We start from the raw sequence: 105,614 nt of genomic DNA on the forward strand, positions 1-105,614 counted from the left end.
CCCGCGTTCCCAACCCTTATTGAACAAGGAAAACATCATGAAATACGCACGTGCCCTCGCTTTCGCCGCTGTTGCCGGCATCACTATCGTCACTGCCACGGGCTGCTCGGTGGCCCGCGAGCAACAGACCGTGGGTTCCTATGTGGACGACGCGGGCATCACCACCGCCGTCAAGGCCAAGATGGTCGAAGACAAGAGCGTATCGGCCAGCTCCATCAGTGTGGAGACACTCAACGGCACGGTGCAGCTGTCGGGCTTTGCTAAGTCGCAGGCCGAGAAGAACCAGGCCGAAAACATCGCCCGCAACACCAAACATGTGCGCGAAGTACGCAATAGCATCGTTGTGCGGCCCTGAGCAGGAGGCTTGATGTGATGCTCGGGCGGGCGATTGGCCAGCCTGGCATTGGCACTTTCTATACAGCAGGTACCAGGCATGCACTGGTGCCTGTTTTTTCTTGCGCATTGCTGCGCCCCAGATAGGCTTCACACCATGCAGGTATTCAATTGCGACCACTGCGGCCATCTGGTCTTTTTCGATAGCGTGCAGTGCCTGCATTGCGGCAGCGCGCTGGCCTTCGTGCCCGATGTGTTGACAATGGTGGCTCTGGTTCCTGCATCGCAGGACGGCGCCGATCTGTGGCGGCGCAGAGGCAGGCGTGACAGTGCCGACTACAGCGGTCGCCTGTACCGCATGTGCCGCAACCATACAGAGTACCAAGCTTGCAACTTTGCGATACCCGCCAACGACTACACCGAACTGTGCGTGTCCTGTCGGCAGACTCGGGTGAAGCCTGATCTGACCGAAGCGGCCAACCTGGGCCGCTGGATGCAGATCGAGAGCGCCAAGCGGTGGCTTTACTACAGCTTGGCGCGCATGGGCCTGGAGCCCGCGCCCGGGCGCAGCGGCCCCGTGTTCGACCTGCTGGCCGAGGTGCCAGGAGGCCCGCCGGTGCTCACGGGCCACCACAACGGCACCATCACGCTCAACGTGGCCGAGGCGGACGATGACGAGCGCGCGCGCCGCCGCATCGCGCTGGGCGAGCCCTACCGCACACTCATCGGCCACTTGCGCCACGAGTCAGGCCATTTCTACTGGGACCAGCTGGTGCGGGACGGCGGGTGGCTGGATGACTTTCGCCAGCGGTTTGGCGATGAGCGCCAGGACTATGCCGCCGCGCTGGAGGCCCACTACGCCAAAGGCAACGATGGCGGCGATTGGGCCAAGAACTACGTCAGCGCCTATGCCGCAGCCCACCCCTGGGAAGATTGGGCCGAGACCTGGGCCCATTACCTGCACATGATCGACCTGCTGGAGACATCGGCCAGCTACGCCACCGAGGTCACCGTGCCCGGCATCTACGGCGCGCAGCACAGCCGGGCCGTCGATCCCTTTGACGCCCCGGCGCCCGACTTCGACACCATGCTGCGGCACCTCGTGCCCCTGACGCTGCTGCTCAACAGCCTCACGCGCAGCCTGGGGCAGCTGGATGCCTACCCTTTTGCCCTGGCCGAGCAGGCACTCGCCAAGCTCCGTTTTGTGCACGACGTGGTGCGCGCCGCAGGCCAGCGGCAGGCGGCTCCCGCTGCAGCGGTGGCTACCCGGCAGCAGGCCCCTGCACCTGCTGCTCCGGGTGCTATAAAAAATATAGCTAATAAGTAAATGGGGACAGGCGGTAAAGCCTGTTTTTGCCCAGTATTGGTGGTTGGGGCCTGGAATTTGCTTGGTGTGAGCAGCACCACACAGACTCCAGGAAGGACATCCCCATGCTGAGCCGCACTGCTGATCACCTGTTCTGGATGGCGCGCTACACCGAGCGGGCAGAAAAGTCCTGCGCAGCAGGGCTTTCGACACAACACCGCCAGCGTGCGCAGTACGCCCGGGGTTCTCTGCCCCCGTTGAACAAGGAGGCTGTATGTTGAGCCGCACTGCCGACCATCTGTTCTGGATGGCGCGCTACACCGAGCGGGCAGAGAACACCGCCCGCATGCTGGATGTGAACTACCAGAGCGCGTTGCTGCCCCAATCCGCCGACATGGCCCTGCAGGGCTGGCAGGGCCTGCTGTCCATCAGCGAACTGCTGCCTGCCTACACGGCCCAACACGGCGATGTGAACCCGGCCAAGGTGCTGGACTTCATGGTCAAGGACCCGTCCAACCCTTCGTCCATCGTGGCCTGTCTGCAGGCCGCGCGCGAGAACGCGCGGGCTGTGCGCGGCGCGCTCAACACCGAGGCCTGGGAGATCCAGAACCAGACCTGGCTGGAGGTGAACCGGCTGATCGCCAGTGGTGCGCTGGAGAGCGATCCGGCGCATTTTTTTGAGTGGGTGAAGTTCCGCTCGCACCTGTCGCGGGGCGCGACGGTGGGCACGATGCTGCAGGACGAAGCCCTGCACTTCATGCGCCTGGGAACGTTTCTGGAGCGGGCCGACAACACGGCGCGCCTGCTGGATGTGAAGTTCCACGCCGTGCAGAGCGACTTCATGGGCGCGGCCACCGCGCAGGACCAGGACCATGACTTCTACCACTGGAGCGCCGTCCTGCTGAGTGTTTCGGGCTTCGAGACCTACCGCAAGGTCTACCGCGACGTGATCACGCCCGAGCGCGTGGCCGAGCTGCTGATCCTGCGGGCCGACATGCCCCGATCACTGCACGCCTGCATGAAGGAGGTGCTGGGCAACCTCGACATGCTGGGCAGCAGCCAGTCGGGCGAGACGCAGCGGCATGCAGGGCGGTTGTTGGCGCACCTCAAGTTTGCGCGCATCGACGAAATCTTCACCAACGGCCTGCATGCCTACCTCACGCAGTTCCTGGAGCGGGTGAACGACCTGGGCGCGCGGATCAGCCGGGATTTCCTGGTGCCCGCGGCAGTGTGAGGGGTGCGTCTGGTGTAGTCAGTGCAGCGGCCGCAGCAGTAGCGGCCGTGGCTTCGGGCACCGGCTCCACCGTCACCCCCACCTGCAGCACATGGTGGTCGCCGCCATGGATCACGCCGCGCAGCGGCGACACATCGGCATAGTCGCGCCCGATGGCCAGCGTCACATAGTCCTCGCCCGCAGCGCGGTCGTTGGTCGGGTCCAGGTCCCACCACGCCGCGCTGTCCGGCGCATCGCCGTCCTGCCCGGCCGGTGGCGACCACACCGACACCCAGGCGTGCGAGGCATCGGCGCCGACCAGCCGGGGCTGGCCCGGTGGGGGCGCGGTCAGCAGGTAGCCGCTCACATACCGGGCTGCCAGTCCCAGGCTGCGCAGGCAGCCGATCATCACATGGGCAAAGTCCTGGCACACGCCCCGGCGCAACCGCAGCGATTCGAGTGCGGGCGTACCCGCGTCGGTGGCGTGAGCGGTGTAGGCAAAGTCCGCGTGGATGCGCGCCATCAGGTCGCGTGCTGCCTCCATCAGCGGGCGCCCCGGCGAAAAACTCGCCTGGGCATAGGCCACAAAGTCGGCGTGCCGGGGGATGTAGGGCGAGGCAAAGCTGAATTCGGTGGCCGGGTGGTAGGGCATGCCCCGCCGGTAGATCAGCCGCTCGCGCACTGCCTCCCAGGGCTCGCCGGGTGGGGCGGGCGGCGGCGGGGTGGTCTCCAGCAAGGTCTCGGCACGCACAAGCAGCCGCTCGTGGGTAAAAGGCAGACTGAAAAACGCGCGGGTGTTGCCAAACACGTCCTGCGTGGCTTCGCACTGGGCCGGGGCGGGGTCGATCTGCAGCGCGTGGGTGAGCACGCGCTGCACCACACCGGTGCGTGGCCGCAAATGGGCCATGTGCTGGGCGTTCTGCACTGCGGGCGTGTACTGGTACACCGTTTCGTGGATGACGCGCAGTTTCATAGGAATCCAGGCTTGGAGACTGAAGGCTGTGTGTGAAACCGGCACGCCCGAGGCCAGGGCAGCCGAGCAAGGGCCGCCCCGCAGCGAGGGCTGCGTCCCCCTTGAGGGGGAAGGTGCCGCAGGCGAATCAGGGGGGGGAGCACTTCAAGCCCCCACGCTGTGCCGCAGCGCGTCGGCCGAGTGGGTGAAATAGCGCGTGGCTAGCAGATCCGACAGGCCCATCACGCCCCGCACACAAGCCCCCAGGTATTGCTCCAGTGCGGCGTACCGGCCCTCGGCGTCCTGGGCGCACAAGGCCGCCAGCGACAGCTCGGACGCTTCGGGAATGCCTGTGGCGGCCGACTCGCCCGGCGTGCCTGCAGCCGCCTCGATCTTGGCAATGCGCCCGCGCAGCGTTTGCGCCACCCAGGCCAGCGACCGGGGGTTGTCGCGGTCGATCACCAGCAGGTCCAGCAGCGCGGGCATGTCGCGCCGCTGCTGGTACTGCGCGTGAAAGGTGATGGTGCTGTCAAACAGCCCCGTCATGGCCTCGAAGCCACTTTCATCGAACACTGCCCCGGTCTGCAGGCCGCCCTCCAGCGCCGCCGCCAGAAAACCCTGGCGCTCCAGGTGGCGGCCGATGGACAGCAGCCGCCAGCCATCGTCGCGCGTCATGCGGTCGGTCTGCTGGCCTGTCATGGCGGCGGTGCGGCCGCTCAGGGTTTCGAGCTGGCGCAGGGCCTCCAGCGGCGAATAGTCGCCGTCGTCAGTGCCGCCGTTGCCATTTGGGCGCTGCGCAAAAAACTCGGCTTCGGTGCTCACGATCAGGTGCCAGTGCTCCTGCGACAGGCGGTCGCGCACGGCCGATGCTGCCCCCAGGATGCCGCGCAGGTTGTAGCCCACGCTGGTGACCAGCGCGGGCTGGGTAAGCCCGGCGATGAGCGAGCGCTCGAACACGCGCCGCGCCTGCGTGGCGGGCGGCACCGACGGCAGCACCAGGCCCTGGCCCACGGCCAGGGTGCTGAGCCAGGCCAGCAGCGGCTGGGACGACTGGTCTTCGCCATTGAGGCACTGCAGCGCAATGCGCGCCAGGCGCGTGACGTTTTCGGTGCGTTCGGTGTAGCGGCCCAGCCAGAACAGGTTTTCGGCCGCACGGCTGGTCACTTGGCGGCTGCGGTGCACCACGGCGGGGGCATTCTGGTTGTGCGCGAGCAGCGTGGTGGTGTCCACCGGGCCATCGGTCTGCACCCACACATCGGCGCTGCTGCCGCCGCGCTGCATCGAGGCGATCTCGCGCTCGTCCGTGGCAATGCGCGCCAGCCCGCCGGGCAGCACGCGCCACGAGCCGGGGCCGTCGCACACGGCAAACACGCGCAGCATCACCGAACGCGGGGCGATGTGGCTGCCACCGCCACCATTGCCACCACCGCCTTCGGTGCGCCAGGTGGGCATCTGCGACAGCGGCAGGTAGGCCTGCACGGTGTATTCGTCGCCCTGGCCCTGGATGCGTTCCGTCCACCGGGCCAGGTCTTGCGGCGACAAGGTGCCGCCCAGCACTGGCGGGCGCTGCAGGCTGGGCCAGGTGGGCCGGATCACGCTGTGGGGCAGCTGGGGCAGCACGGCCTGCTGGGCTGCATGTTCGCCGCACCACCAGGTGGGCAGCGAGGGCAGGGCCAGCTCCTCGCCCAGCAGGTGGCGCGACAGCGCAGGCATGAAACCCAGCATGGCCGATGACTCCAGAAAGGCCGAGCCCGGCGCGTTGGCCACCAGCACATTGCCCGCGCGGATGGCCTGCAGCAGGCCGGGCACGCCCAGGCGCGAGTCGCTGCGCAGCTCCAGCGGGTCCAGAAACTCGTCGTCCAGGCGCTTGAGGATGCCGTGCACCGGCTGCAGGCCGTGCAGCGTCTTGAGGTACAGGCGCGCATCGCGCACGGTGAGGTCGTTGCCCTCCACCAGCGTGAGGCCCAGGTAGCGAGCCAGGTAGGCGTGCTCGAAGTAAGTCTCGTTGTACGGGCCGGGCGTGAGCAGCACGATGCGCGCATCCGCCCCCGCCGGGCTCATCTGCCGCAGCCCGTCGAGCAGTGCGCGGTAGGTGGCGGCCAGGCGCTGCACATGCATCTGGCTGAACGCCTCGGGGAACAGGCGCGAGATGAGCAGCCGGTTTTCCAGCAGATACCCCAGGCCCGATGGCGCCTGCGTGCGCTGCGTGACGACCCACCAGCTGCCCTGCGCGTCACGCGCCATGTCGAAGGCTGCAATCGGCAGGTGCGTGCCGCCCACGGGCTGCACGCCATGCATGGGGCGCAGGTAGCCGGGGTGGCCCTGCACCAGCGCGCTGGGCAGCAGGCCCGTGCGCAGCAACTCCTGCGGGCCATAGACATCGGCCATCACGCGGTCGAGCAGGCGCGCGCGCTGCAGCACGCCGCGTTCGATAAGCGCCCAGTCGTGCTGCGACAGGATCAGCGGGAACAGGTCCACCGACCAGGGCCGCTGCGGGCCGTCGGCGTCGGCATAGACGTTGTAGGTGATGCCGTTGTCGCGCACCTGGCGCTGCAGGCTCGCCATGCGCCGGTCCAGGTCGGGGAAGCCTTCAGGCCCCAGTTGTTCAAAAAAATCGGCCCATGGGCGCGACAGGCCTTGGTTATTTGCTATTGAAATGGGAGCTGATGTAGCGCCCGCGATGCGGTCGGTGGGAGCCGTGCGCGCGGGGGCCGCAGCGCCCCGAAGCTCGTCAAAATGCCCCGCCGCAGCGGTGGGCGCCAGCGCAGCAGCCAGCTGGGCCGCGCTTTCGGGGAGGTCGGTGGGCAAGAGGCGGTCGTTGGGGTTTGTCACTGCACTCGATTTTCGGGCATTTGGTCTCCGGCACTCTGCGGGTTACCCACCCCCGTCGAAAACGGCACGGCCCAGGCCAGAGATGCCGAGCAAGGGCCGCCCCGCAGCGAGGGCGTCGTCCCCCTTGGGGGGAAGGCGCGCAGCGACTCAGGGGGGGGCTTCTCTACGGCCTCATTTTTCGCCGCAGATCCAGCGTGAACGGAAACTCCCGGCTGCCCGGCAGCTCGATGGTCGCAGGTGGCACCGCCAGCCGCCCCGGCGTGTGCCCCATGCGCGAGAAGCGCGCCAGGCGGCGGCTTTCGGCCTCGTACGCGTTGACTGGGAAGGTGTCGTAGTTGCGCCCGCCCGGGTGCGCCACGTGGTACTGGCAGCCGCCCAGCGAGCGGTTCATCCAGGTGTCCACGATGTCGAACGTGAGCGGCGCATGCGCGCCAATGGTCGGGTGCAGGGCCGAGGGCGGGTTCCAGGCCTTGTAGCGCACACCGGCCACAAATTCGCCGGTCGTGCCCGTGCTTTGCAGCGGCAGCGGCTGGCCGTTGACGGTGACCACATGGCGGCTTTCGTTCATGCCCGTCACGCGCACCTCGATGCGCTCCAGCGACGAGTCCACATAGCGCACGGTGCCGCCCGCAGAGCCTTCCTCGCCCATCACATGCCAGGGCTCCAGCGCGTTGCGCAGGGTCAGCTCCACGCCCATCGATTGGACGGTGCCGACCATGGGGAAGCGGAATTCGAACTGTGGCGCAAACCAGGCGGGGTCGAACGCGTAGCCTGCAGTGTTCATCTCGGCCATCACGTCGTGCATGTCCTGCTGGATGAAGGTGGGCAGCATCCAGCGGTCGTGCAGCTCGGTGCCCCAGCGGGCGGCGGGCGCGCGGTAGGGCGCCTTCCAGAAGCGGGCGATCAGGGCGCGCAGCAGCAGCTGCTGCACCACGCTCATGTGGGCGTGGGGCGGCATCTCGAACGCGCGCAGCTCCAGCAGGCCCAGGCGACCGGTGCTGCTGTCGGGCGAGAACATCTTGTCGATGGAAAACTCGCTGCGGTGGGTATTGCCCGTCACGTCCACCAGGATGTTGCGCAGCGTGCGGTCCACCAGCCAGGGCGGCATGTCCTGGCCGTACAGGGCGCGGTTGGATTCGATCTCGCGCAGTGCGATCTCCAGCTCATACAGCTGGTCGTTGCGCGCCTCGTCCACGCGCGGCGACTGGCTGGTGGGGCCGATGAACAGGCCGCTGAACAGGTAGCTCAGGCTGGGGTGGTTGTGCCAGTACAGCAGCAGGCTGGCCAGCAGCTCGGGCTTGCGCAAGAACGGCGAGTCGGCCGGTGTGGCGCCGCCCATCACAAAATGGTTGCCGCCGCCGGTGCCGGTGTGGCGGCCATCGGTCATGAACTTCTCGGCCGACAGGCGCGTCTCCCACGCGGCCTGGTACAGAAACTCGGTGTGCTGCACCAGCTCCTTCCAATGGCTGGCGGGGTGGATGTTCACTTCGATCACGCCCGGGTCGGGCGTGACTGCCAGCACCTTCAGGCGTGCGTCGCGCGGGGGCGGGTAGCCTTCGAGCACGATCTTCATGCCCAGCTCTTCGGCCGTGGCTTCGATGGCGGCCAGCAGGTCCAGGTAGTCGTCCAGGCGTGCCAGGGGCGGCATGAACACGTACAAAACGCCGTACTTCTCGCCCACCTTCTCCGCCTTGGGGCCGCTGGCGCGGCGCGGGTCGCGCACCTCCACGCACAGGGCGGTGCGTGACAGGCCTGCGGCCGACTGGAACTTGCCCGGGGGCTGCACGCCCGCATGGGGGTCGGGTTGCCCTGCCTGGCGCGCGTGGTCGCCGCCCGCAGTGCCTTGCGCCATGCGGCGTGCCTCGCCCGGTGCGGTGGCGCCCGCCAGGTAGGGCAGGTCGCGGTCGCCGGTGACAGGGCCCGCTGGAACGGAATACCGCGCACGCAGCGTGGTCGCAGCGGCCAGCGGGCCCTGGGGTGCAGTCGGGTCTTGCGGGATCAGGTGATCGGTGTCCGACGCCTTCACCCAGGGCAGGGCGTCCAGCGGCAGGCGGTAGCCCATGGGCGAATCGCCGGGGATGAGCAGCATGCGGTCGTCGCGGAAGAACCACGGCCCCGTGCTCCATACGCTGCCTGCCAGCGTGCCATTGCCTACGCCCGCCTGCAGCGGCAGCACATAGCCCACCACGCTGTCGAGCTTTTGTTCGAACACGCGGCGCAGGCGGGCGCGCTCCAGCTCGTCGTCCAGGCGTGCGTCAAACGGGTCCACGTTGATGGGCAGGCGCCGCTCGCGCCACAGGTAGTAGAAGGTGTCTTCGTACCCTGGCTGGATGTAGCGATCAGTGATGCCCAGCTTGCGCGTGAGGTGGCGCACAAAACGCTCGGCGTCGGCGCTGGTGTAGTGCGAGGGGTCGCGCTCGTCGGCAAACAGCGCGGGGTTCTGCCACGCGGGCTGTCCATCAGAGCGCCAGCAGATGGACAGCGCCCAGCGCGGCAATTGCTCGCCCGGGTACCACTTGCCCTGGCCAAAGTGCAGAAAGCCGCCCTGGCCGTATTCGGCGCGCAGCTTGTGCGTGAGTTCGGTGGCAAAGCCGCGCTTGGTGGGGCCCAGCGCGTCGGTGTTCCACTCGGGCGCGTCGCGGTCGCCCACGGCCACAAAGGTGGGCTCGCCGCCCATGGTCAGGCGCACATCGCCCGCCACCAGGTCGGCGTCCACCTGCTCGCCGAGGGCCAGCACGGCCTGCCACTGGTCTTCGGTGTAGGGCTTGGTCACGCGGGGTGATTCGTAGACGCGCGTCACGCGCATCTCGTGGCTGAATTCCACCTCGGCCTTGTCCACACCGCCTTCAATCGGCGCGGCCCCGGAGGGTTGGGGCGTGCAGGCCAGCGGGATGTGGCCCTCACCCGCCATCAGGCCGCTGGTGGCATCCAGGCCAATCCAGCCTGCGCCGGGCAGATAGACCTCGCACCAGGCGTGCAGGTCGGTGAAGTCGTGGTCGGTGCCGCTGGGGCCGTCGAGCGCCTTCACGTCCGGCGTGAGCTGGATCAGGTAGCCCGACACAAACCGTGCCGCCAGCCCCAGGTGGCGCAGCAGTTGCACCAGCAGCCAGCCCGAGTCGCGGCACGAGCCGCTGGCCTTTTGCAGCGTCTCCTCGGGCGTCTGCACGCCGGGCTCCAGGCGGATCAGGTAGCGGATGTCTTGCGATACCTGCTGGTTGAGCTTGACCAGGAAATCGATGGTGCGCTGCTTGCTGCGGTCGATCTTGTCCAGATAGGCCCGCACCAGCGGCGTCATCGGCTCGGTGGCCAGGTAGGGCGCCAGCTCCTGCTGCACATCGCTGTTGTACTTGAAAGGGATGTTCTCGGCCTCGGGCTCCAGGAAGAAGTCGAAGGGGTTGTACACCGCCATCTCCACCACCAGGTCCACCGTGACCTTGAACTCGCGCGTCTTCTCGGGGAAGACCAGCCGCGCCTGGTAGTTGGCAAACGGGTCCTGCTGCCAGTTGATGAAGTGCTGCGCGGGCTCAACCTTGAGCGAATACGAAATCACATTGCTGCGGCAATGGGGCGCAGGCCGCAATCGAATGGTCTGCGGCCCGAGGCCGACCAGCCGGTCGTATTGGTAATGCGTGACGTGGTGGAGCGCGGCGTGGATGGGCATATGCAGGCCATGCTAGCAAGTCCCGAGCCATCGCGGGCAACTATTCCGGGGGCGGTGACAAGTGGTCATCGGCTGTTCACAATGTGCGGTCCGTGCCCCGCTGCCGGGGCTGTCTCTCTTTAGCTGATCGCGCACCAACTTGGTGATGCCTCTTTTCACCCATGTCCCACTCCCCCCAACTTGTGCTCCTGCCCGGCCTGGCCGCCGATGAACGCATGTGGCGCGGCGTGCTGCCGCTGCTGCCCGCCGCGCTGCGCCCCGAGGTCGCCACCGCCCACCAGGATGTGAACTTGCATCGCATTGAGGACTTTGCCGCCCGGCTGCTGGCGCAGCACGCGGGGTCGCTGGTGCTGGCGGGCGCGTCGATGGGCGGCATGGTCGCCATAGAGGCCGCACGCCAGGCGCCGCAGCGGGTCGCAGGGCTCGCGCTGCTGGGCACCACAGCGCGGCCCGAGACGCCCGACATGCGCGCCCTGCGCGAAGGCGCCATTGAGCTGTTTGAACAGGGCCGCGTGCGCGAGGTCATCGAGCCCAACGTGGCCCTGGCCTTCCACCCCGTGAATGCCGCCAACACGGACCTAGTGCAGGCCTACCTGGACTTTGTGCTGGACGCGGGCCCCGACCACCTGGTGCGCCAAAACCGCGCCGTGATCCATCGGCCCGATGCGCGGGTGCATCTGCCGCAGGTGGCCAGCCCCGTGCTGGTGGTGTGTGGCGCGGCCGACCAGCTCACACCGCCCGAATGCTCGGCAGAGATTGCGGCGCTGGTGCCCGGCGCCGAACATCACCTGCTGCCCGACAGCGGCCACATGCTGACCATGGAGCAGCCCGAGGTGGTGACCCGCCTGCTGGTGCAGTGGCTGGGCCGCAACGGGTGGATTTGATCTGGGGTTTGAGGCTTTTTCGGCCGCTACCGCGCGATGGGTAAGCGCTGATAGCTATGAAATTAGTAGCTAATCAAAACTCCAGGTTGTCAATCAGCCGTGTGCTGCCCAGCCGCGCGGCGCCCAGTGCCACCAGCGTGCCCGCCGCATCGCTGGCTGTGGCGGGCAACAGGTCGGCGCGGCGGCGCACGGTGAGGTAGTCAGGCGCCCAGCCGCGTGCGCGCAGGGCGTCCAGGGCCAATGTCTCCAGCAGGTTGCGGTCGCTCGGGGCGGTGCCCAGCCACTGCTGCGCCAGCCGCTGCAAAGCTTGCGACAGGGCCACGGCCTCTTGCCGCTCTTCTAGGCCCAGGTAGCCATTGCGCGAACTCAGCGCCAGACCATCGGCCGCCCGGCAGGTCTCGCCCGCCACGATCTCGATGGGCAGCGCAAACTGCCGCACCATGTGGCGGATCACCATGAGCTGCTGGTAGTCCTTCTTGCCAAACACCGCTGTGCCGCCTGTCTGGCCCAGTACGCAGGCAAACAGCTTCATCACCACCGTGCTCACGCCCACAAAAAAGCCGGGGCGAAAGTGCCCCTCCAGCATGTCGGCGAGCTGCGGGTCGGGGTGCACCTTGAAGGTCTGGGGCTCGGGATACAGGTCCGTCTCGCGCGGGGCAAACAGCACATCGCAACCGGCGGCCTGGAGCTGTGCACAGTCGGCCTCCCAGGTGCGGGGGTAGCTGTCAAAGTCCTCGTGCGGCAAGAACTGCAGGCGGTTCACAAAGATGCTGGCCACGGTCACATCGCCCAGGGGCTTGGCCTGGCGCACCAGGGCAATGTGCCCCTCATGCAGGTTGCCCATGGTGGGCACAAAGGCCGGGCGGCGGTAGGGGGCCAGGGCCTGGCGCAGGTCGGCAATGGAGCGGGCAATCAGCATGGTTTCGGAGGGATCAGAGAAAGGAAGGAAAAGGGCTTACCAGGCGTGTACAGCGTTGTCCGGGAAGCGCCCTTGCTTCACCGCCTGCACATAGGCCTCCATGGCGCCGCGCACGCTGCCTGCGTCCTGCATGAAGTTGTGCACAAACTTTGGCATCTTCCCGAGGTTCATGCCCAGCATGTCGTGCAACACCAGCACCTGCCCGGCCGTGCCGTTGCCCGCGCCGATGCCGATGGTGTGACAGTGCGGCAGCTCGGCCGTGAGGTTGGCGGCCAGCACGGCGGGCACCATCTCCAGCACCAGCATGGCGGCGCCTGCGTCCTGCAGTTCGTGCGCCTCTTTGCGCAGCGTGCGGGCGGCATCGTCGGTCTTGCCCTGCACGCGGTAGCCGCCCAGGGCATGCACCGTCTGCGGCGTGAGGCCCAGGTGGGCGCACACCGGCACGCCGCGCTGCACCAGGAATTCCACTGTGGCCGCCGTCCAACCGCCACCTTCGAGCTTGACCATGTGCGCCCCCGCCTGCATCAGCACACAGGCGCTGCGCAGCGCCTGCTCGCGGCTTTCGGCGTAGGTGCCGTAGGGCAGGTCGGCCACCAGCCAGGCCGTGCCCTGCACGCGGTGCAGGCCGCGTGCCACGCTGGCTGTGTGGTAGGCCATGGTGTCGAGCAGCACGCCCACGGTGCTGGGCAGGCCCTGGCACACCATGCCCAGCGAATCGCCCACCAGGATGCATTCCACCCCCGCCGCGTCGGCCACGGCCGCAAAGGTGGCGTCGTAGGCGGTGAGCATGGTGATCTTCTCGCCTGCGGCGCGCATCTGCGCCAGGCGCGGCAGGCTCACGGGCTTGCGCTGGGGCAGGGGCGATGCAGGCGGCAGCGTGCCGTAGGGCGTGGCAGAAACAGGGCTGGTGGTGGTCACGGGGCTCGGCGGGGCCAAAAAATTGCCGCGAGTCTATGCGACCAATACTGGGTGTACTTATTGGTTTCCGGCCCCGGGCCAGCGGCCCGTGTTGGCGCAGTGGCCTTTGCGTTCCCGGTATGCTCGCGGCCCATGACAGCAGCGTTACCCCCCGCGAAAAGCACCATGAGAGACAACGACGAAGTGAAGGCCCTGGCCCAGGCCGATGTGGCCCGCGCCCTGGCCGAAGACGTGGGCACCGGCGACCTCACCGCCGGCCTGATCGACCCCGCCCGCCGCGCCCGCGCACGCATCCTGGCGCGCGAAGCCGCCGTGATCTGCGGCGCCCCTTGGGCTGAAGCCGCGCTGCGCGCCCTCGACCCCACGGTGCAGATCACCTGGCATGTGGCCGAAGGCCAGCGCTGCGCTGCCGACCAGGTGGTGCTGGAGATTGAGGGCCAGGCCCGCGCACTGCTGAGCGCCGAGCGCACCGCGCTCAACTTTCTGCAGCTGCTCTCGGCCGTGGCCACCAAGACCCGTACCTATGTGGACGTGGTGGCCGGCACGCGCGCCCAGATCGTCGATACGCGCAAGACTCTGCCCGGCCTGCGCCTGGCGCAAAAGTACGCCGTGCGCGTGGGCGGCGGCACCAACCACCGCATTGGTCTGCACGATGCGGTGCTGATCAAAGAGAACCACATTGCCGCTGCGGGAGGTGTGACCGCCGTGCTGCGCGCGGCGGACAAGGTGGCGTCACAGGCAAAGTTCATCGAGATCGAAGTTGAAACCCTGGAGCAGCTGACCGAAGCGCTGAATGCGGGCGCCAAGATGGTCCTGCTGGACAACATGCCCTTGGTCCAGCTGCGCGAGGCCGTGCGCATCAATGCGGGTCGCGCCATCCTCGAAATTTCGGGCGGGGTCACGCTCGATGGCCTGCGCGAACTGGCCGAGACCGGCGTGGACCGCATCTCCATCGGCACGCTCACCAAGGACGTGAAGGCCACCGACTTTTCCATGCGCCTGCAGGAGCTGGCATGACCACCGCAACCCTGAACCGCATTGACGTCGAATACGAGCAGCCTGACGAGGCAGCATCGGGCGCCGTCTGTTCCACCAAACATGCCTGGGCGCGTGTGCCGCCCGAGCCCACCCAGGCTGAGCGTGTCGCGCTCAAGGACAAGATCCGGCGCCTGCTCAAGGAAAAGAACGCGGTCATGGTGTCGCACTACTACGTGCACCCGGACCTGCAGGACCTGGCCGAGGAAACCGGCGGCCTGGTGAGCGACTCGCTGGAGATGGCCCGTTTTGGCCGCGACCACGCGGCGCAAACCCTGGTGGTGAGCGGCGTGCGGTTCATGGGCGAAACGGCCAAGATCCTGAGCCCGGAAAAGACCGTGCTCATGCCCGACCTGGACGCCACCTGCTCGCTGGACCTGGGCTGCCCCATCGACGAATTCAGCGCGTTCTGCGATCAGCACCCCGACCGCACCGTGGTGGTCTACGCCAACACCAGCGCGGCCGTGAAGGCGCGCGCGGACTGGCTGGTGACTTCCAGTTGCGCACTCGACATCGTGAGCGCGCTCAAAGCCGCAGGCCAGAAAATCCTGTGGGCGCCCGACCGCCATCTGGGCGCCTACATCCAGCGCGAGACCGGCGCCGACATGGTGTTCTGGAACGGTGCCTGTATCGTGCACGACGAGTTCAAGGCGCTGGAGCTGGAGCTGCTGAAGAAGCAGCACCCACAGGCCAAAGTGCTGGTCCACCCCGAGAGCCCCGCCGACGTGGTGGCCCTGGCCGACGCCGTGGGCTCCACCAGCGCCATCCTCAAGGCCGCGCGCGAGATGGATGCCACCGAGTTCATCGTGGCCACCGACAACGGCATGATGCACAAGCTGCGCACGCTCAACCCTGGCAAGACGTTTTACGAAGCCCCCACGGCGGGCAACAGCGCCACCTGCAAAAGCTGCGCGCACTGCCCCTGGATGGCGATGAACGGCCTGGCCGACGTGGCCCGCGTGCTGGAGACCGGTGCGAATGCCGTGCATGTGGACCCGGCGCTGATCCCGCGCGCACGCCAGCCGATTGACCGCATGCTGGCCTTCACGGCTGCGCTCCGGAATGGTCAGCCGACCGGCGCACTGGTGCCGCACCTGGGGGCCGCCTGAGGGTTCTCTAGAACCGGATGCTCTGTTATTGATAGCTAACTATGTCCACTGGTCAGGCACCAGTGGCCTTTTTGTTTGTGATTTCCCGCATTGATTTCACCCAGCCGCTGGACCCCGGCGCCCCGCGCCTGCGCCACGCCTTTGGCACACCGCGCGAAGTGCTGGCCGCCCATGCGCTGCACGAGGTGCGTGGCGTGCTGGATGCCGTGTTTGCGGCCGCGCAACAAGGCCGCTGGTGTGTGGGCTGCGTGCGTTACGAGGCGGCTGCCGCCTTCGATGCGGCACTGCTGACCCACGCGGCCGACGGCCCGCTGGCCTGGTTTGCGGTGTACGACGCGCCGCTGCCCTGGCCCGCGTGCGATGACGGCCAAGGTGCAGAACCACCCGCGCAGGTGACGTGGAACGACAGCCCCGACCGCACCCCTTTTGATGCCGCGCTGGCGCAGATCCAGCAGGCGATTGCGGCGGGCGAGCTGTACCAGGTCAACCACACCGCCCCCCTTCGCGGCACGCTGCAAGGCTCGGCCCCAGCCCTGTTTGCCGCACTGCTGCGCGCCCAGCCGGGCGGGTATGCGGCGCACATCGACACCGGGGGCGAGCAGGTGCTGTCGGTCTCGCCCGAACTGTTCTTTGACTGGCAGGATGCGCCCGGGGGCGGCCACATCCTGGCCCGCCCCATGAAAGGCACCGCCCCGCGCGGCGCCACGCCCGAAGAGGACGCGCAGCAGGCCGCGCACCTGCGCACGGCGCCCAAGGAGCGTGCCGAGAACGTGATGATCGTGGACCTGCTGCGCAACGACCTGTCGCGCATTGCGCAGCCCCACAGCGTGCGTGTGCCCGTGCTGTTTGCCACCCAGGCCCTGCCCACCGTGTGGCAGATGACCTCGGACGTGACCGCGCGCACGCGGCCCGGCACCACGCTCACGGACGTGTTTGCCGCGCTGTTCCCCTGCGGCTCCGTCACCGGGGCGCCCAAGGTGCGCGCCATGCAGATGATCCACGCACTGGAAGGCGCACCACGCGGCGTGTACTGCGGCGCCGTGGGTGTGGTGCGCCCGGCCAGCCCGCCCGATGCGCGAGGCCAGCATGCGGTGGCCGCGACCTTCAACGTGCCCATCCGCACCGTGGTGCTGCGTCCTGAAGGCAGCACCGTTCGCGCCACCTGTGGCATTGGCAGCGGCATCACTTCGGGGGCGTTGGCCGATGCCGAGTGGAATGAGTGGCAGCACAAGCGCGCGTTTGTGGAGCGCGCGAGCCAGCCCTTTGACCTGCTCGAAACCCTGGCGTTGCAGGCGGGCGTTTTCCGGCACCGGGACGAGCACCTGGCGCGCCTGCAATCAGCGGCTGCACATTTCGGCGTGCCCTGGGATGCAGCGGCTGTGTCGCAATGCCTGCAGGCGCTGGCGGCAGACCATGCCGACGGCGCCTGGCGCGTGCGCCTGCTGCTGGGCGCCACGGGCGTGCCCCGGGCCGAGGCCTTTGCCCTGCTGCCCACGCAGGAGCCCGTGCGCTTGCAACTGGCAAAGAGTGCTTTTGCCGAAGCCCACAGCGAATTTGTGCGCTACAAGACCACGCGCCGCGCGCACTACGCGGCGTTTGCGCCCACCGCGCCCGGTGTGTTCGACACCGTGCTGTGGAACGCGGCAGGTGAGATGACCGAGAGCACCTTCGGCAACATTGCCGCGCTCATCGATGGGCGGTGGGTGACACCGCCCCTGTCCTGCGGCCTGCTGCCCGGCGTGGGCCGCGCCGTGGCGCTGCGCGAGGGACGGGTGGTGGAGGCGGTGCTGCGTGTGGCCGATGTGCCCCGGGTGCAGGGCTGGGCCTTCATCAACAGCCTGCGCGGCTGGCTGGCCGCCGAGCTGGAGAGTGAATAGAAAATTTGAATGAAATAGGCCCCCAGCGCCCGTGGATCAAGCGCTGGCTGCTATCCAATTTTCAGAGCCGTTCCTTCACATAGCTCGGCCGGTCCATGTCCACGATCTCCACGCTCAGCTGCACCATCACGCCCTGCGGCCGGGGCGTGCGTTCGCGCAGCACGGCGGCAATGCGGCCCGCCAGCTCGGTCTTGGCCTCGGGCGTGCGGCCCGCCAGCAGGCGCAGCTGCGCATGCACAAAGGCGCGGTTGGCCGGGGCCGTGCCAATCTCGAAGCTGTCGGCCACGATGAAGCGCGTCTTCAGGTCGGCCTCGTCCTGCACCTGGGGGTGGGCACACAGTGTGGCGTTGAGGGCGGTCAGGGTTTCGGCCTCGGGGTAGTGGGGCAGGTTGGCAGAGTACTCGATGGTCAGGTGGGGCATGGGGGGCTCGCGGTAGAGAGAGAAGTCGGGCTGGTTGGCGTCAACGGGCACCGGGGCCGTTGATGGTACTGCCGTGGGCTGCCGCCAGTGCATGCAGCGCGCCGAGCAGCTGTGCCACATCGTCCGTGGTGTGCGCGGCCGACAGCGCAATGCGCAGCCGCGCGGTGCCCGCAGGCACCGTGGGCGGGCGGATGGCGGGCACCCACAGGCCCCGGGCACGCAGGCCGTCCATCACGGCCAGGGCGGCTTGGTTGCTGCCGATCACGAGCGCCTGCACGGGTGTCTGCGAGGGCAGCAAGTGCCAGCCGAGGGCCGCGGGCAGTGTGTCCAGGCCCTGGCGCAACTGCGCGATGAGCCTGTCCAGATGTGCGCGCCGGTCGTCGGCCGCCTCCATGATCCGCAGGCTCTGGCGCAGCGCGCTGGCCAGCAGTGGCGGCGCCGCAGTGGCAAAGATGTAGGTGCGGGTCTTTTGCAGCAGCCATTCGATGAGCGCAGCATCCCCCGCCACAAATGCGCCGGCCACACCGGCCGCCTTGCCCAGCGTGGCCATGTAGAGCACGCGTCGCGAGGCGTTGGGCCCCGTCAGCCCGGCCTGTGCCAGGCTGCCGCGCCCCTGCGGTCCCAGCACGCCCAAGCCATGGGCGTCGTCCAGCAGCAGCAGCGCGTCGTAGTGCTCGCACAGCGCCAGCAGGGCGGGGATGTCGATCAGGTCGCCGTCCATGCTGAACACCGCGTCGCTGATCACCAGCTTGCGTCGCGCGGGGCTGGCGGCGAGCTGCGCTTCGAGTGCGGCCAGGTCGGCATGCGGATAGCGGTGGATGGTGGCGCGCGACAGGCGGGCACCGTCGATCAGGCAGGCGTGGTTGAGCGCATCGGAGAACAGCGCGTCGCCGTCGCCCACCAGCGCCGGGATGATGCCGGTGTTGGTGGCATAGCCCGCGTAGAAGTACAGCGCGCGGGGCAGTTGCACAAAGGCGGCCAGTTCGTGCTCCAGCGCATCGTTGGCGGCGCTGTGGCCGCTGACCAGGGGCGAGCCGCCCGAGCCCACGCCAAAGTGGTGGGTGGCTTCGCGCGCCGCCTCGGCGAGCGCGGGGTGGCTGGCCAGGCCCAGGTAGTCATTGCTGCAAAAAGCCAGCATGGTCTGGCCGTCCACCCGCAGGCGCGCGCCGCCAGCAGGCTCCACCACGCGGCGGCGGCGCAGCAGGTGGGCGCGCTCGATGTCGGCCAGGCGCGCTGGAATCTCGTCCAGCCACGAGGGCTGGGGTGCCGTGCGGCTTGTCATTGCCAGTCCTTGGGCAGGTCAAACACCAGGCTGCCGGGTTCGGGCAGGTCCTGGTAGGGCACCTCGGCCAGCAGCGGGGCGTTGAGGCGTGCGCGCAGGTAGGCGATGTTCTCGTCGGCGGCGCCCATCTCCGGGTCGATGCGGTTGGCCACCCAGCCCGCCAGCGTGAGGCCGCGCGCGTGAATCGCCTCGGCCGTGAGCAGGGCGTGGTTCAGGCAGCCCAGGCGCAGGCCCACCACCAGCACCACGGGCAGGGCCAGCGCCTGGGCGAGGTCGGCGCCTGTGAGCGTGTCGGTGAGCGGCACGTGGAAGCCGCCCGCGCCCTCCACCACCACGGCATCGGCCTGGGCGGCCAGCGCCTGGTAGCTCGCAACGATGGTGGCGATGTCGATCTCTACACCCGCCCGTGCGGCCGCAATGTGGGGCGAGAGCGGGTCGGGCAGCAGCACGGGGTTGTCCAGCGCGGGCGGCACGGCCAGGGTGGAGGCCGAGCGCAGCGCGATCGCGTCTTCGCTGGCCCAGTCCTCACCCCAGGGCACCAGGCCCGCCGCCACGGGCTTCATGCCCACCACGCGGCGGTGGTGGCGTGCCAGCGCATGCAGCAGCCCGGCGGACACCAGCGTCTTGCCGACACCGGTGTCGGTGCCGGTCACAAAACATCCCATCATCAACTTTCCTCCTGCAGGGTGGCGTTCAGCGCATCGAGCGCGCCGCTGGCAAGGCATTGCACGGCCTCGTCGTCGAGCACATAGGGCGGCATGGCATACAGCGTTTTCCCGATGGGCCGCAGCACCAGCCCCCGCGCCATGGCGTGCTGGTGGTAGCGGCGCGCAAAGTCGGGCAGCGTGGTGTCCACATCCCAGGCCCAGATCATTCCGAGGCTGCGCGCATGGCGCACACGTGGATGCTGTGCCAAGGGTGCGCACGCCGCATCGATGCGTTGCGCCAGCGCCTTGCTGGCGTTCAGCGCATCCAGTTGCTCAAACAGTTCCAGCGTGGCCAGCGCCGCGCGGCAGGCCAGCGGGTTGCCGGTGTACGAGTGCGAATGCAGAAAGCCGCGCGCCACATCATCGTCGTAGAACGCGGCATACACCGCGCCCGTCGTCAGCACGGCCGACAGCGGCAGCGTGCCGCCCGTGAGGCCCTTGGACAGGCAGATGAAATCCGGCCGGATGCCCGCCTGCTGGTGCGCGAACATCGTGCCCGTGCGGCCAAAGCCCACGGCGATCTCGTCCACCACCAGGTGCACCTCGTAGCGGTTGCACAGCGCACGCGCCAGGCGCAGGTATTCGGGGTCGTGCAGGGCCATGCCAGCGGCGCATTGCACCAGGGGCTCGACGATGAAGGCTGCGGTGGTGCTGTGGTGCTCCTGCAGCCATGCCTCCAGCGCCGCAGCGGCGCGCCGGGCTACGTCTTGCGCGGTTTCGCCCGGGGCGGCGCCGCGTGCATCGGGGCTGGGAACGGTGTCGGCCAGGCGCACCAGCGGGGCATAGGCCTCGCGGAAGATCGCGATGTCGGTCACGGCCAGTGCGCCCACGGTTTCTCCATGGTAGCCGCCAGCCAGGCCCACAAAGCGGCTTTTGGCGGGGCGGCCTGTGTTGCGCCAGTAGTGCGCGCTCATCTTCAGCGCAATTTCGGTGGCAGCGGCACCGTCGCTGCCGTAGAACGCATGGCCCAGGCCGGTGAGTGCGGCCAGCCGTTCGGACAGCTCCACCACAGGCGCATGGGTGAAGCCCGCCAGCATCACATGGTCCAGCCGGCCCAGCTGGTCCACCAGCGCGGCCTGGATGTGCGGGTGGCTGTGGCCGAACAGGTTGACCCACCAGGAGCTGATGCCGTCCAGGTAACGCTGGCCATCGGTGCCATGGAGCCACGGCCCTTGCGCGCGGGCAATGGCCACGGGCGGCTGGGCTTCGTGCCGCTTCATCTGGGTGCAAGGGTGCCAGACGGCGGCCAGACTGCGGGCCACCAGCCCGTCGTGTTTTGGCTGCATGGTTACAGGGCCTGGGTGGGCACCGCGTGGCGCAGCCCGGTCTGGCGGTTGTGCTCGTCCACAAACACCAGCTGCGGCCGGTGCGTGCTCACCTGGTCTTCATGCACCTGCGCAAAGGCCGCAATGATGATGAGGTCGCCTGCGGACGCGCGGCGTGCGGCCGAGCCGTTCACCGAGATCATGCCGCTGCCGCGCTGGCCCTTGATGGCATAGGTGACAAAACGCTCGCCGTTGTTGATGTTCCAGATGTGAATCTGCTCGTTCTCGGCGATGTTGGCCGCGTCGAGCAGGTCCTCGTCGATGGCGCAGGAGCCTTCGTAGTGCAGTTCGCACTGGGTCACGGCCACGCGGTGGATCTTGGATTTGAGCAGGGTGCGGAACATCGGGCTTCCTTCAGTGAAGTCTGTGAATGGGGGGCCTGCCGGCGGCAGGGCCGTGGCCGGTCAGGGCTGTGGAAAGTCCAGCATGCAGCTGTCGCCCAGCGCTTCGCGCCACACGCGCACGCGGCTCACGCTGGGGCGCAGGTCGGCGGGCAGGGCCTGGGCGATGAAAACGCACAGGTTCTCCAGCGTGGGGGTGCCCAGGCCGGGCACGTCGTCCAGCATGTGGTGGTCCAGCTGCTCGCGCACCACCTCCAGGCCCCGGCGCAGCAGGCCCAGGTCCAGCACCATGCCGGTGGCCGGATCGCGCGGGCCGCTCAGAAAGACTTCGGCGTGGTAGGTGTGGCCGTGCACGCGGCGGCTGCCTTCGGCCTCGATTTCGCGGCGCAGGGTGTGGGCGGCGTCGAAGAAGAAGCGCTGGGAGATGGTGAACAACATACGGGAACCAAAAAAAGAAAGCCGCTCACCGGATGCCGGTGAGCTTGTGGGTTTGCAGGCTCAGTCGCCATGCGGGGTGGGCCAGGCAGGCATCAATGCAGGCGGCAGTGTTCTGTCGCTGCAGCAGGCCGTCCATGGGCTGCAGGAATCGGTGGGTGAACTGCGTGTCCTGCTCCAGCGCCAACAGGTCAAATCCGGGCTGGGGCCAGACAAGCTTCAACTCCTGCCCGCTGCGCTGCACCCAGGGCGCGCCCGCCTTGGGGCTGATGCACAGCCAGTCGATGCCTTCGGGCGCGGCCACGGTGCCGTTGCTTTCGACCGCGATGCGGAATTGCTGCGCGTGCAGGGCGTCGATGAGTTCACGGTCCACCTGCAGCAGCGGCTCGCCACCGGTCAGCACCACCAGGCGGTGGCCTGCGCCCGCAGGCCATTGGGCGGCGATCAGCTCCGCCAGTGCGGTGGCCGTCTCGAACTTGCCGCCCAGCGTGCCGTCCGTGCCCACAAAGTCGGTGTCGCAGAACTGGCAGATGGCCTGCGCGCGGTCCTGCTCGCGGCCCGTCCAGAGGTTGCAGCCCGCAAAGCGGCAGAACACGGCGGGTGTGCCCGCCTGGCCGCCTTCGCCTTGCAAGGTGTAGAAAATTTCTTTGACGCTGTAGGTCATCGGGGCACCGGAGGAACAAGGATGGTGGGGGCGGCAGGCGCTGCCACCTCGGGGTAATCGCGGCTGAAATGCAGGCCCCGGCTTTCGCGGCGCAGCTGGGCGCTTTTCACGATCAGGTCGGCCACCTGCACCAGGTTGCGCAGCTCCAGCAGGTCGCGTGTGATGTGGAAGTGGGCGTAGAACTCCTGGATCTCGCCCTGCAGCATGGCAATGCGGTGCGCGGCGCGCTCCAGGCGCTTGTTGGTGCGCACGATACCCACGTAGTCCCACATGAAGCGGCGCAGTTCGTCCCAGTTGTGGGAGATGACGACCGATTCATCCGCATCGGTCACGCGGCTATCGTCCCACGCGGGCACGGTGGGCAGTTCTGTGGTCGGGGCTGCAGCGATGGCCTGCGCAGCGGCGCGGGCGAACACCATGCATTCGAGCAGCGAGTTGCTGGCCAGCCGGTTGGCGCCGTGCAGGCCGGTGCAGGCGACTTCGCCCACGGCAAACAGGCCGGGCAGGTCGGTGCGGCCCGCGAGGTCGGTCAGCACGCCACCGCAGGTGAAGTGGGCGGTGGGCACCACGGGGATGGGTTCCTTGGTGATGTCGATGCCCAGCGATGCACAGTGCGCCAGGATGTTGGGGAAGTGCTCTTGCAAAAACGCGGGGCTCTGGTGCGAGATATCGAGGTGTACGCAGTCCAGCCCGTGTTTCTTCATCTCGAAGTCGATGGCGCGAGCCACCACGTCGCGTGGGGCCAGCTCGGCGCGCGGGTCGTGGTCCAGCATGAAGCGGGTGCCACCGGCCGAGGGGGGCAGCTTGAGTTGCCCGCCCTCGCCGCGCACGGCCTCGCTGATGAGGAAGGACTTTTCGTGCGGGTGGTAGAGGCCCGTGGGGTGGAACTGGATGAACTCCATGTTCGCCACGCGGCAGCCCGCGCGCCAGGCGGCGGCAATGCCGTCGCCCGTGGCGGTGTCGGGGTTGGTGGTGTACAGGTACACCTTGCCCGCGCCGCCCGTGGCCAGGATGGTTTGTGGCGCGCGGAATGTCACGACCTCGTCGGTGTCGCTGTCGAGCGCGTACAGACCCAGGCAGCGCTGGCCGGGCAGGCCGAGCTTGCGCGTGGTGATCAGGTCCACCAGCGTGTGCTGCTCGAACAGCGTGATGCCGGGGGTGCTGCGCACCACGTCGATCAGCGTGCGCTGCACGGCTGCGCCGGTGGCATCGGTCACATGGGCGATGCGGCGCGCGCTGTGACCGCCTTCGCGCGTCAGGTGCAGCTGGTCGCCTTCGAGTGTGAAGGGCACACCCAGCTCGCGCAGCCAGGCAATCGATGCGGGCGCGTTCTCCACCACAAAGCGGGTGGTGGCCAGGTCGCACAGGCCCGCACCGGCCACCAACGTGTCTTCGATGTGTGCGGCAAAGCTGTCGTCGTCGGCCAGCACGGCGGCAATGCCGCCCTGGGCCCAGCCGCTGGAGCCATCCTGCAGCGTGCGCTTGGTGATCACGGCCACGCGGTGGGTGGGCGCCAGGTGCAGCGCGGCCGAGAGACCGGCGAGGCCGCTGCCTACGATGAGAACGTCGAAGTCGTGGGATGCCATAAGGGGTCCGTAATTGCCGTTGGAAACGGCGCTGCTTCAGGCCAGTGCCACCGTGGAGCTGGCTTTGCCAGGCCACCGGTGGCGTCCCCCTCCCGAAGGAGAGGGGGAAGGCGCCGAAGGCGACTCAGGGGGTGTCATGCAGGTGTATAGGCGAGGCGCACGTAGATGGGTGCGAAGGCCTCGGCCTGCGTGATCTCGATCAGCGTCTCTTTGGCCAGCTCCAGCAGGGCGATGAAGGTCACCACCAGCACGGTGCTGCCTTTTTCGGGCTCGAAGAGTTCTTCAAACTCCACAAAGCGGCGGCCCTGCAGCGTCTTGAGCACCATGCTCATGTATTCGCGCACGCTCAACTCTTCGCGTGTGATCTTGTGGTGCTGCACGAGCTTGGCGCGCTTCAGAATGTCGCGCCATGCCTCTTGCAGCTCCACCACATGCACGTCGGGGAAGCGCGGCTGCAGGCTTTGTTCGATGTAGACCTGGGCCTTGAGGAAGTCACGGCCATACTGCGGCAACTGCCCCAGGCGGGCGGCGGCCATCTTCATCTGCTCGTATTCGAGCAGGCGGCGCACCAGCTCGGCGCGCGGGTCTTCGGGCTCCTCGCCGCCTTCCTGCTTTTTGGGCGGCAGCAGCATGCGCGACTTGATCTCGATGAGCATCGCCGCCATCAGCAAATACTCGGCCGCCAGCTCCAGGTTGCGGCTGCGGATCTCGTCTACATACGCCAGGTACTGCTTGGTCACCCCCACCATGGGGATGTCGAGGATGTTGAAATTCTGCTTGCGGATCAGGTACAGCAGCAGGTCCAGCGGGCCTTCAAAGGCTTCGAGGAAGACTTCGAGCGCGTCGGGCGGGATGTACAGGTCGTTGGGCAGCGCAAAAAGCGGCTCGCCATACAGGCGCGCTAGCGCCACCTGGTCCACCACGTCGGGCATGCCTGCCGCATCCAGGGCGGGCATGTCCGGCGAATCGGCCGTGTCGGCTGCGCTCGCGGTGGTCATGGGGTGCTATAAAAATATGAGCTATCAGCGCTTGATGGACAGGCGCAGAAGGCCAATTTGGTGCTTAATCCGCGTTCGTCTGGTAGACGTAGGGCTTCTGGGCCACCTGGCCCTCGCGGTACTCGCCCCAGATCTTGCGGTCTACCTGCTTGTCCCACAGCAGGGCGCGGCCGGCTTGCTGCTGCTGGTCCAGCTCGGGGCGGCTGGCCTTGAGCTGGTTGATGAACTGGGTGGCGTCGGACTGGTAGTCGGGGCGGCGGAAAATGGACATGGACTGTGAATCTCTTTCTTGGAACGCGTCAGGCACAGTGACGCACCAAAGGTCCAAGATTTTACCGGGACGAATTTATGCGCTTGATATATCGCGCCGCTGCCGTGGCAGCGGCCGCTTTTTCCCTGATCGCCCTCACCGCCTGCGACCCCCAGCGCATCAGCGAGCTGAAGGAAGGCGTATCGACCGAAGCCGACGTGCGCGATCGCTTTGGCGCGCCCGAAAACGTCTGGGACGAGCCCGGCGGCGCGCGCACCTTCGAGTACAACCGCCAGCCCGCGGGCCAGGTCAACTACATGATCACCATCGGGGCCGATGGCCGCATGACGGCACTGCGCCAGGTGCTCACGCCCGAGACCTTTGCACGCGTGTCGCCCGGCATGCGCATGGACGAGGTGCGCCGCCTGCTGGGCAAACCCGCCAAGTCCACGCCCTACGAGCTGAAGAAGGAGACCTGGGTGGACTGGCGCTATCTGGAGGCGCCCAACCAGGCCAAGGTGTTCACGGTGGTCCACGGGCCCGACCACGTGGTGCTGCGCACGCAGACCGGGGCGGACATGGATGCGCCGGAGTTCAAGGGCGGCAAGTAGGGCCTTTCAGCCTGCGATCTTCTCCATCAGCGCAGCTTAAACGGCCAGATCGTCCTGCGCCGCCAGCCGCGCGCCAAAGCCTGATCGCTCAATGAGTGAACGTGGCTGCTCGTGCAGGTGCTCGATGCGCAGGCGCCCGCCGCGCGCCGCCACGGCCTTGAGCAGCTGGGCCAGCGCATCGAGCCCGGTGGTGTCCAGCGCCACCAGTTCGCTCGCGTCCAGCACCACGTCCAGGCCGGGCGGGCCCGCCTCCACGGCCTGGATGATGGTGTCCAGCTTGGCGGCGGCGCCAAAGAACAGCGCGCCGTGCAGGCGCCAGGTGGCGGCCGGGTGCCGGGGGGTTGCGGCGGTGTCCGGGTCGGGCTGCCGCTCCACGCGGAACAGCGCGCTCATGCGCCGCACAAACAGCGCGCAGGCCATGAACAGGCCCACTTCCACCGCCACCGTGAGGTCGAACACCACGGTAAGGAAAAACGTGCCCAGCATCAGCAGCCGGTAGTGGTTGCTGAAGTGCTTGAGGCGCACAAATTCGTGCCATTCGCCCATGTTCCAGGCCACAAACAGCAGGATGCCCGCCAGCACTGCCAGCGGAATGTGCAGCGCCAGCGGCGCGGCCAACAGCACGATCACGGCCAGCGTGAGCGCATGCACCATGCCCGCAATCGGCGAGGTGGCGCCCGAGCGGATGTTGGTCACCGTGCGCGCGATGGTGCCCGTGGCCGGCATGCCGCCAAAAAATGGCACCACGATATTGGCCAGGCCCTGGGCCACCAGCTCCTGGTTGGGGTCGTGCTTCTTGTGGTGCGGGTCGGTGGCCAGTTGGTCGGCCACACGCGCGCACAGCAGCGACTCGATGGCGCCCAAGAGCGCAATGGTGAGCGTGGGCGTGACCAGCAGGCGCACCGTCTCCCACGAAAAATCGGGCAGCGCAAACACCGGCAGCGCCTGCGGGATGCCGCCAAAGCGCGAGCCGATGGTCTCCACCGGCAGCTGGAGCGCCCAGGCCAGCAGGCTCAGCGTGACCAGGGCGACCACGGGCGCAGGCACGCGCGCAAAGCTGCGCACCGTGTGCTGCTCCAGCACCCGCATCACGGGCGATTCCTTCATCGTGAGCTTGGGCCAGAGGAACAAACCGGCCACGCAGGCCGCGCCCAGCCCGAAGGCATACGGGTTGAAGCTGCCCAGGTGCTGCGCCAATGTGCCCACCTGCGAGAAAAAATTGCCCGGCATGCGCTCGATCGACAGGCCCAGCCAGTCCTTCACCTGCGACAGCGCAATCAGCACCGCAATGCCGTTGGTGAATCCGATCACGATGCTCACCGGCACAAAGCGCACCAGCGTGCCCAGCCGGAACAGGCCCAGCAGCACCAGCAGCACGCCCGCGCAGGCGGTGGAGATCAGCAGGTTGGCCACGCCGTAGCGCTCGACGATGCCGTACACGATCACGATGAACGCGCCCGCCGGCCCGCCAATCTGCACATTGGTACCGCCCAGCGCCGAGATCAGAAAGCCCGCGATGATCGCCGTCCACAGCCCGGCCTCGGGCTTGAGCCCGCTGGCAATCGCAAACGCCATGGCCAGCGGCAGCGCCACGATGCCCACCGTGACCCCCGCCCCCACATCGGCCAGCCAGCGGCTTTTGTCGTAGCCGCGCAGCGCATCGATAAGGCGGGGGTGGAAGGCGAAGCTCAGCGACATGGTGGCGGGTGCTTTCGGGGCGGGGCGACGGGTTTCAGTGTAGGGAGCCAACCCCCAGGCGCCAAGCAGCTTGCATGCCGCGCTGCCGCGCCGCGGATCCTCTTTAGTGGATTTATGCTATATATTTGATAGCTATAAAGGCAATGCTATCAGGCGCAGAGGGCCAAAAAAGCTTGAAAGTTTTGAACTCCGAACGAGCCACGGGCCTGCACGCCGGTGTAGCCATGCCGGGGCTTGGCATGTTGCTTGCTGACCCCGGCCTACCTGCTGCCATGCACTTTTTTTCAGCGCACAGGCTTTCTGTGCCAGCCGACGATGGTTGAATTACCCATGCCCGACACCCCCACCCCAGGCTCCGCCGTGGACGCCGCCGCGCAGGCGGCCACCCTGCGCCACGGCGCGTTCGAAGACGCTCAGGCCCTGTTTGCCGGCACGCTGTTTGTGGCCATGGCGCTCATGCTGTTCAACCAGGCGGGGCTGCTGGTGGGCGGCACGGCGGGCGTGGCGTTTCTGCTGCATTACGTCACCGGCATCTCGTTCGGCAAGTTGTTCTTTGTCGTCAACCTGCCGTTCTACTGGTTCGCCTGGACGCGCATGGGCCGCGAGTTCACCCTCAAGACCTTTGTGTGTGTGGCACTGCTGTCGCTGCTCACCGAATTGTTCCCGCACGTGATGCATGTGGACTACCTCAACCCGCTGTTCGCGTCCTTGCTGGGCGGGTTGCTGCTGGGCACGGGCTGCCTGTTTCTGGCGCGCCACCGCTCCAGCCTGGGCGGCGCCACCGTGGTCTCGCTGTACCTGCAGGCCCGCTACGGCATGCGCGCGGGCAAGGTGCAGATGCTGATCGACGGCACCGTGGTGCTGCTGGCGCTGTTTGTGGTGCCGGTGGAGCGGGTGGCGTATTCGGTGCTGGCGGTGCTGGTGATGAGCGGGTTCTTGTGGATCAGCCACCGCCCGGGGCGGTACGTGGGGCATTGACGGGCCCGGCCATGCCCAGCCGTGCCCCGCACGGACCGGTGGCGAACCAGGCTCAGAACCGGTACAAAAACCCCGCCGTCACCGCAGGCTGGCTGGACCGCTCCACCAGCGGACTGTTCTTGATGGCGCTGCCCAGCCGGGTGCTGCTCACATCCACAAACATCCACTGCCGGGGCGCCAGGGTGTAGCCCACGCGCACGCCCGCCTGCAGGTTCACGGCCGCGCTGCCTGCGTAGGCGGGGCGGCCCGGTCGGGCCTCGTGTTTCTCCACGCCGTAGTAGTAGTCCACGGCCTTGCGGTCCTGGCGCTGTAGGGCCAGGCGCGGGGTGATGTCGAAGGCGCCTGCCTGGAAGCGGCGCTCGGCCTGCAGCGTGAGCTGGTGGCCCTTGCTGTGGCCCGAGGCGTCGGCCAGCAGCTCGGCCGACAGGTCCACCACCCCGGTGTGCCAGGTGGCGGCGGCGCCCAGCCACAGGCTGCCCTTGCGCTCGGCCATGCCCGCCAGGTGGGGCGAGTCCTTGGCCTCGTAGCCCTCGAAGCCAAAGCGGGAGCGCAGCCGCAAGTCCAGGGGGCCCGCCGAGGGCAGCTTGAAGTCCACGCCCGGGCCCATGATGCTGATCCAGCGGTTTTCGTAGGTGACCAGGGGCAGGGGCTGCACCTTGTGGTCAAAGCTGCGGTAGGGCTTGCGGTCGGCGCTCACGGCCAGGCCCAGGCCCCAGGCGGGCTCCTGGGCTTGCTGCTGGGGCTGGGGCTGCTGCGCCCACAGGCTGGCGGGTGCCGCTGCCAGCGTCAGCAGGGCGGCCACGGCCGCCAGGCGGCGGGGGGCGCAAGACAAGGTGTCGGGGAGATGTGTCATGGTTCAGAAGGGTGTGAAGCGGGTGGGTACAGGGCTTGCCAGCGTGGACACCCCGCCGCCGGGGTGGTAGCGTGCGGCGGCACTGCGCTGGAAGGTCGGCCAGCGGGTCGGCTGGCTGGCGGGGCGACTGTAGGAAGCCCGACTTAGCCCAGAGTTAGCGCCCCGGGGCCGGGGGCTTGGGGTCTTCATGCGGCGCTCATCTGGCGCTAAGAATGGCGCGCTAGGCTCCGCCCGGGCCCGTGGACTCATGCGGCGTATTGATCAGAGGAGAACCTGTTGCGCGCACTGCTGGTGGAAGACGACGACATGATCGGGCGCAGCCTTGTGCATGCGCTCAAGGGCGCGGGCTGGTCGGTGGACTGGGTGCGCGACGGCGCCCTGGCACACAGCGCACTGGCCGATGGCGACTACCGCTGCGTGTTGCTGGACCTGGGCCTGCCCGGGCTGGACGGCACCGAGGTGCTGCGCCGCGCCCGTGCGCGCGGCGACCTCACGCCGGTGCTGGTGCTCACCGCCCGCGACGGGCTGGACGACCGCATCCAGGGGCTGGACCTGGGCGCCGACGACTACCTGCTCAAACCCTTCGAGGTGGGCGAACTGCTGGCCCGCATGCGTGCCGTGGTGCGCAGGCGCAGCGGTGTGGCCCAGTCCATCGTGGGCAATGGCGTGGTGCAGCTGGACCTGGCTACGCGCGAGGTGCTGCGCGGCGGTGCGCGCGAAGCCCTTACCGCGCGCGAGTTTGCGCTGCTGCAGGCGCTGCTGGAGCGCCCCGGCGCGATCCTCTCGCGCGAGCAGCTCGAAAACCGCATCTACGGCTGGGGCGAGGAGGTGAGCAGCAACGCGGTGGACGTGCTCATCCACGGCATGCGCCGCAAGCTGGGGCCCGATGCCATTCGCAATGTGCGCGGCCTGGGTTGGCGGGTGGCGGCGGCATGAAGGCCGCCATCGAGACCGGCCGCACAAGCACCGGTGCGCCCAGCCGCTGGTACCACTTCCGCTCGTTGCGTGGGCAGCTGCTGGCGTGGCTGGCGCCCTGGGTGGTGGTGGGCGCGGTGGTGGCGGGCTGGGCGTTCTACGCCAGCTATGGCCTGGTGCTGCACACCTTCATGCAGACCCAGATGGAGGTGCTGGCGCGCTACCACGTGCCCGGCGGCCGGGGCGACGGGCCGCCGCCCCTGCCGGTGCTGAGCGATGAAAGCGTTTTCCAGTGGGGCGCGTTTGTGGTGCAGGTGTGGTCGGCCGATGGCCAGCTGCTGGCCACCTCCAGTGCCAGCCCGCGCGCCGCCGTGCCCTTGCAGGCCGCGCCGGGCCACCGGCTGGTGCAGCAGGGGGCGGGATGGGAGCAGGGCTGGCGGGTGTACACGGCGCCCCCGGCAGCGCCCGGCCAGCAGCGGGTGCAGGTGCTGCAAAGCGAGCAGTTCCTGCAGGAGGAGGTGTGGGGGCGCACCCTGTATGTGCTGCTGCCGCTGGCCCTTCTGGTGCCCGCGCTGCTGTTCACTCTGTGGTGGGTGGTGGGGCGTGCGTCGCGTTCGCTGTGGGTGGTGGCGCAAGAGGTGGCCCGGCGCGACGACCGCAGCCTGGGCGCTATCCCCCTCGGCCCGGCAGGCCGGGTGCCAGAGGAGATCGTGCCGCTGGTGGCCTCGTTCAACGCACTGCTCGCGCGGCTGGGCGAGGCCTTTGCCGCCCAACGCCGCTTTGTGCAGGACGCGGCCCACGAGCTGCGCACCCCCATGGCTGCCATGGCCCTGCAGATGGAAAACCTGCGCCCCTGGGTGCCGCCGGGCGAAGCGCAGCAGCAGTTTGCCCAGCTGGATGCCGGCATGCGGCGCGCACAGCACCTGGTGGGCCAGCTGCTGCGCCTGTCGCGGCAGGAGGCCCCAGCGTCGGCGCAGCCGCCTGCCCCGGTGGACATCACCGCCGTGCTGCGCGACAGCGTGGGCCAGTGGATGCCGCTGGCGGACCAGCGGAACATCGAGGTGGGTTTTGACGGCACCGAGCAGGTGGTGCTGCAGGCCTCGGCCGTGGACCTGCGCAGCGTGTTCGACAACCTGCTGGACAACGCGCTGCGCTACACGCCCGAAGGCGGCTCGGTCGAAGTGCGCCTGCACCGGCTGGATGCGGGGCACGCCGGAAGCCCCGGAGAAGGAAGCGTGGTGGTGGATGTGGTGGACACGGGGCCGGGCATTCCCCCGGACTTGCTGGAGCGTGTGTTCGACCGCTTCTTCCGCGTGCCCGGCACCCCGGCCGATGGCAGCGGGCTGGGCCTGGCCATCACCCGGGCGGCGGCGCTGCGCCAGGGCCTGAGGGTGGAGCTGCTGGCACGCAGCGATGGGGTCAGTGGCCTGGTGGCGCGCGTGCATCTGGCGCCCACTGCCTCATTCGCCGCCAGTTCGGCGCTGACTCGGCGCTGACTCGGCGCTAACTCCGCGCTAAGGCAGGGCTAACGCCAGGCTGAGTCACGCTTCCTAGAGTGGATGCATGTCCATCCTCTTGAGAAAGTTCTTTGTATGAAAACACGCCATCCCCTTGCAAGCCTGGCCTGGGGCCTGCTCTCGCTGTCGGCCCTGGCCGTGGGCCTGGTCTCGCTGCGGTATGCGTTGCCCGGCATGCCGTTTCCGTCCGAGCTGCCCAGCCTGCAGCTGTCGCGCCATGCCTTCATCGTGCATGCGGTCAGTGCGTCGCTGGCGCTGATGCTGGGGCCGTTGCAGTTGCTGGTGGCGCTGCGTCAGCGGTATCCGGCAGCCCACCGGTGGACAGGCCGGGCCTATGTGCTGGCGATTGCCGTGGCCTGGTTGTCATCGCTGCCCTTGGCCGCGAATGCGATGACGGGTGTGGTGGCTGCCGTTGGCTTTTTTGCGCTGGGCCTGGCATGGGTCGTGGCCACTGGCTGGGGCGTGGCCTGCGCGCTGCAGCGGCGGTTTCCTGAGCACCGGCGCTGGATGCTGCGCAGCTACGCCCTCACGGCGGCCGCCATCACGCTGCGCATTTACCTGGGTCTGGGGGCTGCGGCGGGGGTGGACATCGAGGTGTCCTACCCCTTCATCGCCTGGCTGTGCTGGGTGCCCAACCTGCTGGTGGCCGAGTGGTACCTGCGGCGGTCCGGGCCGCAGGCCCGGCTGTCGCCGCTGGGCGCGGCTTGAAGAAACCCGGTGCGCTGGGGGCGCGTGGCCCCCGGGGTTTAGAGCGGCTCACAAAACTCAGCGAAGCGGTTCTGGCTAGGTGCGGCGCCGCAGGCAGTACGAGTAGTACGACAAGACGCTGCAACGACGCCAGAAGCGTTTTGTTAGCCGCTCTTAGCGCACCCGCATGCCTGGGGTGGCGCCCGGCCAGGGGTTGAGCACGTAGATGCCGGGGTTGGCTTTTTCGTCCCCATGGCTGGCGGCCAGCACCATGCCTTCGGAGACGCCAAACTTCATCTTGCGCGGCGCCAGGTTGGCCACCATCACGGTGTGCTTACCCACCAGGTCTGCGGGCTTATAGGCGCTGGCGATACCTGAGAAGACATTGCGCGTGCGGCCTTCGCCCACGTCCAGCGTCAGGCGCAGCAGTTTGGTGGAGCCTTCGACCGGCTCGCAGTTCACGATCAGTGCGATGCGCAGGTCGATCTTGGTGAAGTCGTCGATGGTGATGGTGGGGGCCAGCTCTTCGCCGCCAGGTGCTGCTACGGTTTCTGTAGCTGTTTGGGCTTGTGCAGCGGGCGCAGGGGGCTCAAACAATGCCTCAAGCTGCTCGGGCGTCACGCGCTGCATCAGGTGCTGGTAGGGCTGGATGGCCTGCACGTCGCCCACCGCGTTCCACTGCTGCATGTTCACCCCCACAAAGCCTTGCACGGCCTGGGCCAGGCCCGGTAGCACCGGGGCCAGGTAGCGGGTGAGCGTGGCAAAGGCGTTGACCAGCACCGAGCACACCTGGTGCAGGGCCTCGTTGTTGGCCGCGTCCTTGGCCAGGTCCCAGGGCTTGTTCTGGTCCACATAGGCGTTGACCTTGTCGGCCAGCAGCATGATCTCGCGCGTGGCCTTGCTGTACTCGCGGGTTTCGTACATCTGCGCGATGGCGTCGCTGGCGCCGCGCACCTCGGCCAGCAGGGCTGTGCCTGTGGCACCAAAGTGGCTGGTCAGCTTGCCCTCAAAGCGCTTGGTCAAGAACCCCGCCGCGCGGCTGGCAATGTTCACGTATTTGCCAATCAAATCGCTGTTCACCCGCAGCATGAAGTCTTCGGCATTGAAGTCGATGTCTTCGTTGCGCGCGCTCAGCTTGGCCGCCAGGTAGTAGCGCAGCCATTCGGCGTTCATGTTCAGGCTCAGGTACTTGAGCGGGTCCAGGCCCGTGCCCCGGCTCTTGCTCATCTTCTCGCCGTTGTTCACCGTGAGGAAGCCGTGCACGAAGACGTTGTTGGGCGTCTTGCGGCCGCTGAAGTGCAGCATGGCGGGCCAGAACAGCGTGTGGAAGGTGACGATGTCCTTGCCGATGAAGTGGTACTGCTCCATCGCCGGGTCGGCCATGTAGGCGTCGTAGCTTTCGCCGCGCTTTTCCAGCAGGTTCTTCAGCGATGCCAGGTAGCCCACAGGCGCATCGAGCCACACGTAGAAGTATTTGCCCGGCGCGTCGGGGATCTCGATGCCGAAGTAGGGCGCGTCGCGGCTGATGTCCCAGTCGCCCAGGCCTTCGCTAGTGGTGCCGTCGGGGTTGGTGCGGACGGTGAACCACTCCTTGATCTTGTTGGCCACCTCGGGCTGCAGCTTGCCGTCTTGGGTCCAGTTCTCCAGAAACTCCACGCAGCGCGGGTCCGAGAGCTTGAAGAAGAAATGCTCGGAGTGTTTCAGCTCTGGCTTGGCGCCGCTCAGGGCCGAGAAGGGGTTGATCAGGTCCGTGGGCGCGTACACGGTGCCGCACACCTCGCAGTTGTCGCCGTACTGGTCCTTGGCGTGGCACTTGGGGCATTCGCCCTTGATGTAGCGGTCGGGCAGGAACATGTTCTTCTCGGGGTCGAAGAACTGCTCGATGGTGCGCACTTCGATCAGGCTGCCGTCGGCGCGGTCGCGCAGGTCGCGGTAGATCTGGCGGGCCAGCTCGTGGTTTTCTGGCGCGTCGGTGCTGTGCCAGTTGTCAAAGCTGATGTGAAAGCCGTCCAGGTACTGCTTGCGGCCCGCTGCGATGTCGGCCACGAACTGCTGGGGCGTTTTCCCTGCCTTTTCGGCGGCAATCATGATGGGCGCGCCGTGGGTGTCGTCGGCACCCACAAAATTCACCGCGTTGCCCTGCATGCGCTGGAACCGCACCCAGATGTCGGCCTGGATGTATTCCATGATGTGGCCGATGTGGAAGTTGCCGTTGGCGTACGGCAGGGCGGTGGTAACGAAGAGTTTGCGAGCGGATGACGTCATGAAAAGCGGCTTTCTCAGGCGGAACCCGCGATTTTAGGCGGTCGGCAGTATCCCTGGCCGTGGCGTGCGCTGTGCAGGCCTCTCCAGGTCGCGCAGGTGCCAATCTGGGCGTGCGTGTTGGCCCCTGATGGCGCCACAATGCCCCGCATTCCAACCATCAACAGGAGACAACACATGGCGAGCACATGGGCAAAACGGGTGGGGTGGGGTGTGGGCGGCGCCGTGGTGGCGGTGGCCGCATACCTGGCGGCATGGCCCGTGCCCATTCAGCCAGTGGCATGGACTGCGCCTGCCGCGCCCGGCTACCAGGGCGTGCACACCCCCAACCAGCGCCTGGCCCGGCTGAACATCATCGACCTGAAAGGCGAGGTGGGTCCGGAGCACATTGCATTCGGCAAGGACGGCAAGCTCTACACCACCGTGCTCAGCGGCAACATCCTGCGCATGAACCCGGACGGCTCGGGCCAGGAGGTGTTTGCCAACACGGGCGGGCGGGTGCTGGGCTTTGACTTTGACGCAGCGGGCAACCTGATCGCTGCCGATGCCATCAAGGGCCTGCTGTCCATCGCGCCGGATGGCAAGGTTACTGTGCTGGCCGACAAGGTGGGCGGCGACCCCATCCGCTACGCCGACGCCGTGGTGGTGGCCGAGAACGGCAAGATGTACCTGAGCGACGCCTCCACCCGTTTTGCGCCCAAGGACTGGGGCGGCACGTTTGAAGCGAGCGTGCTCGACATCCTGGAGCAGGCCAGCACCGGCCGCGTGATCGAATACGACCCCGCCACCCGCAGCACCCGCGTGGTGGCCCGGGGCATCAGCTTTGCCAACGGCGTTGCGCTGAGCCAGGACGAAAAGCACCTGTTCGTCAACGAAACCGGCAAATACCGGGTGTGGAAGATTGCGGTGGACGCGAATGACCTCGACATCGGCCAGCCAGGCTCCCAGGCCCACGTGCTGCTGGACAACCTGCCCGGCTACCCCGACAACCTGATGCGCGGGCAGGGCGGCAAGGTGTGGCTGGGTTTTGCCAAGCCGCGCGGGGCGGCCATCGACAACATGGCAGGCAAGCCCTGGCTGCGCAGCCTGACCCTGCGCCTGCCGCGTGCGCTGTGGCCCATTCCCCAGCCCTACGGCCATGTGATCGCGTTCACTGACGATGGCAAGGTGGTGGCCGACCTGCAGGACCCGAGCGGTGCCTACCCCGAGACCACGGCCATCACCGAGACCGCCGACCGGCTGTATGTGCAGAGCCTGCACGCGCATGGCCTGGGCTGGTTGCCCAACAAGCCTTAGGGCTCAATCCCGGGGCGCCTCCGGCGGCTCTCCGTGGTGCCTTGTCTTCACTTCGGCGCCGGTGTCCGTCCAGCCAAAGAACTTGCACACCTCGGCCCGCATGGCCAGGGTGTCGGCCCGGCCCAAGGCCATCAGCTCCTGCGTGTAGCCGGATTCGAACAGCAGGTAGCTGGCCAGCGCCGCGCCGCGCACATCGGCCATGTTGGATGTGACGCCCAGGGCGCCCAGCATGGTGCGCACGGGGCCGGGCAGGTCGCCCACATGGCGTGCGGCCACGGCGTCCAGGCGCTGTGACGGGGCGATCACCAGCAGCTCGATGGGGCGCAGCGCGCTGTGCAGGCGCTTTTCTTCGGGGATGAGGGACAGGGTCTGGTTGATGCGCTGCACGCGCTCCACGTCCACCGCCAGCGCATCCAGAAAGATGTTGGACAGCGCATGCCCGGCGATCTGCGCCAGCGTGGGGTAGGTGGCTGTGGGGTTGGCGGCGGCGTCGCCCTTGGGCTCGTGCATGCGGCCCGCACCGATCACCAGGATGCGCTCGGCTCCCAGGTGGATGGCTGGAGCGATGGGCGCTGACTGGCGCATGGAGCCGTCGCCAAAGTATTCGATGTGGTCATCGACCTCGATGCCCTTGGCCGGAAAGATGAACGGGATGGCCGAGGACGCGAGCAGGTGCTCGTGCGTGATGCGGTCGCTGGCCGCCTTGCGCTGCGAGCGCACCCAGGGTTTGACGGGCGTGGCGGCTTCGAAAAAGGTGACGTGCTCGCCCGAGCTGTAGCTGGACGCCGTCACGGCCAGGGCGGTGAGGTGGCCCTTGCGGATCAGCCGGGGCAGGCGCACCAGCGGCACCATCTTGACCAGCAGCTTCTCCAGCGGTGTGTTGTCCAGCAGCGACTTGGGCCGCATGCGCCGCCAGCGCGCCAGCGCCCAGCCCAGCGATACCAGCGTGAGCCAGCGCGCACCGCTGCGCATCACGCTCAGCGAATCGGCGCCATACACCTGGCTGGCATGGAACTGCCGCCACACGCGCGCGATGCGGCGCACGGCGCGGTCAAAGTGGTCAGCCCCGCAGGCCAGCGCGGCGGCATTGATGGCCCCGGCCGAGGTGCCGGTGATGATGGGAAAGGGGTTGGGGCCATCGCCTTCGCCGCAGGCCAGGCGCAGGTCGGCAATCGCCTCCAGCACCCCCACCTGGTAGGCAGCGCGGGCGCCGCCGCCGGTCAGCAGCAGGCCGGTGGCGGGGATGGAGGGCGCTGCGCCCGGGGTGTCCGAAGAAGGGGGCATGAAGACTGGAATGAAGCGGGATGCGGGCCGATGCCCTGAGTGTGGAGGGGCACCTCACGCGTTTCATGTGGGAAAACCCGCATGGAGCAACACCTTCCCAGCCGCTCAGCCCTTGAGCAGCAGCTGCGCCACCGCATCACCCTGCAGCACCACGATGCCGTGGTCGCGGGCGTAGATGCGGGCGTTGTCGCTCACCTGCCCCAGCGCCGCCACATACACACCCGCCGAGGCGTCGGCCGCCACCATGGCCGCCTGCAGCTCGCGCAGGGGCTCCACGCCGTGGGTCGCGGCCTTCCAGCGTTTGGCGCTGACCAGGGTGGTCTTGCCGCCCAGGGTCAGGCGCATGTCGGCGGCGTTGTTGCCGCCCGTGCCCAGGCGCTCCACGGTGTAACCCGCGCGCTCCCAGGCGGTGGCCAGGGTGTCGGCAAAGCTGCGCCAGGGCATGCTGGCCACGGCGTCGAGCATTTCGGCCACCTTGGCGGGGTTGGGGGCGCGCAATTGCTTCCAGGCCGCCATGCAGCCCACCACAAAGATGGGGAAACCCGCCAGCGCGCCCACCACAAAGTATTCCTTGGGTAAAAACGCCCCGGCCGCCAGCGTGATGAGACCCACCACCACAAAGCTGATCCACCACGGCGAGCGCAGCAGCACGGCAAACAGGGAGTTTTCGGACATCTTGAATTTCACGGGAGGCCTTTTTGGGAGAGTGCGACGATGCAATGCGGTGCGCATTGTCCTTCAGCGCCAGGGGGCGGGAGCTTGGGAATAGACTACCGGCCCCACAGGAGTTAATTGAATGGCAGTCACCGAACAGGGCCTATTGGCCGCTCTCTCCAGCGTGCTGGACCCCCACACAGGCAAGGATTTTGTCAGCACCCGCGCCCTGCGCAATGTGCAGATCACCGGTGGCGACGTGGCCTTCGACGTGGAACTGGGCTATCCCGCCAAGAGCCTGGTGCCCGAGCTGCGCCGCAGCCTGGTGGCCGCTGCCAAGGGGGTGGCGGGGGTGGACAACGTGTCCGTCAACATCACCACCAAGGTCATCGCCCATGCCGTGCAGCGCGGCGTGCAGCTGCTGCCCCAGGTCAAGAACATCATCGCCGTGGCGTCTGGCAAGGGCGGGGTGGGCAAGAGCACCACGGCCGCCAACCTGGCCCTGGCCCTGGCGGCCGAAGGCGCCAGCGTGGGCGTGCTGGACGCCGACATCTACGGCCCCAGCCAGCCCATGATGCTGGGCATCAACCGCCGCCCCGAAAGCGAAGACGGCAAGACCATGGAGCCGCTGGAGAACTACGGCGTGCAGGTGATGTCCATCGGGTTCCTGGTGGACCAGGACGAAGCCATGATCTGGCGCGGCCCCATGGCCACCCAGGCGCTGGAGCAGCTGCTGCGCCAGACCAACTGGAAAGACCTGGACTACCTCATCATCGACATGCCGCCCGGCACCGGCGACATCCAGCTCACGCTGAGCCAGCGCGTGCCCATGACCGGCGCCGTCATCGTCACCACCCCGCAGGACATTGCCCTGCTGGACGCCAAGAAGGGCATCAAGATGTTCGAAAAGGTGGGTGTTCCCATCCTGGGCATCGTCGAGAACATGGCCGCCCACGTCTGCAGCAACTGCGGCCATGTGGAGCACATCTTTGGCGCCGATGGCGGCAAGAAGATGGCCGCCGACTACGGCATGGACTACCTGGGCGCGCTGCCGTTGAACATGAGCATCCGCCTGCAGGCCGACAGCGGCAAGCCCACCGTGGTGGCCGACCCGGATGGTGAGGTCGCCGCCATCTACAAGAAGGTGGCGCGCGATGTGGCGGTGAAGATCGCCCAGCAGGCCAAGGACTTCTCCAGCAAGTTCCCCACCATCTCGATCAGCAAGAACACCTGATCTTCCCGAGCCGCCTGAGCCGCCCCCACGCGCCATGAACCTGCTCGCGTCCCTGCGCTATCTGGTGGCGCTGCACGAGCACCGGCACTTTGGCCGGGCGGCGCAGGCCTGCCACATCACGCAGCCAGCGCTGTCCAACGCGCTGCGCGCGCTGGAAAAGGAGTTTGGCGTGGTGGTGGTGCGCCGGGGGCGCAGCTTCGAGGGCTTCACGCCCGAGGGCGAGCGCGTGCTGGCCACGGCCCAGCGCATGCTGCACGAGCACCAGGTGCTGCAGCAGGACCTGATCAGCGACGCCGCCCACCCGCGCGGCACGCTGCGCCTGGGCGCGGTGCCCACCGCCATGCCCATCCTGGCGCGGTTTGCGGCGCAGCTGCAGGCGCGGCACCCGGGCATCGTGCCGGTGGCGCTGTCGATGAGCTCGCAGGCGCTGGAGGCAGGGCTGGAGAACATTGCGCTCGACCTGGCGCTGGGCTACACCGAGCGCATGCCCGCACGCGGCGGGCCGCTGCGGGCCTGGCCGCAGTATGTGGAGCACTATTTTCTGCTGCGCCGCGCACCGCGCCCGCCCAAGGGCGCAGCGCGCGGGCTGCAGATCGGCCCGCCCATGGCCTGGGCGGATGCGGCGGTGCTGCCGTTGTGCCTGCTGACCCCCGAGATGCATAACCGCAGCCTGGTGGATGGTGCCTTTCGCAGCGCAGGCGCCAAGGTGATGCCCGCCATGGAAACCGATTCGGTGCTGACCCTGGCGCTGAGCGTGGTGGCAGGCAACGTGTGCAGCGTGTTGCCCGGCGCGCTGGTCGATGCCGTGCGCGGCCATGAGGGGCTGGAGGCGCTGCCGTTGACGGGGCCGGTGCTGACCACGCCGATTGGCTTCATGTCGCACCGCCAGGTACAGCCCACCCGCGCCCTCGATGCGGCGCTGGCACTGGCGCAGGACCCCGACTGGCTCCAGCACGCCGCAGCACACAGTGGGCTTCTGGTCGCCGATTGAGCGCTGACCGCACGGGTTGCGGTGGTTGATTCATGGGCCGTTGCAAAAGCGGCCGTTTCATTTGTTTTTGTTATCGACCCATGTGCATCGGCAATTTGACGCCGCACGCGCCCCTGGCCGACACTGCGGCGGCGCGCCTGGCCTATGCAGGCGTCTTCATACAAAACAACGCCCCCACGCCCCCGGTCCATGCACCTTGCCCCCGAAGCCCACCCCGCAACCGTTGTCGCCGCCGTGTCGGTCAACGACATGCGCGAGCGTATCCGCCGCAAAAGCCGCCTCAAAGGCCGCCAGCCTGAAGATGCCGCCATGGCCGAAGTGGCGCAGTTGCTGGGCCCGCGCCCGGCCACCGGTTTTCGGCGCGACCTGCTCATCGAATACCTGCACCGCCTGAACGACCACTTTGGCGTGCTGCACGACCGGCACCTGGTGGCTCTCGCCAAGCAGATGAACCTGCCGATGGCCGAGGTGTACGAGGTGGCGAGCTTCTACCACCACTTCGACATCGTGCGTGGCGAAGACGCCCAGGCACCGCGCCTGGTGCTGCGGGTGTGCGACAGCCTGAGCTGCAGCCTGGCGGGCGCGCGCGAGCTGCTGGCCGCGTTGCCCGAACGCCTGCGCGCGGCCGGTCAGGGCGATGTGCAGGTGTTGGCTGTGCCTTGCGTGGGCCGCTGCGAGCAGGCGCCCGTGGCCGTGGTGCACCAGTGCCCGGTGCCGCACGCCACGGTCGATACCGTGCTGGAGGTGGTGGAATCCAACCCAAAAAGGGCTCTTGCGTTCCACCCACAAGCGCTGACAGCTATCAATTTTGATGTTGCGGCGCTGGCGGAGAAGAGCATTCCCCTGTCACCCGGCGAGGTCAGCCCCGCCCACACCGACCTGGCCACCTACCGCGCCCACGGCGGCTACCAGACGGCCGCTGCGCTGGTGAATGGCGAGATGGATGCCGAGGCCGTGCTCGCGGCCATGGAGGACTCGGGCCTGCGCGGCCTGGGCGGCGCGGGCTTCCCGGCGGGGCGCAAGTGGCGCATCGTGCGGGATCAGCTCGCACCACGCCTGATGGCCGTCAACATCGACGAAGGTGAGCCCGGCACCTTCAAGGACCGCACTTACCTCGAACGCGACCCGCACCGTTTTCTGGAAGGCGTGCTCATCGCCGCCCAGGTCGTGGGCACCGAAGCCATCTATATCTATTTGCGCGACGAGTACCACGGCTGCCGCGCGCTGCTGCAAAAGGCCCTGGACGACCTGCGCGCCGAGCCGCCCTGCCACCTGCCGCACATCGAGCTGCGGCGCGGTGCGGGCGCCTATATCTGCGGCGAAGAGTCGGCCATGATCGAGAGCATCGAAGGCAAACGCGGCGAACCCCGCATGCGCCCGCCCTACATCGCGCAGGTCGGCCTGTTCGGCCGGCCCACGCTGGAGCACAACTTTGAAACCCTGTACTGGGTGCGCGACATCGTCGAGCGCGGGCCACAGTGGTTTGCCAGCTTCGGCCGCCATGGCCGCAAGGGGCTGCGGTCTTTCAGCGTGAGCGGCCGCGTGAAGCACCCGGGCGTGAAGCTCGCCCCGGCCGGCATCACGGTGCAGGAACTCATCGACGAATACTGCGGCGGTTTGCTGGACGGGCACCAGCTTTATGCCTACCTGCCCGGCGGTGCATCGGGCGGCATCCTGCCCGCCAGTCTTAACCACATTCCGCTCGACTTCGACACGCTGCAGCCCTACGGCTGCTTCATCGGCTCGGCCGCCGTCATTGTGCTCAGCCAGCACGACCGCGCGCGCGATGCGGCGCTGAATGTGATGCGGTTTTTTGAACATGAAAGCTGCGGCCAGTGCACGCCCTGCCGTGTGGGCACGGCCAAGGCGGCCACGCTGATGGAAGCTCCGCAGTGGGACGAAGAGTTGCTTGACGACCTCGCGCAGGTCATGGGCGATGCCTCCATCTGCGGCCTGGGCCAGGCGGCGCCCAACCCCATCCGCTGCATCCACAAATACTTTGCGCACGAGGTGGGTGAAGCGCCGTGGCCGGGCGATTTGCCCAAGCCGCGCAACAGTCCGCTGACCGAGCAATTGCCCGGAGGGTTGAAGCCATGAGCGCCGTGTTGACACCTACTGCTGCGGCGCAGCCCGCCGTGGCCTTCGAGCTGGACGGCCAGCCCGTGACAGCCCATCCCGGCGAAACCATCCTGAAGGCCGCGCAGCGCCACGGCGTGGAGATTCCGCACCTTTGCTATAGCGACGGCCTGCGTCCCGACGGCAACTGCCGCGCCTGCGTGGTTGAGATCGCGGGCGAACGCACGCTGGCCCCCAGCTGCTGCCGCGCGCCGACTGAAGGCATGAAGGTGCAGGCGGCCAGCCCGCGCGCCCGCAAGAGCCAACAGATGGTGGTGGAGATGCTGCTGTCCGACATGCCGGACGTGGGATACCGGTGGAACGATCAAAAGGAAATTACTCCTAAATTGATAGCTTATGGCGCTTATCTATCAAGCGCTAGCGGACAATTTGACTCAAAAAATCCAGAAACGATAGGCCAGCACGGCGAGCTGAGCGCCTGGGCGGACCGCCTGGGCGTGGCCGTGCGCCCCGCGCTCCAGGCCCTGCGCCGCGAGCAGCCCGCGCCCGACCTGAGCCACCCGGCCATGGCCGTCAACCTGGACGCCTGCATCCAGTGCAACCGCTGTGTGCGTGCCTGCCGCGAGGAGCAGGTCAACGATGTGATCGGCTACGCGCTGCGCGGGGCGGACAGCAAGATCGTCTTCGACCTCGACGACCCCATGGCCGAGAGCACTTGCGTGGCCTGCGGCGAATGTGTGCAGGCCTGCCCCACGGGCGCACTCAGCCCCAAGACGCACATCGGCTCGCAAGCGGTGGACCGCAAGGTCGATTCGGTCTGCCCTTTCTGCGGCGTGGGTTGCCTCATCACCTACAACGTGCGGGATGAAAAGATCATCAGCGTCGAGGGCCGCGATGGTCCCGCCAACCATGGCCGCCTGTGCGTGAAGGGGCGCTTTGGTTTCGACTACGCCCACCACCCCGACCGCCTGACGGTGCCGCTCATCCGCAAGCCCGGCGTGCCCAAGGAGGTGCGCCCCTACGGTGCCGACTGGCAGGGCACGTTCCGCGAAGCGACCTGGGACGAGGCGCTGGACCTGGCCGCAGGCCGGCTCAAGACCCTGCGCGACACGCACGGCCCCAAGGCGCTCGCTGGCTTCGGCTCGGCCAAGGGCAGCAACGAAGAGGCCTACCTGTTCCAGAAGCTGGTGCGCACCGGTTTTGGCAGCAACAACGTGGACCACTGCACGCGGCTTTGCCATGCGTCCAGCGTGGCGGCGCTGCTCGAAGGCGTGGGCTCGGGCGCGGTGAGCAACCCGGTGAACGATGTGGAGCATGCCGAGCTGATCTTCGTGATCGGATCCAACCCCACAGCCAACCACCCCGTGGCTGCCACCTGGATGAAGAACGCGGCCCAGCGCGGCGCCAAGATCGTGCTGGCCGACCCGCGCGTGACCGACATCGGCCGGCATGCGTGGCGCACGCTGCAGTTCAAGGCCGATACCGATGTGGCCCTGCTCAATGCGCTCATCCACACGGTGATCGACGAGGGCTTGGTGGATGAGGCCTTCATCCAGGATCGCGCCAACAACTTCGAGGCCCTCAAGGCCAACGTGATGGGCTGCAGCCCCGAGGCCATGGCGCCCGTGTGCGGGATCCCGGCCGAGACGCTGCGCGAAGTGGCGCGCGCGTTTGCCACGGCCAAGTCCTCGATGATCCTCTGGGGCATGGGCGTGAGCCAGCACGTGCATGGCACCGACAATGCGCGCTGCCTGATCGCCCTGTGCGCCGTCACGGGCCAGATCGGCAAGCCCGGCTCGGGCCTGCACCCGCTGCGCGGGCAGAACAATGTGCAGGGAGCGAGCGACGCGGGCCTGATCCCCATGATGTTCCCCAACTACCAGCGCGTGGACAACGCTGGGGCACATGCGTGGTTTGAGGACTTCTGGGGCACAAAGCTCGATGAAGCGCCGGGCTACACCGTGGTGGAGATCATGCACAAGGCCCTGGCGTCGGACAGCGACCCGCACAAGGTGCGCGGCATGTACATCATGGGCGAGAACCCGGCCATGAGCGACCCTGACCTGAACCACGCGCGCCACGCGCTGGCCAGCCTCTCGCACCTGGTGGTGCAGGACATCTTTTTGACCGAAACCGCCTGGCTGGCCGACGTGGTGCTGCCCGCCAGTGCCTGGCCGGAGAAGACCGGCACCGCCAGCAACACCGACCGCATGGTGCAGATGGGCCGCCGCGCCTTGAACCCGCCGGGCGATGCGCGGCCGGACCTGTGGATCATTCAGCAACTTGCTCGACGGATGGGGCTGGATTGGAACTACGAGGGTGAAGAATCCGGCGTAGCCGCCGTGTACGACGAGATGCGCCAGGCCATGCACGCCAGCATCGAGGGCATCACCTGGGACCGGCTGGAGCGCGACTCCAGCGTGACCTACCCCTGTCTCACGCCCGATGACCCGGGCCAGCCCATCGTGTTCACGCAGCAGTTCCCAACGCCCACGGGGCGCCTCAAGCTCGTGCCCGTCAGCGTGATCCCGGCGGCCGAAAAGCCCGACGCCGACTACCCCCTGGTGCTCATCACCGGCCGCCAGCTGGAGCATTGGCACACCGGCAGCATGACGCGGCGCAGCACCGTGCTGGACGCCATCGAACCCATGGCCACTGCGTCGCTGCATGGCGACGAGCTGGCACGGCTGGGGGTGGAGCCGGGCGCGCTGGTGGGCATCCGCTCGCGGCGCGGCATGCTGCAGGTGCGCGTGCGGCGCGACGACGGCACGCCGCGCGGCACGGTGTTCATGCCCTTTGCGTACGTGGAGGCAGCGGCCAATTTGCTGACCAATGCGGCGCTGGACCCGTTTGGCAAGATCCCGGAGTTCAAGTACTGCGCGGTGGCAGTCGAAGTGCTGGAAGGGGCTGCAAGCTGACGGTGCGCAAGGGGGCTTTACGGGCATTGCCTTCGATGGCACGGCTCCGGGGTACAGTCGCAGCCCATGACAGAGCGCCCCTACACCGACGTCGCCGTGATCATGCGGTGCGAGCACATCGACAACCGCTGGCAGCCCTGGCGCTGGTCGCTGGCCGAGGTGGTGATCCACGAACCCACCTTCGGCACCGAACCCCGCCCGCTGATCCAGGACGAGCGCGAGCAGCGCTGGCTGTTTCCCGGCTTTCGCGTGGAGCTGTTCCGCGACGATGCCGAGGGCTACCACCTCAATCTCACTTCGCCCGCGCCCTGCTGGTTTGTGATGTGGCGCCGTGATGAAGACACGGGCACGGGCGAGATCCCCCTGGCCCGCCCCGTGGCCGTGAGCCTGAGTTACCACGACGCCGGCCGTTGGCTGGATGCGCAGGAGACTGTGGAGCAGGTGCCCGCCGCCCCCGAGGTGCTGGAGGCGCTGCGCGCCTTTGTGGCCGAGCACTACCAGCCCGAGCCCAAACGCCGCAAGCGGCCGGACAGTTTCCAGTCGCTGACGGACCGCTTTGGCAACCCTGCGTCGGTGTCCACCGAGAAGCAACGTGGCGGCGGTGGAGGAGGGCGTGGCCATGGCTGACGGCTTCCTCGGCCGCTGGTCGCGCCGCAAGCAGGACGTGCGGGAGGGCAAGCCGGTGGAAGAGCCTGTGCCGCCAGCGCCTGCTCCTGCTGTGGCTGCCCAGATTGCTGCGCCTGCACCCGTGTCCGCGCCTGCAGAGGCTGCCCCGGCGTCTGAGCCTCCACCTCCCACGCTGGCCGACGCGCAGGCGCTCACCCCCGCGTCCGACTTCAAACCCTTTGTGTCCCGTGCCGTCTCGCCCGAGGTGCGCAACCTGGCGATGAAGAAGCTGTTTGCCGACCCGCACTTCAATGTGATGGATGGGCTCGACATCTACATCGACGACTACACCCAGCCCGACCCCTTGCCCGCAGGCATGCTGCGCAAAATGGCCAGCGCGCATGCGATGGGCTTCTTTGACGACGAAAAGAAGGCCGGGGGTGAAGTAGCAGACCAAGGCGGCGATGCAATAGCCCCGGAGGCCGCTCAGCCTCGGGATGATGCGGAGGCCGACGGCCGCACAGACGTGGCACAGTCCGGGGTATGCAACGCTGTTCCTGGCGTTCCCACCAGCGAGCCTGTGCGGGTCGCCCGTTCTGAAGAGGATGGGGTGGCCATGCCAGCCAGCCACACCCACGATGACCACGACGCTCATTTGCGACTGCAACCAGACGATGCCCCTCAACGCCAAGGCGTTGGGCGAGGCACTGCATGAAGACCTGACCCTCCACTCCACCCTGTGCCGCCGCGACGCGGGGGCGTTTCAGAAAGCCATCCAGTCCGGGCAGGAGGTGCTGGTGGCTTGCACGCAAGAGCAGCGCCTGTTTGCCGACCTGGGCCAGCAGACCGAGGGCGCAGTGTCCCCCATCCGGTTTGTGAACATCCGCGAGACCGGCGGCTGGAGCCGTGATGCCGCCAAGGCCAGCCCGAAGATCGCTGCATTGTTGGCCGCAGCCCATCTGCCGGAGCCCGAGCCGGTGCCCACCGTCACCTACAAAAGCACAGGCCGCTTGCTCATCATTGGCCCGCTGGACCAGGCCGAGCAGGCTGCAGCCCTGGTGTCGGATGTCCTGGATGTGACCCTGTTCACCCAAGGCCCCGGCAATGCGGGTGGTGCGCAGGCGCGGCGCTACCCTGTGCTGGGCGGGCGCATCATGGGCCTTACCGGCTGGCTGGGTGCTTTTGAGCTGCAGTGGAAGGCCGACAACCCCATTGACCTGGACCTGTGCACACGCTGCAATGCCTGTGTGGCGGTCTGCCCCGAGAACGCCATCGGCCTCGATTACCAGATCGACATGGCGGCCTGCAGCTCGCACCGCGACTGTGTGAAGGTGTGCCAGGTGGCGGGTGCCATCGACTTCACCCGTGACGCCACGGCGCAGACCGAGCGTTTTGACCTGGTGCTGGACCTGCGTTCGCCCACCGCCACGCCCACCTTCCTGCAGCATGCGCTGCCGCAGGGGTACCTGCGCTGGGACGGGCGGGACTTGGGCACGCTGCTCAAGCTGCGCGAGCTGGTGGGCGAGTTCGAGAAGCCCAAGTTTTTTGCCTACAAACAAAAGTTGTGTGCTCACAGCCGCAACGCCACCGTGGGCTGCAACGCCTGCGTGGACATCTGCTCCGCCGAAGCCATCAGCAGCGACAAGGGCCGCCAGCAAATCAAGGTGAACCCCAACCTGTGCGTGGGCTGCGGCGCCTGCACCACCGTGTGCCCCACGGGCGCGCTGACCTATGCCTACCCCCGTGCGACAGAGCAGGGCACCAAGCTCAAGACGCTGCTGTCCACCTACGCGGCTGCCGGTGGCAAGGATGCGGTGCTGTTGCTGCACAGCCAGGAGCGCGGCCAGGCGCTGGTGGAGGAACTGGGACGCGCTGCCCAGCTGAAGCAGGCGCACGGCGTGCCGGCCAACGTGATCCCGGTGGCGCTGTGGCACACCGCCAGCACCGGGGTGGACCTGTGGCTCAGCGCCATCGCCTACGGCGCTTCGCAGATCGTGGTGCTGACCACTCAGGAAGAGGCGCCACAGTACCTCGATGGCCTGCAAGCACAGATGGATGTGGCGCAGACCATCCTGCGCGGGCTTGGCTATACCGGCACCCATGTGCAGCTGGTGCGTGCCACGCATCCCACTGAGCTGGACGCCGCATTGCAAGGGCTGAGCCATACGCGCCAGAAGACACCCGCCGTGGCCGCACGTTTTGCAGTGGCGCAGGAAAAGCGCAGCACGCTGGAGATGGCGCTCGACCACCTCATCGACCAGGCCCCCATGCCCGTGGCCGAACGCCCTGCGGCCATCGCCTTGCCCGCCGTGGGTTCGCCCCTGGGCACGATCGAGGTCAACAAGGACCGCTGCACCCTGTGCCTGAGCTGTGTGAGCGCCTGCCCCGCCAGTGCGCTGCAGGACAACCCGCAGCTGCCGCAATTGCGCTTCATCGAAAAGAACTGCGTGCAGTGTGGCCTGTGCGCCACCACCTGCCCGGAAGACGCCATCACCCTGCAGCCGCGCCTGCTGCTCACACCCGAGCGCGCGCAGCTGCGTGTGCTCAACGAAGCCAAGCCCTGGGCCTGTGTGCGCTGCAGCAAGCCTTTTGGCACGGTGAAGGCCATCGAGGCCATGCTGGGCAAGCTCTCGGGCCACCCCATGTTCCAGGGAGAGGCGCTGGAGCGCCTGAAGATGTGCAGCGACTGCCGCGTGATCGACCTGTATTCCGCACAAAACGAGACGAAAGTGACTGACCTGTGAGCGCATCCTCTGCTTCTTTGACATCCCCGGGCAGCAGCTCCGCGCTGGACGAGGAAACCGCGCGGGCCGAACTCTATGGGTTGTTGTCGCAGCTGTACTACGCAGCGCCCAGCCCCGAGCTGATGTCGGCCCTGCGCGTGGCGGTGACCGAGGCACCTGCCGATGGTGGCTTTTTGCAGGAGCCCTGGCAGCAGCTGGTGGGTGCGGCACGCGCGCAGGACGATGCGGCCATTGCGCAAGAGTTTGACCGCCTGTTTGGTGGCGTCGGCAAGCCCGAGGTGTACCTGTATGGCTCGCACTACCTGAGCGGCTTCTTGAATGAAAAACCCCTGGCCCGTCTGCGCACCGACCTGGACCGCCTGGGCCTGGCGCGCGACGACGCCATGCCAGAGACCGAGGACCACATCGCATATCTGTGCGAGGTGATGCGTTATCTGATCGCGGGGGATGACGTAGCTGTCTGCAACCTGACGGCCCAGCGCGACTTTTTTGCAACGCATTTGCAGCCCTGGCTTCCGCAGCTTTGTGATGTGTTAGCAGCCCATCCGCAGGCGCGCTTTTATGCAGCGCTGGCCCAGTTCACGCGGGCCTTTGCGTCCGTGGAGGCACAGGGCTTCGACATGCTCGATTGATCTGTGGGAGGCCGCAGCGCGCCTGTGGCCAGCGCTACAAAAGATGAGTGCTTTAGTGGGGGGTGTAAAGCTGGATTGCAGTGTTTTACACACTGACATAGACTGTATGAATAGCTTTTCATAGCCTCCCCATTGCTGCCAGCCATTCTGGAGACAACCATGCAGAACCGCCAGCCGAATCCCTCACGCCGCAGCTTCTTTGCCGGCGCCGCCACCGCAGGGGCTGCAGCAGCAGCCGTGGTGGCACTTCCCCATGTGGCTCCGTCCGAATCTGTGGTCTCTGATGCGCCCCGCCCCGCGCCCGAAAAGGGCGGTGGCTACCACCTGTCTGCGCATGTGAAGCAGTACTACAAGACCACCCAACTCTGACCGGGGCCTGCCATGTTGCTGACCAAGAAGACCTCTCACGCCGCGCAGAGCACCAGTGCCTCTGCATCGCCTTTTGTTCACAGCCTGCGCCGGGGCCTGTCCCAGGCTCTGCCCACCATGGACCGGCGCTCGTTCCTGCGCCGCTCCGGCCTGGGGGTGGGTGTCGGCATTGCCGCGTCACAACTCACGTTGGTCAAGAAGTCCAACGCCGCCGAAGGCGCCAAGGTCGCCATCGGTGACAGCAAGATCGAAGTGCGCCGCACGGTGTGCACCCACTGCTCGGTGGGTTGCGCGGTCGATGCCGTGGTTGAGAACGGTGTATGGGTGCGGCAAGAGCCCGTGTTCGACTCGCCCATCAACCTGGGCGCCCACTGCGCCAAGGGTGCGGCCCTGCGTGAGCATGGCCACGGCGAATATCGCCTGCGCTACCCCATGAAGCTGGTCAATGGCAAGTACGAGCGCATCAGCTGGGACACGGCGCTGAACGAAATCACCGCCAAGATGAAAGAGTTGCGTGCAGCCAGCGGCCCAGACAGTGTTTACTTTGTCGGCTCGTCCAAGCACAACAACGAGCAGGCCTACCTGCTGCGCAAGTTCGTGAGCTTCTGGGGCACCAACAACTGCGACCACCAGGCGCGCATCTGCCACTCCACCACCGTGGCGGGCGTGGCCAACACATGGGGCTACGGCGCCATGACCAATTCGTACAACGACATGCAGAACAGCAAGGTCGCCCTGTACATTGGCTCCAACGCGGCTGAGGCCCACCCGGTGAGCATGCTGCACATGCTGCACGCCAAGGAAACCGGCTGCAAGATGATCGTGGTGGACCCGCGTTTCACCCGCACCGCAGCCAAGGCCGACGAGTATGTGCGCATCCGCTCGGGCACTGACATTCCCTTCCTTTTCGGCCTGCTGTACCACATCTTCAAGAACGGTTGGGAAGACAAGAAGTACATCCACGACCGTGTGTATGGCATGGAGAAGGTGCGCGAAGAAGTGCTGGCCAAGTGGACGCCCGACAAGGTGGAAGAGGCCTGCGGCGTCAAGGAAGACCAGATGTTCAAGGTCGCCAAGATGCTGCACGACAACAACCCCGGCACCATCGTGTGGTGCATGGGCCAGACGCAGCACACCATCGGCAATGCCATGGTCCGTGCCTCGTGCATCCTGCAACTGGCGCTGGGCAATGTGGGCAAGACCGGCGGCGGCACCAACATCTTCCGTGGCCACGACAACGTGCAGGGCGCGACCGACGTGGGCCCCAACCCCGATTCGCTGCCGGGCTACTACGGCCTGGCCGAAGGCTCGTGGAAGCACTTCGCGGCCGTGTGGGGTGTGGACTTTGAATGGATCAAGAAGCAGTACGCCTCGCCCGCGATGATGACCAAGAGCGGCATCACCGTGTCGCGCTGGATCGACGGTGTGCTGGAGAAGAACGAGCTGATCGACCAGGACTCCAACCTGCGTGGCGTGTTCTTCTGGGGCCATGCGCCCAACTCGCAGACCCGTGGCCTGGAAATGAAGCGGGCCATGGACAAGCTGGATCTGCTGGTGGTGGTGGACCCGTACCCATCGGCCACCGCCGCCATGGCCGCCATGCCCGGCAAGGCCGAAGACCTGAATCCCAACCGCGCGGTGTACCTGCTGCCCGCCGCCACGCAGTTCGAGACCAGTGGCTCGTGCACGGCCTCCAACCGCTCCATCCAGTGGCGTGAGAAGGTCATCGAGCCGCTGTGGGAGAGCCGTTCGGACCACATGATCATGCACCAGTTCGCCGAAAAGCTGGGCTTTGCGGCCGAGCTGTCCAAGAACTACAAGATGCAGAAGGTCAAGGGCATGGACGAGCCCGTGGTCGAAGACATCCTGCGCGAAATCAACAAGTCGGTCTGGACCATTGGCTACACCGGCCAAAGCCCCGAGCGCTTGAAGGCCCACATGCGGAACATGCATTTGTTCGACGTGAAGACCCTCAAGTCCAAGGGCGGCAAGGACAAGGAAACCGGCTACGACTTTGGTGGCGACTACTTCGGTCTGCCCTGGCCTTGCTACGGCACGCCCGAACTCAAGCACCCCGGCTCGCCCAACCTGTACGACACCTCCAAGCATGTGATGGAGGGTGGCGGCAACTTCCGCGCCAACTTCGGTGTGGAAAAGGACGGCGTCAACCTGCTGGCCGAGGATGGCTCGCACTCCGTGGGCTGCGAGATCACCACGGGCTACCCCGAGTTCGACCATGTGTTGCTGAAAAAGCTGGGCTGGTGGGACGACCTGAGCGATGCCGAGAAGGCCAAGGCCGAAGGCAAGAACTGGAAGACCGACCCCACGGGCGCGATCATCCGCGTGGCCCTCAAGCACGGTTGCCATCCGTTTGGCAACGCCAAGGCGCGTGCCGTGGTGTGGAACTTCCCCGATGCGATTCCGCAGCACCGTGAGCCGCTGTACGGCACCCGGCCGGACCTCATGGCCAAGTACCCCACCCACGACGACAGGAAAGCTTTCTGGCGCCTGCCCACGCTGTACAAGAGCGTGCAGGAGAAGAACGTGGCCGACAAGGTGCACGAGAAGTTCCCGCTCATCATGAGTTCCGGCCGCCTGGTCGAGTACGAAGGCGGCGGCGAGGAGACCCGCTCCAACCCCTGGCTGGCCGAACTGCAGCAGGAGTCGTTTGTCGAGATCAACCCCAAGACCGCTGCCGACCGGGGCATCCGCAACGGCGAGCGTGTGTGGCTCAGCTCGCCCACGGGCGCGCGGCTCAATGTGCAGGCGCTGGTCACCGAGCGCGTGGCCCCCGATACGGTGTGGATGCCGTTCCACTTCTCGGGCCGCTGGCAGGGCGCGGACATGCTGGCGTACTACCCCAAGGGCGCGGCGCCTGTGGTGCGCGGCGAGGCCGTCAACACCGCAACGACGTATGGCTACGACAGCGTGACCATGATGCAAGAAACCAAGACCACGATCTGCAACGTGGAACGCGCCTGATCGCGCCACGCAAGGAGACACACATGGCACGAATGAAATTCATCTGTGACGCAGAGCGCTGCATCGAGTGCAACGGCTGCGTGACCGCCTGCAAAAACGAGCACGAGGTGCCCTGGGGCGTGAACCGCCGCCGCGTGGTCACGCTCAACGACGGTGTGCCCGGCGAAAAATCCATCTCGGTGGCCTGCATGCACTGCAGCGATGCACCTTGCATGGCGGTCTGCCCCGTCAACTGCTTCTACCGCACCGAAGAAGGTGTGGTGTTGCACGACAAGGACGTGTGCATCGGCTGCGGCTACTGCAGCTACGCTTGCCCGTTTGGTGCGCCGCAGTTCCCGTCGCAAGGCACCTTTGGCGTGCGCGGCAAGATGGACAAATGCACCTTCTGCGCCGGTGGCCCCGAGACCCACGGCAGCCAGGCCGAGTTTGAAAAATACGGCCGCAACCGCCTGGCCGAAGGCAAGCTGCCCGCTTGCGCCGAAATGTGCTCCACCAAGGCCCTGCTGGCCGGTGATGGCGACGTGGTCGCTGACATCTTCCGCAACCGTGTGGTGCAGCGTGGCAAGGGCGCTGAAGTGTGGGGCTGGGGCACGGCCTACGGTTCGCAACAGGCAGGCCAGCCTGCAGGAGGCAAGTCATGACCCATCGCCTTCATCTCATCGCCATCGCCGCTCTGGCCCTGGGCACCTTGGCGGCCTGCGGCGAAAAGCCGCAGACCGGCGCAGGCATCCGCAGCGATGCCGCGCCCTATGCGGGCACCGGCAGCAACTTCACCGAGCCGGGCTGGAAGGCGGGTGACAAAGCCAGTTGGGAAGCCCAGCTGAAGGCCCGCCAGCAGTACGGCCAGAACGAGTACACCCGCACCCAAACCAAGTGAGGCCCACCATGAAACACATCGTGTGGTCCCTGGCTCTGGTGGCGGGGCTGGCCGGGTTGTCGGGTGGCGCTGCGTTGGCGCAGCAGGCGCCGGCGTCTCCGGCTGCAGCCCCTGCCGCAGCGCCTGCGCCCGGTGGCATCCAGAGCCAGAACATCTTCGAAGTCAAACCCGACGCCAGCGCCGACGCCAAGTACGCCGAGCAGACCAATGGCGAACGCGCCAAGGTGCAGCCCGGCAACAACGCGCCCATGTGGCGCCAGGTGGGGCAGGGCGTGACCGGCTACAGCAGCCTGCCCAAAACCCAGGCGCCCGAGGCGGGCAACCTGATCCAGCCGTTTGTGCAGTATCCCGGCTCGCGTTTCACCAACGCGGGTGAGGCGTGGCGCCAGGTGCGCAACCACTGGATCATTCCTTACGGCGCAGCGCTGTTTGCCATCGTGTTGCTAGCGCTGGGCATCTTCTACTTTGTGAAGGGCCCGCTGGGGCATAAGCACCCCGACGGCACCGGCCCCCGCCGCATCGAGCGCTTCACCCCGTTCGAGCGGGCCGCCCACTGGGCCAATGCCTTTGCCTTCATCGCGCTGGCCATCTCCGGCATCGTGATGGCGTTCGGCAAGTTCTTCCTGCTGCCCATCCTGGGGACCACGCTGTTTGGCTGGCTGACCTACGCGCTCAAGAACGTGCACAACTTTGTGGGCCCGCTGTTTGCCGTGTCGCTTCTGGTGATCATCCTCACCTTCATCAAGGACAACATCGCCAACCGCGCCGACTTTGTCTGGCTGGCCAAGGGCGGCGGCATGCTGGGCAAGGGCGACCACGAAGTGCCCTCGCACCGCTTCAATGCGGGCGAGAAGGGGCTGTTCTGGTGGGGCATCACCATCCCCGGCATCTTTGTGGTGGCCACGGGCCTGGTGCTCGACAAGCTCATTCCCGGCTTTGGCGACGTGCGTGGCGACATGCAGATCGCCCACATGATCCACGCCACCCTGGCCATCTGGATGATGGCGCTGATCTGCGGCCACATCTACATGGGCACGGTGGGCATGAAGGGCGCGTACAAGGCCATGCGCACCGGCTACGTGAGCGAGGGCTGGGCCAAGGAGCACCACGAGCTCTGGTACGACGACGTGCAGGCCGGCAAGATCCCGCGCCAGCGCAGCGCCAGCCAGCCAGCGGCCGATGCCGCCACAGCATCTGCGGGCCAGCAGCCCGCGCAGGTATGAGGACCCGCACCATGACGATGACACGAACTACCCGCTCCCTGGCGCTGGCACTGTGTGCGGCAGGTGTGTGCACCCTGGCATCCGCCAAGCTGCCCGCCCCGTCGCCCGAGGCCGCCGCCAAGGCTGCAGAAGCCGCTGCCAAGACCGCCTGGGCGGGCAAGGTGGACAACTACAAACTGTGCCTTTCGCAAGACAAGGTGGCCGCGCACTACCGCAAGACCACGCCCTCGGCCAAGCCTGCCGCCGCAGGGACGGCCGCCTGCGCTGACCCCGGCCCCTTTGCCTACACGCCGCCCGCCGCCAAGCCTGCCGAAGCCGCTGGCGCCCATTCGCCGCCCGGCACGGCCAGCAGTCCGCCCAGTACCCAGGTGCCCGCAGCTGCGGCCACGCCTGCATCCAAGTCCTGAGCGCACCGATTCCCGACTGCCCGCTGGGCTACAAACCGCGTCCCCTTGGGTGGCGCGGTTTTTTCTTTTTGGGGGGCTCCTGGCCTGTGTCACCCCATGGCTCGGCACCACAGATGACCACGAGGTGCTGTAGTGCGTATATTCAGCCCATGACCCGCCCTTCGTTGTCTTCGCATTCCCCCGCTGTGCCGCCCGTGCTGCCGCGCCTCACCCAGGCCCAGGCGCCGCTCACCCACCATGTGGAGGTCGTCAATGAACGGGGCGAAGCCGAACAGGTGCAGATCCCCGCCGAGCGGCCCCTCACGATCTATGTGGACAAGCGCGAGCTGGTCACCCTGATGACGCTGGGTGCGCAGCCCGAGCTGCTGGTGCTGGGCTATCTGCGCAACCAGCGGCTGATCGAATCGGTGTTCGATATCGAGTCCATCACCGTGGACTGGGAGGTGAACGCCGCCGCTGTGCACACGCGCCATGGCATTGCCCGTATTGAGGAACGCACCGCCAGCAAGGTGGTCACCACCGGCTGCGGCCAGGGCAGCGTGTTTGGTGGCCTGATGGACGAGGTAGACCGCATTGCGCTGCCCGATGCGCAGCTGACGCAGGCCCAGCTCTACGGCATCGTCAACGCCATCCGGCTCAAGGAGAGCACCTACAAATCCGCTGGCTCGGTGCATGGCTGCGCCTTGTTCCAAGGCGAGGAGCTGCTGACCTTTGTGGAAGACGTGGGCCGCCACAATGCCATCGACTCCATCGCGGGCTGGATGTGGATGAATCCGGAAACCGCCGCGGCCGATGGAGTGGCGTCGGACAACGCCCCTGCCACACCCACGCCCATGTCCGGCACCGACAAGGTCTTCTACACCACCGGCCGCCTCACCAGCGAGATGGTCATCAAGTCCGCCCAGATGGGCGTGCCCATCGTGGTCTCGCGCAGCGGCATGACCCAGATGGGACACGCTGTGGCCCAGCAGCTGGGCCTGTGCGCCATCGGGCGGGCGACGAATCGCCGGTTTGTGTGCTACAGCGGTGCACGCCGGTTGGTGTTGCAGCCGGAGCTGGCGGTGGTGCCTGGGGTTAGGGTGGGTGGGGATGTGTAACTTGGCTTGGGGCCTGATTCGTCACGCCCCAATGGCATGATCCGCGCATGAAAGATCTGAACGCCAGCAGCAGCACCTGGGCCGATACCTTGCCCAGCCAGTGGGGTCCCGAACTTGCCGAGACCCAGTCCGAGGTGGAAGTCCCGCTGAACCGCCCGCCGCAGGACCCCGCGCAGCAGCCGCCGGCCCCGGAGGCTGCGAATGGTGCCACTGCCGCACGTTTGTCGCTGTGGGGCTGGATGCGCGAGGGCCTGCGTGCCGCGCTGTTCCTGCCGCCCCGCACAGCCGCCGCAGCGCCCACGCCCTGGCAGTTGCTGGTGTTGTCGCTGGTCAGCGCGGGCTTGCTGGTGGCGGCCTCACGGCTGGAGGTGGCGGGGCCTGCGCAGTTCAACCTGCGCGGCTGGCTCACGCCGATGTGGAGTGGCCTGGTGCTGCTGTGGCTGGCCTGGTGGGCCATGGCACCGGCACAGCGTGCCGCTGCCAGCCCTGCAGCGGTGGCGTCGGCGGGTGTGCCTGCGCCCACGGGGGGGTTGGCTGCCTGGTATGTGTTGACGGCCTGGGCCCCGCTGGCGCCCTTGCTGGTGCTGTATGCCTTGATGGCGACGGCCGTGCACCGGCCCGGCCTGTGGGATGGCACGGTGGCGGCCATCGTTTTCTGGGTGGCCTATGGGGTGCTCATGCTGTGGGTGCTGGCCACTCTGGTGGTGGTGAGTGCACGCTTCATCCAGTCGCGCTGGCGCACGGCGGCGTTTTCTGTGGCCATGGCGGCAGTGATCGGGGTGGGCATGTGGCAGTTTCAGGATCAGCCCTGGGAGCCGGATGTCCAGGCCATGGTTGATGCATCGGCAGAGACTGCTGCAGCCGCCGCCGACGAGGCGCAGGCGCCCGAGCCCGTGCCGCTGGCGCTGACCCAGGCGATGTTTGAAGAGCAGCAAACTCTGTGGCAGCAGCAGGTGGATGCGCTGGCGCCAGAGCGCCCCGGGGTGGTCGATGTTTATGGGCTGGTGTTCGCCCCCTATGCCGACGAAAACGTGTTCCGCCGCGAGAGCACCATGGTCAGCAGCTTGCTGCAGGAGCGTTTTGACGCCCAGGGCCGGGTGCTGCACCTGCTCAACCACGCCGAGACGGCCGACACCCATGCCTGGGCCACGCCCGAGAACCTGCAGCGGGCCATCACCGCGCTGGCGGCGCGCATGGACCGCGAGCACGACCTGCTGGTGGTGTACCTGACCTCGCACGGCGCACGCGACCACGCGCTGGCGGCTTCGCACTGGCCGCTGCAGGTGGCCCCCGCAACGCCCGAGATGCTGCGTGCGGCGCTGGACGCAGCGGGCATCCGCCACCGGGTGATTGCGGTGTCGGCCTGCTTCTCGGGCGGCTGGATCGAACCCCTGGCCACCGACAGCACGCTCATCATGACGGCGGCCGACGCCACGCACACCTCGTATGGCTGCGGCAGGCTGTCGGAGCTGACCTTCTTTGGCCGCGCAGTGTTCCATGAGCAGCTGCGCCAGACCCATTCGTTCACCGAGGCGTTTGCCAAGGCCGTGCCGCTGATCCAGCAGCGCGAGGTGGAGGCGGGCAAGGCCGATGGCTTCTCCAACCCGCAGATCCGCGTGGGCAAGCAGATCACCCCGGTGCTGGAGGTGCTGGAGCAGCGGCTGCAGACGGCCCAGGTGGAGCCCGAGGCCAGCGGCAGCAATGTGGCGGTAGCCCCTGCCAGCCGCGCCCCGTAACCCGCCCCACCCAAACACCCCACGGCCCGCCAGCCCGTTCGCTTTGCGCTAAGGTCCCATGCCATGAACCTGTCATTTCTGCGCCTTGGCTGGCGCACCCTGGCCCGGGACCTGTGCGCGGGCGAATTGCGCCTGCTGATCGTGGCGGTCACGCTGGCGGTGGCCGCACTCACCTCCGTGGGGTTTTTTGCCGATCGCCTGCAAGGCGGGCTGCAGCGCGATGCCTTGCAGCTGCTGGGTGGCGATGCCGTGGTGGCCAGCGACAACCCCACCCCTGCCGCCTTTGTGGAGCGCGCCAAGGCACTTGGATTGCAATCGGTGACCACGCTGGGCTTTCCAACCATGGGCCGCGCGAGCGACGCCCAAGGCGGCGCCAGCAAGCTCGTGGCGCTCAAGAGCGTGCAGCCCGGCTACCCGCTGCGCGGCCGCCTCACGGTGGCCGATGCCCCCGGCGCGCTGGAGCAGCCCACGCGTGACATCCCTGCGCCGGGCGAGGTGTGGGTCGATGCCCCGCTGCTCGAATCGCTCAACCTCGCCATGGGCGACAAGCTGCTGCTGGGTGATGCGCAGTTGCGCATTGCGCGCATCATCGTCATCGAGCCCGACCGGGGCGCGGGCTTCATGAGTTTTGCGCCGCGCGTGATGCTGAACGAGCGCGACTTGCCTGCCACCGGCCTGGTGCAGCCCGCCAGCCGCCTGACCTACCGTTTTGCCGTGGTGGGCCCCGCGCCTGCCGTCAAAGCCTTCAACGAATGGGCGGTGGCCGAGGCCAAGAAGCCCGAGGTGCACGGCGTGCGCGTCGAATCGCTCGAAAGCGGCCGCCCCGAAATGCGCCAGACGCTGGACCGTGCCCAGAAATTTCTGAGCCTCGTAGCCCTGCTGGCCGCGCTCCTCTCGGCCGTGGCCGTGGCGCTGGCCGCGCGGGGTTTTGCGGCCGACCACCTCGATGCGTCGGCCATGCTGCGCGTGCTGGGCCAGAGCCAGCGCACCATTGCCGGTGCCTACACCACCGAATTTGCGCTGGTGGGCCTGTTTGCCAGCGCTTTAGGCGTGCTGCTGGGCTATGCGGTGCACCACGCCTTTGTGCTGTTGCTCGCGGGGCTGGTGGAGTCGGCCTTGCCCGCATCCAGCCTGTGGCCCGTGGCCTTTGGCCTGGGCATGGGGCTCACACTGCTGTTTGCGTTTGGCCTGCCGCCTGTGCTGCAACTGGCCCAGGTGCCGCCGCTGCGCGTGATCCGGCGTGACGTGGGCGGGCTCAAGCCTGCATCGCTGGCGGTGCTGGGCATTGGCGTGGCCGGGTTTGCCGCGCTGCTGCTGGCCGTGAGCAGCGACATCAAGCTGGGCCTGATTGCCGTGGGCGGTTTCGCCGGGGCCGTGGCCCTGTTTGCGGGGCTGTCGTGGGTGGCGGTCAAGCTGCTGCGGCGCAGCGTGAATGAAAGCACCGCGCCCCGCTGGCTGGTGCTGGCCACGCGGCAGATCTCGGCGCGCCCGGCCTATGCCGTGGTGCAGGTCAGCAGCCTGGCCGTGGGCCTGCTGGCGCTGGTGCTGCTGGTGCTGCTGCGCACCGACCTCATCAGCAGCTGGCGCCAGGCCACGCCGCCCGATGCGCCCAACCGTTTTGTCATCAACGTGATGCCTGACCAGGCGGATGCGTTCCAGCAGACGCTCAAGGACAACGGCGTAGCGCGCTACGACTGGTACCCCATGATCCGGGGCCGCCTGCTGGCCGTGAACGGCAAGCCCGTGGGTCCGGCCGACTACACCGACGACCGCGCCAAGCGCCTGGTAGACCGTGAATTCAACCTCTCCAACTCCGTCGAGGCGCCGCCGCACAACCAGGTGGTGGCGGGCCAGTGGACGCCCGGCGAAGAGGGCGCCATCAGTGTTGAAGAAGGCATTGCCGAAACCCTGGGCCTGAAGATGGGCGACCGCCTGCTGTTCGACATGGGCGGTGTGCAGAACGAGGCGCGCATCACCAGCCTGCGCAAGGTGGACTGGGGCTCCATGCGGGCCAACTTCTTCGTGATGTACCCGGTGGCCGAGGTCAAGGATGTGCCCGTGACCTACCTGGCGGCTTACCGTGCCCCCGAGACCCACGGCTTTGACAACGGCCTGGTGCGCCAATTCCCCAACATCACCAACGTGGACATGGGCGCCACCATTGCCCAGGTGCAGCGCGTGCTGGAACAGGTGATCCGCGCGGTGGAGTTCCTGTTCGCCTTCACGCTTGCAGCAGGCCTGGTGGTGCTGTTTGCTGCCGTCACCGCCACACGCGAGGAGCGCGCCCGCGAGTACGCCATCATGCGCGCCGTGGGCGCCCGCGCCAGCCTGCTGCGCCAGGTGCAGCGCGCCGAGCTGGTGGGCGTGGGCCTGCTGGCGGGCTTTCTGGCCAGCGCGGTGGCGGTGGGTGTGGGCTGGGCGCTGGCGCGCTATGTGTTCGACTTCACCTGGACGGCCGCCCCCTGGGTGCCGCTGGCGGGTGCCCTGGCTGGCGCCGTGCTGGCGCTGGCGGCCGGCTGGTGGGGCCTGCGCGAGGTGCTGCTGCGCCCCGTGGTGGACACCCTGCGACGCGCGGCCGAGTAGGTGGTGGTTGTTTTGTTTGCTATTAAAAATATAGCTATAAGGGTATGATGGACAAGCGCAAAGGCCTGTTTTGTTATGAATTCTGAAGCATCGAGCACCCCAGAAGCCTCGTCCCCTGCCGCCCCACCCACCACGCCCTTCGAATGGATCGGCGGCGAAGACCGCGTGCATGCGCTGGTCGAGCGGTTCTATGACCTCATGGACCTGGAGCCCGCCTACGCCGAACTGCGCGCCGCCCATGGCAGCGACCTGGCCAGTGCTCGGCAAAAGCTGTTCTGGTTCCTCTGCGGCTGGCTGGGCGGGCCCGACCACTACCAGAGCCGCTTTGGCCACCCGCGCCTGCGCATGCGCCACATGCCGTTTTCCATCGGTATCAAGGAGCGCGACCAGTGGGTGGCCTGCATGGACCAGGCCATGGGCGAAACGGGTGTTCCCGCCGAGCTGCGCACGCGCCTGAAGGAGAGCTTCATGGGCACGGCGGACTGGATGCGCAACAAAGGCGTCTGACGACCGCGTTGGTTTTGCTGGTGCACACCCCCAACGGTGTGCGCTGCTTGTGGTGAAAAGAGGAGTGTTTTTTATGTCCCGCGACGCGCGTTTTGAGGAACAGGCCCAGGCCTTGGGCTACTGCTTCGATGGCGAGATCAAGATCGGCGGCAACTATGTGCCGCTGGTGCGCGATGGTCACCACGTCTACCTGAGCGGGCAGATCCCGCGCGTGGGTGACACGGTGGTCGTGACGGGCGCGGCCGGTGCCGGGGCCTCGCTGGCCGATGCGCAAAAAGCCGCCAAGGTGTGTGCGATGCGGGCGCTGGCGCTGCTGCAGCGTGCGCTGGGCTCGCTCGATGCGGTGCAGTCCATCCTGCGCATCACGGTGTATGTGCAGTCGGCGCCCACGTTTACGCAGCAGAGCGAGGTGGCCGATGGCGCGTCTGAAGTCTTGTTCGCTGTGCTAGGCGACGCCGGGGCGCACACGCGCACCTCGGTGGGCGTGTTGCAGCTGCCCAAGAACGCGACGGTGGAAGTGGACCTGATCGCCTCGGCGGTGCCATGAGCATGCACCCCCGCTTCAATGTGTTCGGCCGCATCGTCGAAGTGCGGCGTGAAGGTGCGCTGTGGCAGGCCTACCGCGTGGGCGCCGATGGCAAGCGGACACCCGCGGGCTTCGTGATCCCCGACTTCGTCGAAGAGCATGAACTGGCGCAGTTCCTCGAAGACCTGTTCCACGAAAGCGCTTCGCCGCACAACGGCGACGTGCACCGCATCGATTGAGCCACTGCAAGGCCCGCTGACCGTCGCATGCGGCGCGGGTGTTGCGGCCAGCTTTCCACGTCACACCGCTGTCAAACCCGGCCCAGACACTCGGTCCCTTGTTTCCAACTGGGATTGTTCATGTCTGAACGCACACAGGGTTCTCTGATTTCTCCTTCGCATGTTTCACGCCGCGTGGCCACACTGGGCCTGGTGGCGCTGGCGGCCTCGCTGGCCGCCTGTGGCAGTGGCAGCGACAACACCAACGCCGGTGCCACGGCCACGCTGGCCGTGCTGGAGACCACCGACCTGCACTTCAACGTGCGCAGCTACGACTATTTCAAGCTCGCCGAAGACAAGAGCTATGGCTTCGAGCGCACCGCCACGCTGGTGCGCGCAGCGCGCAAGGAGTTTGCCAACACGCTGCTGGTGGACAACGGCGACACCATCCAGGGCACCGCGCTGGCGGACTACGAGGCCACCATCAGCCCCATCCCCTGCACGCAGCAGCTCTCGATGTACAAGGCCATGGGCGCGCTGGGCTTTGACGCCGGCACGCTGGGCAACCACGAGTTCAACTACGGCCTGCCGTTCCTCAATCAGGTGCTGGGTGGCGGCCTGGAGGTGGATGGCGTGGACGCGAGCAAGAAATGCGCGGGTGCGGGCTTTCCGATGGTGCTGGCCAACGTCATCAGCAACAAGACCAAGAAGCCGCTGGTGCAGCCCTACACGGTGCTCGAACGCACGCTGGTGGCCAAGGGCACGGATGGCAAGGAGGTGAAGCTGCCCATCAAGATCGGCGTGATCGGCTTCACCACGCCGGGCATCATGAACTGGGACAAGCGCTACCTGGAAGGCAAGGTGAGCACCGAAGGCGCGGTGGAGGCCGCGACGAAATATGTGCCCGAGCTGCGCGCCAAGGGCGCCGACATTGTGGTGGCGCTGCTGCATGGCGGGCTGGATGGCGCGGCGTATTCGCCCACCATGGAGAACCCCGGCCTGCACCTCTCGAAAGTGGCTGGCATCGACGCGATGGTGATGGGCCACCAGCACGGCGTGTTTCCCGACACGGCGGCCACGCCCGGCTTCAACCTGCCCGGCGTGGACCACAAGGCGGGCACCGTGAATGGCGTGCCTGCGGTCATGGCCAGCTCCTGGGGCAAGTCGCTGGGTGTGGTGCAACTGGCGCTGCAGTGGGACGGCGTGAAATGGGCGGTCAACAAGTCCGCCAGCAAGAGCGAGCTGCGCAACATCCAGAGCAAGAACGCTGCGGGTGCGAACGTGTATGTGGATGCAGACCCAGCCGTGGCACCGCTGATCGAGCCACAGCACCAGGCGGCCATCCAGTATGTGAAGACCCCCATCGGCCAGACCGACTTCCGCATGAGCACGCTGTTTGCCGACGTGGGTGACCCCGGCGCGATCCAGATCGTGAACCAGGCCCAGCAGGCCTACGTGGCGGCTTACATCAAGGCCAGCCTGCCGCAGTACGCTGCGTTGCCCGTGCTGTCGGTGAGTGCGCCGTTCAAGAGCGGCTTTCAGGGCGGCGCCGACTACACCGACGTGGCCGTGGGCCCGCTGGCCATCAACAACGCGGCCGACCTGTACCTGTACCCCAACACGGTGTATGCGGTGAAGGTGAACGGCGGTGACATCAAGAACTGGCTCGAAGCCGCCGCCAAGCGCTTCAACCAGATCGACCCCGCCAAGACCACTGAGCAGCAGCTCATCAGCAGCTTCCCCGGCTACAACTTCGACATGTTCACCACGGCCGATGTGCAGTACGAGATCGACGTGACACAGCCCGTGGGCAGCCGCATCAAAAAGCTGAGCTATCTGGGCAAGCCCATCGATGTGGCGCAGGAGTTCGTGATCGCCACCAACAACTACCGCGCCACCAGCGGCAAGAGCTTCATCGACAAGCTCGACGGCTCCGGCACCATCTGGGCCTCGCCGGATGCCAACCGCGACGTGGTGATCGACTACATCCGCAAGAACCCGGCGGTGACCCGCGCGGCCCACGGTGCGGCCAAGAGCTGGCGCTTTGCCAAGGCCACGGTGGCGGGCCCGGTGGTGTTCAGCTCGGGCGCCAATGCCCTGGCCGTGGCGCAGGCCGCAGGGCTGGCGAACGTGACGCTGCTGGCGGCCGATGACGGATCGGGCAAGGGAGTGTCGAAGTACGCCGTGGATCTGTCCAAATAGGCAGTGCCTGCAGAGAGCAGCGCCACCCCGGATGGGAGTGGGTTGCTTCTCTTTTTATAGCTGCTAGCGCTTGATGGACGGGCGGTAGCAGCTTTTTTTATGTGTTTCTGTGCAGCACCGGCTGCAGCAGCACCACCAGCGCGCCTGCGCCACCATCCATAGGCCGGGCCTGCACAAAGGCCAGCACCTCGCTTTTTTGCACCAGCCAGCGCTGCACGCGGCCCTTGAGTACGGGGCTTTTGCCGGGTGAGCCCAGACCCTTGCCGTGCACCACGCGCACGCAGCGCAGCCCCGCCTTGTGGGCCTGGCGGATGAAGTCACCCAGCGCCTCGCGCGCCTCGTCCACGCGCAGGCCGTGCAGGTCGAGCTGGCGCTGGATGCTCCAATGGCCCGCACGCAGGCGCCGGGTGATCTCCACGCCGATGCCGGGGCGGCGAAAGCTCAGTTGGTCGTCAGTGTCGAGCAGGGTGCTCACGTCGAAGTCGTCGCTGATGGACTCCATCAGCACCCGTTCTTCGTCCAGCCAGTGCTGCACCGGCAGCGGTGGTGGCTGGTGGCGGCGCAGGCGCGCCAGGTTGGGGTTGCGCAGCGGGGTGACGGGGCCCACGCTGCGGCTGAAGAGGTGGCGCTCGGCCTCGGCCCGGGCGGCTGCTTCGCGCCGGGCCTTGTTTTCGGCCTCGCGGCGTTCCTGTTCTTCGCGCAGGCGGCGGGCCACGGTGGCCAGGTCCTGCAGCTGGGTGATGCGTTCGCCTGCCCGTCGCGGGGCCGGGGGGGCGCGGCGGCGGGGTGGTGTGGGGCTCTCTGCGGCTGTGGGCGCAGCGGGGGCCTGGCGCAGCGGGCGCATGGTGGCCTTGGCCGCCGCTTTTTTCTCCGCCAGGCCTGCGCGCCGGGTAGATCGGGGGGCGGTGGGGGCCGGTGCGGGCGCTGGCTCTGCGGCTGCGGCATGGCTGCCCGCCGCCGTGCGCGCAGCGCTTGCCAGCGCGGCTTGCAGCGCCGTGGGCGGGTGGGGCGGCGCGGGCGCAGGGGCGGTCACACCAGGCCCTTTTCCGCCATCGACAGCGCCTGGCCTGGCGCCACGATCACATGGTCGAGCACGCGCACGTCCACCAGGGCCAGGGTGGTCTTCAGGGTCTGGGTCAGGGCCTCGTCAGCGCGGCTGGGTTGCACGTTGCCGCTCGGGTGGTTGTGGGCCAGCACCACGGCGGCGGCCTGGTGGTGCAGGGCGCGCAGCACCACTTCGCGCGGGTACACGCTGGTTTGCGTGAGCGTGCCGCGAAACAGTTCCTCCAGCGCCAGCAGGCGGTTTTGCGCATCGAGGAACAGCACCGCAAACACCTCGTGCCCCTTGGCCGCCAGGTGCAGTTGCAGGTAGTGCTTGACGGTGTCGGGCGAGTCGAACACCTCGCGCTCGCGCAGCTGCTGGGCCAGGGCGCGGCGGGCCAGCTCCAGCACGGCCACCAGCTCGGCGCGTTTGGCGGGGCCCAGGCCCTTGATGCGTTCCAGGTCGGCCGCGCTGGTGTGCAGCAGCCCGGCAATGCCGCCAAAGCCGCCGGTGATGGCGCCGGTGTCCGGGTCGATGCCGGGCGGGTCCAGCAGCTCCTGCGCCATCTGCAGCACGCCCTTGCCCACGATGCCGGTGCGCAGCAGGATGGCCAGCAGCTCGGCATCGGCCAGGGCGGCAGGGCCGCGCGCCAGCAGTTTTTCGCGGGGCTGGGCGTCGGCGGGCAGGTCTTTGAGGGCCATGGAACGAGGGGGTGGGACGCGCCAGCGGCGGTGGTGGCGGTAGGGCTTTGCCCGGTTTTCTACAATCGCAGGAGTTTATCGAGACTGTCATGACCTCTACCGCTGCTGCTTTGCCCACCGTCCAGCCGGGCTCTTTCCTCACTTTGCACTACCGTCTGGCGGGCCCTGCAGGCGATGTGATCAACACCTTTGCCGACAAACCCGCCACCCTGTCGCTGGGCACGGGCGAGCTGTCGCCCGCCGTGGAGCAGCGCCTGCTGGGCCTGGCCGAAGGCACGCGCACCACGTTCGAGCTGCCTGCGGGCGAGGCCTTTGGCGAACGCAACCCCGACATGCAGCAGTGGGTGGCCCGCAAGCTGATGAACGAGCTGGGCGACCCCGACGAAAAGTACAACGTGGGCGATGTGGTGCAGTTCCCCACGCCCGACGGCCAGGGCAGCTACGCGGGGGCCGTGATGCAGGTGCGTGAAGACGGCGCGGTGCTGTTCGACTTCAACCACCCGCTGGCGGGTCAGCCCGTGACCTTTGAAGTGCAACTGATCGGGATCCTGTGATGCAGGCGCCGCAAGAAATCCTGCTGGCCGAGCCGCGCGGCTTTTGCGCCGGTGTGGACCGCGCCATCGAGATCGTGGAGCGCGCCATCCAGAAATTTGGCGCCCCCATCTATGTGCGCCACGAAATCGTGCACAACACTTACGTGGTGAACGACCTCAAGGCCAAGGGCGCGATCTTCATCGAAGAGCTGTCGGACGTGCCGCCGGGCGCCACGCTGGTCTTCAGCGCCCACGGCGTGAGCAAGGCGGTGCAGCAAGAGGCCGAGGCGCGTGGCTTCAGCATTTTTGACGCCACCTGCCCGCTGGTGACCAAGGTGCACGTCGAAGTGGCCAAGCTCGCCAAAGAAGGCTACGAATTCATCATGATCGGCCACAAGGGCCACCCCGAGGTCGAGGGCACCATGGGCCAGCTCGACCACGGCATCCACCTGGTGGAAGACGTGGAAGACGTGGCCCGTGTGCAGCCCGCTCAGACCGAGAAGCTGGCCGTGGTCACGCAGACCACGCTGAGTGTGGACGACGCGGCTGAAATCTCGGCTGCCGTGCGGGCGCGCTTTCCGAACGTGCGCGAGCCCAAGCAGCAGGACATCTGCTACGCCACACAAAACCGCCAGGACGCCGTCAAGGTGCTGAGCCCGCAGGTGGACGTGGTGATCGTGGTGGGCAGCCCCACCAGCTCCAACAGCAACCGCCTGCGCGAGTTGGCGGCCAAGCTGGGCACCACCGCCTACATGGTGGACAGTGCCGACGAGCTGCAGGGCGATTGGTTCAAAGGCCGCTCGCGCGTGGGGCTCACGGCGGGCGCCTCCGCGCCAGAAATCCTGGTGCAGCAGGTCATCGACCGCATCAAGGCGCTGGGCGCGGTGTCTGTGCGCAGCATGGCGGGCATCGAGGAGACCATCAAGTTCCCGCTGCCCAAGGGGCTCAAGATCGATGCGGCCACGGGACTGGAGATCCGCGAGCGCACGCCCGAGACGGGGCCGTCTGCACACTGAGCACTGACGGTGGGGCGGTTCAGTCGAGAAGAAGGGCGCTCATAGGCGCCCTTTTTTGCTCCTGAATTGATAGCTTTAATCGCTTGACCATCGCGCGGTAGCGGCCATTTTTATTCAAATTTTTCGTCACAGCGGCACGGCAGGTCCGCTCCACAGGTCCAGCGGCGGGTCGGCCGCCACGGCGCGCAGGATGTCGGTGCGCGAGATAAAGCCCGACAACACCCCGGCCTCGTCCGTCACCGGCAGGCCCGGCAGGCCGGTGTCCAGCAACACGGCGGCCACGCGGCGCAGCTCGGTGTCGGCCGAGACCGTGGGCACGGGGCTCACCATCACCTCCGCCACCGGGCGGCGGGCCAGGTCAATGGCCTGCTTCACGGCGCCGGGTTCGGGCAGCAGGTCCAGCGGCGCCATGTCGGCGCGCACCAGCAGGCCGATCACGCGGCCCAATGCATCCACCACGGGTGCCTGGGCCACCTTGTGCTCGGCCAGGGTCTGCCAGGCGTCGTTCACACGGGCATCCGGCTGCACGCTGAGCGCGCCTCGGGTCATCACGTCGCTCACCCGGGTCAGCGGCTGGCGGGCATGCTGGGGGCCTTGTTCGGTTTGCGAGTAGGCGCTCACGGCGTCCTGCAGGCGCAGGTTGACCACAGGGGGGGCGGCTTCTGCCGTGGCCGCGTGGGGCGGGGCGGGGAAGACGGGCACGGGCTCCCCCGGCAGGTCCAGCGCCCGGGTGCGCAGTGCCTGGGGCCGCTGCACGCGCCGCACCGACGAGATCTGGGCCAGGTTCTCCGGGCCGCCCCGGTACATCTGGCCCGACGGGCCGAACACAAAGAACATGTCTTTCCTCCTGCAGGCAGGCCCGCAACGGGCGTTGGTGGGGGCTGCTCTGTCCATGTTATCGGCAGTTGTGGGGCGCGCGTGCAGTCAGTCTTGTGTCTGCATGTTGCGGGCAACCCCTACACTGCCCCTTCTTTTGACACCACCTGCCATCCGGAGCCCCTGCATGATCGACCGCGCCGCCATTGCCGCTGCCCGCCGCCAACTGGCCACCCAGCCCGACTTTTTGCGCACCACGCCGCTGATGCGCCTGTTCGGCAAGTCGTTGGGTGTGGACTGTGCCGAGGTCTGGCTCAAGCTGGAGCACCTGCAGGTGGGCGGCAGCTTCAAGGCGCGGGGCATGCTCTACCGGCTGCTGGCCAACCCGGTGCCCGAGAGCGGCGTGATCATCGCCTCGGGCGGCAACGCCGGCATTGCCGTGGCGGCGGCTGCCCAGGCCCTGGGCGTGCGCTGCGAGGTGTTTGTGCCCGAGGTCTCGCCCGAAGCCAAACGTGCCCGCCTGCGCGCCCTGGGGGCAGAGGTGGTCGTCACCGGCGCTGCTTATTCCGAAGCCTTTGAAGCCTGTGTGGCCCGCCAGAAGACCACCGGCGCCTTGCAGGCCCATGCCTACGACCAGCCCGAAGTGGTGGCGGGCGCGGGCACCCTGGCGCTGGAGCTGGAAGAGCAGGGCGGCCGTCTGCCCGACACGGTGCTGGTCAGCGTGGGCGGCGGCGGCCTCATCGGCGGCGTGGCCGCTTGGGTGGAAAGCCGCGCCCATGTGGTCGCGCTGGAGCCCGAACGCGCGCCCACCCTGCACGCCGCGCGCGCTGCGGGCCAGCCGGTGGATGTGGACGTGGGTGGCGTGGCCGCTGATTCCCTCGGCGCGCGCCGCATCGGCGCCATTGGCTGGGAGGTCAGCCAGCGCCATGTGCACGACGCGCTGCTGCTGCCCGACGACGCCATCCGCGCTGCCCAGCTTTGGCTGTGGAAGGAGCTGAAACTGGCCGTGGAGCCCGCTGCCGCGCTAGGCCTTGCCGCGCTGCAGACCGGCGCGTACAAACCGCAGCCCCAAGAGACCGTGGCCCTGATTCTTTGCGGCGCCAACTTCGACCCGGCCAGCCTCGCCTGAGCCCAGGCCGACCACCCCTTTAAAATCCTGCAATGCTTGACATTCTTCTCCTCCGCAAAGACCTCGACACCGCCATCGCGCGGCTGGAAACCCGCAAAAAGCCCCAGGCCTTCCTGGATGTGTCCGCTTTCCAGGCCCTGGAGTCCGAGCGCAAGACGCTGCAGACCCGCACCGAAGAGCTGCAGGCCCAGCGCAACCAGCTGTCCAAGCAGGTCGGCATGCTGATGAGCCGGGGTGACAAGGACGGCGCCGAAGCCGTCAAGGCCCAGGTGGCCGCAGGCAAGGTGGAGCTGGAACAATCCGCCGCCCGCCTGGAACAGATCCAGTCCGAGCTGCTGGCCATGCTGGTGGCCGTGCCCAACCTGCCGCACGAATCCGTGCCAGTGGGCAGCGACGAAGCAGGCAATGTGGAAGTGCGCCGCTGGGGCACGCCTGCGAAGTTCGATTTCGAAGTGAAGGACCATGTCGATGTGGGTACCCCACTGGGGCTCGATTTCGACATGGGCGTGAAGCTCTCGGGCTCGCGCTTCACCGTGATGAAGGGCTCCATCGCCCGCCTGCATCGCGCGCTCAGCCAGTTCATGCTGGACGTGCAGACGCAAGAGCACGGTTACACCGAGTGCTACGTGCCTTACGCCGTCAATGCCGACTCGCTCAAGGGCACAGGCCAGTTGCCCAAGTTCGAGGGCGACCTCTTCGCTGCCAAGAAGGGCGGCCAGGACGGCGAGCCCGTGCCCGACAACGCAGCGCTCTACCTCATCCCCACCAGCGAAGTGCCGCTGACCAACTTTGTGCGCGATGTGGTGGTGGCCGAGTCCGACCTGCCCATCAAGCTAACGGCCCATACGCCGTGCTTCCGCTCCGAAGCGGGCAGCTACGGCCGGGATACGCGCGGCATGATCCGCCAGCACCAGTTCGACAAGGTCGAGATGGTTCAGATCGTGCACCCCGACAAGAGCTACGAAGCGCTGGAGGAAATGACGCGCCACGCCGAAGCCGTGCTGCAGAAGCTGGGCCTGCCCTACCGCGTGATGAGCCTGTGCACCGGCGACATGGGTTTTGGTGCCGCCAAGACCTACGACCTGGAAGTGTGGCTGCCCGCGCAGAACACCTACCGCGAGATCAGCTCGGTGAGCAACTGCGAAGCCTTCCAGGCCCGCCGCCTTCAGGCCCGCTTCAAGAACGCGCAAGGCAAGAACGAGTTGCTGCACACCCTGAACGGCTCTGGCCTGGCCGTGGGCCGCACGCTGGTGGCGGTGTTGGAAAACTATCAGCGTGCGGACGGAACCGTCGAGGTTCCGTCCGTTCTCCGCCCATACATGGGCGGAGTGTCGGAGCTTGCTCCGACCTGAGCGGATAGTTTCTGTGTAGGCTCACTTTCGCAGCGCGAAAGTGAAGCGAAGCGTGCCGGAACTACAACTACCAGCAGGCCGACGGCAGTGTGGTGGTGCCCGAGGTGCTGCGCCCCTACCTGGGCGGCCAGACTGTGCTGCAGGCCTGAGGCCGCGTGAGACAGCCCGGCAGGTCCGCTCGGGCTTGTCTGATTCATCGACTCCTACAGCGGGCCCTTGTGGCCCGTTGTGTTTTTCACTTCCCGTTCATGCACGCGTGACGCGTATGGGTGCCATGAGAACGAGTAAAGCCTTGTGCAGGGGCTCAGGCCGCCAGGGCAGGCGGGGCTGAAAAATCCACCTGTGCCTGGGCCAGGCGCAACATCGCCGCCACCAGCGCCCGCGTATCGCCCCGCCGCCATTGGTATGCGTAGTGCAGGGGCGCCAGCGGCGTGCGCCCACCCACGGCACGCAGGCCTAGGGTGTGGACCCAGCCAGCCGGCAAAAAACCCACACCCACACCCGCGCGCAGCATTCCCGCCACGGCCCCCCAGCTGTTGCACAGGATGCGCTCAGGCGCTGTGACGCGGTGCGCCAGCAGCCAGTCGTCCAGCAGCCGCGTGGTGCCCGCGCCGGGGGGGAGGGTCACCAGGGCATGGCGCTGCAGCAAGGCCCCTGCGCCCATCCGGCCCGCGCCGGGCAGGCCTGGTGCGGCCGCCCAGGTGAAGTGGGCTGCGCCTATGGGCTGCGACAGCAGGCTGCTGCGGGATGAGCGTCCGGCGATCACGGCAAAGTCCAGCTCACCATCGTCCAGGCGGCGTTCCAGCACGCTGCCCACATCCACCAGGGGCTCCAGCACCAGGCGGGGATGGGCTTGCCGGGCCGCAGCCACAAACGCGGGCAGCCAGGTGAGCGCCGAGAGATCGCCCACACCAAAACGGCACCGGCCGGTCAGTGCCGCGCGTGCATCCACCGCCTGGCCCAGCGCCGCCATGGCCTGAAGCACATCAAGCGCTGCAGGCAGCAGGCGCTCGCCCGCTTCGGTGAGCACGGCACGGTGGCCGCTGCGGTCGAACAGTGGCTGGCCCAGCACCGACTCCAGCTCGGCGATGCGCTTGGACAGCGACGACACCGACACATGCACGCGGTCTGCAGCGGTGGTGAAGTTGGCGCAGGTGGCGGCCCACCAGAAGGCTTCGAGCTGCTTGATGGAAGGGCTTGGCATGGTCTTTGGTCGAAAAAGCGAACAATTTCATTCTAGATATTTCGCTTTTATGCGCATCGAATGCTGCCTAGAGTGGGGACTCGCATGAACGCGTTCTGAACGCTTGTACCGATGTCCACACCATGACCACCGCCACTGATCCCTTGCCTCCTGCGGCAACGCCACTGCCGCGCCCCCCGGCTGTGCTGCGCCGCATGTTGTCGCTGCACGACTTTGAGGACGCCGCGCGCAGGCGGCTGCCCCGGCCCATTTTTGGCTACATCGCAGGCGCGGCCGAGGACAATGCCTCGCTGCGCGACAACCGCGAGGTGTTTGGCGAGTACGCCTTCACCACGCGTGTGCTGCGCGACGTCTCGCAGCGCTCGCAGGCCGTGGAGCTGTTTGGCGAGCGCTACAACAGCCCCTTCGGCATTGCACCCATGGGCATCAATGCGTTGTCCACCTACCGGGGCGATCTGGTGCTGGCGCGTGCGGCGCAGCGCGCAGGCATCGTGTCGGTCATGAGTGGCACTTCGCTGATCCCGATGGAAGACGTGGCGCGCGCGAGCCCGGGCACCTGGTTCCAGGCCTATCTGCCCGGCGACCAGGCGCGCATTGATGCGCTCATCGACCGCGTGGAGCGCGCAGGTTTTCGCACGCTGGTGGTCACGGTGGACATCCCCATCTCGGCCAACCGCGAGAACAACATCCGCACGGGTTTTTCAACCCCGCTCAGGCCCGGCTTGCGCCTGACGTGGGACGGCCTGGTGCGGCCACGCTGGGTGGCTGGCACCTTTTTGCGCACGCTGCTGCACCATGGCATGCCGCACTTCGAGAACTCGTTTGCCACGCGGGGCGCGCCCATTGTGTCGTCTTCAGTGCTGCGCGACTTCTCCGCGCGCGACCACCTCAGCTGGAACCACCTGGAGGCCATCCGTCGCCGCTGGAAGGGGCCGTTGGTTGTCAAAGGCCTGCTCAGTGTGGACGACGCATTGCAGGCCCGGAACCTGGGGGCCGACGGGGTGGTGCTGTCCAACCACGGAGGTCGCCAGCTCGACGGCGCCGTGTCCGCCATGCGCGTGCTGGAGGCCGTGGTGGCGGCGGTGGGGCCTGCTTTCCCGGTGCTCATCGATGGGGGCTTCCGGCGTGGCTCTGACGTGCTCAAGGCCATTGCACTGGGCGCACGCATGGTGCTGGTGGGGCGCCCTTTCAACTACGCGGCCGCTGTGGCTGGGGAGGCCGGGGTGCAGCACGCCATCGGGCTGCTACGCGACGAGGTGGACCGCAACCTCGCCATGCTGGGTGCCACAGCTTGCACTGACCTGGGGCCTGGGCACATCGTTCGCCGACACGGCTGAGGCAGACGGAACATGCGGGAGCCGCCCGTCTGAGCGCCGGAAAACCTTGCTATAATCGCAGCTTCGACTCACAGGAGAGGTGGCAGAGTGGTCGAATGTACCTGACTCGAAATCAGGCGTAGTGGCAACACTACCGTGGGTTCGAATCCCACCCTCCACTGCAAGTATTCATATCAGACGGGCCCGAGTGGCCCGTTTTGCATTTCTACCTTCCGCTCTATCTATCGCAGCGGTGAGTTCGCTGAGACACGGGGCCTTGCTGTCTAGCAGTTAGCTGAGGCTTTTTCATTTCCAGCCTGCCGCGTACACACCTTCCATGACGGCAATGTGCGTCTCGTTTACGGCCTGCGAGTACTGACCCAGTCTTTCGCGGGTGATCTGCACAGCGTTGTTTGCATTTACGGCTAGGTGCGGCGCTCGCTCAATATCGCGGGGGCCCAGCCGACCGTATCTGTGGAGGAGCACGTTGCGCACCATAGATGCCTCATTCAGAGTGTTTGATGCATGGGGCGGTATCGCTACGTCGGCTCCGAGCCAACCGAATAGCGTCGTCAACCTAGCGGCAACATCCCATCCACCGTCGGGAGTTTTTTGTTTCGCTTTCTGGTCAAGTTTTTGAGCCATTTCTAGACATTTCTCATCTGACCATGGCCAAGCTGCCATGTCATATGTTCCGCGAGCAAATTTGTCGGCAGCAGCTGTTGCGGCGGAGTTGATCGTCTCCAGTGCCGCCGCGATGATGTTCTCAGTGCCGCTCTCGTATGCGGACCAGAGACTCAGGAATGCGAGCACATTGACGCGGTGATAGTCCTCCGCTTGCATTTCAGATACCCAGCGCATGTTGTCTTCCGCTTGAGCGACGAGTCTTGTGATCGTCTCAGGAGCTGCGCCTCTCTTCAGTCCCGCATCCGCCAGCAAGACTTTGTGGACCGGTCCCAGGCCTCCCACCATGTGCAGACAGTCGGTGAGATAGCTGGCGAGAAAACGATCTCCGACCAGTCGAGAGCCGGTCAGATGCATGGCCTGCAGCACCTTGTGCTCTGGGGATGTTCCTAGCGGGCGGTCTTGCAGTTCTGGCATGGCAGGCGCGAATAGCTCGGGTAGACCTATCGTACCCGTGACCACGCCTTTTCTCGCAGCCTCAGTACGCTCTGAGCTTGGTTCCGTCCACCAATTTGGAGGAGGGAGTTATTGGCCCCTTGAGAGGCTCTCCTTTTGACTGTCCTAGTCTTTGATGGTGCAGCAGCGATCTCGTGATCGTTTGATTTCCGCCAGCCATAGGTTTTTCCCGGCGATTTATCTATCGTGGTGCAGGGGTTGTTGTATAGCCGACGGTCTATTGGTCAGCCACTGCTGTAGTTCTGGTGCAGCCCCACCGAAGATCGTCCCGACGAACAGTAAAACTACGCCAACAGCTGACACATGGACTCCGCCAGTCGCGGTGGATTCGATCTTCTTTGATACGGCATCAATTTGCCCTGTCAACTGGCGTGCCTGTGCGTTCAGGGCTTCTTGCGCTTTGCTTTCGGCCTGCAGGACCGTTATGTATGTCCTACCCTGCGCATCTTCCAACTTCTTGACGATGCCTTCCAGGTGACCCACGCGACCTTCGATACTCTGGTCAGCCGAGGGTCCGTGAGTGGAGTAGCCATACCCCTGGGCAGACAACCCCGGCAAGACTATGTTCATAGTGGCCGTTATCGCAGGAGGATTGAGTGGAGGGAATACCTTTATCCATGCCTTGAACTGCGAGCGGACGGTCGGCTGCCCAAATTCAGCCCGTGTTTTCAGGATGCCCCATACCACCGTGAGTACACCGCCTAGCTGCAAGCACATGCCAGCCAGACGAAATGATTTCTCAGTCCAGCCAAGCGAGCCAACAACAACGATGGATATGACTACCAATGCAATTGCCCACCAATAGGAATTGCTGATAGGGACCCTTTTTACCCAACGGCCGATCTCCCTCAGCCACCGAACAAATTTCTTCATAGCTCTTGCGCCCTTTGTTGTTGGCACCTGTTATTTCAGGGGCGAAATGGACATTTTCCAGCCCCACCCAGCCGGGCTCTGCAATTGACCCTGGGTGACTACTGCGCGACACCGACTACTCGATGCGCCCCCACGCAGTCATTTACCTCGTCCACGACCTGGTGCGCTCCGCGTATGCCCTTGTACGTAGGTGCCGTTGGATCTTGTGTATCCGCGCACAGTCACGTCGGTTCCTGCAGTGGATGAGGAGCCACCTCCATACCCCGTTGAGCCCCTGTACGCATAGCTGCTACCACCATAGCCCGATGAGTACGACTCTGCCTGCGTAGGCTTGCACGGCTCGGACAACTTGTCCGCATACTGGATTTCCTGGTTATCACCCTGGATGCAGGCCACTTTCTGGTTGGCCGCAACACAGGGTCGATCTTGATACTCGGTCTTCCCGTTGACTTCGCACTTATAGAGTGGGCCTGCATTCGCACCAGAGCCCACCATGCAGATAGCGAGGAATACTATGGAGCGGAGAGCGTGGCCGAGTGTTGGATGCATGCTTGTCCTTCGCGCCTACCATCGAGTTTGATGAGCACGATCCCACATCCTGCCCTGGCACTATTGCAACTACTGCAGGCGGTTCCGTCAACGTGAAATTGCCCGAGCGAGACACGCCTTGCGGCTGTCCTGGTCTTTGATGGCATAGCAGCGATCCCGTGATCCCTTGATTTCTGCCAGACACTGGTTGCGGTTGTCACCATCCTTGATGCGGTAGCAACTTCCAGAGTCCCGCTTGACCTGCGCCAGACAGTACGCCCGCTTGTCCGCATCCTTGATCGCGTAGCACTCCGAGGTGCCCGCCATGGCCTCCCCCATCCAGGCCCCTGTGATCATGCAGAGTGGCACGAGGAGGTATTTTCTCGCTATGTTGTTGATGGTCATGGGGCCCTCATTCGCAGACGCTGTGGAACATGGCCTGCTCCTCGCCAGCGGTGCAGATGGTCAGTTGATGCCCATCACGTTGCCAGCGGAATCTACACATGGCAAGCCCTGACCCACTGCAGGTCTGCATTTCCGGATGACCCTCGCATCGGCTGTCACCCTCCATACATTGATCTGCCTCTTTGGAGATCACAGGCTGCCAGCCATCACGCATGAGCACCACTCGCACCTGTGCATAGGATTCGGTGCGAGCGAATGGCGGGACAGGACGCCGTTTGATGCCGGTCTGGGCCTGGGTTTCATCCACCACTGGCGGCAGCGAGCGATCACGCCCGTCTGGTGACTTGCGAGAGATCATGAGTGGCGCGCGATCCTCGGCTGCCACGGTTTTGCCAGTGACCTTCTGCCATTGCCCCGCATATGCCCAGTAGGCCTGCCCTTGGTAACTGATCCGCATGCGCTTGGGCTTGAGGTGATCTGCATCCTTCGATGATTGCCATTCCATCCAGTCCGCTGTTACGGGATCACCATGCGTCACCTCACGGCATTGCCCGCGTGCGATCTTGCGCATGGCCTCCGATCTCCATGCCGCTGCATCTCGCTGCATGTAGGTGTCGCTGGTGATGATGCGTCTTTGCATGTCCGGTTGATTGCGGAATTTCTCCAGGAGAGCTTGGTTGGTCACATCCTTGGCACCGACGATTTCATCGAGTGATTGCTGCTCACGGCACAGCAGGGCAGGCTCTGTCATGGCAGGGCGCAGTTCCAGTTCTACGTCCGGTATGAGCAGTGCGACCGGGGCCATGACTGCGACAGCCAGCCCGTACCACGCCAGCACTACCTTCGCCTTGCCGATGCGCCCCTGCGCCCATGTGACCGATGACCATGCCCTGAGAGATTTCCATTTGGTGGCGAGATAGTTCTTCATTACGTTGCTCCCTCTGTGTTGTTGTGCTGATCGGGTGTGTTGACCCGTGTTGATGCGAGTGGGTCAGAGCTATGACCGTCGGTCATGTTTCCTGCACTGCGACCGAGGGCGTAATTCGCCCAGTCCTGCATGAGCTGCTGCCGTTTAGCGAGGAGGTCACCACGCCGATACGCAGCCTCCACCTTGTTGCCCACCGTATGGGCCAGTGCCATTTCTGCGACCTCGTTCGGGTAGTCGGTCTGCTCCGCACACCAGTCGCGGAACGTAGAGCGGAACCCATGGGGCACTGCCTCCAGCTTCAGGCGACGGAGTACCGCCGTGAGCGTCATGTCCGAGAGTTGGCTACCCAGTTCAGGGTCACGGCTGTTGGGGCTCGGGAATACATACGCTTTGCCCGAGGTGCGTCCCGCTGCGAGAGCGAGCGCTTTCATTTCTTGCAGTAGTGCAATGGCCGCATCCGACAGGGGGACCCGATGGGCCTTGCTGGCCTTCATGCGTTCAGGGGGGATCGTCCACACCCGCGCAGCCAGATCGATTTCCTCCCAGGTAGCGCCGCGAACTTCTCCGGAGCGGGCTGCCGTTAGGATTGCCAATAGCAGAGCCTTGGCCCCCATGCCCTCCTGACCCACCAGCTGCTCCATGAATACTGGCAACTGCGCATAGGGCAGCGCCTGAAAATGCGTGGTCTTGGTCACCTTGCCCGGCGCAGGCAACAGCTTGTCCAGCAGCCCCTTCCAGCGTGCAGGGTTGGAGTCGGTACGGTAGCCCCGTGCAATGGCCCAGTCGATGATGGATTCGATGCGACCGCGCAGGCGGGTAGCCGTCTCCGTCTTGCTGGACCAGATCGGCTCCAGCACCTTGAGCACCATTGCCAGCGATATATCCCGCACAGGCATCTTGCCCAGCACAGGGGTGGCATACATATCCAGCGACCGTTGCCACTGCTGCGCGTGTTTGGCGTTCTTCCAGCCCTTCTCATGCGAGGCGATGTAGCGCTTGGCCGCTTCACCGAATGTCATGCTGGTGTGGATTTCAGCGACCAGACGGGCCCGCGCTCTGCGTGCATCCTCGATAGGGTCGATACCCTGCGCTAATTTGGCACGGGCAGCCCGAGCCGCCTCCCGCGCTTCGGCCAGCGTGACGGACGGATACGAGCCCAGGCCAAGATCGCGCCGTTTGCCTGCCACCTGATAGCGCAATACCCAGCTGCGCGAGCCGTACATCGTGACGTTGAGGATCAGGCCGCGCACACCGCCGACATGGTTGGTGCCACGGCGCCAGAGGGCTGCCACCTGCGCCGCGCCCAGCTCCTTGCGAGGTTCGCGGGGCATCATGGCTGCACCTCCGCTGACGCAGGACCCGGATAGCCAGGGGGCTCATAGATCAGTACCTGCCAGTCGCACACCGAGGCACGAGATAGGGCCTGGGCAGGGTCACCCCCATCCATGGCGATCAGCTCACTCTCGACGGCGCGAGTTCGGCCCTCGGATAGCCAGTCAGTCCATGCGCGGTAGCGGGCGATCATCCCGGCGTCGCGCTGGTGGAGATAGACGACCTGCAGAGGTGCAGGCGGGTTCGGTGCAGTCAATCGAATTTCCTCCTTGACCGCCACTCTGGAGAATTTGGAGGGCTTATAGGAAATTTCGATTTCATCGTCCCGGAACCCGCATGGGGCAAGGCGATGCTCTCCTCTCCCCAATTTTATTGGGCTTGTTGCTATCAATTTCATATCAATGACTCCTATGTCATTGATTTTCAATAGCTTTTTTCAGAGGCGGAGAGGGGGTGTCCGGAGCGGGCGCGCTGTCTTGAGGGACGAGACAGGGGGCGAGTTTTCTTGCGACGCGAGACACGGAGACTTCCCCGCGATGGGGAGCATGGAGGGGAGATCAGCGGGTAGCCTTACCCGCCATTTGTTCAGGCCAGTTCGTAGGGTTCCAGGGTCCAGCTATAGCTCAGGCCACGCGGGTGGCGCGGATGACCATTGGCCGTCAGCTCACCGAATCGGCGCCACTGAGGGTTGTATTTCGCCAGCCGTTGGAATAGCTCGTCCCGGGTGCGGTAGAGGTACGGACGGTTCATTACCAGTTCGCCCCAGGCTGCCCAGATGGTGGGAGTGGGGTACTGAGCGATGATCTTCTCGATTTCTTCCAGATTGCGCTCGCAGGCCATGGGCGCAGGCTTGGACGGCAGGTCTTGGGGATCGGTGGCCCGCACCGGGTAGAGGTTCAGCATGATGAAACTATCGAATCCGCATTGCTGCGCGACCTTCTCCACCTTGGTGACCGTGTTGTCCAGCTTCTCCTGGGTGGCCGTGCTGGGGTTGACTCCGATGGTGATCAGTGGGCGCTTGCCTATGGTGCCCAGGGTGTAGCGCCATTGGTCGTCGTGTTCGGAGTGATAGATCTCGTACATAGTGCCTTTCAGGTGCGTGTGTTCCATGGCACCCGTGACAGCGTGGTCTGTGATGCCAAATAAATCGTACATCTATTTAGTCGTATTACGACTATTCTGAATGTGACTAGACGATTTGGGGATGTCCACGTCCCTTTACCATGCTGATTACGAAGCGGTAAGGGAATCGTTGCGCGCTATGCGCGTCAAGGCCAATCTGACTCAGACCGCGATTGCGGAGCAACTGGGCGTGGGCCAGTCCTACGTTTCCAAGCTGGAGCGTGGGGAAAACTACGTGGATGTGCTGATCTTTGCGCGGTGGTGTGTGACGTGCGGTGTTCGGCCGGGATTGGCTCTCGATAGGTTATTGAGAGAGCCGCCGACTTGAGTGTTTGGACGAGGTGCTTCAGCGGAGAGGGCCGTATGCGCTATCTCCGAGGTCGAGCGAGTCTGTTTCGCCTCCTGCCTTACCCGGCGCCCCGCCCGGTAGCCCCGAGTTTCGGGCGGGAGCGTTTCATGATCTACCCGACCTGATTTGAGGCCGTTGGGTCACCGGTCCGCGCGTCCACTTCCCCTATACCCCAGCCCCCGCCCGCCCCGCCGTCCCCGTAGGGGACGGGCGGGCGGGGGCGGGTATGGGTGGCGGGATGTGGCTTCCGGGAGGCTCGGCACGAGCCGTCACGCTGGTCTGCTGCCCCTGGGCTCCCTGAGGTCAGAGGGGTGCTTAGGCGTGTTTCGTGGGGCCTGTGACTGTGGGGGTAGCGGCTAGGTTCTTCCTGCAGCTCTTTGGTACCACTCCGTGCGGTTTCGGCACCATCGCGTGGTAGGGGCTCGCCTGCTCTGTCATCAGTTTGACGTCTTGTTATCTGTGGCCGTCATTCGCCCGGGGATTCCCATCCCGGGTTGATCCGTCTGCGCGCTGCCCAGTAGCTTTCACCCCAGCCCGACTCCCCCCCGCCCCCCCTTTCAGGGGGAGCGGGCGGGGGGAGTTGGGCGGTGGAGATTGGGATGCGCTCGGACCCGCATTCTGGAGTTCGGCTGGCGGCAGTCGATGGGATTACGTGCGCATCGCCTCATATTCTCAGGCTGAAAAGAAATACGTTCCTTTCATCCCTTACAACAAATCGCACTTGTCTATCAGTCTTCGGACGCGATGGAGTCGTTCTCCTGCTTGCCAAGTGCAGCACGCGATATCACCTCGTGAGTGCTTTCATGCTTCAACAAAGTGTGCAGTTTTTCTATTAAAGAGTCTCTGCTACGCAGTGTAGATAAGGCCCCTCTTGTCATTCCAAAGCGAGAAGTAGCGATGCGCTCTAGAAATACTCGCGAAACAGTCTCTGCAGCAAGGTAGTGATTAACCTGCTCACTACTTAGCTTCGCAATTTGACCTACTGTCAATTCTGGATCGCTAACTTTCGAAGGTTTCTTAAGCGCAGTTCTCCCGCCGATGATCCTCTCAATTTCATCGGGGGATCGGGCGCGAAGATGCGAGACGACTTTGCGGTAAGCCTGCAAAGTGACTTCATCAATCCCCAACGCTTCGACGTAGCGAAGATTCTTTTCCAATAACACCACTACGTCGGTAAAGGTCGTTTGGAGCCCCTTGGCGCCTCTCTCATTGTTCAAATTAGTCTTTCCTGAACTGCAACGCATGCTTTGGTCATCATAGGTATAACTTTCTTTATGTTCGGTGTCGCATATGCGTTCCACACCGGCCATCCCGCATCAATAGCTTCGGCCACGCCAGTCATATGGGTTACGACTGGCTTGATCATGTCGTCCCCCCACTTACGCCTTAGAGCGGAAAGCTGCTCAGTGTGGATATTTGTTAATCCCGATGCTGCATTACCGGCAGTTTTCGCCATGAACGGAACGATAGCTGCCATTTTTGTTGTGGGAATATAGGCTTTCGGAACATCCTTGTCAGCAATCGATGATCCGGTCCGCAAGAACTCGAGTTTCTTGTCAATCTTGTTAGTGACAAGCGATCTGAAATGAGTCACGCCACGGCTTGACATTGCATCTGGAATCACAGGTATAACAAAGTAGTCGCTAGCAGCGAGCGCATTCTGGCTAACTAGTTTTGTTGCAGGCGGGCAGTCAAAAATAATGTAGTCGTATTTGTCGTCCGCTTCGACTACATCGAGCCATTCTGCGATCAGAGTGCGTTTGTGCCACTCGGAAAGCATAGCTGATCCCATAGTCGTAGACGCCATTTCAATCTCAGTGTCATCAAGCTCAAACTGAGCCGGAACCAAGTCCAAGTTCGGGTAGAAGTTGTACCGAGCATCACGACTGTGGAGGACGTTTTTGTGAATTATTTCATCCCCCGGCATTGACACCCTACGATTGCAAAACGACTCAAAGATAACGTTGCAGGTCTTCCTGTCGGCCGTCGCTTTATCCCAAAGATTCCCCCCCATCATTACGATTGAAAGGCTTGATTGATGATCAACATCTACCACTAAGACTTTAGACTTCGTCGCCAACAAAGTTGCAAGGTGGAATGTGAGAGTAGACTTTCCTACCCCGCCTTTGAAGTTGATTACTGACACCTTGACTGCCATTAGTCCCCCTTGTGTGTTGGAAGGCGACGTGCGCGTCCCCCTCAATGCGCCACTCTACTGCACTGCAAGTATGACTCACTTGGCACACACTGCAAGTCAACACCTGCGGTCGGAGCTATCGCGGTGAGTTCAATTTTGCATTTGCGACGCGGTTTGAAGGCCAGAGGATTGTCAGAGCTTCGTTGCTGCAGGCGTCAAGATGCAGCATCTCCTGCGTGTCGTGCAGTCATCCACTAAGAGGGGCATGGGTAGGTGTCTGTGGCCTCGCCGTGGACCCAGGGGATACGCAGGCGGGGCATTCTTCACGTGGTGTGACTGCAGACTGGGCGACCTACTCCCCCGGGATGCAATTGGATTTCGACTGCCCACCCCACCCACCCCGCCCGGCCCGGCCCCGTAGAGGCGGAGGGCGGGGTGGTGGGTCAGCCGCGATCAGGCATAGGACAGCATCGGTGTTTAACTGCCTGCTGCAGCGCCACCAGTGAGTGTGTTCACGTCCACTGTCCCCTTGTCGATTTGATACGCCTCGCCGTTGAGTACCTTTCTCAGCAAATCGACTGCTGCATCTGTGTAGCGGTGGCCTTTCTGATCTGATGCGTGCCCCAATTTGATGGCGATGTGGTACTTGTTGTCAGTAGCCTTCATGTCGTAGCCTGTTTGGTTACGCAAAAGGGCGATCAGGTCGTCAGCCTTATGCCAAGTCTTGAAGCCTAGCTGTTGTGCAACGCCAGTGAGTGCATACTTATAGTCAAGATTGACCTGTGAAGGATCAGATATCGCAGTGACGCCAAACAGCTTCGCGAATGTCTCGCCAGACTCTACAGAGTGTTCAAGTTGTTGAAAGTCAATTTCAACGTGTTTTTTGGGGATATCGGATCGAATTAACTCTACCGAGCGCGCCATCAATGCTCGCAAGAGCTTTGTATTGATCTTTTCCAGATTGCCCGCTTGTCCGAATGCCTTATATACCCATTCGAATGATGATGCGCTAATGCTCTTGATTCGAATGTTTACATCCGGTGCAACAGAGATAACTTTGTCGCGTGCTGGATACGATGTTTCGTTTATTTTGTCATTCCACTCCAGAATGTATATGTTTGGCACCAATTGAAATTCAGCCCGCACCATTCGATCAACGTCGTACAGTATGGATTTTATGTTTGGATCTTCGGCGCGGTAACCTATAAATATTAGCGGGTGTTCGATGAAGTACATAAGAAGTTTTGCACTTAGGTACTTTTGATCTTCTTCGAATCTTTGGTAGTCTGCCTCATTAATAACGATAGACTGCGGGATTGAGCGGCATCCGTGAATCTTGAAAATTTCACCGATTGACAGGTATCCCTTTCGCATGATCTGCTGACCAACAATACGCTCGTAGTCCGGAAAAAGCGGTTCAATTACTTCGTCATAATTAGTTGTGATAATCGCGTGTGCGCTGATGTTTTTTAGCGCCTCGATCTCGGCATCAAGTTCGGGAGATCCATACGATCCATCAACAGGGCCAAGATCTTCCAGAAGTTCCGCAATCTTGTGCTTGATAAAGATATCGCCAGGAGCTTCTGCCGCAAAATATTCGGGGGGAAAGGATGATCGACCTGCGCCCCAAGCCCACTCGCGATACAACTCTGTAAATGCTGAGCCAATGCGCTTGAGGTCACCGCCATGAGCTTGCTTGTAATATGCAAATTCTTTATCAATCAGCGGGCACTCATGCGCTAGCTTCGTCAGTAGCTGTTCCCAGTTTGGGCCACTGGCATACCGCTTCGTGAATCCGGACCCAACGAAAAGAATCGGCTGGCACTCAGCGTTGCTGAGAACCTCGGCTACATCTGCGCAAATTTCGTCTTGATACTGCTTGTAATCCATCGGCATTGATCGTCCCCCTTGGCTGGACCTAGTATGCATGACCTTTGAAGCGCGCACTCTGGAACATGCCTCCGTGGTCGCGGTGAGATGATTTCGACTGTTGGAGGCAACTGAACATCCAGATGGGCCGTGATTGCTGTGCTCTGAACTCTATGCTCCTCGGATGTGTAGCTTGCTTGGGTGGCCACCCCACCCGCCCGGTCCCATGGGGACAGGATGGGAGGGCGGAGTGGCGGCTCACCTGGCGCGACGTACTATGAGCCAATGGTCAGCATACCGCTGTCGTTTTGCAGCAATCGACCGGCCTCGATCAGTGCATCAATCGCTTCCCGAGCCCGGGTCGAGCGGTGCTTGCTGGACACCGCGCTGAATGCTGCTTTCACGACCTCCAGCGCTTCGTCACGGCTCACCCCTTCGAGCGGTTCACCATTGAGGCCATTTTGCATATGCAGAGTCAGTGCGAGGAGGGCTTCCTTCTGCTGTGGCGTCAGCGCAGGTGCTGTCGCAGCCTTCTCCACCTCGGGTGAGCCCTCCACTTCCATGAGCGCAGGGCCAACGATGGGCAGGCCGTAGTCATCCTCACCCAAGGCAATATTCTCGATGGTGAAGTAATACTTCTTTCCACCGGGCCCCTGGCGAGTCTTGACCAGTTCGACCATCCGCATGCCTGACTCCGTCTCATCCACCATCAGGCAGGTATCGAGGGCCGCATAGAGGCTGGAGTGACCCCGTGGGCCCCGCTCTTTGGCTTTGCCGGTGTGGTGGGTGAGCACGACAGCCGCCCCTGTCAGATTGATGAGCAGGTTGGCATGCGCGATCACCATCCCCATGTCGGTGGAGAGATTCTCGTCACTGCCAGGGGTAGCACGGTTCAAGGTGTCGATGAAGATCACATCCACGCCACCAGCTTGATTGACGTGGTTTGCAAGGTCTTCGACGGAATCCCTGTCATTCAAGCGCCATGGCCTTGTCAGGAACATTGCGTCCGGTGCCGGAAATGACCACCCTGGATGGTGCTGCTCAATGGCCTCCAGCCGGGGCTTGAGGTCGCCTTCCAGATTGACGTACAGCATGCGAGCGCGCTTCGGAATTGCGTGACCGAATACCACGGGCCCATTGAGCAAGGCCGCGCCCAGGTGCAACTGGAACACAGATTTACCGCTGCCAGATGGCCCGGCAATCATGACGAGCTGTCCCTTGCTGATCAGTCCATGGATGAGCGGAATCGCGGATGGCTCGGCCTGTACATCGGCGCGGGTGAGCAACCCGAATTCCCGTGCCTGTTTGGGCAGCCGCACTGGATCGCTGTCTTCGTCGATCTTCAGCTCAGATTCTGGCAAGCTGGGCTCCGGCCGTTCGTGGTCAGCATGGGGCGCATCGTCTTGCACGGTGCCTGGAGGTTGGGCCTCGGTTGAGGGCGCGAGCAGTTTTTCCGCCTCCAGACTCGGCGTATCGCGAGAGGCTCCGGCGTCCTTTGCTTCCTCAGGGATAGCTTCGGTCTTGCTCCCCAAAATTTCGGCCACCATAGCTGCTGCAAACGGATTGGAGCGCCTGCTGGTCGGCTGGTTCTCTGCCGACAACTCGGCGGCTTCTTGCTCCCTACGCCGAGCGGTGAACATGATGGCGGCAGATTTCAGGGGATCGGTCTCGGAGTTGTCCGAGGGAATGATGTGCTGGTTCAGCATCTCTTGTTTCCTAGCAAATATTGGATGGGCATGCGCAAGATGCGGGAGTCGGGCGTGCTATTGCCCTGCCTTCCTGGCATCTGCGACATGCGGGTATGGATGAGGGCTGGGCCCCTATCGCTTCAGATCAGGCCTTCTTGCCCCCCGTGTTTGCGGGAGGTAGCCTTCTTGCGGGCCAGATGGCGCTTCTTCGCCGTCCGCTTGCCCGGCCCGGTCTGATCGACTTGCGAGCGGGTGCTGCCGTTGCGGAGATCCATCCGCCACAGGAGATCGCCCACCGAGTCCACGCGATCCATGAGGTCGCGCTGTACGGCGATCTGCTGCGTCAGCAGTTGGTTTTGCTGCATGACACAGGCGGTCAGCAGAGAGAGGGTGAATTGATCTTCGTAGATCATGATTTGCTCCTAGTAGTGCCAGGAGACAAAGGGCCCCTGACTACCTATAAGTGCGAAATCAAAATTGATAGCAGCCCTCTCAACCCCCAAAAACTGCCAAAAATCGCGCTCAAATTTTCAGCGCATCGAAAAATATCTAAGTAAATCAATGGCTTGCTTGCATCATGCCCATATTGCATTGGGATATGTCGCTTTCACATGTGCGGCTAATTCGCTTAGATGGTGAGTTATTCCATCACTTTGAGTTATGTAATTAAGTGAGTGTGCGCTTGCATCAATTGAGGGTTGATTGCCTTGTGTTTGCGCCTCCAGGGTGGTGCAGGTGTCTCGGCGACGGGACAGACTCAGCCAGGGAGAGCGCTGGTGGGTAGTGCGAGGGGGAGAGGTGCAGGGCTGTTTACGCGGCCATACCGGGGATCAGATCGCGGAGGCGGGGTGGTCTTCGGTGGCGGCCCCTTGTGGCAACATCATCTGGAAACGGTGGATGTGTCCGTTCCTATATTCAGCCAGCCATGAACCTTAATGAGATCACCCGCGCAGAGATTGCATCCCCGTCAGATCTGATGACATGGGCCGAGCATCTAGAGCGACTGAATCTTGAGCAAGGGCCAATGCTCTTCAGAGGGCAAGCCGAGACATATACAAACCTTCAACCAACATTGGCCCGTGCTACCCAAGGTGGTGCGCACGACGCTGCCGCGTTGTTAGAGCGGCAACTGATCAGGAATTTCCGGACGCACTATCGTGACCTCAAGACGTTGCCTGCTGATATGCCATCGGCTGATGATGTAGTGGCGCGATCAGATGTTGACGTGCTGAGTCTTATGCAGCACTACGAGGTACCGAGTCGGTTACTTGATTGGTCCGCGAGTGTGTGGGTGGCCGCCTATTTCGCGTGTGCGTCCAGCGCCAGCAAGGATGCGGAGCTTTGGTTTGTGGATAGCTCACTACTTGACTTGACGCCAGATGAGCTGCCAGCGTCGGCAGTGCGGGAGCGCATTGCCGCCTCGATTGGCGGACGCCCTGCTGAGTACCACCCGAGATGGGGGATGCCGTTACTAGCGGTAGTCGAGCCCGCGTCCAATGCGCGCCTCGCAGCTCAGCATGGGCGATTGACGGCAAGCGACAATGCAACTGTTGACCACGCCCAGCTCCTTTGGAGGCTCGCTACCTTACGTCACGGAAATGAGCGTACAGGTCAATCGTTTGGTCGTCACATCATCCGGGCCAGCCGCAAGCGAGACATCTTGAGATTTCTGTCCGAGGAGAAGGGCGTGAGTGCGAAATCTCTGTTTCCGGACATCGTTGGCCTTGGGCGGTTCCTACGATGGGAGTTTGAGGCGCTACGGACTGAGCTGTACTAGGGTGCTCTGGCGCTTCTTATCCCTCAGTCCCATAGCTGTTACACACACTCGTCAGGGTGTGTCCTGTTGTTTCGGCCAATGACCACGCTCTTTCAGGGTATAGATGGGGTAGCGGGTGGATTTCCACCGCTCCAGCTCGATCCCACAGACCTCGCAGTCAGCTGAGTCATCATCTTTGACCGGGACCTGGTGGTGCTTCACGGCATAGATCGAGCCACACTGCGGACACTGTTTATCCGCGCCCTCACTGATTGCCCAGGTCGCCATGATCCATCCTCGGTAGTTGCGTTAGGCATAGCTTAGCCGCTCGTCCGAGAGTAGTGACAACCCATCATGCTACCCACCATCCCGGATGAGGCCGCTGTGGCTGGGGAGGCCGGGGTGCAGCACGCCATCGGGCTGCTACGCGACGAGGTGGACCGCAACCTCGCCATGCTGGGTGCCACAGCTTGCACTGACCTGGGGCCTGGGCACATCGTTCGCCGACACGGCTGAGGCAGACGGAACATGCGGGAGCCGCCCGTCTGAGCGCCGGAAAACCTTGCTATAATCGCAGCTTCGACTCACAGGAGAGGTGGCAGAGTGGTCGAATGTACCTGACTCGAAATCAGGCGTAGTGGCAACACTACCGTGGGTTCGAATCCCACCCTCTCCGCCAGTATCCAAAGGGTTTGCTGCTATGAAAATAGAAGCAAACCCTTTCTGGTTTCTGGGCCTCCTTGCCCACGCTTTCCCTTCCCAATTGTTCTTCAGCCGACCCGGACCTGGTTGCGGCCTTGTGCCTTGGCCTCGTAGAGGGCGGCATCGGCGCGTGCGATCAGGGCATCGACCGATTTGTCGCCCGGCTGTGCCGTGGTCACCCCGATACTCACGGTGCAGTGCGGCAGGCCTGCGGCCTCCGGGGTGGCTTCGAGTGCTGCGCGCATGCGTTCGGCCACGGCCTGTGCGTCGGCGCTGGCGGTTTCTGGCAGCAGCACCACGAATTCCTCGCCCCCATAGCGTCCGAGCCGGTCGGCCGATCGCAGGTGCGAATGGGCAAGCTGCACGAAGTGTGTGAGGACCTGGTCACCCGCAAGATGGCCATGCGTATCGTTGATGCGCTTGAAGTGGTCGATGTCCAGGATCAGTAGCGAAAACGGTTTGCCATAACGGCTCCAGCGGGCCAGTTCGTCGGCGCAGGCCGCCAGCACCGCCCGGCGGGTGTGTGCCCCCGTCAGGGAATCGTGGGTGGCCAGATGCTCAAACTCTGCGCGCACGCGCTCGCCGGCCATCAGCAACACCCCGATGCTGACGAGCAGCACCGAAAAGCTGAAGGCGGCGATGTAGAGGGTCTGGACGAAGGACTGCGCGAAGCGCTGGGTGTCTGCCTGGTCCAGCCACAGGGTGGAGACGGCACGGCAGACCAGTACCGCTGCCTGCCCCCATAGCACCATGGCCGTGAAGCGGGGGGCGAAGCCCCGGTTGCCATGGCGGCCCAGCAGGCGCGCATGTTCTGCCACGATCGCTGCCAGGGTGCCGCTGAAGACCAGCACCCGGATGCGGTAGTCGGGGTAAGCATGCATGAAGAAGGCAAGGGTGAGCAAAACCGCCGCGATCACCGCAGCCCAGCGGCGCCCTGAGGATGGCAGGCCATACAGCTGCTCGCTTCCCAGCAGGAACAGCGTGACGCCCACCAGCAGCAGTGCGTTGCCCGTCAGGGCCACGAGGGTGGGTGGGAGCACGCCGTCCAGGCCATAAAACAGGGTGGAACTGGCGCACAGCAGGGGCGCAGCGCCCCAAAGCCGCATGCCCCGGATCGACGGCGGGTAGCTGCGTCGCAAGCCCAGCAAGACCAGCCCCATCACGATGCCGATCAGACCCGCCATGATGGTCAGGGAGCGAAGGTCAAGACTGAGCATGAATGAGGGAGGGGGCTGGCGAAATGCCTGGGTTGGGGGACGAGGGCCTGCAAGGCGCGACCATCGCCTGGGGTAGTCATGCAGCGCCATTGCACCGTTCTGGTGCAATTCTAGGGGGCTGATCGGGCTGGAGTATGTCCAGCTTGGTATACCGTCCAGCAGCTTTTGCTGATTGCTCACGGGCATGGGGGGTGGGGCTGGCGTGTTGAGCCGCCGGGCCCTCACCGCCAGAATGGAGGGCTGCGCGGTTTGCGCCTGATGCCCGGAAAGAACCCTGTATGTCCCCAGAACTGCCGACAAACCCTCCCATCCGCCTGACCCAATACAGCCATGGCGCAGGCTGCGGCTGCAAGATCAGTCCCCAGGTGCTGGACGTGATCCTGGCGGGCAGCGGGGCGCAGAACCTGGACCCCCGGCTGTGGGTGGGCAACACCTCCCGCGACGATGCGGCCGTGTATGCGCTGGATGGCGAGCGCGGGGTGGTGTCCACCACCGACTTCTTCATGCCCATCGTGGACGACCCCTTCGACTTTGGCCGCATCGCCGCCACCAATGCCATCAGCGACATCTACGCCATGGGGGCCGACCCGCTGATGGCGATTGCCATCCTGGGCTGGCCGGTGAATGTCCTGCCTCCGGAGGTCGCGCGCGAGGTGGTGCGCGGCGGGCGTGCCGTGTGCGATGCGGCGGGCATTCCGCTGGCGGGCGGGCATTCCATCGATGCGCCGGAGCCCATCTTTGGCTTGGCCGTGACCGGGGTGGTGGAGAAGCGCCACCTCAAGCGCAACGACACCGCCACGGAGGGTTGCCGGCTGTACCTGACCAAGCCGCTAGGCATTGGCATCCTGACCACGGCCGAGAAAAAAGCCCGGCTGCGCCCGCAGGACGTGGGCGTGGCGCGTGACCTGATGTGCGCGCTGAATCAACCCGGCAGCCGGTTTGGCCGGCTCGCGGGGGTCATGGCGATGACCGACGTGACGGGCTTTGGCCTGCTGGGGCACCTGGTCGAGATGGCCGAGGGCAGTGGCCTGAGCGCCGAGATCGACTACGCCGCCGTGCCGCGCCTGGCGGGGGTGGAGCACTACATGGACCAGGGCTGCGTGCCCGGTGGCACGCTGCGCAACTTCGACAGCTACGGCGCCAAGATTGCGCCTCTGACCGACGAGCAGAAGCACCTGCTGTGCGACCCGCAGACCAGCGGCGGGCTGCTGGTGGCCGTGAGCCCCGAGGGCGAGGACGAGTTCCTGGCGGTGGCAAGCGGGCTGGGCCTGGCGCTGGCCCCCATTGGCCGGATGACGGAGCGGAGCGCCCTGGCCGTGGTGTTGCGCTGATGCTGGCTGCTCTGTCGGACTTCCGGCACCTGTTTCTGAACGGTGTGCCCATGATGGATGTGCGTGCGCCGGTGGAGTTTGCGCAGGGCGCGTTCCCCGGGGCGGTCAACCGCCCGCTGATGAATGATGGCGAACGCCAGCAGGTGGGCACCTGCTACAAGCACAAGGGCCAGGATGCGGCGATTGCCTTGGGGCACCAGCTGGTGTCTGGGGCCACCAAGCAGGCCCGCATTGCGGCCTGGGCAGAGTTTGCACGGGCCCACCCGGAGGGCGTGCTCTATTGCTTTCGGGGCGGCCTGCGGTCCCAGATTGTCCAGCAGTGGCTGAAAAGTGAGGCGGGCATCGACTACCCCCGTGTGCGCGGCGGTTACAAGGCCCTGCGCAGCTTTCTCATCGAGACCCTGGAGGCGGCCTCGGCGCAGTGCGGTTTTGTGGTGCTGGGCGGTCTCACCGGCACCGGCAAGACCGAGGTGATTGCGAAACTGGCCCACGGGCTGGACCTGGAGGGGTTTGCCAACCACCGGGGCTCCAGCTTTGGCCAGCGTGTGAGCGGCCAGCCTTCGCAGATCGATTTCGAGAATCGGCTGGCCATTGACCTGCTAAAAAAGCGCGACCGAGGGCATGGAGCGTTTGTGATCGAAGACGAGGGGCGGCATGTGGGCAGTTGCTCCGTGCCGCTGGCGCTGCGGCAGCGGCTGGAGCAAGCCCCCATCGTGTGCCTGGACGACGGCTTTGATGCCCGGGTCGAACGCATCCTGCAGGACTATGTGGTGCTGCAATGCGCTGACTTCGTGGCGGCCCATGGCGAGGCGGTGGGCACTGATCTGTTTGCGGCCCGCTTGCTCGAAAGCCTGGACAAACTCGCCAAGCGCCTGGGCGGCGACCGGCACCGGGCGCTGCGCGCGACCATGCTGGCGGCGCTGGCGCGGCAAAAGGACCATGCAGACCCCGCGCTGCACCGGGGCTGGATCGCCCCGCTGGTGCGCGATTACTACGACCCGATGTATGCCTACCAGCAACGCCAGCGGGCGGGCCGCATCGTGTTCCAGGGCGACCGGCGGGCGGTGCTGGATTACTTGCGTGCATCTGCTTCCACCGCAGGCACGGTGGGCGCGGCAGATGCGGCAGGCGGGAGGGCGGTTTAGCCGCCGTTGTCTTCCGGCCCGTGCTCGCTGCGGGGCAGCACCAGCCGGAACTCGGCGCCGCGCCCTGTGTCGCTGTCCACCTCCAGGCTGCCACCGTGGCGCTGCACCACGGTGGCCACCAGCGCCAGGCCCAGGCCCACGCCCTGCACGGCAGGGTGGCTGCGGTCGTGCAGCCTTTGGTAAGGGGTGAAGAGCTTGTCCTGCAGTTCGGGCGCAATGCCGGGGCCCTGATCACGCACCGACACCACCCAGTGCGGGCCCCGTTCTGCGATGGCGCACTGCACTACGCCGCCCTCCGGGCTGAATTTGATGGCGTTGTTGATCACATTGGCCAGGGCGCGGCGCAGCAGGGCCTGGTCCCCCAGGCACAGGGCGGCGTCGGGGGAGGCGATGGTGCGCACATCCACCTGCTTGTCACGGGCCAAGGCCCAGAGGTCGTCGGTGGTTTCGGCCAGCAGCGCGACCAGATCGATCGGCGCCATGCGGTACTCCTGTGCCTGTGCGCTGGCCAGCTGCACGAAGCTCTCGGCCATGCCCAGGGATGCCTGTGCATAGCGCTCGATGCGCCGCAGCAGTTCATCGTCTGCCATCCGGCCGGGGTAGGCGCGCTGCATCTCCAGCAGTGTGAGGATGGAGGCGTTGGGCGCACGGATGTCGTGCGATATGAAGTGCATCGCCTGGTCGCGCTGCTGCAGGGCACGGCGCATGTCGGTCAGGTCCACCAGCGTCAGCAGCCAGCCTGCGTTGGCCAGGTCGGTGAAGGGCTTGCACTGCACCAGCAGGCTGCGGCCCTGCGCATCGGTGCCTTCGCTGTGTTCAGGCAGTGTTCTTTGGTGCAACTGTTCCCGCGTGATGAGTGGCTGGCGGCTGCCCGCATGCACCAGGTCGGCCAGCAGATCGACCACCGACTGGCCCTGCAGCGCGGCCTCTGCGCCGCCGCCCAGGTGCTCGCGGGCGGCCCGGTTGGCCAGCAGGATCTGGCCCTCGGGGTCGCAGACAAGGCTGGGCGAGGGTAACTGCTGCAGGCTTTCGCTCACGAAATGGTGCAGGTCGCGCAACTGGCGCGACGCGCGCTCGACCGCGTTGATGCGCCGTTCCAGAAAATCGGCCGAGTCCCCGGGGCGCCTGCGCAGCCGCATCGACAGGCCCTGGCGTTGCAGGTTCTCCATCTCCAGCCGCAGAAAGTGCGCCGCAGCACTCAGACGCCGCCAGCTCCACAGCGGGTAGGCCAGCACCAGCCCCAGCAGGGCAGCCGCCGGGGCAAACTGCAGGCCCGCCCACCAGGGCAGGCAAACGCTCAGCACCAGGGTGCCCACGGCCAGTGCTGCGCTGGTCAGCAGCGCTGCCAGGGGGCCAATCAGCAACAGGGCCAGCAGGGCTGCCGCCACAGGCACCAGGTTGAACAGGGTATTGAGCGTGCGCGAGGCAGGCACGATCTGCTCGTCCAGCAGGCGTGCATCCAGCACATGGGCCACCACCTCCACCCCCGGCATCAGGCGCGACTGCTGGCTGACCGGCGTGGCAAACATATCGCCCAGCCCCGATGCGGCGGCGCCCACCAGCACGTATTTGCCCCGGAAGGCATCGGCAGGCACCGCGCCGCGCAGGACGTCGATGTAGGAGTAGGTGGTGAACTGCGAGGGGCCGCCTGCGTAGGCGATCAGGGCCCGGTCGGTGCGCTCCCAGGGGCCTGCATCGGCGGCAAGGGCTGCTGGGCGGGGGCAGGGCGCCGCGCCAGATTGCCGCGCCTGCGCCACACATTGCAGGGCCATGCTGAAGTGGTGCCAGGGCGCGGCGGCCGGGCCTTCGCGCAGGTACAGGCTGCGCACCACCCCGTCGCCGTCGGGGGCTACATGCACATGGCCCAGGTCGGCGGCGGCCTGGGCAAATGTGGGCCAGGGCAGGTCGGTGGCGTTGCCCGTGGGTCCATAGCCGCGCCGCAACACGGGCAGCACCACCCGCCCGCTGCGCCGGATGGCGTCGGTGAGCAGCAGGTCGTCCTCGGGGTAGTCTAGGTCGGCTTCGTTGAACAACACGTCCATGCCGATCACATGCGGGTTCTGCGCCGAGATCCGCGTGATGAGTTCGGCATGCAGGGCCCGGCGCCAGGGCCAGCGGCCGATGGCGGCAATGCTGGGGTCGTCAATGGCCACGAGCACGATGTCCGGGTGCGGGGCGCGAGAGACCAGGCGCAGCCCGGCGTCCTGCACGAGGTGGTTCACCCGGCCCAGGCTCTCAGGCGTGCTGAGCCATGCCACCAGGGCCAGCAGCACAAGGGCCAGCACCGACCATTCCAGGCGGCGCCTGCGGCGGCGGCTGTGGGCAATGCTCAGCATGGGGCGGTGTTAGCGCCCGGGCGGGGCGCTGCAAAGGGGCATGTGCCGTCGGTGCCCGCCAGGGCACAGCGGCTGCAATGCGCGCTCAAGGGCGCCCCACCGGCGCTCCGCTGGAGGTGGACACCGGCAGCCCGGCGCCGGTGCGGATGCCCGTGCCTACGCGGATTTTGCGGGGCTGCGAGAACTCGCTTTCCAGGCCACTGGGGTCCAGCACCTGGATGCGCACCAGGTACTCGCCTGCGGGCAGGTTGCTGCCAGTCCAGCTGGGGGCGTCCAGCACTGTGTCCTGGGCGGGTTGGGCAAAAGCTGCGTCCGAGGCAGCGGCCAGCTGCAGCCGGAAGCGCTGGCCCGGCTGGGCCGGCCAGTGCAGGCGCACCGTGGGTTCGCCGTCGTCTGCCTGCAAGGCCTGCAGGGACAGCGTGGCCGGGCGCTCGGCCACGGTGAAGGGTTGCGGCGGGGCAAACGGGCCCTGGTCGGCCTGGCCGCCCTGCAACTGCTGAACGCTGGCCATGCGCCAGAAGTAGTTGCCCACGGGCAGGGCGCCAATGGGCAGGCGGCATTCGTCCAGGCGCTGTTCGTCGCGCAGGGGCTCGGAGAACTTCGCATCGGCGGCCACCTGCACGCGGTACCAGCGCACGCCAGGCACCTCGGTGCAGCGCAGCTCGGCCGCGCCGCTGGGCACCACGGCGCCGGGCGCGGGGGACTGGTGCAGCGGTGCCACGGGCCGGGTTTTGATGGTGAAGGGCTGCACGGCGGGCTGGCCTGCAATCCCGGCCTCGTCCACGGCCCGCACGGCCAGGTAATAGCGGCCGTCTTCGAGTGTTTTCCAACGCAGGCGCCCATCGGCAAAGCTGCCGTGGCGCAGCACCTGGGTGAGTGTTTCGTCCTGCGCCACCTGGGCCACATATCGCGTGGCGCCCGGGGTGGTGGGCAGGTCGATGGCCAGCAGGCTGGCATCGCCCAGCATGGTGGGCATGCCCGAGGTGTCGGGCGGTGGCAGCAGGGGGCGGGCTGGGCCCACGGTGCCATCGGTGGCCACGGCCAGGCCCTGGCCCGGCGCCAGCAAGGCGGTGGGGGCGGTCAGCGATGCGCCGGGGTGGCTGTCGGTGTCGCGCCGGGACTGCACGGCCACCGAGCCGTTGAGCACCGAGGCCGTGGTCTGGCCCGAGTCCGCCATGGCCACGCTGAAGTGGGTGCCGCGCACGCTGGTCACGGCCAGCGGGGTGCGGATTTCGAACCGGCGCAGGGGTTCGTTGCTGGGGGGCACGGTCGATTCCACGCCGCCCTTGTGCATCTCCAGCACAGACTGCACGCTGCCCGCGCGGCCACGGCGGCGCAACTGCCGCAGCTGCAGCTCAGACTGCGCCTGCACCCGGACCACCGTGCCATCGGCCAGCTTGACGGCCACAAAGGATTCCGGGCCCACCTGCAGCGACGTGCCTTCCTCCAGCTTGCCGCCAGGGCTGACAGGTGCGGGAGCATCACCGGCCCGCGCCTGTGCCGTGACGGCACCTTGCACGAACTGCACCGTGGCCGACTCGCTGGGCTGCAGGCGCACCGGGATCCAGATCACCGAGCCCGGCTGCAGGCGCCGGGGATCTGCCACCTTGTTGCGGGTCTGCAGCTGCTGCCACTGCCGGGGTGCGGCCAGGTAGTCCCGGGCCAGGCCTTCCAGGGTGTCCCCCTCCTTGACGATGTGGGCCACCTCATCCCCCTGGGAGGAGTGCGGGCTGGCCTGTGCTCCCCGGGCTGCAAGGCCTGTGAGGGTCACCAGAGCCAGCGCAGCGGCAGTGCAGGGGGTCCAGCGGATGTGCGGGATGGTGGGGGTCAAGTCAAGTCTCCTTCATGCGGCCCGGAGCAGGCGAGGCCGCTTGTGGCGGGGCCTGCGGGGTTCTTTCATGTCTGGGTCAGCCTTTGCGCTGGGCTTCGACGGCTTCAAAACGGTAGCCTACGCCATACACCGCCGTGACGATGAATCCATTGGCCGGGCGCAGGTCCAGCAGGGTGCGCAGGCGCGAGATGTGGGTGTCCAGCGAGCGCGACATGACGTCCGCCACCTGGCCCCAGACGATTTCCTTGAGGTGGTCGCGCGACAGCAACCGGCCCATGTTCTGGAACAGGAACAGCGCGAGGTCGTATTCGCGGTTCTTGAGCTCCACGGGCACACCGTCCATTTCGATGGCGCGGGTTTCGGGTAGAAACCGGTAGCGGCCAAACTCCAGCACGCTGGCTGCGTTGTCGGGGTAGGCACGGCGCAGCAGCGCGGCTACGCGGGCGTTGAGTTCGCCGATGCGCACAGGCTTGACCATGAAGTCGTCGGCCCCGCTGGCTAGGCCTTCGACGATGTCGCGCTCTTCCTGCCGGTTGGTCACGAACAGGATGGGCAACTGCGCGGCCACGTTCTTGCGCACCCAGCGCACCACCTCGGGCCCGGTGGTGTCGGGCAGGTGCCAGTCCACGATCAGCAGGTCAAAGGTTTCGCGGCGCAGCGTGCGCAGCAACTCGGCGCCCGTCAAATGCGTGTGGCAGACATGGCCCATCGCCTCTGTGGCCTGCTTGATCAGATCCAGCTGAAGCGCATCGTCGTCCAGAGCGGCTATGCGCATGGTGTCTCCCATCGAAATCGAAGCCGGGAATTATTCGCGATATCCCGCGCCTGGCCTAGTGGCCCCGCGCGCGTGGGCAGGTGGTTTGACATTTGTTAACCCTTTGTTGTGTGTGGCAGACGCAGGGGGCGCCATCAGGGCGATGGCGGCCAGGGTGCTGCCATGGGGGCGATTTCGCGCACCAGCCGCATGCCGACCAGCGGATACCGCGTCTGTGGCGTGTTCCAGTTGCGAAAGCCGCAACGTGCATAAAACGACCAGGTATGCCACGAGCCGCCCCTGCGCACCCGCACACCGCCCTCGGCCGGGCCCTGGGGGTCGGCCTCTGGCGAGTGGGCGTAGTAGTTGTCGTCGTGCCAGTCTGCCACCCATTCCCAGGCGTTGCCCAGCATGTCGTGCAGGCCAAAGGCATTGGCGGCATAGCTGCCCACAGGGGAGGTAAAGGCATGACCGTCGCTGCCCGCCAGCGCATGATTGCGCCAGCGTGGCCACAGGGGGGCGGCGTCCTGGTCAAAAGTGTTGGCCACCCGCACCAGGCCTTGCGGATCGTCGCCATGGGGATAAAGGGTGCGGGTGCCCGCGCGGCAGGCGTATTCCCACTCGGCCTCAGTGGGCAGGCGGTAGTGGTGGCCTTCGGTGCGGCTCAGCCAGCGCGCCAGGGCCTGGGCGTCGTTCCAGGTGATGTTGACGACCGGGTGGTCCGGGCCCTGCGCAAACCCGGGGTTGCGCCATGAGTACCGGGGCAAGCGCCCCTCGAACGCGTCGCCGCGCGGGGTGGTGGCAGGGTCGTACTGGGGGTTGTAGCCATAGCCTCCCGTGCCATCGGCCTCGGACTCAGGCTGGTAGCCCGAGGCTTCGACAAACCGCTGGAACTGCCGCACCGTGACCTCGTGCTGGCCCAGGTAGAACGCGCGGCGGATGTGCACTTCATGGGTGGGCGCTTCATCGATCAGGTCGGTGAAGCGCTTTTTCTCCAGCTGCGGGTAGGTCTGGGCTAGCATCTCCACCGGGGGCAGGCCCCCCATCCAGAACCGGCCCGCAGGCACCTGCACAAACACCATGCCCAGGCTGTTGACCCAGGTGGAGGCGGCCGGGGGCTCCGGGCGAGATGCGTGCTGGCATCCCGCCAGCAGCGCGGCAAGAGCCATCAGGGCCCCACGGGCGCCCGCACGGCGGGTGCGTACGGTGCGGGCTGCGGGCATCAAGGTTTGTCGGGCAGTTCGCTCACACACTCAAAAACCAGGCGCGAGCCATCGTTGCGCAGCAGCTTGGCGTGCAGCGCCAGGCGCTGGCATTCGCGGCTGGCGGTGGCGTAGGCCTGGGAGGTGTCTGGGCCGTACACCGGCACGCTGAAGGTGCGGTCCCGTCCCGAGGCCATGGGCCCGGAGGGGTGGTGGGGCTGGGTGGCATTGCAACCGGCGAGCAGGGCCAGCACAGAGACCGAGGCAAACAGCAGTTTCATAGGGTTCTCCAGATCAGTCCAGGCGCCCAGTTTAAGGGCCGGGTGCAAGGAAGCGGCCGCTGGGCACGTTTGCGTATATCCCCGCTGTGCACGGGGCGGATGACGCACTACAGTGTGTTCACCATGCTGGGCTGCATCGTGTGGCGCCAGCCAAAGAGGGGGCGGGATGGCAGGCACGCAATCACCGGTCACACAAGACGCCTGGCGCGCCTGGGCGCTGCGGGTGCTGTGGGCACTGGGCCTGCTGGCCCTGCTGCAGGCGCTGCCGGTGTGGGCCCCGCTGCAGCGGCTGGAATACGACCTGCTGGCCAGCCTCACCGCCCCGGTGCGGCCCGATGTGGGTGTGCTGGTGGTGGGACTCGACGAGCCCAGCCTGGCCGCGCTGGACATGAGCCCGCCCCTGCCGCGCCGCCTGCATGCGCAGCTGGTGGACGCCGTATCGGCCGCAGGCGCCGCCGCGCTGGGCATCGACATGCTGTTTGCCGCACCCCAGACGACCGAGGACGACGCGGCCCTGGCCCTGGCGCTGCAAGGGCGTTTGCCCGTGGTGCTGGCCACGGCCGAGGTGGAGGTGCCCAGCTCGCAGGTGGCGCAGTACCGGCAGACCGTGCCCTCCGTGTTCCCCCATGCCCGGTTTGGCAGTGTGGCCGTCGAGCCGGATGGCGACGGCGTGCTGCGCCGCGCCCCGGGGCACGATGCCGCACTGTGGCGCGTGCTGGCCGAGGCTGCAGGGCGTGTGGTCACTCCGCCGCCCGAGGGCGCGCTGCTGCGCTACTACGCGCCCGAGCTGCCCCTGCCCTACGCCCACTACACCCAGGCGCTGGAGCCCGCGCGCATGCTGGCGCCGGGCGCCTTGCAAGGCAGGGTGCTGCTGCTGGGGCAGAACACGCCGGTGGACGGCGTGGACCAGTTCGCCACCCCCTTGCATATGCTGGGGGCGGGCACCCAGTCGGGTGTGCTGGTGCATGCCACGGCGCTGATCAACGGGCTGGCGGGCGACTGGATCCGGCCCGCGCACCCCCTGGGGCCGTTCGTGCAAGCCGTGCTGGCGGTGGGCGCGGTGGCAGCGCTCACACGCCGCTGGCGCGGGGCGCGGGCCGCATGGCTCAGCGCCGTGCCGGCGCTGCTGGCCGTGGCGGGCGGGTGGTGGGCCCTGGTGGCGGGCCTGTGGTGGAGCGCGCTGCCCACGCTGGCAGGCCTGGCGCTGCATTTCAACGTGGGGGCGGCTGACAGCTATTGGCGCGAACACCGCCGCCGCGAGCAGCTGCGCGCAGACTTTGCCCGCTATGTGCCGCCCGCAGTGGTCGATGCGCTGGTGGCCGAAGGCGCGGCCCCGGTGCTGCAAGGCGAGCGCCGCGTGTTGACCCTGCTGTTCTCCGACCTGGCCGGCTTCACGGCCGCCAGCGAGCGCCTGCCGCCCGAGGCCGTGGCCCAGGCCCTCAACGCCTATTTCTCGCGCATGACCCACACCGTGCACCAGCATGGCGGCACGCTCGACAAGTTCATTGGCGACGCCGTCATGGCCTTCTGGAATGCGCCCCTGCCCGAGCCTGCCCATGCGGCGCGCGCACTGGCCTGTGCCCAGGCCATGCAGGCCGAGATGGTGGCCCTGCGCGCCCAATGGGCGGGCACACCGTTTGCGCAGGTGCAGCTGCGCATCGGCCTGCACACGGGCGAGGCGGCGGTGGGCCACCTGGGCTCGCACGAACGCTTTACTTACACCGCCGTGGGCGACGCAGTGAACACCGCCGCGCGGCTCGAAGGGGCCAACAAGGCCTTTGGCTCCAACATCCTGCTCTCCGGCGCCACGCGCGCGGCCCTGCCCGCCGGGGCCCCCGAGCACGCGCACCTGCTCTGGCTCGACACCGTGGTGCTGGCCGGGCGCAGTGCGGGGCTGGATGTGTACACCCCATGCGACGACGCCACGCTGGTGGCCACCAGCCAGGCGCTGCACCACCACCTGCAGGCCGCTGAGTGGGCTGCGGCCCTGGCCTGCTGCGCCCAATGGCAGGCCCATGCGCACCACCAGGCGCCACAGTGGGCGCAGCACGCCGAGCAACTCCAGGCCCGGGTGCTGGCCCTGGCCGATACCGCATCGCAGGCCCCGGCCACGCCACCGTCTTTTGGCGCCCGTGCACTCGACAAATAGAAGACTCCGAACCTCCCGATGAAAGGCCACACCATGCCATCCCATCGCCGCTTCTTCCGTTGGACCCGTCTGGGCCTCGCGCTCGGTGCGATGGGCAGTGCCACCGCCTGGGCGCAGTGCGCAGGCGGCGCACCCGTGCCCGGCGCGTCGGCAGCGCAGATCGTGGCGCTGGCGGGCCAGGGCCAGACCCGCGCGCCCGGTGTGGAGCCCTGGTCGCCCGCCGCACTGGCGCAGCAGCTCGGGGCCGGGGCCGACATGCGCACGCTGGCGCTGTCGTCCGCCGCCCTGCTGCTGGCCGACCGCACCCAGATCCGCATGTCGGCCAGCGCCCAGGTGCGGCTGTGCGAGTCGCAGCCCCAGCACACCCTGCTGGAGCTCGCCGCTGGACGCCTGTGGGCCCGCACCAAGAAAACCCCGGCCACCCTGCAGTTGCAAACCCCCGCCGCCCTGGCGGTGGTGCGCGGCACCGACTGGGACGTGGAGGTGGACGCGGCCGGGCGCACCACGCTCACCGTGCTCTCGGGCCGGGTGGATTTGTCCAACGCCCAGGGCAGCGTACAGCTGGGTCCGGCCGAGCAGGGCTTTGTGGAGCCGGGGCGGGCGCCCGTCAAGCGCGTGCTGGTCAACCCCCGCGAGCGGGTGCAGTGGGTCGCGGCCTACCCCACCGACACCACACGCTGGGCCGAATTCCAGCGCCCCGACATCGCACCCGCGCTGGCCGACCTGCGCGCAGCGCTGCAGGCAGACCAATGGAGCACTGCGCAGGCCCAGCTGCAGCAGATGGCAGCGCGGGGCGACGCCAGCGCCGTGGTGCACCTGGTGCTGGCCGACCTGGACCTGCGAAACGGCCAGATGGACGCCGCCCAGGCCCGCCTGGCCGCTGCCTGGCCGCGCACACAAGACCCGCGCATCGCCGCCCGCCGTGCGGAGCTGCTGATGGCGCTGGACCGCCCCGCCGAGGCCCGCGCCTGGCTGGACACCAGCCGCACCGCCGCCCCCGCCGCGCCCGAGCTGTTGCTGGCCGATGCCGACTGGCACCGCCTGGAGGGCCGGGGCGACGCCGCCCTGGCCCTGTACCGCCAGGCGGCCGACGCGGCGCCCGCAGGCACGGCGCCGCAGGCCGCTGCGCTGTGGGGCCTGGGCCGTGCGCTGCAGGAGCGGGGCGACCTGCATGCCGCCCGCACCACCCTGGCGCGCGCCGTGGCGCTGGCGCCCGACCATCCCGGCTACCGTGCCGAGCTGGCCACGGCCGACACCGAGGCGCTGCGGCTGGCCGACGCACGCACCGGCTTGGACGCCGCCCTGGCGCTGGCGGGCGACGACTACACCAGCCTGGCCGGTGCGGGCCTGCTGGCGCTGCAGCGGGGCGACGCCGAGGGCGCGCGCACCCAGCTGCTCAAGGCGCTGGTGATCGAACCCCGCTACGCCCGCGCCCAGGTGTGGCTGGCCGTGGCCGAGTACCGGCTGGGCGAGCTGGCCGCCGCCCTGGATTCGCTGGACCGTGCCCGCCTGGCCGACCCCAACGACCCGCTGCCCTGGCAGATCGAAGCCATCCTGCGCAACGACAGCGGCCAGCCCGAGGCCGCCATGGCCGCCGCGCGCCAGGCGCTGGTGCGGCTGCCCGCCCTCAAGTCGCTGAACCCGCTGGTGTCAGACAGCCAGGGCTCGGCCAACCTGGGCAAGGCGCTGGGCGACTTCGGGCTGGAGCACTGGGCGCGCGCCTATGCGCAGCAGTCGTACTACCCGCTCTGGGCGGGCAGCCATTTCTTCATGGCCAATCGGCACGAGAGCGACTACAGCCGCAGTTCCGAGCTGTACCAGGGCTACCTGGCCGACCCGCTGGCGCTGGGTCTGGGCGAGCGCCAGGTGCCCGTGTTGCCCACCGAGGGCCACGAAACCGTGTGGACCGCCAGCGCCGAACGCAACCCCGTGCATTCGGCCCTGGTGGGCGCGGTGACCTTGCGCGGGCTCGATGCCAGCGCGGTGCCCATGGCCTGGCTGGCACGCGCCACCGGGCTGCGCATGTGGCCCCGGGGCGGGTCGGGTTCGTACTGGATGACCGCACCCATGGCCACGCTCGGCTGGGGCGCGCGGCCCACCGACCAATTGGGCCTGTTTGTGGTGCACGACCAGGGCTGGGACCGCGTGGGCTACCCGGGCGGGCTGGACCTGGGGCCTGCGCGTTTTGACGGCGTGGCGCGCACCCACGCCGCGCGCACCGATGCCGGTGGGGCCTGGCGCTGGTCGGCCGACGCGCAGACCTGGCTCAAGGTGCACCACGTGCGCAGCACCAACACCCGCGTGCTCGACTTCGACGCCTGGGGCCCGCAGAACTCGCGGGTGCAGGACGGCATGGACGGCGTGATGCTGCGGCATGTGGTGCAACTGCCCGGGCAGCGGCTGAGTGCCGGGTGGGAAAACGTCCGCGCCCAGGCCCGCTCCGGGCTGTACGACCCCGGCACGCCCTGGGAAGCGTCGGACGGCACCACCACCGCACGTTTTGACATGCCCTGGATCACCTCCGAATGGCAGCACGGCGCCTGGGCGTGGGAGGTCGGCGCCGCCTGGCCGCGCCTGCGCGCGCGCTACGTCAACCGCTACTACAGCCAGATCACCAACGAAGACTTCTTTGCCCCCGACATCACCGAGGGCGGCCACACCCGGCGCCTGCGGCCCCGCGCCGGGTTGTCCTACCGCATGGGGCCCGGCCGTGCGCTGCACGCGGCCTACATCGAAAGCATGCACGCGCCCGCATCCCACACCCTGGCACCCGTGGCCGTGGGCGCCATCGCCATCGACCACCAGTACCAGCGCCTGGGCAGCCTGGCGCGCAAACGGGCGGTGCAGCTCGATTGGGAAATCGACGCGCGCACCTTTGCCTGGGGCGTGCTCAGCAGCCAGTCCATTGCCAACCCCACGTTTGCAGACGGCAGCTTGCTGGTACCCAACCTGGGCAGTTCGGTGTCAGACCGGGCGGGTGTGCTGGCCCCGGTGGGTGCGTCCGGGCAGGTGGTGATTGATGCCTATAACGGCAACCCTTACTTCAGCCAGGGCCGCCTGCACCAGGCGGGCGCTGCGCTGAACCGGGTGCTCACCCCGCACTGGAGCGTGCTGGGCAGCTACACCTGGGCCCAGTCGCGCAACACCGGCGTGCAACACGCGGGCAAGCTGCTGCCGGGCGTGCCGCAGCACACGGGAGTGCTGGCCAATGTCTGGCGGCACGGCGCGCGCGACCTGACGCTGGCGTCGCTGGTCTACCGGGGCTCGCGGTTTGCCGACGAGGCCAACACCCAGCCCCAGGGCGCGGGCTGGAGCTTCAACCTCGTGCTGTTCCGCGAATCGGCCGACCGCCGCTGGGCGTGGACGGGCACGCTGCAGACACCGCTGCATGGCACCGTGCGCCCCACGCTGTGGACCAGCCTGCGTTACCGCATGGATTGAGCACAGTTTTTGAGGGCTTTTTAGGCCCTCTGCGCGCGACCATTCAGCGGTTTATGCTATTAAATATATAGCACTTAAGTGTGCCGGATGCTCAGGCTGCAGCCTCTGCATGCGCGGCCAGCGCAGCCAGTGCCGCTGCCACATCGGCATCTGCCACGCCATCCACAGGCGCCCGCTGCCCCGCCAGTGCGCCCAGCCCTTCGCGCTGCAGGCGGGCGATGGCCTGGCCTGCGTCCTTGGGTGCGTCAAAACCCGTGCTTTGCAGCAGCAGGCGGCCATCGGCGTCCACCAGCTTGAAGTAGAACTTGCCATCGGCCTCGCGGTACTGCTTGAACGTGGGCAGGGCAGCCTTGGCGGCCTTCGCTGGCTTGGCGGCCGTGCTGGCCTGCGCCAGGCTGCGCAGGCCCACGGCCGAACGCAGTTCGCGGATGAACGGTGTGGCCAGCGCGCGGGCGCGCTCGGCACCGGCCAGCAGCGTGGTTTCGATGCGGGCGGGGTTGTGGATCAGGTCTTCGTACTTGGCGCGCATGGGCGCAATCACCTGGTCCACGCGCTCGAACAGCACCTGCTTGGCATCGCCCCAGGCAATGCCGTCGGCATAGGCCTTGCGCAGTGCTTCTGTTTCGTCGGCCGTGGCAAAGGCCTGGTAGATCTGGAACAGCGCCGAGCCCTCGACCTCCTTGGCCTCGCCGGGCGCGCGCGAGTCGGTGAGGATGGAGCCGATGAGCTTCTTGAGCTGCTCGCGCGAGCTGAACAGCGGGATGGTGTTGTCGTAGCTCTTGCTCATCTTGCGCCCGTCCAGGCCGGGCAGCGTGGCCACATGGTCGTCAATCGCCGCTTCGGGCAGCACAAAGTGCTCGCCATACAGGTGGTTGAAGCTGGCCGCCATGTCGCGCGCCATCTCGATGTGCTGGATCTGATCGCGTCCCACGGGCACCTTGTGTGCCTTGAACATCAGAATGTCCGCGCCCATGAGCACGGGGTACATGAACAGGCCCGCCGTCACGCCGTCGTCCTGCTCGCGCCCGGCGGCGGTGTTTTTGTCCACGCTGGCCTTGTAGGCGTGGGCGCGGTTGAGCACGCCCTTGCCGGTCACGCAGGTCAGCAGCCAGGTCAGCTCGGGGATCTCAGGGATGTCGGACTGGCGGTAGAAGGTGACCTTCTCGGGGTCCAGGCCCGCCGCCAGCCAGCTGGCCGCAATCTCCAGCGTGGAGCGCTGGATGCGCACCGGGTCCTCGCACTTGATGAGCGCGTGGTAGTCGGCCAGGAAGTAGAAGCTTTGCACGCCAGGCTGCAGGCTGGCCGCCACCGAGGGGCGGATCGAGCCGACAAAGTTGCCCAGGTGGGGCGTGCCCGTGGTGGTGATGCCGGTGAGAAAACGCGTGGTGCTCATGGGAACAAATCAGCTGGAAAGGAGAAGAAAAAGGGAAGTTCAGCGCAGCAGGGCAGTGAGGGGCGTGAGCAGCAGGTTGATGGTGCTGTAGCCCAGTGCCATCAGCGGACGCAGCCACAGGGCCCCCACCACGCCTGCAATCACCAGGCCCATCACAATGAAAAAGCCCCAGGGCTCGATGCGCGAGACCATGTGCGCCTGCTTCCAGGGCAGCAGGCCCACCAGGATGCGTCCGCCGTCAAGCGGGGGCAGCGGAAACAGGTTGAAGGCCCACATCACCAGGTTGACCAGCACACCCGCGCGGGCCATCTCGATGAAGAAGCGCTCTTCCACGCCAGAGCCCAACAGCGCCACGAGCAGAACGGCCCAGCCAATGGCCTGGATGAAGTTGGATGCCGGCCCTGCCAGTGCCACCCAGATCATGTGCTGCTTGGGCTTGCGCAGGTTGCCGAAGTTGACCGGCACTGGCTTGGCGTAGCCGAACAGGAATGCCCCCGAGGTGGCGAAGTACAGCAGCAGCGGCATCAGGATGGTGCCTACCGGGTCGATGTGCTTGAGGGGGTTGAGCGTGATGCGACCCATCATGTAGGCCGTGTTGTCGCCAAAGTGGCGCGCCGCGTAGCCATGGGCCGCCTCGTGCACGGTGATGGCAAACAGCACCGGCAGGGCGTAGATCAGAACGGTTTGGATGAGATTGGAGGTGTCCACCCGGGGGATTGTCTCAGACCGCCCGCCGCCCGGCGGTCCCGCAGGCGGCGGGCCGGGCGATTGTGGGTTGTACGTACGCTGGAGGCAGGCCCGGCTGGGCGATCATTGCAGGTTGCGGGTCCCCGCCGGGTGTGCCCCTCAAAAATCACTACAACAG

The 105,614-nt window shown here is 66.3% G+C and carries 90 protein-coding genes, 2 tRNA genes and 2 pseudogenes; 49 read left to right on the forward strand and 45 right to left on the reverse strand.

Annotated features, from left to right (window positions below; genetic code table 11):
* Positions 1-37 precede the first annotated feature (37 nt).
* The 4 genes and pseudogenes from ACTPOI_RS26310 to ACTPOI_RS26325 all read left to right on the forward strand — a co-directional run bounded on the left by ACTPOI_RS26310 (position 38) and on the right by ACTPOI_RS26325 (position 2,873).
* The gene (locus tag ACTPOI_RS26310; protein WP_063459148.1) at positions 38-355 is read left to right on the forward strand and encodes a BON domain-containing protein; all 318 of its coding nucleotides are present in this window, start codon (positions 38-40) and stop codon (positions 353-355) included.
* A 135-nt stretch (positions 356-490) separates the two neighbouring features.
* Complete coding sequence (locus tag ACTPOI_RS26315; RefSeq protein ID WP_440114727.1) at positions 491-1,660, forward strand: zinc-binding metallopeptidase family protein; 1,170 nt, start codon at positions 491-493, stop codon at positions 1,658-1,660.
* Between the two features lie 104 nt (positions 1,661-1,764).
* Positions 1,765-1,830: pseudogene (locus ACTPOI_RS26320) on the forward strand (alpha-E domain-containing protein); the annotation flags it as partial.
* Between the two features lie 83 nt (positions 1,831-1,913).
* Positions 1,914-2,873 (forward strand): alpha-E domain-containing protein, encoded by a 960-nt coding sequence (locus ACTPOI_RS26325; protein ID WP_440114730.1) that lies wholly within the window; start codon positions 1,914-1,916, stop codon positions 2,871-2,873.
* Here the strand turns inward: ACTPOI_RS26325 and ACTPOI_RS26330 are convergent.
* The 3 genes from ACTPOI_RS26330 to ACTPOI_RS26340 form a co-directional block, all read right to left on the reverse strand.
* On the reverse strand, positions 2,839-3,825 hold the full coding sequence (locus ACTPOI_RS26330) for a transglutaminase family protein (RefSeq protein ID WP_094291308.1): 987 nt from the start codon (positions 3,823-3,825) through the stop codon (positions 2,839-2,841). The genes ACTPOI_RS26325 and ACTPOI_RS26330 overlap by 35 nt on opposite strands.
* A gap of 144 nt (positions 3,826-3,969) precedes the next feature.
* On the reverse strand, positions 3,970-6,612 hold the full coding sequence (locus ACTPOI_RS26335) for a circularly permuted type 2 ATP-grasp protein (RefSeq protein ID WP_440114734.1): 2,643 nt from the start codon (positions 6,610-6,612) through the stop codon (positions 3,970-3,972).
* A gap of 187 nt (positions 6,613-6,799) precedes the next feature.
* Positions 6,800-10,297, reverse strand: a complete 3,498-nt coding sequence (locus ACTPOI_RS26340; RefSeq protein ID WP_440114737.1) for a DUF2126 domain-containing protein — start codon at positions 10,295-10,297, stop codon at positions 6,800-6,802.
* 161 nt (positions 10,298-10,458) lie between these two features.
* Here ACTPOI_RS26340 and ACTPOI_RS26345 point away from each other — a divergent pair, with 161 nt between their 5' ends.
* Entirely contained in the window at positions 10,459-11,181 is a 723-nt protein-coding gene (locus ACTPOI_RS26345) for an alpha/beta fold hydrolase (RefSeq protein ID WP_440114740.1), read from the forward strand.
* 73 nt (positions 11,182-11,254) lie between these two features.
* On the opposite strand, the gene panC is transcribed toward ACTPOI_RS26345, so the two are convergent.
* Both panC and panB read right to left on the reverse strand, forming a co-directional pair.
* Positions 11,255-12,100, reverse strand: a complete 846-nt coding sequence (gene panC / locus ACTPOI_RS26350; protein ID WP_440114743.1) for a pantoate--beta-alanine ligase — start codon at positions 12,098-12,100, stop codon at positions 11,255-11,257.
* Between the two features lie 36 nt (positions 12,101-12,136).
* A complete protein-coding gene (gene panB / locus ACTPOI_RS26355) occupies positions 12,137-13,018 on the reverse strand; it encodes a 3-methyl-2-oxobutanoate hydroxymethyltransferase (RefSeq protein WP_440114746.1) in 882 nt (293 codons plus the stop codon).
* A gap of 165 nt (positions 13,019-13,183) precedes the next feature.
* Between panB and nadC the strand changes: the two genes are divergently transcribed.
* The 3 genes from nadC to ACTPOI_RS26370 are packed head-to-tail and all read left to right on the forward strand — an operon-like array spanning position 13,184 to position 17,039.
* Entirely contained in the window at positions 13,184-14,035 is an 852-nt protein-coding gene (gene nadC, locus ACTPOI_RS26360) for a carboxylating nicotinate-nucleotide diphosphorylase (protein ID WP_440114749.1), read from the forward strand.
* Positions 14,032-15,162: a quinolinate synthase NadA gene (nadA, locus tag ACTPOI_RS26365; protein ID WP_440114752.1), complete on the forward strand. Its 1,131-nt coding sequence runs from the start codon at positions 14,032-14,034 to the stop codon at positions 15,160-15,162. The genes nadC and nadA overlap by 4 nt, the downstream gene beginning before the upstream one ends.
* A gap of 41 nt (positions 15,163-15,203) precedes the next feature.
* Positions 15,204-17,039, forward strand: coding sequence for a chorismate-binding protein (locus ACTPOI_RS26370; RefSeq protein ID WP_440114755.1), 1,836 nt, complete (start codon positions 15,204-15,206; stop codon positions 17,037-17,039).
* Positions 17,040-17,100: 61 nt separating this feature from the next.
* On the opposite strand, the gene ACTPOI_RS26375 is transcribed toward ACTPOI_RS26370, so the two are convergent.
* From ACTPOI_RS26375 to ACTPOI_RS26420, 10 genes are all read right to left on the reverse strand, one after another.
* The gene (locus ACTPOI_RS26375) at positions 17,101-17,460 is read right to left on the reverse strand and encodes a 5-carboxymethyl-2-hydroxymuconate Delta-isomerase (protein ID WP_063458819.1); all 360 of its coding nucleotides are present in this window, start codon (positions 17,458-17,460) and stop codon (positions 17,101-17,103) included.
* Positions 17,461-17,500: 40 nt separating this feature from the next.
* Positions 17,501-18,742, reverse strand: a complete 1,242-nt coding sequence (gene bioF, locus ACTPOI_RS26380) for an 8-amino-7-oxononanoate synthase (RefSeq protein WP_440114759.1) — start codon at positions 18,740-18,742, stop codon at positions 17,501-17,503.
* Positions 18,739-19,410, reverse strand: coding sequence for a dethiobiotin synthase (gene bioD, locus ACTPOI_RS26385; protein WP_440114762.1), 672 nt, complete (start codon positions 19,408-19,410; stop codon positions 18,739-18,741). Before bioD ends, bioF begins: the two co-directional genes overlap by 4 nt.
* On the reverse strand, positions 19,410-20,735 hold the full coding sequence (gene bioA / locus ACTPOI_RS26390) for an adenosylmethionine--8-amino-7-oxononanoate transaminase (protein ID WP_440114765.1): 1,326 nt from the start codon (positions 20,733-20,735) through the stop codon (positions 19,410-19,412). Before bioA ends, bioD begins: the two co-directional genes overlap by 1 nt.
* A 2-nt stretch (positions 20,736-20,737) precedes the next feature.
* Complete coding sequence (gene panD, locus ACTPOI_RS26395) at positions 20,738-21,118, reverse strand: aspartate 1-decarboxylase (protein ID WP_252660501.1); 381 nt, start codon at positions 21,116-21,118, stop codon at positions 20,738-20,740.
* A 60-nt stretch (positions 21,119-21,178) separates the two neighbouring features.
* The gene (locus ACTPOI_RS26400; protein WP_252660503.1) at positions 21,179-21,553 is read right to left on the reverse strand and encodes a 6-carboxytetrahydropterin synthase; all 375 of its coding nucleotides are present in this window, start codon (positions 21,551-21,553) and stop codon (positions 21,179-21,181) included.
* A gap of 25 nt (positions 21,554-21,578) precedes the next feature.
* On the reverse strand, positions 21,579-22,214 hold the full coding sequence (gene queE, locus ACTPOI_RS26405; RefSeq protein WP_094291292.1) for a 7-carboxy-7-deazaguanine synthase: 636 nt from the start codon (positions 22,212-22,214) through the stop codon (positions 21,579-21,581).
* The gene (nadB, locus tag ACTPOI_RS26410; RefSeq protein WP_440114770.1) at positions 22,211-23,800 is read right to left on the reverse strand and encodes an L-aspartate oxidase; all 1,590 of its coding nucleotides are present in this window, start codon (positions 23,798-23,800) and stop codon (positions 22,211-22,213) included. Before nadB ends, queE begins: the two co-directional genes overlap by 4 nt.
* Positions 23,801-23,934: 134 nt before the next feature.
* The gene (locus ACTPOI_RS26415; protein ID WP_252660507.1) at positions 23,935-24,798 is read right to left on the reverse strand and encodes a segregation and condensation protein A; all 864 of its coding nucleotides are present in this window, start codon (positions 24,796-24,798) and stop codon (positions 23,935-23,937) included.
* Between the two features lie 64 nt (positions 24,799-24,862).
* Positions 24,863-25,069: a DUF3460 family protein gene (locus ACTPOI_RS26420; RefSeq protein ID WP_094291290.1), complete on the reverse strand. Its 207-nt coding sequence runs from the start codon at positions 25,067-25,069 to the stop codon at positions 24,863-24,865.
* A 77-nt stretch (positions 25,070-25,146) separates the two neighbouring features.
* On the opposite strand from ACTPOI_RS26420, the gene ACTPOI_RS26425 reads away from it, so the two are divergent.
* Positions 25,147-25,659, forward strand: coding sequence for an outer membrane protein assembly factor BamE (locus ACTPOI_RS26425; RefSeq protein WP_440114774.1), 513 nt, complete (start codon positions 25,147-25,149; stop codon positions 25,657-25,659).
* A 36-nt stretch (positions 25,660-25,695) separates the two neighbouring features.
* Here ACTPOI_RS26425 and ACTPOI_RS26430 read toward each other — a convergent pair whose 3' ends face one another.
* Positions 25,696-27,357 carry a SulP family inorganic anion transporter gene (locus ACTPOI_RS26430; RefSeq protein ID WP_440114777.1) on the reverse strand — a complete coding sequence of 554 codons (1,662 nt, stop codon included), beginning with the start codon at positions 27,355-27,357 and terminating at the stop codon, positions 25,696-25,698.
* Positions 27,358-27,687: 330 nt separating this feature from the next.
* On the opposite strand from ACTPOI_RS26430, the gene ACTPOI_RS26435 reads away from it, so the two are divergent.
* Positions 27,688-28,335: a YitT family protein gene (locus ACTPOI_RS26435; protein WP_094291287.1), complete on the forward strand. Its 648-nt coding sequence runs from the start codon at positions 27,688-27,690 to the stop codon at positions 28,333-28,335.
* Positions 28,336-28,387: 52 nt separating this feature from the next.
* Here the strand turns inward: ACTPOI_RS26435 and ACTPOI_RS26440 are convergent, their stop codons facing one another.
* Positions 28,388-29,188: a MipA/OmpV family protein gene (locus tag ACTPOI_RS26440; RefSeq protein ID WP_440114781.1), complete on the reverse strand. Its 801-nt coding sequence runs from the start codon at positions 29,186-29,188 to the stop codon at positions 28,388-28,390.
* Between the two features lie 276 nt (positions 29,189-29,464).
* Between ACTPOI_RS26440 and ACTPOI_RS26445 the strand changes: the two genes are divergently transcribed.
* From ACTPOI_RS26445 to ACTPOI_RS26455, 3 genes are all read left to right on the forward strand, one after another.
* Entirely contained in the window at positions 29,465-30,124 is a 660-nt protein-coding gene (locus ACTPOI_RS26445) for a response regulator (protein ID WP_094291285.1), read from the forward strand.
* On the forward strand, positions 30,121-31,599 hold the full coding sequence (locus ACTPOI_RS26450) for a sensor histidine kinase (RefSeq protein WP_440114786.1): 1,479 nt from the start codon (positions 30,121-30,123) through the stop codon (positions 31,597-31,599). The genes ACTPOI_RS26445 and ACTPOI_RS26450 overlap by 4 nt, the downstream gene beginning before the upstream one ends.
* A 96-nt stretch (positions 31,600-31,695) precedes the next feature.
* Positions 31,696-32,328, forward strand: a complete 633-nt coding sequence (locus ACTPOI_RS26455) for a DUF2306 domain-containing protein (RefSeq protein WP_440114789.1) — start codon at positions 31,696-31,698, stop codon at positions 32,326-32,328.
* Between the two features lie 153 nt (positions 32,329-32,481).
* On the opposite strand, the gene metG is transcribed toward ACTPOI_RS26455, so the two are convergent.
* On the reverse strand, positions 32,482-34,572 hold the full coding sequence (gene metG / locus ACTPOI_RS26460; RefSeq protein ID WP_440114792.1) for a methionine--tRNA ligase: 2,091 nt from the start codon (positions 34,570-34,572) through the stop codon (positions 32,482-32,484).
* Between the two features lie 174 nt (positions 34,573-34,746).
* Between metG and ACTPOI_RS26465 the strand changes: the two genes are divergently transcribed.
* Positions 34,747-35,865 (forward strand): SMP-30/gluconolactonase/LRE family protein, encoded by a 1,119-nt coding sequence (locus tag ACTPOI_RS26465; protein ID WP_440114795.1) that lies wholly within the window; start codon positions 34,747-34,749, stop codon positions 35,863-35,865.
* Between the two features lie 3 nt (positions 35,866-35,868).
* Here the strand turns inward: ACTPOI_RS26465 and ACTPOI_RS26470 are convergent, their stop codons facing one another.
* Together ACTPOI_RS26470 and ACTPOI_RS26475 are read right to left on the reverse strand one after the other, a co-directional pair.
* On the reverse strand, positions 35,869-37,149 hold the full coding sequence (locus ACTPOI_RS26470) for a patatin-like phospholipase family protein (RefSeq protein WP_440114798.1): 1,281 nt from the start codon (positions 37,147-37,149) through the stop codon (positions 35,869-35,871).
* Between the two features lie 105 nt (positions 37,150-37,254).
* Positions 37,255-37,824 carry a restriction endonuclease gene (locus ACTPOI_RS26475; RefSeq protein WP_440114801.1) on the reverse strand — a complete coding sequence of 190 codons (570 nt, stop codon included), beginning with the start codon at positions 37,822-37,824 and terminating at the stop codon, positions 37,255-37,257.
* Between the two features lie 121 nt (positions 37,825-37,945).
* Between ACTPOI_RS26475 and apbC the strand changes: the two genes are divergently transcribed.
* From apbC to ACTPOI_RS26580, 21 genes are all read left to right on the forward strand, one after another.
* Positions 37,946-39,037 (forward strand): iron-sulfur cluster carrier protein ApbC, encoded by a 1,092-nt coding sequence (apbC, locus tag ACTPOI_RS26480; protein ID WP_094291281.1) that lies wholly within the window; start codon positions 37,946-37,948, stop codon positions 39,035-39,037.
* Positions 39,038-39,071: 34 nt separating this feature from the next.
* Positions 39,072-40,028, forward strand: coding sequence for a LysR substrate-binding domain-containing protein (locus tag ACTPOI_RS26485; RefSeq protein WP_440114805.1), 957 nt, complete (start codon positions 39,072-39,074; stop codon positions 40,026-40,028).
* A gap of 189 nt (positions 40,029-40,217) precedes the next feature.
* A complete protein-coding gene (locus ACTPOI_RS26490; protein ID WP_440114808.1) occupies positions 40,218-42,125 on the forward strand; it encodes an NAD(P)H-dependent oxidoreductase subunit E in 1,908 nt (635 codons plus the stop codon).
* A complete protein-coding gene (gene fdhF, locus ACTPOI_RS26495) occupies positions 42,122-45,022 on the forward strand; it encodes a formate dehydrogenase subunit alpha (protein WP_440114811.1) in 2,901 nt (966 codons plus the stop codon). Before ACTPOI_RS26490 ends, fdhF begins: the two co-directional genes overlap by 4 nt.
* Before the next feature lie 66 nt (positions 45,023-45,088).
* Complete coding sequence (locus ACTPOI_RS26500) at positions 45,089-45,649, forward strand: DUF3305 domain-containing protein (protein WP_063458795.1); 561 nt, start codon at positions 45,089-45,091, stop codon at positions 45,647-45,649.
* Positions 45,642-46,343 carry a DUF3306 domain-containing protein gene (locus ACTPOI_RS26505; RefSeq protein WP_440114815.1) on the forward strand — a complete coding sequence of 234 codons (702 nt, stop codon included), beginning with the start codon at positions 45,642-45,644 and terminating at the stop codon, positions 46,341-46,343. The genes ACTPOI_RS26500 and ACTPOI_RS26505 overlap by 8 nt, the downstream gene beginning before the upstream one ends.
* Positions 46,303-48,372 carry a 4Fe-4S binding protein gene (locus ACTPOI_RS26510; protein ID WP_440114930.1) on the forward strand — a complete coding sequence of 690 codons (2,070 nt, stop codon included), beginning with the start codon at positions 46,303-46,305 and terminating at the stop codon, positions 48,370-48,372. The genes ACTPOI_RS26505 and ACTPOI_RS26510 overlap by 41 nt, the downstream gene beginning before the upstream one ends.
* Positions 48,369-49,004, forward strand: coding sequence for a TorD/DmsD family molecular chaperone (locus ACTPOI_RS26515; RefSeq protein ID WP_094291275.1), 636 nt, complete (start codon positions 48,369-48,371; stop codon positions 49,002-49,004). Before ACTPOI_RS26510 ends, ACTPOI_RS26515 begins: the two co-directional genes overlap by 4 nt.
* Positions 49,005-49,163: 159 nt before the next feature.
* Complete coding sequence (locus ACTPOI_RS26520) at positions 49,164-49,373, forward strand: twin-arginine translocation signal domain-containing protein (RefSeq protein ID WP_094291484.1); 210 nt, start codon at positions 49,164-49,166, stop codon at positions 49,371-49,373.
* A gap of 12 nt (positions 49,374-49,385) precedes the next feature.
* Positions 49,386-52,355 (forward strand): formate dehydrogenase subunit alpha, encoded by a 2,970-nt coding sequence (locus ACTPOI_RS26525; RefSeq protein ID WP_094291274.1) that lies wholly within the window; start codon positions 49,386-49,388, stop codon positions 52,353-52,355.
* 23 nt (positions 52,356-52,378) lie between these two features.
* Positions 52,379-52,996, forward strand: a complete 618-nt coding sequence (gene fdh3B, locus ACTPOI_RS26530; protein WP_063458791.1) for a formate dehydrogenase FDH3 subunit beta — start codon at positions 52,379-52,381, stop codon at positions 52,994-52,996.
* Positions 52,993-53,232, forward strand: a complete 240-nt coding sequence (locus tag ACTPOI_RS26535; RefSeq protein WP_137749128.1) for a hypothetical protein — start codon at positions 52,993-52,995, stop codon at positions 53,230-53,232. Before fdh3B ends, ACTPOI_RS26535 begins: the two co-directional genes overlap by 4 nt.
* Positions 53,233-53,240: 8 nt before the next feature.
* Positions 53,241-54,455: a formate dehydrogenase subunit gamma gene (locus ACTPOI_RS26540; RefSeq protein WP_440114822.1), complete on the forward strand. Its 1,215-nt coding sequence runs from the start codon at positions 53,241-53,243 to the stop codon at positions 54,453-54,455.
* A gap of 17 nt (positions 54,456-54,472) precedes the next feature.
* On the forward strand, positions 54,473-54,862 hold the full coding sequence (locus ACTPOI_RS26545) for a hypothetical protein (protein ID WP_440114933.1): 390 nt from the start codon (positions 54,473-54,475) through the stop codon (positions 54,860-54,862).
* A 149-nt stretch (positions 54,863-55,011) separates the two neighbouring features.
* Positions 55,012-55,959, forward strand: a complete 948-nt coding sequence (locus tag ACTPOI_RS26550; protein WP_440114825.1) for a formate dehydrogenase accessory sulfurtransferase FdhD — start codon at positions 55,012-55,014, stop codon at positions 55,957-55,959.
* Between the two features lie 47 nt (positions 55,960-56,006).
* The gene (locus ACTPOI_RS26555; protein WP_440114828.1) at positions 56,007-57,695 is read left to right on the forward strand and encodes a C13 family peptidase; all 1,689 of its coding nucleotides are present in this window, start codon (positions 56,007-56,009) and stop codon (positions 57,693-57,695) included.
* 63 nt (positions 57,696-57,758) lie between these two features.
* Positions 57,759-60,278, forward strand: a complete 2,520-nt coding sequence (locus ACTPOI_RS26560) for an ABC transporter permease (RefSeq protein WP_440114832.1) — start codon at positions 57,759-57,761, stop codon at positions 60,276-60,278.
* 75 nt (positions 60,279-60,353) lie between these two features.
* Positions 60,354-60,785, forward strand: coding sequence for a group II truncated hemoglobin (locus ACTPOI_RS26565; protein ID WP_094291266.1), 432 nt, complete (start codon positions 60,354-60,356; stop codon positions 60,783-60,785).
* Positions 60,786-60,858: 73 nt separating this feature from the next.
* On the forward strand, positions 60,859-61,332 hold the full coding sequence (locus tag ACTPOI_RS26570) for a RidA family protein (RefSeq protein ID WP_440114836.1): 474 nt from the start codon (positions 60,859-60,861) through the stop codon (positions 61,330-61,332).
* On the forward strand, positions 61,329-61,550 hold the full coding sequence (locus tag ACTPOI_RS26575) for a DUF7661 family protein (RefSeq protein ID WP_440114839.1): 222 nt from the start codon (positions 61,329-61,331) through the stop codon (positions 61,548-61,550). Before ACTPOI_RS26570 ends, ACTPOI_RS26575 begins: the two co-directional genes overlap by 4 nt.
* 120 nt (positions 61,551-61,670) lie before the next feature.
* Positions 61,671-63,731, forward strand: a complete 2,061-nt coding sequence (locus tag ACTPOI_RS26580; RefSeq protein WP_440114842.1) for a bifunctional 2',3'-cyclic-nucleotide 2'-phosphodiesterase/3'-nucleotidase — start codon at positions 61,671-61,673, stop codon at positions 63,729-63,731.
* 97 nt (positions 63,732-63,828) lie between these two features.
* On the opposite strand, the gene ACTPOI_RS26585 is transcribed toward ACTPOI_RS26580, so the two are convergent.
* Both ACTPOI_RS26585 and radC read right to left on the reverse strand, forming a co-directional pair.
* Positions 63,829-64,575, reverse strand: a complete 747-nt coding sequence (locus ACTPOI_RS26585) for a Smr/MutS family protein (RefSeq protein WP_440114936.1) — start codon at positions 64,573-64,575, stop codon at positions 63,829-63,831.
* A gap of 185 nt (positions 64,576-64,760) precedes the next feature.
* On the reverse strand, positions 64,761-65,474 hold the full coding sequence (gene radC / locus ACTPOI_RS26590) for a RadC family protein (RefSeq protein WP_094291260.1): 714 nt from the start codon (positions 65,472-65,474) through the stop codon (positions 64,761-64,763).
* A gap of 89 nt (positions 65,475-65,563) precedes the next feature.
* Between radC and ACTPOI_RS26595 the strand changes: the two genes are divergently transcribed.
* Together ACTPOI_RS26595 and ispH are read left to right on the forward strand one after the other, a co-directional pair.
* Positions 65,564-66,028 (forward strand): FKBP-type peptidyl-prolyl cis-trans isomerase, encoded by a 465-nt coding sequence (locus ACTPOI_RS26595; protein ID WP_094291259.1) that lies wholly within the window; start codon positions 65,564-65,566, stop codon positions 66,026-66,028.
* A complete protein-coding gene (gene ispH / locus ACTPOI_RS26600; protein WP_440114847.1) occupies positions 66,028-67,023 on the forward strand; it encodes a 4-hydroxy-3-methylbut-2-enyl diphosphate reductase in 996 nt (331 codons plus the stop codon). The genes ACTPOI_RS26595 and ispH overlap by 1 nt, the downstream gene beginning before the upstream one ends.
* Before the next feature lie 126 nt (positions 67,024-67,149).
* Here ispH and ACTPOI_RS26605 read toward each other — a convergent pair whose 3' ends face one another.
* Positions 67,150-67,860: a CBS domain-containing protein gene (locus ACTPOI_RS26605; protein WP_440114850.1), complete on the reverse strand. Its 711-nt coding sequence runs from the start codon at positions 67,858-67,860 to the stop codon at positions 67,150-67,152.
* A 166-nt stretch (positions 67,861-68,026) separates the two neighbouring features.
* On the opposite strand from ACTPOI_RS26605, the gene ACTPOI_RS26610 reads away from it, so the two are divergent.
* Together ACTPOI_RS26610 and serS are read left to right on the forward strand one after the other, a co-directional pair.
* A complete protein-coding gene (locus ACTPOI_RS26610) occupies positions 68,027-68,968 on the forward strand; it encodes a threonine/serine dehydratase (RefSeq protein WP_440114853.1) in 942 nt (313 codons plus the stop codon).
* A gap of 32 nt (positions 68,969-69,000) precedes the next feature.
* Complete coding sequence (gene serS, locus ACTPOI_RS26615; RefSeq protein WP_440114856.1) at positions 69,001-70,320, forward strand: serine--tRNA ligase; 1,320 nt, start codon at positions 69,001-69,003, stop codon at positions 70,318-70,320.
* 304 nt (positions 70,321-70,624) lie between these two features.
* Here serS and ACTPOI_RS26620 read toward each other — a convergent pair whose 3' ends face one another.
* On the reverse strand, positions 70,625-71,524 hold the full coding sequence (locus ACTPOI_RS26620; RefSeq protein ID WP_440114859.1) for a LysR family transcriptional regulator: 900 nt from the start codon (positions 71,522-71,524) through the stop codon (positions 70,625-70,627).
* Between the two features lie 122 nt (positions 71,525-71,646).
* Here ACTPOI_RS26620 and ACTPOI_RS26625 point away from each other — a divergent pair, with 122 nt between their 5' ends.
* Positions 71,647-72,861: an alpha-hydroxy acid oxidase gene (locus ACTPOI_RS26625; RefSeq protein ID WP_440114862.1), complete on the forward strand. Its 1,215-nt coding sequence runs from the start codon at positions 71,647-71,649 to the stop codon at positions 72,859-72,861.
* A 73-nt stretch (positions 72,862-72,934) separates the two neighbouring features.
* Positions 72,935-73,019: transfer RNA gene (locus tag ACTPOI_RS26630), tRNA-Ser, on the forward strand.
* 127 nt (positions 73,020-73,146) lie between these two features.
* On the opposite strand, the gene ACTPOI_RS26635 is transcribed toward ACTPOI_RS26630, so the two are convergent.
* The 7 genes from ACTPOI_RS26635 to ACTPOI_RS26665 form a co-directional block, all read right to left on the reverse strand.
* Complete coding sequence (locus ACTPOI_RS26635) at positions 73,147-73,941, reverse strand: hypothetical protein (protein ID WP_440114865.1); 795 nt, start codon at positions 73,939-73,941, stop codon at positions 73,147-73,149.
* A gap of 216 nt (positions 73,942-74,157) precedes the next feature.
* Positions 74,158-74,853 carry a hypothetical protein gene (locus ACTPOI_RS26640; RefSeq protein ID WP_440114868.1) on the reverse strand — a complete coding sequence of 232 codons (696 nt, stop codon included), beginning with the start codon at positions 74,851-74,853 and terminating at the stop codon, positions 74,158-74,160.
* A gap of 636 nt (positions 74,854-75,489) precedes the next feature.
* On the reverse strand, positions 75,490-75,786 hold the full coding sequence (locus ACTPOI_RS26645) for a hypothetical protein (protein WP_440114871.1): 297 nt from the start codon (positions 75,784-75,786) through the stop codon (positions 75,490-75,492).
* A 7-nt stretch (positions 75,787-75,793) separates the two neighbouring features.
* Positions 75,794-76,714 carry a hypothetical protein gene (locus ACTPOI_RS26650; protein ID WP_440114874.1) on the reverse strand — a complete coding sequence of 307 codons (921 nt, stop codon included), beginning with the start codon at positions 76,712-76,714 and terminating at the stop codon, positions 75,794-75,796.
* Positions 76,714-78,048, reverse strand: coding sequence for a tyrosine-type recombinase/integrase (locus ACTPOI_RS26655; RefSeq protein ID WP_440114877.1), 1,335 nt, complete (start codon positions 78,046-78,048; stop codon positions 76,714-76,716). Before ACTPOI_RS26655 ends, ACTPOI_RS26650 begins: the two co-directional genes overlap by 1 nt.
* Complete coding sequence (locus tag ACTPOI_RS26660; protein WP_440114880.1) at positions 78,045-78,443, reverse strand: hypothetical protein; 399 nt, start codon at positions 78,441-78,443, stop codon at positions 78,045-78,047. The genes ACTPOI_RS26655 and ACTPOI_RS26660 overlap by 4 nt, the downstream gene beginning before the upstream one ends.
* 188 nt (positions 78,444-78,631) lie before the next feature.
* Entirely contained in the window at positions 78,632-79,201 is a 570-nt protein-coding gene (locus ACTPOI_RS26665; RefSeq protein ID WP_440114883.1) for a DUF1643 domain-containing protein, read from the reverse strand.
* A gap of 49 nt (positions 79,202-79,250) precedes the next feature.
* Between ACTPOI_RS26665 and ACTPOI_RS26670 the strand changes: the two genes are divergently transcribed.
* Positions 79,251-79,496 carry a helix-turn-helix domain-containing protein gene (locus ACTPOI_RS26670; RefSeq protein WP_047349820.1) on the forward strand — a complete coding sequence of 82 codons (246 nt, stop codon included), beginning with the start codon at positions 79,251-79,253 and terminating at the stop codon, positions 79,494-79,496.
* A 749-nt stretch (positions 79,497-80,245) separates the two neighbouring features.
* On the opposite strand, the gene ACTPOI_RS26675 is transcribed toward ACTPOI_RS26670, so the two are convergent.
* From ACTPOI_RS26675 to ACTPOI_RS26695, 5 genes are all read right to left on the reverse strand, one after another.
* Complete coding sequence (locus ACTPOI_RS26675) at positions 80,246-80,734, reverse strand: hypothetical protein (protein ID WP_440114887.1); 489 nt, start codon at positions 80,732-80,734, stop codon at positions 80,246-80,248.
* On the reverse strand, positions 80,731-81,675 hold the full coding sequence (locus ACTPOI_RS26680) for a ParA family protein (RefSeq protein ID WP_440114890.1): 945 nt from the start codon (positions 81,673-81,675) through the stop codon (positions 80,731-80,733). The genes ACTPOI_RS26675 and ACTPOI_RS26680 overlap by 4 nt, the downstream gene beginning before the upstream one ends.
* Before the next feature lie 456 nt (positions 81,676-82,131).
* Positions 82,132-83,544 (reverse strand): SIR2 family protein, encoded by a 1,413-nt coding sequence (locus ACTPOI_RS26685; RefSeq protein WP_440114893.1) that lies wholly within the window; start codon positions 83,542-83,544, stop codon positions 82,132-82,134.
* Between the two features lie 254 nt (positions 83,545-83,798).
* Entirely contained in the window at positions 83,799-85,229 is a 1,431-nt protein-coding gene (locus ACTPOI_RS26690; protein WP_440114896.1) for an AAA family ATPase, read from the reverse strand.
* 122 nt (positions 85,230-85,351) lie between these two features.
* Positions 85,352-85,624: a hypothetical protein gene (locus ACTPOI_RS26695; protein WP_440114899.1), complete on the reverse strand. Its 273-nt coding sequence runs from the start codon at positions 85,622-85,624 to the stop codon at positions 85,352-85,354.
* Positions 85,625-86,235: 611 nt separating this feature from the next.
* Between ACTPOI_RS26695 and ACTPOI_RS26700 the strand changes: the two genes are divergently transcribed.
* Complete coding sequence (locus tag ACTPOI_RS26700) at positions 86,236-86,988, forward strand: FRG domain-containing protein (protein ID WP_440114939.1); 753 nt, start codon at positions 86,236-86,238, stop codon at positions 86,986-86,988.
* A gap of 51 nt (positions 86,989-87,039) precedes the next feature.
* Here the strand turns inward: ACTPOI_RS26700 and ACTPOI_RS26705 are convergent, their stop codons facing one another.
* A complete protein-coding gene (locus ACTPOI_RS26705) occupies positions 87,040-87,255 on the reverse strand; it encodes a hypothetical protein (RefSeq protein ID WP_440114902.1) in 216 nt (71 codons plus the stop codon).
* A gap of 90 nt (positions 87,256-87,345) precedes the next feature.
* Here ACTPOI_RS26705 and ACTPOI_RS26710 point away from each other — a divergent pair.
* Together ACTPOI_RS26710 and ACTPOI_RS26715 are read left to right on the forward strand one after the other, a co-directional pair.
* Positions 87,346-87,483: pseudogene (locus ACTPOI_RS26710) on the forward strand (alpha-hydroxy-acid oxidizing protein); the annotation flags it as partial.
* Positions 87,484-87,556: 73 nt separating this feature from the next.
* Positions 87,557-87,646 (forward strand) — tRNA-Ser (locus tag ACTPOI_RS26715).
* A 91-nt stretch (positions 87,647-87,737) separates the two neighbouring features.
* Here the strand turns inward: ACTPOI_RS26715 and ACTPOI_RS26720 are convergent.
* Positions 87,738-88,886, reverse strand: a complete 1,149-nt coding sequence (locus tag ACTPOI_RS26720; protein WP_440114905.1) for a diguanylate cyclase — start codon at positions 88,884-88,886, stop codon at positions 87,738-87,740.
* A gap of 278 nt (positions 88,887-89,164) precedes the next feature.
* On the opposite strand from ACTPOI_RS26720, the gene selD reads away from it, so the two are divergent.
* Together selD and mnmH are read left to right on the forward strand one after the other, a co-directional pair.
* A complete protein-coding gene (gene selD / locus ACTPOI_RS26725) occupies positions 89,165-90,217 on the forward strand; it encodes a selenide, water dikinase SelD (protein ID WP_440114908.1) in 1,053 nt (350 codons plus the stop codon).
* On the forward strand, positions 90,217-91,362 hold the full coding sequence (gene mnmH, locus ACTPOI_RS26730) for a tRNA 2-selenouridine(34) synthase MnmH (protein ID WP_440114911.1): 1,146 nt from the start codon (positions 90,217-90,219) through the stop codon (positions 91,360-91,362). The genes selD and mnmH overlap by 1 nt, the downstream gene beginning before the upstream one ends.
* Here mnmH and ACTPOI_RS26735 read toward each other — a convergent pair.
* From ACTPOI_RS26735 to ACTPOI_RS26755, 5 genes are all read right to left on the reverse strand, one after another.
* Positions 91,359-93,698, reverse strand: coding sequence for a CHASE2 domain-containing protein (locus ACTPOI_RS26735; protein ID WP_440114913.1), 2,340 nt, complete (start codon positions 93,696-93,698; stop codon positions 91,359-91,361). The genes mnmH and ACTPOI_RS26735 overlap by 4 nt on opposite strands.
* 85 nt (positions 93,699-93,783) lie before the next feature.
* Entirely contained in the window at positions 93,784-95,529 is a 1,746-nt protein-coding gene (locus ACTPOI_RS26740) for a FecR domain-containing protein (RefSeq protein WP_252657583.1), read from the reverse strand.
* A 76-nt stretch (positions 95,530-95,605) separates the two neighbouring features.
* Positions 95,606-96,304, reverse strand: coding sequence for a response regulator transcription factor (locus tag ACTPOI_RS26745; RefSeq protein WP_094291480.1), 699 nt, complete (start codon positions 96,302-96,304; stop codon positions 95,606-95,608).
* Positions 96,305-96,438: 134 nt separating this feature from the next.
* Positions 96,439-97,506, reverse strand: a complete 1,068-nt coding sequence (locus tag ACTPOI_RS26750; protein WP_440114918.1) for a formylglycine-generating enzyme family protein — start codon at positions 97,504-97,506, stop codon at positions 96,439-96,441.
* The gene (locus ACTPOI_RS26755; protein WP_094291478.1) at positions 97,506-97,766 is read right to left on the reverse strand and encodes a hypothetical protein; all 261 of its coding nucleotides are present in this window, start codon (positions 97,764-97,766) and stop codon (positions 97,506-97,508) included. Before ACTPOI_RS26755 ends, ACTPOI_RS26750 begins: the two co-directional genes overlap by 1 nt.
* 166 nt (positions 97,767-97,932) lie before the next feature.
* Here ACTPOI_RS26755 and ACTPOI_RS26760 point away from each other — a divergent pair, with 166 nt between their 5' ends.
* Both ACTPOI_RS26760 and ACTPOI_RS26765 read left to right on the forward strand, forming a co-directional pair.
* The gene (locus tag ACTPOI_RS26760) at positions 97,933-99,915 is read left to right on the forward strand and encodes a CHASE2 domain-containing protein (RefSeq protein ID WP_440114922.1); all 1,983 of its coding nucleotides are present in this window, start codon (positions 97,933-97,935) and stop codon (positions 99,913-99,915) included.
* Between the two features lie 33 nt (positions 99,916-99,948).
* Complete coding sequence (locus tag ACTPOI_RS26765; protein WP_440114925.1) at positions 99,949-103,356, forward strand: tetratricopeptide repeat protein; 3,408 nt, start codon at positions 99,949-99,951, stop codon at positions 103,354-103,356.
* 91 nt (positions 103,357-103,447) lie between these two features.
* On the opposite strand, the gene ACTPOI_RS26770 is transcribed toward ACTPOI_RS26765, so the two are convergent.
* On the reverse strand, positions 103,448-104,749 hold the full coding sequence (locus ACTPOI_RS26770) for a tryptophan--tRNA ligase (RefSeq protein ID WP_252657586.1): 1,302 nt from the start codon (positions 104,747-104,749) through the stop codon (positions 103,448-103,450).
* Between the two features lie 39 nt (positions 104,750-104,788).
* Entirely contained in the window at positions 104,789-105,457 is a 669-nt protein-coding gene (locus ACTPOI_RS26775; protein ID WP_252657587.1) for a site-2 protease family protein, read from the reverse strand.
* Positions 105,458-105,614 lie beyond the last annotated feature (157 nt).

The sequence above is a fragment of the Acidovorax sp. BL-A-41-H1 genome, from assembly GCF_051942715.1.

Excerpts from the sequence above, each read along its gene's own strand:
- ACTPOI_RS26310 (WP_063459148.1), top strand. The coding sequence starts at position 38 with ATGAAATACGCACGTGCCCTCGCTTTCGCCGCTGTTGCCGGCATCACT.
- ACTPOI_RS26315 (WP_440114727.1), top strand. The coding sequence starts at position 491 with ATGCAGGTATTCAATTGCGACCACTGCGGCCATCTGGTCTTTTTCGAT.
- ACTPOI_RS26325 (WP_440114730.1), top strand. The coding sequence starts at position 1,914 with ATGTTGAGCCGCACTGCCGACCATCTGTTCTGGATGGCGCGCTACACC.
- ACTPOI_RS26330 (WP_094291308.1), bottom strand. The coding sequence starts at position 3,825 with ATGAAACTGCGCGTCATCCACGAAACGGTGTACCAGTACACGCCCGCA.
- ACTPOI_RS26340 (WP_440114737.1), bottom strand. The coding sequence starts at position 10,297 with ATGCCCATCCACGCCGCGCTCCACCACGTCACGCATTACCAATACGAC.
- ACTPOI_RS26345 (WP_440114740.1), top strand. The coding sequence starts at position 10,459 with ATGTCCCACTCCCCCCAACTTGTGCTCCTGCCCGGCCTGGCCGCCGAT.
- panC (WP_440114743.1), bottom strand. The coding sequence starts at position 12,100 with ATGCTGATTGCCCGCTCCATTGCCGACCTGCGCCAGGCCCTGGCCCCC.
- nadC (WP_440114749.1), top strand. The coding sequence starts at position 13,184 with ATGAGAGACAACGACGAAGTGAAGGCCCTGGCCCAGGCCGATGTGGCC.
- nadA (WP_440114752.1), top strand. The coding sequence starts at position 14,032 with ATGACCACCGCAACCCTGAACCGCATTGACGTCGAATACGAGCAGCCT.
- ACTPOI_RS26370 (WP_440114755.1), top strand. The coding sequence starts at position 15,204 with ATGTCCACTGGTCAGGCACCAGTGGCCTTTTTGTTTGTGATTTCCCGC.
- ACTPOI_RS26375 (WP_063458819.1), bottom strand. The coding sequence starts at position 17,460 with ATGCCCCACCTGACCATCGAGTACTCTGCCAACCTGCCCCACTACCCC.
- bioF (WP_440114759.1), bottom strand. The coding sequence starts at position 18,742 with ATGACAAGCCGCACGGCACCCCAGCCCTCGTGGCTGGACGAGATTCCA.
- bioD (WP_440114762.1), bottom strand. The coding sequence starts at position 19,410 with ATGATGGGATGTTTTGTGACCGGCACCGACACCGGTGTCGGCAAGACG.
- bioA (WP_440114765.1), bottom strand. The coding sequence starts at position 20,735 with ATGCAGCCAAAACACGACGGGCTGGTGGCCCGCAGTCTGGCCGCCGTC.
- panD (WP_252660501.1), bottom strand. The coding sequence starts at position 21,118 with ATGTTCCGCACCCTGCTCAAATCCAAGATCCACCGCGTGGCCGTGACC.
- ACTPOI_RS26400 (WP_252660503.1), bottom strand. The coding sequence starts at position 21,553 with ATGTTGTTCACCATCTCCCAGCGCTTCTTCTTCGACGCCGCCCACACC.
- queE (WP_094291292.1), bottom strand. The coding sequence starts at position 22,214 with ATGACCTACAGCGTCAAAGAAATTTTCTACACCTTGCAAGGCGAAGGC.
- nadB (WP_440114770.1), bottom strand. The coding sequence starts at position 23,800 with ATGGCATCCCACGACTTCGACGTTCTCATCGTAGGCAGCGGCCTCGCC.
- ACTPOI_RS26415 (WP_252660507.1), bottom strand. The coding sequence starts at position 24,798 with ATGACCACCGCGAGCGCAGCCGACACGGCCGATTCGCCGGACATGCCC.
- ACTPOI_RS26420 (WP_094291290.1), bottom strand. The coding sequence starts at position 25,069 with ATGTCCATTTTCCGCCGCCCCGACTACCAGTCCGACGCCACCCAGTTC.
- ACTPOI_RS26425 (WP_440114774.1), top strand. The coding sequence starts at position 25,147 with ATGCGCTTGATATATCGCGCCGCTGCCGTGGCAGCGGCCGCTTTTTCC.
- ACTPOI_RS26430 (WP_440114777.1), bottom strand. The coding sequence starts at position 27,357 with ATGTCGCTGAGCTTCGCCTTCCACCCCCGCCTTATCGATGCGCTGCGC.
- ACTPOI_RS26435 (WP_094291287.1), top strand. The coding sequence starts at position 27,688 with ATGCCCGACACCCCCACCCCAGGCTCCGCCGTGGACGCCGCCGCGCAG.
- ACTPOI_RS26440 (WP_440114781.1), bottom strand. The coding sequence starts at position 29,188 with ATGACACATCTCCCCGACACCTTGTCTTGCGCCCCCCGCCGCCTGGCG.
- ACTPOI_RS26450 (WP_440114786.1), top strand. The coding sequence starts at position 30,121 with ATGAAGGCCGCCATCGAGACCGGCCGCACAAGCACCGGTGCGCCCAGC.
- ACTPOI_RS26455 (WP_440114789.1), top strand. The coding sequence starts at position 31,696 with ATGAAAACACGCCATCCCCTTGCAAGCCTGGCCTGGGGCCTGCTCTCG.
- metG (WP_440114792.1), bottom strand. The coding sequence starts at position 34,572 with ATGACGTCATCCGCTCGCAAACTCTTCGTTACCACCGCCCTGCCGTAC.
- ACTPOI_RS26465 (WP_440114795.1), top strand. The coding sequence starts at position 34,747 with ATGGCGAGCACATGGGCAAAACGGGTGGGGTGGGGTGTGGGCGGCGCC.
- ACTPOI_RS26470 (WP_440114798.1), bottom strand. The coding sequence starts at position 37,149 with ATGCCCCCTTCTTCGGACACCCCGGGCGCAGCGCCCTCCATCCCCGCC.
- ACTPOI_RS26475 (WP_440114801.1), bottom strand. The coding sequence starts at position 37,824 with ATGTCCGAAAACTCCCTGTTTGCCGTGCTGCTGCGCTCGCCGTGGTGG.
- apbC (WP_094291281.1), top strand. The coding sequence starts at position 37,946 with ATGGCAGTCACCGAACAGGGCCTATTGGCCGCTCTCTCCAGCGTGCTG.
- ACTPOI_RS26485 (WP_440114805.1), top strand. The coding sequence starts at position 39,072 with ATGAACCTGCTCGCGTCCCTGCGCTATCTGGTGGCGCTGCACGAGCAC.
- ACTPOI_RS26490 (WP_440114808.1), top strand. The coding sequence starts at position 40,218 with ATGCACCTTGCCCCCGAAGCCCACCCCGCAACCGTTGTCGCCGCCGTG.
- fdhF (WP_440114811.1), top strand. The coding sequence starts at position 42,122 with ATGAGCGCCGTGTTGACACCTACTGCTGCGGCGCAGCCCGCCGTGGCC.
- ACTPOI_RS26500 (WP_063458795.1), top strand. The coding sequence starts at position 45,089 with ATGACAGAGCGCCCCTACACCGACGTCGCCGTGATCATGCGGTGCGAG.
- ACTPOI_RS26505 (WP_440114815.1), top strand. The coding sequence starts at position 45,642 with ATGGCTGACGGCTTCCTCGGCCGCTGGTCGCGCCGCAAGCAGGACGTG.
- ACTPOI_RS26510 (WP_440114930.1), top strand. The coding sequence starts at position 46,303 with ATGCCCCTCAACGCCAAGGCGTTGGGCGAGGCACTGCATGAAGACCTG.
- ACTPOI_RS26520 (WP_094291484.1), top strand. The coding sequence starts at position 49,164 with ATGCAGAACCGCCAGCCGAATCCCTCACGCCGCAGCTTCTTTGCCGGC.
- ACTPOI_RS26525 (WP_094291274.1), top strand. The coding sequence starts at position 49,386 with ATGTTGCTGACCAAGAAGACCTCTCACGCCGCGCAGAGCACCAGTGCC.
- fdh3B (WP_063458791.1), top strand. The coding sequence starts at position 52,379 with ATGGCACGAATGAAATTCATCTGTGACGCAGAGCGCTGCATCGAGTGC.
- ACTPOI_RS26535 (WP_137749128.1), top strand. The coding sequence starts at position 52,993 with ATGACCCATCGCCTTCATCTCATCGCCATCGCCGCTCTGGCCCTGGGC.
- ACTPOI_RS26540 (WP_440114822.1), top strand. The coding sequence starts at position 53,241 with ATGAAACACATCGTGTGGTCCCTGGCTCTGGTGGCGGGGCTGGCCGGG.
- ACTPOI_RS26545 (WP_440114933.1), top strand. The coding sequence starts at position 54,473 with ATGACACGAACTACCCGCTCCCTGGCGCTGGCACTGTGTGCGGCAGGT.
- ACTPOI_RS26550 (WP_440114825.1), top strand. The coding sequence starts at position 55,012 with ATGACCCGCCCTTCGTTGTCTTCGCATTCCCCCGCTGTGCCGCCCGTG.
- ACTPOI_RS26555 (WP_440114828.1), top strand. The coding sequence starts at position 56,007 with ATGAAAGATCTGAACGCCAGCAGCAGCACCTGGGCCGATACCTTGCCC.
- ACTPOI_RS26560 (WP_440114832.1), top strand. The coding sequence starts at position 57,759 with ATGAACCTGTCATTTCTGCGCCTTGGCTGGCGCACCCTGGCCCGGGAC.
- ACTPOI_RS26565 (WP_094291266.1), top strand. The coding sequence starts at position 60,354 with ATGAATTCTGAAGCATCGAGCACCCCAGAAGCCTCGTCCCCTGCCGCC.
- ACTPOI_RS26570 (WP_440114836.1), top strand. The coding sequence starts at position 60,859 with ATGTCCCGCGACGCGCGTTTTGAGGAACAGGCCCAGGCCTTGGGCTAC.
- ACTPOI_RS26575 (WP_440114839.1), top strand. The coding sequence starts at position 61,329 with ATGAGCATGCACCCCCGCTTCAATGTGTTCGGCCGCATCGTCGAAGTG.
- ACTPOI_RS26580 (WP_440114842.1), top strand. The coding sequence starts at position 61,671 with ATGTCTGAACGCACACAGGGTTCTCTGATTTCTCCTTCGCATGTTTCA.
- ACTPOI_RS26585 (WP_440114936.1), bottom strand. The coding sequence starts at position 64,575 with ATGCGCCCGCTGCGCCAGGCCCCCGCTGCGCCCACAGCCGCAGAGAGC.
- radC (WP_094291260.1), bottom strand. The coding sequence starts at position 65,474 with ATGGCCCTCAAAGACCTGCCCGCCGACGCCCAGCCCCGCGAAAAACTG.
- ACTPOI_RS26595 (WP_094291259.1), top strand. The coding sequence starts at position 65,564 with ATGACCTCTACCGCTGCTGCTTTGCCCACCGTCCAGCCGGGCTCTTTC.
- ispH (WP_440114847.1), top strand. The coding sequence starts at position 66,028 with ATGCAGGCGCCGCAAGAAATCCTGCTGGCCGAGCCGCGCGGCTTTTGC.
- ACTPOI_RS26605 (WP_440114850.1), bottom strand. The coding sequence starts at position 67,860 with ATGTTCTTTGTGTTCGGCCCGTCGGGCCAGATGTACCGGGGCGGCCCG.
- ACTPOI_RS26610 (WP_440114853.1), top strand. The coding sequence starts at position 68,027 with ATGATCGACCGCGCCGCCATTGCCGCTGCCCGCCGCCAACTGGCCACC.
- serS (WP_440114856.1), top strand. The coding sequence starts at position 69,001 with ATGCTTGACATTCTTCTCCTCCGCAAAGACCTCGACACCGCCATCGCG.
- ACTPOI_RS26620 (WP_440114859.1), bottom strand. The coding sequence starts at position 71,524 with ATGCCAAGCCCTTCCATCAAGCAGCTCGAAGCCTTCTGGTGGGCCGCC.
- ACTPOI_RS26625 (WP_440114862.1), top strand. The coding sequence starts at position 71,647 with ATGACCACCGCCACTGATCCCTTGCCTCCTGCGGCAACGCCACTGCCG.
- ACTPOI_RS26635 (WP_440114865.1), bottom strand. The coding sequence starts at position 73,941 with ATGCCAGAACTGCAAGACCGCCCGCTAGGAACATCCCCAGAGCACAAG.
- ACTPOI_RS26640 (WP_440114868.1), bottom strand. The coding sequence starts at position 74,853 with ATGAAGAAATTTGTTCGGTGGCTGAGGGAGATCGGCCGTTGGGTAAAA.
- ACTPOI_RS26645 (WP_440114871.1), bottom strand. The coding sequence starts at position 75,786 with ATGACCATCAACAACATAGCGAGAAAATACCTCCTCGTGCCACTCTGC.
- ACTPOI_RS26650 (WP_440114874.1), bottom strand. The coding sequence starts at position 76,714 with ATGAAGAACTATCTCGCCACCAAATGGAAATCTCTCAGGGCATGGTCA.
- ACTPOI_RS26655 (WP_440114877.1), bottom strand. The coding sequence starts at position 78,048 with ATGATGCCCCGCGAACCTCGCAAGGAGCTGGGCGCGGCGCAGGTGGCA.
- ACTPOI_RS26660 (WP_440114880.1), bottom strand. The coding sequence starts at position 78,443 with ATGAAATTGATAGCAACAAGCCCAATAAAATTGGGGAGAGGAGAGCAT.
- ACTPOI_RS26665 (WP_440114883.1), bottom strand. The coding sequence starts at position 79,201 with ATGTACGATTTATTTGGCATCACAGACCACGCTGTCACGGGTGCCATG.
- ACTPOI_RS26670 (WP_047349820.1), top strand. The coding sequence starts at position 79,251 with ATGTCCACGTCCCTTTACCATGCTGATTACGAAGCGGTAAGGGAATCG.
- ACTPOI_RS26680 (WP_440114890.1), bottom strand. The coding sequence starts at position 81,675 with ATGGCAGTCAAGGTGTCAGTAATCAACTTCAAAGGCGGGGTAGGAAAG.
- ACTPOI_RS26685 (WP_440114893.1), bottom strand. The coding sequence starts at position 83,544 with ATGGATTACAAGCAGTATCAAGACGAAATTTGCGCAGATGTAGCCGAG.
- ACTPOI_RS26690 (WP_440114896.1), bottom strand. The coding sequence starts at position 85,229 with ATGCTGAACCAGCACATCATTCCCTCGGACAACTCCGAGACCGATCCC.
- ACTPOI_RS26695 (WP_440114899.1), bottom strand. The coding sequence starts at position 85,624 with ATGATCTACGAAGATCAATTCACCCTCTCTCTGCTGACCGCCTGTGTC.
- ACTPOI_RS26700 (WP_440114939.1), top strand. The coding sequence starts at position 86,236 with ATGCTCTTCAGAGGGCAAGCCGAGACATATACAAACCTTCAACCAACA.
- ACTPOI_RS26705 (WP_440114902.1), bottom strand. The coding sequence starts at position 87,255 with ATGGCGACCTGGGCAATCAGTGAGGGCGCGGATAAACAGTGTCCGCAG.
- ACTPOI_RS26720 (WP_440114905.1), bottom strand. The coding sequence starts at position 88,886 with ATGCTCAGTCTTGACCTTCGCTCCCTGACCATCATGGCGGGTCTGATC.
- selD (WP_440114908.1), top strand. The coding sequence starts at position 89,165 with ATGTCCCCAGAACTGCCGACAAACCCTCCCATCCGCCTGACCCAATAC.
- mnmH (WP_440114911.1), top strand. The coding sequence starts at position 90,217 with ATGCTGGCTGCTCTGTCGGACTTCCGGCACCTGTTTCTGAACGGTGTG.
- ACTPOI_RS26735 (WP_440114913.1), bottom strand. The coding sequence starts at position 93,698 with ATGCTGAGCATTGCCCACAGCCGCCGCCGCAGGCGCCGCCTGGAATGG.
- ACTPOI_RS26745 (WP_094291480.1), bottom strand. The coding sequence starts at position 96,304 with ATGCGCATAGCCGCTCTGGACGACGATGCGCTTCAGCTGGATCTGATC.
- ACTPOI_RS26750 (WP_440114918.1), bottom strand. The coding sequence starts at position 97,506 with ATGCCCGCAGCCCGCACCGTACGCACCCGCCGTGCGGGCGCCCGTGGG.
- ACTPOI_RS26755 (WP_094291478.1), bottom strand. The coding sequence starts at position 97,766 with ATGAAACTGCTGTTTGCCTCGGTCTCTGTGCTGGCCCTGCTCGCCGGT.
- ACTPOI_RS26760 (WP_440114922.1), top strand. The coding sequence starts at position 97,933 with ATGGCAGGCACGCAATCACCGGTCACACAAGACGCCTGGCGCGCCTGG.
- ACTPOI_RS26765 (WP_440114925.1), top strand. The coding sequence starts at position 99,949 with ATGCCATCCCATCGCCGCTTCTTCCGTTGGACCCGTCTGGGCCTCGCG.
- ACTPOI_RS26770 (WP_252657586.1), bottom strand. The coding sequence starts at position 104,749 with ATGAGCACCACGCGTTTTCTCACCGGCATCACCACCACGGGCACGCCC.